The 114,292-nt window shown below is 60.7% G+C and carries 107 protein-coding genes and 1 tRNA gene (2 of these 108 running past the window's edge); 53 read left to right on the top strand and 55 right to left on the bottom strand.

The annotated features are described in order from the left end of the window. Positions 1-587, bottom strand: the 5' portion of a protein-coding gene (locus tag AB1495_RS13220) for a DUF2927 domain-containing protein (protein WP_005853333.1). The gene continues 778 nt to the left of window position 1, outside the view; the window shows 587 of its 1,365 coding nt (coding positions 1-587); its start codon is at positions 585-587; its stop codon lies off the left edge, out of view. Between the two features lie 335 nt (positions 588-922). Beyond that, on the bottom strand, positions 923-1,762 hold the full coding sequence (locus AB1495_RS13225) for a MoxR family ATPase (protein WP_037945011.1): 840 nt from the start codon (positions 1,760-1,762) through the stop codon (positions 923-925). Positions 1,763-1,925: 163 nt separating this feature from the next. On the opposite strand from AB1495_RS13225, the gene dksA reads away from it, so the two are divergent. Together dksA and AB1495_RS13235 are read left to right on the top strand one after the other, a co-directional pair. After that, positions 1,926-2,348, top strand: a complete 423-nt coding sequence (gene dksA, locus AB1495_RS13230) for an RNA polymerase-binding protein DksA (RefSeq protein ID WP_037945012.1) — start codon at positions 1,926-1,928, stop codon at positions 2,346-2,348. 113 nt (positions 2,349-2,461) lie between these two features. Further along, positions 2,462-3,631 (top strand): FAD-dependent monooxygenase, encoded by a 1,170-nt coding sequence (locus AB1495_RS13235; RefSeq protein WP_074635198.1) that lies wholly within the window; start codon positions 2,462-2,464, stop codon positions 3,629-3,631. Between the two features lie 13 nt (positions 3,632-3,644). Here the strand turns inward: AB1495_RS13235 and AB1495_RS13240 are convergent, their stop codons facing one another. Then, the gene (locus tag AB1495_RS13240; protein WP_074634982.1) at positions 3,645-4,694 is read right to left on the bottom strand and encodes an ornithine cyclodeaminase; all 1,050 of its coding nucleotides are present in this window, start codon (positions 4,692-4,694) and stop codon (positions 3,645-3,647) included. 21 nt (positions 4,695-4,715) lie between these two features. Beyond that, positions 4,716-5,636, bottom strand: a complete 921-nt coding sequence (rocF, locus tag AB1495_RS13245; protein WP_074634981.1) for an arginase — start codon at positions 5,634-5,636, stop codon at positions 4,716-4,718. A gap of 111 nt (positions 5,637-5,747) precedes the next feature. On the opposite strand from rocF, the gene AB1495_RS13250 reads away from it, so the two are divergent. Then, positions 5,748-6,185, top strand: coding sequence for an Lrp/AsnC family transcriptional regulator (locus tag AB1495_RS13250; RefSeq protein ID WP_037944188.1), 438 nt, complete (start codon positions 5,748-5,750; stop codon positions 6,183-6,185). Between the two features lie 21 nt (positions 6,186-6,206). Here the strand turns inward: AB1495_RS13250 and AB1495_RS13255 are convergent, their stop codons facing one another. Beyond that, positions 6,207-6,674, bottom strand: a complete 468-nt coding sequence (locus AB1495_RS13255; protein ID WP_074634980.1) for a disulfide bond formation protein B — start codon at positions 6,672-6,674, stop codon at positions 6,207-6,209. Beyond that, on the bottom strand, positions 6,674-7,252 hold the full coding sequence (locus AB1495_RS13260; protein ID WP_009826966.1) for a YqaA family protein: 579 nt from the start codon (positions 7,250-7,252) through the stop codon (positions 6,674-6,676). The genes AB1495_RS13255 and AB1495_RS13260 overlap by 1 nt, the downstream gene beginning before the upstream one ends. A gap of 123 nt (positions 7,253-7,375) precedes the next feature. On the opposite strand from AB1495_RS13260, the gene AB1495_RS13265 reads away from it, so the two are divergent. Next, positions 7,376-7,459, top strand: a tRNA-Leu gene (locus AB1495_RS13265). A gap of 171 nt (positions 7,460-7,630) precedes the next feature. Here AB1495_RS13265 and AB1495_RS13270 read toward each other — a convergent pair. From AB1495_RS13270 to AB1495_RS13300, 7 genes are all read right to left on the bottom strand, one after another. After that, positions 7,631-8,557: a carbohydrate kinase gene (locus AB1495_RS13270; protein ID WP_074634979.1), complete on the bottom strand. Its 927-nt coding sequence runs from the start codon at positions 8,555-8,557 to the stop codon at positions 7,631-7,633. Beyond that, the gene (locus tag AB1495_RS13275; RefSeq protein WP_244268848.1) at positions 8,554-10,110 is read right to left on the bottom strand and encodes a mannitol dehydrogenase family protein; all 1,557 of its coding nucleotides are present in this window, start codon (positions 10,108-10,110) and stop codon (positions 8,554-8,556) included. Before AB1495_RS13275 ends, AB1495_RS13270 begins: the two co-directional genes overlap by 4 nt. A gap of 50 nt (positions 10,111-10,160) precedes the next feature. After that, positions 10,161-11,165: an ABC transporter ATP-binding protein gene (locus tag AB1495_RS13280; RefSeq protein WP_064215727.1), complete on the bottom strand. Its 1,005-nt coding sequence runs from the start codon at positions 11,163-11,165 to the stop codon at positions 10,161-10,163. A 12-nt stretch (positions 11,166-11,177) separates the two neighbouring features. Next, entirely contained in the window at positions 11,178-12,008 is an 831-nt protein-coding gene (locus tag AB1495_RS13285) for a carbohydrate ABC transporter permease (RefSeq protein WP_074634977.1), read from the bottom strand. 10 nt (positions 12,009-12,018) lie between these two features. Further along, complete coding sequence (locus AB1495_RS13290) at positions 12,019-12,885, bottom strand: carbohydrate ABC transporter permease (RefSeq protein WP_005853360.1); 867 nt, start codon at positions 12,883-12,885, stop codon at positions 12,019-12,021. Positions 12,886-13,002: 117 nt separating this feature from the next. Further along, the gene (locus AB1495_RS13295) at positions 13,003-14,304 is read right to left on the bottom strand and encodes a sugar ABC transporter substrate-binding protein (RefSeq protein WP_074634976.1); all 1,302 of its coding nucleotides are present in this window, start codon (positions 14,302-14,304) and stop codon (positions 13,003-13,005) included. Between the two features lie 114 nt (positions 14,305-14,418). Continuing rightward, a complete protein-coding gene (locus AB1495_RS13300; RefSeq protein WP_005853365.1) occupies positions 14,419-15,450 on the bottom strand; it encodes a LacI family DNA-binding transcriptional regulator in 1,032 nt (343 codons plus the stop codon). 1,292 nt (positions 15,451-16,742) lie between these two features. Here AB1495_RS13300 and AB1495_RS13305 point away from each other — a divergent pair. Continuing rightward, positions 16,743-22,403 carry a Hint domain-containing protein gene (locus AB1495_RS13305; protein ID WP_244268846.1) on the top strand — a complete coding sequence of 1,887 codons (5,661 nt, stop codon included), beginning with the start codon at positions 16,743-16,745 and terminating at the stop codon, positions 22,401-22,403. Between the two features lie 116 nt (positions 22,404-22,519). Here the strand turns inward: AB1495_RS13305 and AB1495_RS13310 are convergent, their stop codons facing one another. After that, positions 22,520-23,122, bottom strand: a complete 603-nt coding sequence (locus AB1495_RS13310; protein ID WP_074634974.1) for an NTP transferase domain-containing protein — start codon at positions 23,120-23,122, stop codon at positions 22,520-22,522. A 172-nt stretch (positions 23,123-23,294) separates the two neighbouring features. Between AB1495_RS13310 and AB1495_RS13315 the strand changes: the two genes are divergently transcribed. Continuing rightward, complete coding sequence (locus AB1495_RS13315; protein WP_074634973.1) at positions 23,295-24,662, top strand: DUF2254 domain-containing protein; 1,368 nt, start codon at positions 23,295-23,297, stop codon at positions 24,660-24,662. Between the two features lie 9 nt (positions 24,663-24,671). On the opposite strand, the gene AB1495_RS13320 is transcribed toward AB1495_RS13315, so the two are convergent. Then, positions 24,672-25,976, bottom strand: a complete 1,305-nt coding sequence (locus AB1495_RS13320) for an HlyC/CorC family transporter (RefSeq protein ID WP_064215721.1) — start codon at positions 25,974-25,976, stop codon at positions 24,672-24,674. Positions 25,977-26,040: 64 nt separating this feature from the next. Between AB1495_RS13320 and AB1495_RS13325 the strand changes: the two genes are divergently transcribed. After that, complete coding sequence (locus AB1495_RS13325; protein WP_074634972.1) at positions 26,041-26,868, top strand: metallophosphoesterase; 828 nt, start codon at positions 26,041-26,043, stop codon at positions 26,866-26,868. Here the strand turns inward: AB1495_RS13325 and AB1495_RS13330 are convergent. The 3 genes from AB1495_RS13330 to AB1495_RS13340 are packed head-to-tail and all read right to left on the bottom strand — an operon-like array spanning position 26,805 to position 29,493. Next, entirely contained in the window at positions 26,805-27,779 is a 975-nt protein-coding gene (locus tag AB1495_RS13330) for a site-specific tyrosine recombinase XerD (RefSeq protein WP_074634971.1), read from the bottom strand. The genes AB1495_RS13325 and AB1495_RS13330 overlap by 64 nt on opposite strands. Next, positions 27,779-29,347 (bottom strand): hypothetical protein, encoded by a 1,569-nt coding sequence (locus tag AB1495_RS13335; protein WP_074634970.1) that lies wholly within the window; start codon positions 29,345-29,347, stop codon positions 27,779-27,781. Before AB1495_RS13335 ends, AB1495_RS13330 begins: the two co-directional genes overlap by 1 nt. Next, positions 29,344-29,493 (bottom strand): hypothetical protein, encoded by a 150-nt coding sequence (locus tag AB1495_RS13340; protein WP_005853380.1) that lies wholly within the window; start codon positions 29,491-29,493, stop codon positions 29,344-29,346. The genes AB1495_RS13335 and AB1495_RS13340 overlap by 4 nt, the downstream gene beginning before the upstream one ends. Before the next feature lie 80 nt (positions 29,494-29,573). Here AB1495_RS13340 and AB1495_RS13345 point away from each other — a divergent pair, with 80 nt between their 5' ends. Both AB1495_RS13345 and aroB read left to right on the top strand, forming a co-directional pair. After that, positions 29,574-30,164, top strand: a complete 591-nt coding sequence (locus AB1495_RS13345; RefSeq protein WP_074634969.1) for a shikimate kinase — start codon at positions 29,574-29,576, stop codon at positions 30,162-30,164. Further along, a complete protein-coding gene (gene aroB, locus AB1495_RS13350; protein WP_074634968.1) occupies positions 30,164-31,279 on the top strand; it encodes a 3-dehydroquinate synthase in 1,116 nt (371 codons plus the stop codon). Before AB1495_RS13345 ends, aroB begins: the two co-directional genes overlap by 1 nt. Before the next feature lie 84 nt (positions 31,280-31,363). Here aroB and AB1495_RS13355 read toward each other — a convergent pair whose 3' ends face one another. Further along, complete coding sequence (locus tag AB1495_RS13355) at positions 31,364-31,888, bottom strand: single-stranded DNA-binding protein (protein ID WP_005853386.1); 525 nt, start codon at positions 31,886-31,888, stop codon at positions 31,364-31,366. 219 nt (positions 31,889-32,107) lie between these two features. Here AB1495_RS13355 and AB1495_RS13360 point away from each other — a divergent pair, with 219 nt between their 5' ends. Then, complete coding sequence (locus AB1495_RS13360) at positions 32,108-32,692, top strand: lytic transglycosylase domain-containing protein (RefSeq protein WP_064215715.1); 585 nt, start codon at positions 32,108-32,110, stop codon at positions 32,690-32,692. A gap of 173 nt (positions 32,693-32,865) precedes the next feature. Further along, a complete protein-coding gene (locus tag AB1495_RS13365; RefSeq protein ID WP_074634967.1) occupies positions 32,866-33,393 on the top strand; it encodes a hypothetical protein in 528 nt (175 codons plus the stop codon). A 74-nt stretch (positions 33,394-33,467) separates the two neighbouring features. Here the strand turns inward: AB1495_RS13365 and AB1495_RS13370 are convergent, their stop codons facing one another. The 5 genes from AB1495_RS13370 to miaA form a co-directional block, all read right to left on the bottom strand. Beyond that, positions 33,468-35,555, bottom strand: a complete 2,088-nt coding sequence (locus AB1495_RS13370; RefSeq protein ID WP_074634966.1) for an ABC transporter ATP-binding protein — start codon at positions 35,553-35,555, stop codon at positions 33,468-33,470. Between the two features lie 96 nt (positions 35,556-35,651). Then, the gene (locus tag AB1495_RS13375; protein WP_074634965.1) at positions 35,652-37,076 is read right to left on the bottom strand and encodes an ABC transporter permease; all 1,425 of its coding nucleotides are present in this window, start codon (positions 37,074-37,076) and stop codon (positions 35,652-35,654) included. Positions 37,077-37,089: 13 nt separating this feature from the next. Then, complete coding sequence (locus AB1495_RS13380; protein ID WP_074634964.1) at positions 37,090-38,175, bottom strand: ABC transporter permease; 1,086 nt, start codon at positions 38,173-38,175, stop codon at positions 37,090-37,092. A 260-nt stretch (positions 38,176-38,435) separates the two neighbouring features. Next, a complete protein-coding gene (locus AB1495_RS13385) occupies positions 38,436-39,224 on the bottom strand; it encodes an AraC family transcriptional regulator (RefSeq protein WP_037944226.1) in 789 nt (262 codons plus the stop codon). Positions 39,225-39,327: 103 nt separating this feature from the next. Continuing rightward, complete coding sequence (gene miaA / locus AB1495_RS13390) at positions 39,328-40,218, bottom strand: tRNA (adenosine(37)-N6)-dimethylallyltransferase MiaA (protein ID WP_074634963.1); 891 nt, start codon at positions 40,216-40,218, stop codon at positions 39,328-39,330. 99 nt (positions 40,219-40,317) lie between these two features. On the opposite strand from miaA, the gene pyrH reads away from it, so the two are divergent. The 13 genes from pyrH (at position 40,318) to lpxB (ending at position 52,446) form a co-directional block, all read left to right on the top strand. Next, a complete protein-coding gene (gene pyrH, locus AB1495_RS13395; protein WP_074634962.1) occupies positions 40,318-41,046 on the top strand; it encodes a UMP kinase in 729 nt (242 codons plus the stop codon). Positions 41,047-41,145: 99 nt separating this feature from the next. Then, a complete protein-coding gene (gene frr, locus AB1495_RS13400; RefSeq protein WP_009826991.1) occupies positions 41,146-41,709 on the top strand; it encodes a ribosome recycling factor in 564 nt (187 codons plus the stop codon). Between the two features lie 63 nt (positions 41,710-41,772). Further along, on the top strand, positions 41,773-42,516 hold the full coding sequence (gene uppS / locus AB1495_RS13405) for a polyprenyl diphosphate synthase (protein ID WP_005853406.1): 744 nt from the start codon (positions 41,773-41,775) through the stop codon (positions 42,514-42,516). A 23-nt stretch (positions 42,517-42,539) separates the two neighbouring features. Then, positions 42,540-43,334: a phosphatidate cytidylyltransferase gene (locus tag AB1495_RS13410; protein WP_009826992.1), complete on the top strand. Its 795-nt coding sequence runs from the start codon at positions 42,540-42,542 to the stop codon at positions 43,332-43,334. Between the two features lie 11 nt (positions 43,335-43,345). Beyond that, on the top strand, positions 43,346-44,518 hold the full coding sequence (dxr, locus tag AB1495_RS13415) for a 1-deoxy-D-xylulose-5-phosphate reductoisomerase (RefSeq protein WP_074634961.1): 1,173 nt from the start codon (positions 43,346-43,348) through the stop codon (positions 44,516-44,518). A 4-nt stretch (positions 44,519-44,522) separates the two neighbouring features. Then, complete coding sequence (rseP, locus tag AB1495_RS13420; RefSeq protein WP_074634960.1) at positions 44,523-45,875, top strand: RIP metalloprotease RseP; 1,353 nt, start codon at positions 44,523-44,525, stop codon at positions 45,873-45,875. A 120-nt stretch (positions 45,876-45,995) separates the two neighbouring features. Further along, positions 45,996-46,118, top strand: coding sequence for a hypothetical protein (locus AB1495_RS13425; RefSeq protein WP_005853414.1), 123 nt, complete (start codon positions 45,996-45,998; stop codon positions 46,116-46,118). Positions 46,119-46,368: 250 nt separating this feature from the next. Then, on the top strand, positions 46,369-48,639 hold the full coding sequence (bamA, locus tag AB1495_RS13430; RefSeq protein ID WP_083350871.1) for an outer membrane protein assembly factor BamA: 2,271 nt from the start codon (positions 46,369-46,371) through the stop codon (positions 48,637-48,639). Positions 48,640-48,646: 7 nt separating this feature from the next. Further along, positions 48,647-49,198 (top strand): OmpH family outer membrane protein, encoded by a 552-nt coding sequence (locus tag AB1495_RS13435; protein WP_037944231.1) that lies wholly within the window; start codon positions 48,647-48,649, stop codon positions 49,196-49,198. 68 nt (positions 49,199-49,266) lie between these two features. Further along, entirely contained in the window at positions 49,267-49,725 is a 459-nt protein-coding gene (fabZ, locus tag AB1495_RS13440) for a 3-hydroxyacyl-ACP dehydratase FabZ (RefSeq protein WP_005853421.1), read from the top strand. Beyond that, positions 49,725-50,507: an acyl-ACP--UDP-N-acetylglucosamine O-acyltransferase gene (gene lpxA / locus AB1495_RS13445; RefSeq protein ID WP_074634958.1), complete on the top strand. Its 783-nt coding sequence runs from the start codon at positions 49,725-49,727 to the stop codon at positions 50,505-50,507. The genes fabZ and lpxA overlap by 1 nt, the downstream gene beginning before the upstream one ends. Then, positions 50,507-51,298 (top strand): LpxI family protein, encoded by a 792-nt coding sequence (locus tag AB1495_RS13450; protein WP_074634957.1) that lies wholly within the window; start codon positions 50,507-50,509, stop codon positions 51,296-51,298. Before lpxA ends, AB1495_RS13450 begins: the two co-directional genes overlap by 1 nt. Beyond that, a complete protein-coding gene (gene lpxB, locus AB1495_RS13455; RefSeq protein WP_074635197.1) occupies positions 51,295-52,446 on the top strand; it encodes a lipid-A-disaccharide synthase in 1,152 nt (383 codons plus the stop codon). The genes AB1495_RS13450 and lpxB overlap by 4 nt, the downstream gene beginning before the upstream one ends. A 148-nt stretch (positions 52,447-52,594) precedes the next feature. Here the strand turns inward: lpxB and mnmA are convergent, their stop codons facing one another. Beyond that, positions 52,595-53,737, bottom strand: a complete 1,143-nt coding sequence (mnmA, locus tag AB1495_RS13460; protein ID WP_074634956.1) for a tRNA 2-thiouridine(34) synthase MnmA — start codon at positions 53,735-53,737, stop codon at positions 52,595-52,597. 166 nt (positions 53,738-53,903) lie between these two features. Between mnmA and AB1495_RS13465 the strand changes: the two genes are divergently transcribed. From AB1495_RS13465 to AB1495_RS13485, 5 genes are all read left to right on the top strand, one after another. Continuing rightward, entirely contained in the window at positions 53,904-54,182 is a 279-nt protein-coding gene (locus AB1495_RS13465; RefSeq protein WP_037944233.1) for a DUF1153 domain-containing protein, read from the top strand. A gap of 97 nt (positions 54,183-54,279) precedes the next feature. Beyond that, on the top strand, positions 54,280-54,999 hold the full coding sequence (gene ctrA, locus AB1495_RS13470; protein ID WP_005853432.1) for a response regulator transcription factor CtrA: 720 nt from the start codon (positions 54,280-54,282) through the stop codon (positions 54,997-54,999). 85 nt (positions 55,000-55,084) lie between these two features. Then, positions 55,085-57,205 carry an NAD-dependent DNA ligase LigA gene (gene ligA / locus AB1495_RS13475; RefSeq protein WP_074634955.1) on the top strand — a complete coding sequence of 707 codons (2,121 nt, stop codon included), beginning with the start codon at positions 55,085-55,087 and terminating at the stop codon, positions 57,203-57,205. After that, a complete protein-coding gene (gene recG / locus AB1495_RS13480; protein ID WP_074634954.1) occupies positions 57,202-59,292 on the top strand; it encodes an ATP-dependent DNA helicase RecG in 2,091 nt (696 codons plus the stop codon). The genes ligA and recG overlap by 4 nt, the downstream gene beginning before the upstream one ends. A 98-nt stretch (positions 59,293-59,390) precedes the next feature. Continuing rightward, positions 59,391-59,519, top strand: a complete 129-nt coding sequence (locus tag AB1495_RS13485) for a hypothetical protein (RefSeq protein ID WP_005853439.1) — start codon at positions 59,391-59,393, stop codon at positions 59,517-59,519. A gap of 274 nt (positions 59,520-59,793) precedes the next feature. Here the strand turns inward: AB1495_RS13485 and AB1495_RS13490 are convergent, their stop codons facing one another. Then, positions 59,794-60,249, bottom strand: a complete 456-nt coding sequence (locus AB1495_RS13490; protein ID WP_009824566.1) for an iron-sulfur cluster assembly scaffold protein — start codon at positions 60,247-60,249, stop codon at positions 59,794-59,796. A gap of 75 nt (positions 60,250-60,324) precedes the next feature. On the opposite strand from AB1495_RS13490, the gene hisI reads away from it, so the two are divergent. Further along, positions 60,325-60,690, top strand: a complete 366-nt coding sequence (gene hisI, locus AB1495_RS13495; protein ID WP_197145696.1) for a phosphoribosyl-AMP cyclohydrolase — start codon at positions 60,325-60,327, stop codon at positions 60,688-60,690. A 3-nt stretch (positions 60,691-60,693) separates the two neighbouring features. Here the strand turns inward: hisI and gluQRS are convergent, their stop codons facing one another. The 3 genes from gluQRS to AB1495_RS13510 all read right to left on the bottom strand — a co-directional run bounded on the left by gluQRS (position 60,694) and on the right by AB1495_RS13510 (position 63,963). Then, complete coding sequence (gene gluQRS, locus AB1495_RS13500) at positions 60,694-61,530, bottom strand: tRNA glutamyl-Q(34) synthetase GluQRS (protein ID WP_074634952.1); 837 nt, start codon at positions 61,528-61,530, stop codon at positions 60,694-60,696. Beyond that, on the bottom strand, positions 61,527-62,879 hold the full coding sequence (gene trmFO / locus AB1495_RS13505) for a methylenetetrahydrofolate--tRNA-(uracil(54)-C(5))-methyltransferase (FADH(2)-oxidizing) TrmFO (protein WP_074634951.1): 1,353 nt from the start codon (positions 62,877-62,879) through the stop codon (positions 61,527-61,529). Before trmFO ends, gluQRS begins: the two co-directional genes overlap by 4 nt. A 298-nt stretch (positions 62,880-63,177) precedes the next feature. Beyond that, complete coding sequence (locus tag AB1495_RS13510; protein WP_074634950.1) at positions 63,178-63,963, bottom strand: enoyl-CoA hydratase; 786 nt, start codon at positions 63,961-63,963, stop codon at positions 63,178-63,180. A 57-nt stretch (positions 63,964-64,020) separates the two neighbouring features. On the opposite strand from AB1495_RS13510, the gene AB1495_RS13515 reads away from it, so the two are divergent. Further along, positions 64,021-64,440, top strand: a complete 420-nt coding sequence (locus AB1495_RS13515; RefSeq protein ID WP_005853451.1) for a PaaI family thioesterase — start codon at positions 64,021-64,023, stop codon at positions 64,438-64,440. A gap of 87 nt (positions 64,441-64,527) precedes the next feature. On the opposite strand, the gene AB1495_RS13520 is transcribed toward AB1495_RS13515, so the two are convergent. Continuing rightward, positions 64,528-64,758 (bottom strand): DUF1127 domain-containing protein, encoded by a 231-nt coding sequence (locus AB1495_RS13520; protein WP_005853453.1) that lies wholly within the window; start codon positions 64,756-64,758, stop codon positions 64,528-64,530. A 98-nt stretch (positions 64,759-64,856) separates the two neighbouring features. Between AB1495_RS13520 and AB1495_RS13525 the strand changes: the two genes are divergently transcribed. The 4 genes from AB1495_RS13525 to AB1495_RS13540 all read left to right on the top strand — a co-directional run bounded on the left by AB1495_RS13525 (position 64,857) and on the right by AB1495_RS13540 (position 68,581). Beyond that, positions 64,857-66,287 carry a PLP-dependent aminotransferase family protein gene (locus tag AB1495_RS13525; RefSeq protein WP_074634949.1) on the top strand — a complete coding sequence of 477 codons (1,431 nt, stop codon included), beginning with the start codon at positions 64,857-64,859 and terminating at the stop codon, positions 66,285-66,287. A gap of 162 nt (positions 66,288-66,449) precedes the next feature. After that, positions 66,450-66,911, top strand: a complete 462-nt coding sequence (rplM, locus tag AB1495_RS13530; protein WP_005853457.1) for a 50S ribosomal protein L13 — start codon at positions 66,450-66,452, stop codon at positions 66,909-66,911. A gap of 2 nt (positions 66,912-66,913) precedes the next feature. After that, positions 66,914-67,414 (top strand): 30S ribosomal protein S9, encoded by a 501-nt coding sequence (gene rpsI, locus AB1495_RS13535; RefSeq protein ID WP_005853459.1) that lies wholly within the window; start codon positions 66,914-66,916, stop codon positions 67,412-67,414. Between the two features lie 177 nt (positions 67,415-67,591). Continuing rightward, positions 67,592-68,581, top strand: coding sequence for an LLM class flavin-dependent oxidoreductase (locus AB1495_RS13540; protein WP_074634948.1), 990 nt, complete (start codon positions 67,592-67,594; stop codon positions 68,579-68,581). Here AB1495_RS13540 and AB1495_RS13545 read toward each other — a convergent pair. The 8 genes from AB1495_RS13545 to guaA all read right to left on the bottom strand — a co-directional run bounded on the left by AB1495_RS13545 (position 68,578) and on the right by guaA (position 76,872). Further along, positions 68,578-69,195: a TetR/AcrR family transcriptional regulator gene (locus AB1495_RS13545; RefSeq protein ID WP_005853462.1), complete on the bottom strand. Its 618-nt coding sequence runs from the start codon at positions 69,193-69,195 to the stop codon at positions 68,578-68,580. The two genes, AB1495_RS13540 and AB1495_RS13545, sit on opposite strands and share 4 nt — an antisense overlap. Beyond that, positions 69,188-70,057, bottom strand: coding sequence for a polyphosphate kinase 2 (ppk2, locus tag AB1495_RS13550; RefSeq protein WP_037966363.1), 870 nt, complete (start codon positions 70,055-70,057; stop codon positions 69,188-69,190). The genes AB1495_RS13545 and ppk2 overlap by 8 nt, the downstream gene beginning before the upstream one ends. Positions 70,058-70,109: 52 nt before the next feature. Next, positions 70,110-71,072 carry an alpha/beta fold hydrolase gene (locus AB1495_RS13555; protein ID WP_074634947.1) on the bottom strand — a complete coding sequence of 321 codons (963 nt, stop codon included), beginning with the start codon at positions 71,070-71,072 and terminating at the stop codon, positions 70,110-70,112. Between the two features lies 1 nt (position 71,073). Next, a complete protein-coding gene (metA, locus tag AB1495_RS13560) occupies positions 71,074-72,006 on the bottom strand; it encodes a homoserine O-succinyltransferase (RefSeq protein ID WP_005853468.1) in 933 nt (310 codons plus the stop codon). An 83-nt stretch (positions 72,007-72,089) separates the two neighbouring features. Continuing rightward, positions 72,090-72,944, bottom strand: coding sequence for an ATPase (locus AB1495_RS13565; RefSeq protein ID WP_074634946.1), 855 nt, complete (start codon positions 72,942-72,944; stop codon positions 72,090-72,092). A gap of 163 nt (positions 72,945-73,107) precedes the next feature. Then, on the bottom strand, positions 73,108-74,196 hold the full coding sequence (locus AB1495_RS13570; RefSeq protein WP_367581966.1) for an OmpP1/FadL family transporter: 1,089 nt from the start codon (positions 74,194-74,196) through the stop codon (positions 73,108-73,110). 176 nt (positions 74,197-74,372) lie between these two features. Further along, positions 74,373-75,236 (bottom strand): DMT family transporter, encoded by an 864-nt coding sequence (locus AB1495_RS13575; RefSeq protein WP_074634944.1) that lies wholly within the window; start codon positions 75,234-75,236, stop codon positions 74,373-74,375. Between the two features lie 73 nt (positions 75,237-75,309). Further along, a complete protein-coding gene (gene guaA, locus AB1495_RS13580) occupies positions 75,310-76,872 on the bottom strand; it encodes a glutamine-hydrolyzing GMP synthase (RefSeq protein ID WP_005853474.1) in 1,563 nt (520 codons plus the stop codon). A gap of 200 nt (positions 76,873-77,072) precedes the next feature. Between guaA and AB1495_RS13585 the strand changes: the two genes are divergently transcribed. Further along, positions 77,073-78,611 carry a trimethylamine methyltransferase family protein gene (locus AB1495_RS13585; protein ID WP_074634943.1) on the top strand — a complete coding sequence of 513 codons (1,539 nt, stop codon included), beginning with the start codon at positions 77,073-77,075 and terminating at the stop codon, positions 78,609-78,611. Here the strand turns inward: AB1495_RS13585 and AB1495_RS13590 are convergent. Continuing rightward, entirely contained in the window at positions 78,604-78,903 is a 300-nt protein-coding gene (locus tag AB1495_RS13590; protein WP_074634942.1) for a DUF6477 family protein, read from the bottom strand. The two genes, AB1495_RS13585 and AB1495_RS13590, sit on opposite strands and share 8 nt — an antisense overlap. Before the next feature lie 243 nt (positions 78,904-79,146). Between AB1495_RS13590 and AB1495_RS13595 the strand changes: the two genes are divergently transcribed. Continuing rightward, positions 79,147-80,241 (top strand): DUF6456 domain-containing protein, encoded by a 1,095-nt coding sequence (locus tag AB1495_RS13595; RefSeq protein ID WP_074634941.1) that lies wholly within the window; start codon positions 79,147-79,149, stop codon positions 80,239-80,241. A 114-nt stretch (positions 80,242-80,355) separates the two neighbouring features. Then, complete coding sequence (gene lipA, locus AB1495_RS13600; RefSeq protein WP_074634940.1) at positions 80,356-81,303, top strand: lipoyl synthase; 948 nt, start codon at positions 80,356-80,358, stop codon at positions 81,301-81,303. A gap of 138 nt (positions 81,304-81,441) precedes the next feature. On the opposite strand, the gene AB1495_RS13605 is transcribed toward lipA, so the two are convergent. Then, entirely contained in the window at positions 81,442-81,615 is a 174-nt protein-coding gene (locus AB1495_RS13605; RefSeq protein ID WP_005853479.1) for a hypothetical protein, read from the bottom strand. Continuing rightward, positions 81,612-82,148: a hypoxanthine phosphoribosyltransferase gene (hpt, locus tag AB1495_RS13610; RefSeq protein WP_005853480.1), complete on the bottom strand. Its 537-nt coding sequence runs from the start codon at positions 82,146-82,148 to the stop codon at positions 81,612-81,614. Before hpt ends, AB1495_RS13605 begins: the two co-directional genes overlap by 4 nt. Before the next feature lie 67 nt (positions 82,149-82,215). On the opposite strand from hpt, the gene AB1495_RS13615 reads away from it, so the two are divergent. Next, complete coding sequence (locus AB1495_RS13615) at positions 82,216-82,671, top strand: type II toxin-antitoxin system RatA family toxin (protein WP_074634939.1); 456 nt, start codon at positions 82,216-82,218, stop codon at positions 82,669-82,671. A gap of 52 nt (positions 82,672-82,723) precedes the next feature. On the opposite strand, the gene AB1495_RS13620 is transcribed toward AB1495_RS13615, so the two are convergent. The 4 genes from AB1495_RS13620 to AB1495_RS13635 form a co-directional block, all read right to left on the bottom strand. Next, positions 82,724-83,905, bottom strand: coding sequence for an ammonium transporter (locus AB1495_RS13620; RefSeq protein ID WP_037944254.1), 1,182 nt, complete (start codon positions 83,903-83,905; stop codon positions 82,724-82,726). A gap of 160 nt (positions 83,906-84,065) precedes the next feature. Then, positions 84,066-84,533 (bottom strand): CinA family protein, encoded by a 468-nt coding sequence (locus AB1495_RS13625; protein WP_074634938.1) that lies wholly within the window; start codon positions 84,531-84,533, stop codon positions 84,066-84,068. Next, positions 84,526-85,023: a phosphatidylglycerophosphatase A gene (locus AB1495_RS13630; protein ID WP_005853484.1), complete on the bottom strand. Its 498-nt coding sequence runs from the start codon at positions 85,021-85,023 to the stop codon at positions 84,526-84,528. The genes AB1495_RS13625 and AB1495_RS13630 overlap by 8 nt, the downstream gene beginning before the upstream one ends. Then, positions 85,020-86,162 carry a bifunctional 2-C-methyl-D-erythritol 4-phosphate cytidylyltransferase/2-C-methyl-D-erythritol 2,4-cyclodiphosphate synthase gene (locus AB1495_RS13635; protein WP_074634937.1) on the bottom strand — a complete coding sequence of 381 codons (1,143 nt, stop codon included), beginning with the start codon at positions 86,160-86,162 and terminating at the stop codon, positions 85,020-85,022. Before AB1495_RS13635 ends, AB1495_RS13630 begins: the two co-directional genes overlap by 4 nt. 182 nt (positions 86,163-86,344) lie before the next feature. Between AB1495_RS13635 and dusB the strand changes: the two genes are divergently transcribed. The 5 genes from dusB (at position 86,345) to AB1495_RS13660 (ending at position 93,558) form a co-directional block, all read left to right on the top strand. Continuing rightward, positions 86,345-87,331: a tRNA dihydrouridine synthase DusB gene (dusB, locus tag AB1495_RS13640; RefSeq protein ID WP_074634936.1), complete on the top strand. Its 987-nt coding sequence runs from the start codon at positions 86,345-86,347 to the stop codon at positions 87,329-87,331. Next, the gene (locus tag AB1495_RS13645) at positions 87,331-88,422 is read left to right on the top strand and encodes a nitrogen regulation protein NR(II) (RefSeq protein WP_005853487.1); all 1,092 of its coding nucleotides are present in this window, start codon (positions 87,331-87,333) and stop codon (positions 88,420-88,422) included. Before dusB ends, AB1495_RS13645 begins: the two co-directional genes overlap by 1 nt. 2 nt (positions 88,423-88,424) lie before the next feature. Next, positions 88,425-89,798, top strand: coding sequence for a response regulator (locus tag AB1495_RS13650; protein ID WP_005853488.1), 1,374 nt, complete (start codon positions 88,425-88,427; stop codon positions 89,796-89,798). Positions 89,799-89,930: 132 nt separating this feature from the next. Continuing rightward, complete coding sequence (locus tag AB1495_RS13655; RefSeq protein WP_074635196.1) at positions 89,931-92,153, top strand: PAS domain-containing sensor histidine kinase; 2,223 nt, start codon at positions 89,931-89,933, stop codon at positions 92,151-92,153. Next, positions 92,146-93,558, top strand: a complete 1,413-nt coding sequence (locus tag AB1495_RS13660; protein WP_074634935.1) for a sigma-54 dependent transcriptional regulator — start codon at positions 92,146-92,148, stop codon at positions 93,556-93,558. The genes AB1495_RS13655 and AB1495_RS13660 overlap by 8 nt, the downstream gene beginning before the upstream one ends. A gap of 9 nt (positions 93,559-93,567) precedes the next feature. Here the strand turns inward: AB1495_RS13660 and AB1495_RS13665 are convergent, their stop codons facing one another. Beyond that, positions 93,568-94,038 (bottom strand): hypothetical protein, encoded by a 471-nt coding sequence (locus tag AB1495_RS13665; protein WP_005853493.1) that lies wholly within the window; start codon positions 94,036-94,038, stop codon positions 93,568-93,570. 154 nt (positions 94,039-94,192) lie between these two features. On the opposite strand from AB1495_RS13665, the gene trkA reads away from it, so the two are divergent. From trkA to AB1495_RS13690, 5 genes are all read left to right on the top strand, one after another. Next, positions 94,193-95,569: a Trk system potassium transporter TrkA gene (trkA, locus tag AB1495_RS13670; protein ID WP_005853494.1), complete on the top strand. Its 1,377-nt coding sequence runs from the start codon at positions 94,193-94,195 to the stop codon at positions 95,567-95,569. A 34-nt stretch (positions 95,570-95,603) separates the two neighbouring features. Continuing rightward, positions 95,604-97,139 carry a TrkH family potassium uptake protein gene (locus AB1495_RS13675; protein WP_074634934.1) on the top strand — a complete coding sequence of 512 codons (1,536 nt, stop codon included), beginning with the start codon at positions 95,604-95,606 and terminating at the stop codon, positions 97,137-97,139. Positions 97,140-97,280: 141 nt separating this feature from the next. Then, positions 97,281-97,520 (top strand): RNA chaperone Hfq, encoded by a 240-nt coding sequence (gene hfq / locus AB1495_RS13680; protein ID WP_005853497.1) that lies wholly within the window; start codon positions 97,281-97,283, stop codon positions 97,518-97,520. A 56-nt stretch (positions 97,521-97,576) separates the two neighbouring features. Further along, positions 97,577-98,815 carry a GTPase HflX gene (gene hflX / locus AB1495_RS13685; protein ID WP_083350862.1) on the top strand — a complete coding sequence of 413 codons (1,239 nt, stop codon included), beginning with the start codon at positions 97,577-97,579 and terminating at the stop codon, positions 98,813-98,815. A 111-nt stretch (positions 98,816-98,926) separates the two neighbouring features. Further along, on the top strand, positions 98,927-99,328 hold the full coding sequence (locus tag AB1495_RS13690) for a DUF2177 family protein (RefSeq protein WP_005853501.1): 402 nt from the start codon (positions 98,927-98,929) through the stop codon (positions 99,326-99,328). Positions 99,329-99,403: 75 nt separating this feature from the next. On the opposite strand, the gene AB1495_RS13695 is transcribed toward AB1495_RS13690, so the two are convergent. Next, the gene (locus AB1495_RS13695; protein ID WP_037944262.1) at positions 99,404-99,967 is read right to left on the bottom strand and encodes a pseudouridine synthase; all 564 of its coding nucleotides are present in this window, start codon (positions 99,965-99,967) and stop codon (positions 99,404-99,406) included. Beyond that, a complete protein-coding gene (locus AB1495_RS13700; RefSeq protein WP_074634932.1) occupies positions 99,964-102,432 on the bottom strand; it encodes a penicillin acylase family protein in 2,469 nt (822 codons plus the stop codon). Before AB1495_RS13700 ends, AB1495_RS13695 begins: the two co-directional genes overlap by 4 nt. Positions 102,433-102,509: 77 nt before the next feature. On the opposite strand from AB1495_RS13700, the gene AB1495_RS13705 reads away from it, so the two are divergent. Beyond that, entirely contained in the window at positions 102,510-103,403 is an 894-nt protein-coding gene (locus AB1495_RS13705; protein WP_342005561.1) for an NAD(P)-dependent oxidoreductase, read from the top strand. Positions 103,404-103,449: 46 nt separating this feature from the next. Here AB1495_RS13705 and AB1495_RS13710 read toward each other — a convergent pair whose 3' ends face one another. Further along, a complete protein-coding gene (locus tag AB1495_RS13710; RefSeq protein WP_005853509.1) occupies positions 103,450-104,016 on the bottom strand; it encodes a YSC84-related protein in 567 nt (188 codons plus the stop codon). Positions 104,017-104,159: 143 nt separating this feature from the next. Further along, on the bottom strand, positions 104,160-105,158 hold the full coding sequence (hemB, locus tag AB1495_RS13715) for a porphobilinogen synthase (RefSeq protein ID WP_074634930.1): 999 nt from the start codon (positions 105,156-105,158) through the stop codon (positions 104,160-104,162). A gap of 153 nt (positions 105,159-105,311) precedes the next feature. Here hemB and AB1495_RS13720 point away from each other — a divergent pair, with 153 nt between their 5' ends. Together AB1495_RS13720 and mfd are read left to right on the top strand one after the other, a co-directional pair. Then, positions 105,312-105,839 (top strand): hypothetical protein, encoded by a 528-nt coding sequence (locus tag AB1495_RS13720; protein WP_005853514.1) that lies wholly within the window; start codon positions 105,312-105,314, stop codon positions 105,837-105,839. A gap of 31 nt (positions 105,840-105,870) precedes the next feature. After that, on the top strand, positions 105,871-109,359 hold the full coding sequence (gene mfd, locus AB1495_RS13725; protein WP_074634929.1) for a transcription-repair coupling factor: 3,489 nt from the start codon (positions 105,871-105,873) through the stop codon (positions 109,357-109,359). 51 nt (positions 109,360-109,410) lie between these two features. On the opposite strand, the gene AB1495_RS13730 is transcribed toward mfd, so the two are convergent. The 5 genes from AB1495_RS13730 to mazG form a co-directional block, all read right to left on the bottom strand. After that, complete coding sequence (locus AB1495_RS13730) at positions 109,411-110,235, bottom strand: DUF533 domain-containing protein (RefSeq protein ID WP_074634928.1); 825 nt, start codon at positions 110,233-110,235, stop codon at positions 109,411-109,413. A 141-nt stretch (positions 110,236-110,376) separates the two neighbouring features. Then, positions 110,377-111,789, bottom strand: a complete 1,413-nt coding sequence (locus AB1495_RS13735; protein WP_074634927.1) for a YdiU family protein — start codon at positions 111,787-111,789, stop codon at positions 110,377-110,379. 42 nt (positions 111,790-111,831) lie between these two features. Then, entirely contained in the window at positions 111,832-112,281 is a 450-nt protein-coding gene (locus AB1495_RS13740; protein ID WP_005853523.1) for an N-acetyltransferase, read from the bottom strand. Next, the gene (locus AB1495_RS13745; protein ID WP_074634926.1) at positions 112,278-113,219 is read right to left on the bottom strand and encodes a nucleoside hydrolase; all 942 of its coding nucleotides are present in this window, start codon (positions 113,217-113,219) and stop codon (positions 112,278-112,280) included. Before AB1495_RS13745 ends, AB1495_RS13740 begins: the two co-directional genes overlap by 4 nt. Positions 113,220-113,291: 72 nt before the next feature. Then, on the bottom strand, positions 113,292-114,116 hold the full coding sequence (mazG, locus tag AB1495_RS13750; protein WP_074634925.1) for a nucleoside triphosphate pyrophosphohydrolase: 825 nt from the start codon (positions 114,114-114,116) through the stop codon (positions 113,292-113,294). A 62-nt stretch (positions 114,117-114,178) separates the two neighbouring features. Between mazG and AB1495_RS13755 the strand changes: the two genes are divergently transcribed. Further along, positions 114,179-114,292 carry the 5' end (the start) of a M20 aminoacylase family protein gene (locus AB1495_RS13755; protein WP_074634924.1) on the top strand. It continues 1,056 nt past the right edge of the window, so the window shows 114 of its 1,170 coding nt (coding positions 1-114); its start codon is at positions 114,179-114,181; its stop codon lies off the right edge, out of view.

Here is a 114,292-nt window from a genome sequence, read left to right on the forward strand (position 1 = left end):
TGCAGACAATCGCGGACCTCTTGCGGGCTGGCGTCATTGGGGATGAAGATCGACACGCGGCTGCGGGTTTTCAGCAAGGACCAGTTGGTCTGCGCGGTGCGGCGGACTTTCTTGTATTCATCAAGGCTGCTGACATTCGGGGCCACAAAACATGCGGCCTGGGGCAGCACCTTGCTGATGGTGCGACGGCTGACAGCTTCGACGGTGATATTGGCATTCGGGCCGCTGGTGGGGCTGATGTCGATCCGGGCCTCTTGCCGCAAGCGATTGAGCAGCGCGGTCAGATCGGGGCCAAGGGTCGGGGGCGGTGCACCGATGACGCGCACGGTGACCGGACCTTCGAAACGGGTGAAAACGGGGAGCTCCTTGCCGCTTTCCATGCGGAACGACAGTTCGATAAAATCGAGGCTGAGGTCGTTGTTGGAGCGCGGTGCCGGCAGCGATTGATGCACGGTGAACCGTTTCATCGCGGGCAAAGAAGAGGTTGAGGCGGGTTCCATCGCGGCGCGGGTCACCACACCGGGATGCGAGGCCGGAACGCAGGCGCTGATCGCCAGCATCAAGGGCAGCAAAAGGTATTTCTTCATGGATGCGACCCCGTTGTGGCAGGTGCAGGGACCGCACGGACAACTTTAACAGTCTCCAACACGCGGCGCACGAACGGTGCAAAAATCATATCCATCATCTACCTGACTGCCCTTTTGAGCTGATTACAGGTGTTTTTCGCCCGCCATCCAGACCATTCTAGGGAGCAACCATGTCAAAACAGAGAAAAATGTTAACAAATAAGGCAGGCTTATGACCATCGTTGCTTAGACGTCACAAATAGGACGGGCGCGTTTGCAGCCGTGAAATAACGCGCGGGCGGTTGGATATTCGCTTTATGCGGGATCAGGGCGCGGCGCACCGCGCCCCTTTGGGGTCACTTTTGCGCGCGTGCCATGAAAGCAAGCCGTTCGAACAGATGCACGTCTTGTTCGTTTTTCAGCAGCGCACCGTGCAACTTTGGCAGGGCGGACTTGCCGTCTTTTTTCAGATCGGCGGCATCCATATCTTCGGCCAGCAACAGCTTGAGCCAATCCAGCACTTCCGACGTGGATGGTTTTTTCTTCAGCCCTTGCTGTTCGCGGATTTCGTAGAATTGGGTCAGCGCCGTGGTCAGCAGGGATTCCTTGATGCCGGGGTGGTGGACCTCGACGATCTTGCGCAGCGTGTCCATCTCGGGGAACTGGATGTAGTGGAAGAAGCAGCGGCGCAAAAAGGCGTCGGGCAGCTCTTTTTCATTGTTCGAGGTGATGATGACGATGGGGCGGTTTTCGGCTTTGATCGTCTCGCCAGTCTCGTAGACGAAGAACTCCATCTTATCGAGCTCTTGCAAAAGGTCGTTGGGAAATTCGATGTCAGCCTTGTCGATCTCGTCGATCAGCAACACGGTTTTGCCTTCGGCCTCAAACGCCTGCCACAGCTTGCCCTTGCGGATGTAGTTTTTCACATCATGCACACGCTCTTCGCCAAGCTGGCTGTCGCGCAGGCGGCTGACGGCGTCATATTCGTACAGACCCTGTTGCGCACGGGTGGTCGATTTGATGTTCCATTCGATCATGGGCAGGCCAAGGGCGGCTGACACTTGTCGGGCAAGTTCCGTTTTACCTGTGCCGGGCTCACCTTTTACAAGCAGAGGTCGTTCCAGCGTCACAGCCGCATTCACCGCAATCGTGAGGTCATCTGTGGCGACGTAATCTTGAGTACCTTGGAATTTCATCTTGTTTTCAACCTTCTTCAACGCGCTATTCTTGGTCCTTAAACCAACAAACATAAGCATTGTGTAGTGACAATCCGCTAACGCTGCGTTAGATGCACGCCACGGGAGTGATGTCGGGAGACGCGCCTTCATGACAGGATTTAAGACCGCGATGGGGAATGATATGAAGCAGGAAGTTTTTTTGGCGGATGGTTATACACCTGCCGAAGACGAGCCGTTCATGAATGATCGGCAAGTCGAATACTTCAGACGCAAACTACTGAACTGGAAAGCCGAGCTGCTGGCAGGGAGCAGGGACACGATTGAGGGCTTGCAAGACGGGACACGCAACATCCCCGATGTGAACGATCGCGCCTCCGAAGAAACGGACCGCGCGCTGGAACTGCGCACACGGGACCGCGCCCGCAAGCTGGTCAGCAAGATCGACGGGGCGCTGCGCCGCATCGACGAGGGTGAATTCGGCTACTGCTCCGTCACCGGAGAGCCGATTTCGCTGAAGCGTCTGGATGCGCGACCAATCGCCACGATGAGCCTTGAGGCGCAAGAACGTCACGAGCGCCGCGAGAAAGTCCACCGCGACGATTGATCGTCCGGTAACGGGCCGCAAATGATCGCATTTGCGCGAGAATGATAATGAAAGCGCCGCGGTGAGAGCCCGGCGCTTTTGTGTATGAAGCTGGCACGACAGGCGAAAGCGAAATGGGCATCAGCAACGCAATTGTTATTGGTGGGGGTATCGGCGGCTTGGCCACTGCAGCGGCTTTGTCGCGCCGTGGCATGGCTGTCACGCTGCTGGAGCAGGCTCTGGCGATCACCGAGGTCGGTGCCGGCCTCCAGATCAGCCCCAACGGTATCGCGGTGTTGCGGGCCATGGGGCTCGACGCCAAGCTGACCGAACGCGCGGCGGTGCGCGGGCAGGCGGTGGTCTTGCAGGATTACAAGGCCGGGGCGCGGGTGGCGCGGTTGGACCTGATGCGCGGGCAGGGGGCATATCCCTATATGTTCGTGCACCGCGCCGATCTGGTGGACATCCTGCTGGGCGCGGCCAAAAGGGGCAATGTGACGATCGAACTTGGGGCCGAGGTGGCAGAGGTGACCTCCGGTGCCACACCGCAACTGCGCCTGACCGATGGGTCGCGCCGGCGGGCAGAGCTGATCGTTGATGCTAGCGGGATCCACAGCCGCGCGCGAGCGGTGTTGAATGGCGCGGATCAGGCAAAGTTCACCGGTCAGGTCGCGTGGCGCGCCGTTGTGGGCAATGATTTCAACCACCCCGACGAAGCCCATGTCACCATGGGGCCGGGCCGCCATCTGGTCAGCTACCCTTTGCGCGGCGGGCGGCTGGTCAATCTGGTCGCGGTAGAAGAGCGTGACAGTTGGGCCGCCGAAGGCTGGAACCATGCGGACGATCCGGCACACCTGCGAAATGCTTTTGCGGATTTTGGCGGGCGGGCTGCCGCGATGATCAATGCGGTTGAGGCCTGCACGCTTTGGGGGCTCCATCTGCATCCGGTTGCGCAGACGTGGCATCAGGGCGGGGTTGTCTTGCTGGGGGATGCCGCGCATCCGACTCTGCCGTTCCTAGCGCAGGGGGCCAATATGGCGCTTGAAGATGCATGGGTGCTGGCCGACAGCGTGCTGAACCACCAAGGCCCCCAATCGCTCGCCCGCTATCAAAGCCTGCGCCAACCCCGTGTTACCCGTGTCGTCAAAGCGGCGGCAGGCAATGCCGCGCGCTATCATTTGCGCCCCGGGCCTTTGCGGTCAGCCGCGCATCTGGGGCTAAAACTGGGCAGCACCCTTGCACCTTGGGCGATGGTCGGCGCGTTCAACTGGCTGTACCACCATGATGTGACCGCGCCGAAATAGGCTGACTTCGTCTTTACTTGGCCCGTTGCAACATGCCGAACAGATCCCGCGGATCTTCGGGGTCGGCCAGCAGGTCAAGCGGGTCGAAAAGATCGGTCGCCTTGATCTGGTCGCGCACATAGCGCAGCGCCGAGAAATCCTCGATCGCGAAGCCGACACTGTCGAACAGGGTGATCTGCTTGTCATCTGTGCGGCCCTGCGCCTGACCGGTCAGCACCTGCCAGATTTCGGTCACAGGATGATCCGGTTCAAGCTGCTGTATCTCGCCCTCGATCCGGGTCTGTTCGGGGTATTCCACAAAAATCCCTGCGCGGTGCAGGATCGCGGGGGCAAGCTCGGTCTTGCCCGGACAGTCGCCGCCGATGGCGTTGATGTGGATGCCGCTGCCGACCATATTATCTGTCAGGATGGTGGCATATTGCTTGTCCGCCGTGCATGTGGTGACGATTTGCGCGCCCAGCATCGCTTCTTCCGCGGTGTCGCAGGGCACGACCTTGATGCCCAGACCTTGCAGGTTGGCGGCGCATTTGGCGGTGGCATCTTTGTCGATGTCGTACAGACGCACCTCGTCGATGCCGGCGATGGCCTTCATCGCGAGGGTCTGGAATTCGGACTGCGCGCCGTTTCCGATCATCGCCATCACATGCGCGCCATTGGGGGCCAGCAACCGCGCCACCACGGCAGAGGTCGCCGCCGTGCGCAGCGCCGTCAGCATCGTCATCTCGGACAACAACACCGGATACCCGTTGGCCACATTCGCCAGCAGGCCAAAGGCGGTCACGGTCTGCAACCCCTCCGCCGTGTTCGAGGGGTGGCCGTTCACGTATTTGAACCCGTAGACCTCGCCGTCCGAGGTCGGCATCAGCTCGATCACGCCCTGTTCCGAATGGCTGGCTACGCGCGGGGTCTTGTCAAACAGCTCCCACCGTTTGAAATCCGCCTCGATATACTCCCCAAGCCCGATCAGCATGGGTTCTATCCCGATGTGGTGGATCAGCTTCATCATATTGTCGACGGAAACAAAGGGCACCAGCGCCTTGTCAGAGGGGGTCAGATTGGTCATGATCGTGGTCCTTTACTCAAATCAATAGGCGCGGGTGGGACGGTCGAATACGCGGCGGCCAAAGGCAGAGGCGGCCAGATCGACCATCAGCTGCGCGGTGCGGCCCCGTTCATCCAAGAATGGGTTTAGCTCTACCAGATCAAGCGAAGTCATCAGCCCGCTGTCATGGAGCATTTCCATCACCAGATGGCCTTCGCGCACGGTCGCACCGCCGGGGACGGTCGTGCCAACCGCGGGGGCAACGGACGGATCAAGGAAATCCACATCAAGCGAGACATGCAGCATCCCGTTCGCCGCAGCGACCTTTTCGAGGAAGGTGTTCAGCGGCGTGGCGATGCCCGTCTCGTCGATCTCGCGCATGTCGACGCGCTGGATAGTGGTTTCCTGCAGGGCCGCACGCTCTGCCGCGTCGACAGAGCGCAGGCCGATGATGGCGATATTATCGTGGGGCAGCGGGTAGGGCAGATCGGGGAAGGCATCAAAGCCCTCGCGCCCTGTCACATAGCCCAAAGGCGTGCCGTGCAGGTTGCCGCTGTCGGTGCTTTCGGGCGTGTGGAAATCGCTATGCGCGTCCAGCCACAGCACAAACAGGGGGCGTTCTAGTGCCTGCGCATGGCGCATCGCGCCCAACACGGTGCCGGAGGCAAGCGCATGATCGCCGCCCATGATGATCGGAGTGCCGTCCTGCAAGGCGGCTTGGGTGGCCTCGGCCAGACTGTGAGTCCAGGCGATGGTTTCCTCAAGCGCGTGCAGTTTCGGATGCTTTCCGGGCGTGAAGGGCGCAGGCGCGACATTGCCACGGTCTGTGACGCTATGGCCCAGGTCGGTCAGCGCGCCCGCCAATCCTGCGGTGCGATAGGCATCGGGGCCCATCAGACAGCCCAACCGGCGCTTGCCGCTATCCAGCGGGGCCCCAAGAAGAATACAGTTTTGTCCAGACATGGGTGAGATCCTTTTGTCAACGTTTCCAAGACGATATCTAGCTGGTCTGGTCAGAAACAATCATCTAAAGTGACCAAATCGGAGATAATTTGACCAAACTGGACAGCTAAGATGGACACAACGGACGAAGCAATTCTGGCAGCGCTGCGCGACGACGCGCGGGCGTCTCTGTCTGATCTGGCGGCGGCCTTGCGGCTGTCACGTACCACCGTGCGTGCGCGTCTCGCCCGTTTGCAACAAAGCGGAGAGATCCTGGGCTTTACCGTCGTGACGCGCTCGGACGTGCGGGCCGATCCGGTGCGCGGATTGATGATGATCGAGATCGAGGGCCGCGGCGCTGACCGCATCACCCGCACGCTGGCCGGTATGGCGGCGTTGCGTGCCGTGCATTCGACCAATGGCAGATGGGATGTGATCGTCGAGATCGGCACCAAAACGCTTGAGGAGTTCGACGAGGTTCTGGCCCGCATCCGCAAGCTAGACGGGGTGGTCGCGAGCGAGACGAGCCTTTTGCTCAAGACGCGAAAAGCAGGGCAGGCCGCCTCCTAGGGCTGCGGCCTGCGAGATGGTTCAGCGCGGCGTGCGCGCGGCAGAGGCCCAGAACGCCAGCAGGATGGCACAAATGACAGCGTTCCAACCCGCCATGGATAGGCCGAAAAGCTGCCATACGATGTCATCACACATGACCAGACCGGAGGGCGCGCTGGTAGACAGAAGATCGCTACCGCTCATCGCGCCTAGGTCCATACCGCCGCCGGTGCAGGACGACGGACCGGGCCAGAATTTCCATTCCACCCCCGCATGATAAACCCCGATCAGCCCCGTGATCGCCACCGACAGCGCGCCCAGCCAGATCAACGCCCGCGGCGCACCAAAGAGAACGATCACCCCGATCAGGATCGCCGCTGCATGGGGCCACCGCTGCCACAGGCACATTTTGCAAGGCGCATAGCCGCCGATGTGTTGGAACCCAAAGGCCCCCAACAGCAGCGCAGCAGACCCCAGCGTAGCAATCAGGACATAGGTGTTTCGCGTCATCACAGGTACCTCAGCAAGAAAAAGCTGCCGAACAGCAGCACGACAAATACCGTAAATACCAAAGGCAGACGGCGTTCAATAAAGTCGCGGATGGGTGCGCCAAATTTCCACAGCAGCGCCGCCACGATGAAGAACCGCAGCGCGCGTGCAAGGATCGAGGTCACGATAAAGGTCGCCAGCGGCATCCCCGTCCACCCCGACATGATTGTGATCACCTTGTAGGGGAAGGGCGTGACGCCCGCAGTCAGCACAGCCCAGAAGCCGACGCCGTTGAACCGGTCCGAGAATGCCGCCATCGCGTCGCCTTTGCCAAGGCTGGCAAGGATCGGTTGGCCCAATTGTTCAAATGCCAGCGCGCCAATGGCGTATCCCAGCAGGCCCCCCAAGACCGACGCGACCAGCGCGATCCCCGCGATCAGCCATGCGCGGTTCGGGCGCGCAAGGATCATCGGGATCATCAGCACATCCGGCGGAATGGGAAAAACAGAGCTTTCAAGGAATGCCACAACCGCAAGGGCCCAAAGCGCGTGCGGGTGGTTTGCCAGGCCCAGAACCCAGTCATATAGCCGTCGGATCATACTGCGGTCTCCGGTATTGTTTTCTGTTCAATGGCAACACCAGAACAATCGGACGGGGTCAAGCAAAAGCGGTAAAATTGCTCTTGCCGTGGGGCGCGTGGCACGGTAACAGACCCCCATTGTGCCCAAGTGGCGGAATGGTAGACGCAGGGGATTCAAAATCCCCCGCCGCGAGGCGTGCCGGTTCGAGTCCGGCCTTGGGTACCACCTTGTTCTTGCAAGGCTTTCCGTAAAATTCAGTTTTGATCGTCGATAGGTGTGAAGGTTGCTTTTGCAGCCTTGGCGATGTCGCGTCATTTTGTCCGTTGCATGTCAAAAACCGCGCAGGGTCGTGCTGCGCGGCTTTGTGAAAGGGTCCGTCTGGGGGTGTGGTCTGCGTTAAAGCTCGTTCGCCCAAGGCGGGTTGGCACCGGCGCGTGACACTGTGATGGCGGCGACGCGGGCGCCATATGTCATTGCGTCGCGCAAAGCGTCGGGATCAAGCGTGCCAAGGGCTTCCGGCGTCAGCAGGTCCAGTTCGGACAGCTTCGCCAGAAATCCCGCATTGAACGTATCACCGGCACCGATTGTATCGACGACGTTGGTCTTTACCGCGGGCACCGTGATGGATGTGCCGTCTGCAAGCGTTGCTATGGCACCCGCGGCCCCTTGGGTGACGATCACGACCGACGGGCCGGTGTCGAGCATTGCGCTGATCTTTTCGGCCTGCGTCAACGGGGCGGTGTTCAGCCAATCCAGATCCTCGTCCGAGACTTTGACGATATCCGCCTGGCTGATCATCGCCGCCATCCGGCGGCGGTAGCCCTCTGCGTCAGTGATGAAGAGGGGGCGGATGTTGGGGTCGATCATCACCGCCCGCGACCCGCCCTGACGTTCCAGCAAAGCTGCATAGGCGCTGGCACTGGGATCGCTGGCAAGGCTGATACCGCCAAAGAAAAGCGCGGTGATATCGCTCGGCAGCTCTGGCATATCCTCGGGGCGGATCATCCGACCGGCGGAGTTTTCGTCGAAGAATGAATAGCTTGCCTGCCCATCTTCAAGTTTCACAAAAGCCAATGTGCTAGGACGGACAGAGCGAATGATATGCGTGGTGTCCACGTCACTGGCCTTCAGCGCATCGGCGAGCTGATCGCCGAACATATCGCGCGACAATCCGGTAAGCATGCCCGCGCGGGCCCCCAATCGGCCAAGCGCGATAGCGGTGTTAAAGACCGCGCCGCCCGAATGGGGCACAAACCCGTCCGGCCCGTCGAGCGACGGGGCCGCGACCATATCGATCAATGCCTCCCCGCAACACAGGATCATTGCCCGGTCCCCGCGCGGTCACCAGCCAATGCGGCGGCCACATCCGGCTGATCGGTATAGACCGCAAGCGCGGCCTCGCAGCCTTCTGCCCAGATGAGCGAGAGCCAGTGTTCAAACGCCTCGGCAAAGGCCTGATGCTCGGCCAGATCGCCATAGATATGCCGCTGCGCAAGCCAGAGCTGCGGCGCTTCGCGCGCGGCCAGGGCCACAGCGTTGAGGCGCGCCCACTGCGGGTCGTTCGGCTCGATCTCTGTCCCGTCCATGCGGGTGCCTGCACACATACGGGCCCATAGCGCCTCTACCAGGGCCAGACCGGAGCAACTGCCCTTGGCCGCCAAGGCGTCGCGCAGGACCGGCAGGACAAACCCCGGATGTCGTGATGACCCGTCAAAAGCCACGCGCCGTGTGGTGTCGCGGATCGCGGGGTTGGCGAAACGTTTGGCGATCAAATCCACATAGGCCGCTGGTTCTTGACCGGGCACGGGGGCGACGTAAGGCGCAATTTCTTCGGCCTCGATCTTGCGGAACATGGCAGAGGTCAACGGGTGCGCCATGCAATCGGCGATGGTTTCCAAGCCCAGCAACTCTCCGGCGTTGGCCAAGACCTGATGCCCTGCGTTGAGGATGCGGATTTTCATCGCCTCGTAGTCATGCACCGCGTCGGTAAAGATCGCCCCCGCCTTGTCCCAGTCGGGGCGTCCGGCGCAGAAGTCGTCTTCGATCACCCATTGGCGGTAGTTCTCGTGGGTTACCGGTGCCGCGTCATCGACGCCAAGGCTTTGCGCCAGCGCGATTTCGTCAGGGCCGGTGGCGGGCACGATGCAATCCACCATAGAGTTCGGGAAGCTGCAGTTTTGTTCGATCCACTGGGCAAGCGCCGTGTCGCTTTGGCGGGCGAGGGTCACGACCGCCTGGCGCGTGGCGGTGCCATTGCCGCGTAGGTTGTCGCAGCTTTGGACCGTGAACGGACCGTGGCCCGCATCGCGCCGCAGCTTGAGCGCTGCAATGATCGCGCCGAAAACCGTCTTGGGCTGATCGGGCTGAGCGCGGTCATGCTGGATATCGGCGTGGGTCAGATCAAGCCCGCCGGTTTCGGGGTCGATGAAATAACCGCCCTCGGTCACGGTCAGCGACACGATGCGGATCGCGGGATCTGCCATCGCGGCAATCAGCGGCGCGTTGTCTTCGGCGATAGGGGTGTAGTCGATCATAGAGCCGACGACCTCTGCCGTGACACGACCGGGGGCAAGCTCGATCAAGGTGGTCAGATAGTCCTGCGCTTTAAGCTTGTCGCGCATCGCGCTGTCATAGGCCCGCACGCCAGCACCGATCAGTGCCCAGTCCTGCGCCAGACCCTGCTGCATCAGCTTGTGCAGATACCACGCCTGATGGGCGCGGTGGAAATTTCCCAGACCGATGTGGATGATCCCCGCAGAGAGCGCGGCGCGATCGTAATCGGGCGTACCAATACGGGCGGGCAGGTCACCAAGGCGATCCAGGGACAGCGGCACCGGAGGCGGCGCGTCGGTGTTTGTTATGGTCGGTTCATTCATGAGACCGCTTTCGTAGGAAGCAAAGTTAAAGGGCAGGGGCGCGCGGCGCTTCATGCGATGCGTAGGCCGTTGGCGTCGAAGCGGTGAAGCGAGTCCTCGCGCGGGGTCAGGAACACTCGGTCGCCGTGGCGCAAGCCCACTTCGCCGCGGGCACGGACGGTCATCATCTCGGTCAGGCCGGTGTCATAGACGTGGAAGAACGTGTCCGATCCCAAATGCTCCGACACTTTGACGACGCCGCTCCAGGTGCCTTCGGTTGTCGATACGTCGATGTGTTCCGGGCGGATGCCGATGGTATGCGCACCGTGTTTGGCCGCCTCGGGGCCCGAGATCAGGTTCATCTTGGGCGAGCCGATAAAGCCCGCAACAAAGGTGTTTCGGGGTGTGTGGTAAAGCTCAAGCGGGGAGCCGACCTGTTCGATCACACCGGCCTGAAGCACCACGATCTTGTCGGCCATGGTCATCGCTTCGACCTGATCATGGGTCACATAGATCATCGTCGTCTCAAGCCGTTTATGCAGCTCGGAGATTTCAAGCCGCATACCCACGCGCAAGGCAGCGTCAAGGTTGGACAGCGGTTCGTCGAACAGGAAGGCCGCGGGTTCGCGGACAATCGCCCGGCCAATCGCCACACGCTGGCGTTGCCCGCCCGACAGCTGGCCGGGTTTGCGGTCCAGATAGGCGGTCAGGTTCAGCGCTTTCGCCGCGGCATCAATGCGGCGGTTCTGTTCGTCCACGGGTATGCCCGCCATGCGCATCGGAAAGGCGATGTTCTTGCGCACGGACATATGCGGATACAGCGCGTAGGACTGGAACACCATCGCCAGACCGCGCTTGGCGGGGGGCACATGGGTGGCGTCCTGTTTGTCGATGCGGATTTGCCCGCCCGAGGTATCTTCGAGCCCTGCAATTAGGCGCAGCAGGGTAGATTTGCCGCAGCCCGAGGGGCCGACAAACACGGTGAATTCGCCGTCTTCGATGGTCAGGTCCAGCGGTGGGATGACTTCGACGTCACCGAAGCGCTTGGAAACCTTGTCTAATGTGATGCGTCCCATGGTGTTGCTTCCTTATTTCACTGCGCCAAAGGTCAGGCCGCTGACAAGTTGTTTCTGGCTGAACCAGCCAAGGATGAGGATCGGCGCGATGGCCATGGTCGAGGCCGCGCTAAGCTTGGCGTAGAACAACCCTTCGGGGCTGGAATAGCTGGCGATAAAGGCCGTCAAAGGGGCCGCCTTGGCGGCGGCGAGGTTGAGGGTCCAGAAGGCTTCATTCCAGGCGAGGATCACGTTCAGAAGCAGCGTGGAGGCGATGCCGGGGATCGCCATCGGCGTGAGGATATACAGCACCTCTTCGCGCAGGCTGGCACCATCCATACGGGCTGCCTCGAGGATCTCTCCGGGGATTTCCTTGAAGTAGGTGTAAAGCATCCAGATGATGATCGGCAGGTTGATCAGCATCAGCACCACGACCAGCCCCAGCTTGCTGTCCAGCAGACCCATTTTGATAAAGATGAGGTAGATCGGATACAGCACCCCGACCGCTGGCAGCATCTTTGTGGACAACATCCACAGCAGGATATCTTTGGTCCGGTTGGAGGGGACAAAGGCCATCGACCAGGCGGCGGGAACGGCGATCAGGATGCCCAGAACGGTAGAGCCCCCCGCGATCACCACCGAATTCCACAAGAACCGGCCGTAGTTCGAGCGTTCCTGCACCGCGGCGTAGTTCTCTAGTGTCCAGTCAAAGAACAGGAATACCGGCGGGTCTGCAATCGCCTGGGCTTCGGTCTTGAAGCTGGTCAGGATGGTCCAGAGGATCGGGAAGAAAATCAGCAGCCCGACGCCCCATGCGAGTGCGGTGTTCAGAGCCTTGCGTTGTGTGGTCGTTGCACGTGCCATGACGGGCTCCTTATGCGTCGAGGTTCTTGCCAACCATGCGCATCAGGAAGATGGCAACGATATTGGCGAGGATGATGGCATAGACACCGCCGGCAGAGCCGAGCCCGATGTTCTGGCTTTCCAGCACACGCTGGAAGATCAGATAGGTCAGGGTTTTGGTGCCAAAGGCGCCTTGGGTGGTCACGAAAATTTCGGCAAAGATAGAGAGCAAAAAGATCGTCTGGATCAGCACCACCACCGTGATCGCCCGCGACAGGTGGGGCAGAGTGATGAAACCAAAGCGTTTGACGGGCGATGCGCCGTCCATCTCGGCGGCCTCCAGTTGTTCACTGTCCAGCGACTGGATTGCGGTCAGCAGGATCAGCGTCGCAAAGGGCAGCCACTGCCAGCTGACAATCAGAATGATGGATTGCGTCGAGGCTTCGGTCAGCCACACCAGCGGTTCAGCCCCAAACAGGCCCCACAGGTGGGCGAGCAGCCCGTTAACCGGATCCATGAACATGTTCTTCCAGACCAGCGCCGATACGGTCGGCATCACGAAGAACGGTGCAATCACGAGGATCCGAACGATCCCTTGACCCCACATCGGCTGGTTCAGCAACACGGCCAGCAACACACCCAGAACGACGGTGATGAACAGGACGCCGCCCACGATCACCAGTGTCGCCTGAACCGACGGCCAGAAGGCGCTGGACGATACGAAGCGGACGTAGTTGTCAAAGCCGACCCACCCCAGATCACCGCCGCGCAGGGGCAGGTATTTGCGAAAGGAAAAATACAGCGTCATCGTCAGGGGGACGAGCATCCATCCCAGAAGCAGCACGACAGCGGGGGCCATCATCAGACGGGCGGCCGATCGTGAGTGTTGCGTTGCCATTGAATATACCTCCTCCGTTGACGGGCTAGGGCCGTCCCGGACGATCATGCACGTGTTGGAAAAAAGGGGCCAGTCAGCAAGGGGGAGCTTTGCTGACTGACCCCGAGGGCGATCAGATCAGTAGCCGGCGGCTTCCATCTCATCGGTGGTCAACGCTTGTGCGTTGGCCAGGGCTTCATCGACGGACTGTTGTCCTGCCAGCGCGGCAGAGAACTCTTGTCCGACCTGTGTGGCGATGCCTGCAAACTCCGGGATAGCTGCAAACTGCACACCGACGTAGGGCACCGGATCCACGGTTGGCGCGGTGGGATCAGCCGACAGGATGCTGTCCAGTGTCATCTGCGCGAAAGGCACCTTTTTGTATTCGGCGTTTTCGTACAGCGATGTCCGCGTGCCGGGAGGAACATTTGCCCAACCGTCTTTCTCGGCGACCAGCTCAAGATACTCTTTGGACGTGGCCCATTCGATGAATTCTTTCGCGGCGGCTTCGTTATCGGTGCCAGCAGGGATGCCAAGCGCCCAAGCCCACAGCCAGTTGCCGCGTTTGCCTTTGCCGGTGTCAGGTGCCAGCGCAAAGCCGACCTGATCCGCGACGGTGGAATCTGTTGGGTTGGTCACAAAGGACGCCGCAACAGTCGCGTCGATCCACATGCCGCATTTGCCCTGCTGGAACAGCGACAGGTTTTCGTTGAACCCGTTGTTCGCCGCACCCGGAGGGCCCGCGTCGTTCATCAGGTTCACATAGAACTCAAGCGTTTCTTTCCATGCGGGCTGGTCAAACTGCGCGCCCCAGCTTTCGTCGAACCAGCGTGCCCCAAAGGCGTTTGCTGTCGCGGTGAGGAACGCCATATTCTCGCCCCAACCGGCCTTGCCACGCAGACAGATGCCGTTGATGCCGGCGTCACGGTCGGTCATGGCGCGGGCGGCTTCAGCGACGAATTCCCATGTGGGCGCGTCGGGCATCTCCAGTCCGGCTTTCTCCATCAGGTCCTTACGGTACATGATCATGGAGCTTTCGCCGTAGAAAGGGGCCGCATAAAGCGTGCCGTCGACGCTCAGACCGCCGCGCATCGCGGGCAGGATGTCGTCGGTGTCATATTCCGCCGACAGATCGTCCAGCGGAACCAGCCAGCCTTGCTTGCCCCAGATCGGGGTCTCGTACATGCCGATGGTCATGATGTCGAACTGCCCACCTTTGGTGGTGATGTCCGTGGTCACACGTTGACGCAGGACATTCTCCTCCAGCGTGACCCATTCGACCTCGTGGCCGGTTTTGGCAGTAAAATCATCGGTAAAACCCTGCATCCGGATCATATCGCCGTTGTTGACTGTAGCAATTGTGATCGTATCCGCAGAAGCAGCGGCTGCCGTCAAAAGTGAAATGGCGGTCGCCGTTCGAAACGCGTTCAAAACAAACATCTTCTACCTCCCTGATGAGATGTTAGCGACAAGCTTACGGCTATTGATGAACTCGCGTCAATTTGAATTTTACGCGCGTCTAGTTTTGCGATTTAGGTGCTTGTTTTCAATTGCCTAGGCAGATCCCCTGAGCACAAGCTTGCCGTCAAACAGCGTCTCTGTACGCGAATCAAGAGAATCATCTGCCTCGATCAGCGCCAGCAGGGTGGTCGCGCTTTTCTCGGCAATGGCTTCGTAGTCTTGGGACACGGTGGTTAGACGTGGGCAGGTGAAGCGCGAGAAAGGATGGTCGTCATGGCCCGCGACGCGGAAGTCGTGGCCTGCCTCGATCCCGACGCTCATCCCCGCCTCGAAAATGGCGGACAACAGCCCGATGGCCAAACGGTCGTTGCTGCACAGTATTGTTTTCGACGGCAGGCTCCGGTCGCGGATCACGCGGGTGCCTTCGCGAAACCCGATCTCTTCGAATTCCCATCCCTCGCCACCGACCTGGATCAGATGCGGTGTCTGGCCCAGACGTTCCATCGCCCTGACATAGGCCGCCCGCCGTTTATATGCGTTGGGGTTCATCGGGTCTTTCATCTCGAAAAAGGCAGGCGGCTCGCCCGTGCGGCACAGATAGTCAACGATCAGATCAACGCTTTGTTCATTGTTGGAGCCTATGAACGCCTTACCGACCTTTTCGATGTTCGCATCGAACAGGACGGTAGGGACCTCTTCGGTAAAGGTCTGGATCTGCGCGTGATCAGAACTGCGCCCGAAAGCGGCCAGCAATACGCCCGCCGGTTTCAACATGCGCAGGTTTTCCAAGTTCTCCAGCTCCATCTCGGGGCTGCCGTGCGACCCGAGCAGAACGGGCCGGAAGCCCTGCCGCAAGATGTGCTCTTCGATCGTGCGGGCAATCTTGGCAAAGAAAGGGTCGGCCAGATGCGGCACCACGACGCCGATGTTCTTGGTCAAACGGCGGTTCTGGTTCATGGCGTAAAGATTGGGCCGATAGTCATATCGGTCCAGCGCTGCCTCAACCCGTTTGCGGGTGCTGCTACGCACGCTTGTGGGGTCGTTGAAGAACTTGGAAAGCGTCGGACGGGAGATCCCGCTGACGGCGGCAAACTCTTCCATATTCTTGATTTTCCGACTGCTCATCAAACGCTTCTTCTGGTGGTGGCAGAGGCCAAGTGACGACGCCATGTTCCTGTATCTGTTGGATCAGCATACTTGTCGCGCGGTAAATATCACCCCCTAACATCATGAGACAGTGGGATTTTGCTGCGAATTTGACCAAAATACCCTCTTGCGGTTGTAGCGGCAGATGTTCGCTCAAACGCATGTCCTCGTGTCAAACTTATGGTGTCGGGCCTAAATAATCGGCATATGGCATCCCACCTGAGGTACCGAAGACTATCCTTTAGGTGGTATTGCGATTCGGTTTCGCGCTGGCAAACTGGCGGCGTTTTCGAAAAAATGGGCGCGGTCGCAAGCTATTGGTTCCAAATCGCGAATTTACGCGCCGCCACAGTCCCGCCACGCCGAATTTAATCGCAAAGATGGTTTATTGTGTCTGCCTGCGAAACAGTGCCGAGGGCTGGGTTTGGGAAATCATTAAAATTAAGTGAAAAACCCCGGAAAGCATCCGCTCCATCGAAATTCGCGCCCTGAGATGAGAAACAATATGCTACCTATGAGTGCATATTCCGCGCCGCCGTCGAGTCAAAAAAGGCGGAAAAGAGGCGCGTCTGCGAATTCTTGCCATTTTTTCCTTCCAGCAACGTCAACGGGTAGGTAATAAGAACGTGCCCAACTGGGGGGCAAAGTTTTTTAGGTTTCGGGGGCGACCGCATCGAACGCACATGTTGTGCGGGGAAGATGTGTTCGCTTGGCTCTTAAGAGCCGATGAATATACCACTGCCGGTTGCGCGGCAGCGGGCAGCTGTCTTCGGCTGATCCTCCCTTCAGGACGGTAGAGTTCTTTGTGTGTCGTCTGTGACCGCGGAGCTTTGTTAGGGGTATTGTGCGCCGTTTTTTAACGGCCCGCCACGTTGGCGGAAGGAGGAGAAACTGATGGGAAACTGTATCTACAGACCACGACTGCCGGACCGTTCGGGTATGGGTGATGTTGCAACTCTGCGTTGCTCCGCCGCTGCCGACACCGTCTTGATTTCTTCCCCGAAGCGCCGTTTTTGGATCACATCAAGAACACAAATGACCCGTATCCAAACGGCTGCAGATTTGGGCGTGTCACGCGATGCACCCGTCCGCGCGCCGTATGTCTCATTGCAGCAGCGTCGCGGGCAGGGCGTTGCTTTGTCCCGCCTTAGTACCCCGGCACAGAATTGGTGCCATGTGAATTAATAAGCTTCGCCCATGACTGGGCACCCTAGTTTTACGGCTGACGGTACAACCGTAGCGTGCCTGACCTGATTTTGGAGACGACCGATATGACCATCTTTTTGAATAAACTGTGGCTCTTTGGAAAAACCTCGACTGCCGAGGCCGAGAAAACCGCGACCGAGGCTCCGGCCGACGGGCCGAACGGGATCGTGGACGGTAACCAGCAGGGCAACAAGATCGACGCCAGCTATAATGATGACCCAAGCGGAGACCGTGTTGACGGTAACGACGCGGTCTTCGGCAACGTCGGGTCCAATGATGACATCATCCTCGCACGTGGCGGCAATGATACGGTCAACGCGGGTTTGGGGAATGATACGGTCGTTGCAGGGTCGGGCAATGATTATGTTGACGGGGGCAAGGGCAACGACATCCTGATCGGTGATGGCGCGACCAAGGGCAACTACGGCGACACCCGCGAAAGCTTTGAATGGTCCAAGGCACCTGACCCATCTGGGGACGGCTCCGCGATCGACGACAATGATAACCTCAAGGGCGGGTTCACCCAGAATACCGGCACCGTCAACGTCACATTCGAGCTCAAGAGCTTTTCGCCGAAGAACAATGCGGACCAGGAATTCAGCGATAGCAAACAGTTCACCGGCAATGTCGAGGGCGATGCCCACGGCGTGAACGATAACAGCTCCTTTGAATCGCTGGCCAACTGCACCGGCGAAACAAAGTTCGAACTGCGGTTTGACGAGGCCGTTGGCAATGTGTCGTTCAATGTGAACGACATCGACAACAGAGGCGCTGTGAAAGTGCTGGCCTACGACGCATCCGGCAAGATGATCGACGTCGATATGATCGCCAACAGCAGCTCCGGCAAAGTGAAGCTGACGGACAGTGACGGCAAGTTTGGCGTGGACACGGCGACCAGCGAGGGCGGCGACGATTCCCCCTCGTCGAGCAAGTATTCCGTCAACGTGTCCATCGACGGTCCCGTATCGCGGATCGAGTTCATCCACACCGGTGCCACAAGCGGCAACTCGGGCGTCAATGTAACCGACGTGTTCTTTGACAACCCCGCGGCCTTGCTGGCGGATGACGACGGCACTGTCGGCAACGACACGCTGCACGGCGGCGAAGGCGATGACATCATCTTTGGCGATAGCGCCGGCCTGACCAAAGCGCAGCCCGTCTCGAAGACTGTTGAGCCTGTGTCGGGTGCGGATCATACCGTTCTGACGTGGGATCTGGCAAATGTGACGGTGGCTGGCGGTTCAAGCCCCTTCCAGAATAGCGATGTGGGCTCCGGCGATCTGTCTGGCAAGTCGTTCACCATCAACGAAAATTCAGCACCTGTCGCGGTTGGCATCAATGATGACGACGATAAGTTGAATGACAACGACAACTCGCAAACCTTGGCGAAAACCACCAAATTGGATGACAATACCGAAAACTCCGGTGACAAGATCATCCCCGAGTATTCCTATATTGTGCGCCCCGAAGGCGCAGTAGATTCCTCGCAGGATGTGACAGTCTACGTCGTGAACTTTGACGGCGACGATGCCGTCGGTTTCGTGACAGACAAACCGCTGGAAGTCGGCAAATCCTACGATTTCGTCAGCCACAACTCTAACCTGCCATCGATCAAATACGACCACATCGCCAAAACCTATACCGTGAGCGATGACAGCACGTCCCCAACCGATGGCACCGTTGGTGGCGACGATGTGCTGACCGGCGGGAATGGCAACGACACGATCTTTGGTGAAGGCGGCAACGACAGCATCGAAGGCAACGCGGGCCACGATTCGATCGAGGGCAACCACGGCGATGACACCATTTCCGGTGGCACTGGCAATGACACGATCTATGGCGACAACAACACCGGCGGCGCCTCTACGCCCGGCGGCACGACAGAGCGTGAGAGCTTTGAGTGGGACAAGGCACCAGACCCCCACGATACCTCTGCTGTCGATAATAACGACAATCTGGGCGGTGGCTTTGTTCAGGACACGGGCAACGTCAATGTGACCTTCTCGGTCACGGGCAGCAATGAAACACCCGAGACGACATTCTCGACGGACCAGCAAAAGGTGCATTCGATCACTGGCGACGGTCAGGCGACCAATGCCAACAGCTCTTTGGCCTCGCTGGCGAACCAGGATGGCGAGAGCGCGACCTATCGTTTGGATTTCTCCAAGGATGTGACCAACATCAGCTTCCGCATCAATGACATTGATAACGCGTCGAAAGTCGTCATCGTGGCGGTTGGTCCCGATGGGACACGGACGCCGATCAAGGTCGATGCAGGCAGCGGCATCAATGCCCACAACCAAGACGGCGTTGGCGGTTACGAAACCCTGATCAGCGGCGGGGGTAATGGCCCCGATACCGATCCCTACCACTCTGCCCTAGTGAACATCGAAGGCCCGGTCGAATACCTCGAGATTACCCACACGATGGATCAAAGCCTGTCGCCCGGGAACCACGCGGGCATCAACATCACCGACGTCTATTTCGACGCACCCGTGGGCGGCGTTGACGGTGGTGCCGGCAATGACCTGCTGATGGGCGACGACGGCGATGACCTGATCGACGGCGGCGCAGGCAATGACACGCTGTTTGGCGGCGATGATAACGATACGTTGATCGGCGGCGACGGTGATGACCAGCTCACTGGCGGCGAAGGCAAAGACAACATTAGCGGCGGCGCGGGCAAGGATACGATCTTTGGCGGCACCGATGGCGATACGGTTGACGGTGGTGCCGGCGGCTTCAATGCCGACCCTGCGCTGAACACCGACGATGACACGCTTGATCTGACTGGCCTCAATTTCCGCTTGCGTGATCTGGAACCAGATAGCAACGGCAATGGTCAGAACGGTACGGTTGATCTGTACAACGCCGACGGCACATCCGCGGGCTCGTTCAAATTCACCGAGATCGAAAACATCATCGGCGAAGAGATGGCCGGTCCGGTTGATGGTCTGGACAGTGGCGAGGATATGGCCCCGGGCTACACCGATGCCCAAGGCGACCAGATCGACGGCACCGACGGGATCAACGATACGATCTTTGGTAACGGTGGCGACGACACGATCGACAGCGGGTTGGGCGACGATACCGTTGACGGCGGGTCGGGCGACGACACGTTCACGCTGACCGATGGCGTCGATAACGACGTTATCATCGGCGGCGAAAGCGGCGAAACCGACGGCGATGTGATCGACAGTACGGCTGTGGATGACGACCTGACGGTCACTTTCACCGATAAAGAGGAAGGGACACTGACCAACGGGTCCGGCACCACCGAATTCTCGGAGATCGAGAGACTCGAACTGGGTGGCGGTGACGATACGGTCACAGGCTCTGGCGGTGATGAAAATGTCTTGACCGGTGACGGCAACGACGTGGTGAACGCCGGCGGTGGTGATGATACCATCGATGGCCAGGGCGGCAATGATACCATCGACGGTGGTAAATATGATGACAGCCTGATCGGTGGTGACGGCAACGACTCCCTCGTCGGTGGTGAGGGTGACGACGTACTGATTGGCAACAAGCCCGGTGCGATTGGCGTGCCCGACACGGACGTTCCTTTGGTCTCCACACCCTTTGATCAGGATACCAACCCCAACGACGACAAAGACACGCTGATCGGCGGCGCAGGGAATGATACGATTGATGGCGGCGATGATGCCGACTATATCGACGGTGGCGACGATGATGATGTTATCGAAGGCGGCATCGACAACGACACCATCTATGGCGGCAGCGGCAACGACACCATCACGGATGTCCAAGGTGCGGACGAAATCTATGGCGGTGACGGTGACGATCTGATCGAAGCGGGTATCGACACCTTCTCTGATTATGCAAATGATCAGCCGACCGTCGGTGGGCGACCCAACCCATTCTTCAACTCCGGAGATCCGAACAAGGACGATGGTCGTGATTTCGTCGATGGCGGCAGCGGCAACGATACGATCCGCACCGGCGACGACTCTGACACCATCTACGGCGGTACGGGCGACGATTCGATCAACGCGGGTATCGATGACGATGAGGTCTACGGCGACGACGGCGACGACAGCATCATCGGCAGCCACGGGTCCGACAGCCTGTATGGCGGCGAAGGCAATGACACCATCTATGGTGGCTTTGGTAACGAACCGATCGCCGGCTACGAGGGCGAGGAAGTCGACGCCACCGATCCGCAGCCGAACAACGGCAAGGACTATATCGAAGGCGGTGCCGGCAATGACGTGCTGTACGGTGAAGACGACAACGACACCATCCTCGGTGGTGCCGATGACGACTACATCGACGGTGGCATTGACGATGACAGCCTGGATGGCGGTCAGGGCGACGATACGATCTTGGGCGGTCAAGGCAACGACACCATCCGCGGCGCACAGGGCCATGATGAGATTGATGGGGGGGACGGTGACGACTCCATCCTCGCGGGCAATGGCAACGACGACGTTAAAGGCGGTGCCGGGAACGACACCATCGACGGTGGTCAGGGCGATGACACTATCGACGGCGGTGACGGCGATGACTCCATCCTTGGGGGCTTTGGCGATGACTCCATCCTCGGGGGGGCCGGAAACGACACGATCATCGCGGCCGGTGACAATGATACCGTAGACGGTGGGACCGGTGACGACTCCATCAGCGGTGTGCGCGGCGACGACATCTTGTTCGGTGGCGAGGGTGACGACACCATCGACGGCGGTGAGGACAACGACAGCATCGACGGCGGCGACGGCGACGACAGCCTGCTTGGTGGCTTTGGCAACGACACCATCGAAGGCGGTGAAGGCGACGATACCATCAGCGCAGGTGGCGGCGACGACATCATCAGCGGTGGCGCGGGCAATGACAGCCTGCAAGGTAACGACGGGCGCGATACCTTTACCAACGTCAACGGTGGCGACACCATCGACGGCGGTGCCGGCACAGATGCCTCCGACTACGACGTCATTGATCTGAGAGGCGCGCTGAGCCCCGGCGGCGGTTATCGTCTTGAAAACGTCACGCCGGATAATGATGCCGGTGACACAATCGACGGCGACAGCCCCAACGATGGCATCGACGGTACAATCGTCTTTACGGATGCGTCCGGCACTGAGACCGGTCGTCTCGACTTCACCAACATCGAAGAGATCATTCCCTGCTTCACGCCGGGCACCTTGATCGCTACGCCGAAAGGGGAACGTCGGGTCGAAGATCTGGTGGTGGGCGACCGTGTCATCACCCGTGACAACGGTATCCAGGAAATCCGCTGGGTCGGTGCCCGCGAGATGACCGGACAAGAGCTGGCGCATAAAGCGCATCTGCTGCCGGTTCTGATCCGTCAGGGCGCTTTGGGCAACAATCTGCCCGAGCGTGACATGCTGGTCAGCCCCAACCACCGCGTTCTGGTGGCCAACGACAAGACAGCGCTCTACTTCGAAGAGCGCGAGGTTCTGGTCGCGGCGAAACACCTGACCGGTCTGGAAGGTGTTGATATCGTGGAAACCTCTGGCACGACCTACATCCACGTGATGTTCGACCAGCACGAGGTGATCCTGTCTGACGGCACATGGACCGAAAGCTTCCAGCCGGGCGATATGAGCCTTGCAGGCGTCGGCAACGCGCAACGCAACGAGATCCTGGAGCTTTTCCCGGAACTGGCAACGCGCGAAGGGGTGGACGGCTATGTCGCCGCGCGCCGCACGCTGAAAAAGCACGAGGCGAAACTTCTGACGAAGTAAGCGCCACAATATATGCAGCAACAGGCCTGCATCCCCTTGTGGGGGTGCAGGGCGAAGAACGGGGCAGGCGACTGTCCCGTTTTTTTCGTGTTGAGGGGTACGTGGTTAGGGGCCGGTCAGCGCGCCGCGCGCCATGCGGCCCATGCTTCGGGCGTATCAAGGTCCAGTCGCGCGCGGTTGTCCGGCAGGGGGATCAGCAGCGTCTGGTCCTGGGCCTGTGCAATGATCTCTTTCCCGCCGGTGTCACCTTGCATCCGTGCAAAATGATCAAAATGGCAGGCTGCAAATACCGTCGGGTGACCCGGCTTTCCATCCGCCGTCGCACCGCGCCATATCGTGTAATTTGATTTAATATCAACGGCGTGAAAGACGGTGTTCAAGTCATTTTCAGTCAGCTCTGGCAGGTCGGCAAGCAGCACCATCGCGGCAGGCGTACCGGCGGGAAGGGCCGCAAACCCCGCGCGGAGCGAGGCGTTCATCCCCTCTGCCGCATCGGCAACGGGGAGCGCTTCAACCTCCATATCAGCCACAAGCGCATAGCGAGGGTGGGGCGCAGGTGGCAGGGCCACAATGACCGCCCCTCGCGTCGCCGCCCGCGCGATCCGTGCCTGTCGGCGCAGCAGGGGTTCGCCCTCCACGATCTCTTGCAGTTTGTCCCGCCCCCGCATCCGCGAGGATTGCCCCGCGGCCAGCAGGATGATGGGGATGTCATGGCTCATACACCGACCATAGCCAGAATTCCCATCCACCGTAAGAGCATAGCATCACTCCCACCCGCTGATTTGACCTGCATTTTTGAACCATCGGGCGGCATAGGGCGTTGGGCTTGTAAGCCAGGTGATCTCCGCGCAAGCTTGTTGAACATGGCACTTCATGACGCGGATATACCCTATGAACTTTGACTTCCTCTTGCCATCGACACTGCTCCGCAAGGGCCGTGAGTACAGCCGCAAGCTTTGGGTGCGGGTGCTGATCATGGGGTTGTTGGCGGTCTTGTCGCTGCTGCTGAGCATGTTGATCGAACGCTGGATCCCGCAATCGCTCGCGACCTATCTGACCGGCAGTGCGGCGGACCGGTTGCTGTCGATCATCGCCAACGCGATGCTTGCGGTCACCACCTTTTCGCTTAGCGTCATGGTCACTGTATATCGCAGCACCTCGACCCAATGGACGCCGCGCATTCACCGCTTGATCGTTCAGGACCGCACCACCCAGAATACGCTGGCCGTCTTCATCGGGGCCTATGTCTATGCGCTGATCGCCATCATCCTGCGCGAGCTTGGCGTGTTCGACGACAAACGGTCTTTCGTGTTGTTCGTGATGACGGTTATCGTGCTGACGGTGATCGTGTTCAGCCTGATCCGCTGGGTGCTGCATTTGCAGACCTTTGGCAGCCTGATCGATACCTCGCGACAGGTGGAGGATCAGACACGCCGCACCTTCAAGGAACGCCTGCATAATCCCTGCCTCGGGGCCAATCCGCTGACCGGTGATATTCCCGACAGTGCAAAGCCGTTCACCGCAGATGAAAACGGCTATATCCAGCATATCTATCCCGAAGCGTTGAATACCGTGGCGGAAAACCACGGGGTAAAGATCTACCTCAAGCGCAACATCGGCAGCTTTGTTTTCGTCAACGAACCTTTGATGATGATCGATCGCGTGGGGCAGCCCAAGGATGATGAACACACCGATGAAACGCTGCATGCAGGGATCAATGCCAGTATCACCATCGGCGATTTGCGGACCTATGACCAAGATCCGCGCTTTGGTCTCATCGTGATGGGAGAGGTCGCGTCAAAGGCGCTGTCGCCCGGCGTAAATGACCCCGGCACCGCGATCGACGTGATCACCCGCATTGGCCGCATCCTGAGCTTTTACGAGGACGAGACCGAAAGGGACCGCGACGAGGTGCTGGACCACATCTATGTCGCACCGCTGGACCCGTCCGACCTGATGCAGGACGCTTTTGGCGCGTTGGCGCGGGACGGGTGTACGGTGGTCGAGGTGCAGCAGCGGCTTCAAGCCACGCTGAACGGCCTGATGCGGCACCCTGACGAGGGGCTACGCATGGCCGCGCGCAAGGCTGCCGAGCGCCACCTCAGACGCGCGCTTGCCAAGATCGACTTTGAACCCGACCGGGCGCAGTTGATGGAAAGCGCCAGCCAAGACGTGCGCGATGCGGTCCGTGACGCGGTAAAGCACAGTGATACCGAGGATGACGCGCCAAAGATGGACAATGACACCGACACCACTTGAGGGCGGCTTTTACAGGGGGCGGATTTTCAGCTGTGTGATCCGGTTGCCATCGCGGGCGATGACCTCGAACCGGAACCCGTGGAAAGAGAACACCTGATTGGGCGTCGGGATCATCTGCGCTTCGTGGATCACCAGACCGGCGACGGTATTGGCCTCTTCGTCGGGCAAGTCCCATTCCGTGGCGCGGTTGAGGTCGCGGATCGTCATGGCCCCATCGACGAAATATTGCCCGTCCTCGGCCTTGGTCACGCCGTGGTCCGCATCTGGGTCGAATTCATCGGTGATCTCGCCCACAATCTCTTCAAGGATATCCTCGAGCGTGATCAACCCCTGAAGCGAGCCATATTCATCCACCACCAGCGCAAAATGGGTGCGGCGCCGTAGGAACTGGCGCATCTGTTCGTCCAGCGTAGATGTCTCGGGCACGAAATAGGGTTTCATCGCGATATCGGCGATTTTGAACGTCTTGAACGGTTTGTCATCCTCGGCACCGCTGATGTGCTTGTACATGGCACGCAGCAGGTCTTTGGCATGGATCACACCGATGATGTTCTCGGGATCGTCGCGGTAGACGGGCAGGCGGGTGTGGTTGCTTTCCAGGATCTGTTCAAGGATCTGCGAAGGGTCATCGGCGGCATCGATCATCTCGATCCCTGACCGGTGGAGCATGACCTCTTCCACCATGCGTTCGCGCAGATCAAGCGCGCCTAGAATACGGTCGCGGTCTTCCTTCTCTACCACCCCTTCAGAGCGGCCGATTTGGAGCGCCCCCGCGATTTCCTCGCGCACGGCAAGGATGTTGCTGTCGGGGTCGATCGTCACGCCGAAAAGGCGCAGGATGCCGCGGACCAGAAACCGCACGGCTGACACCACGGGGCTGAAGATCAGCACCACCAGCGCAATGGGCCGCGACACGGCTGCGGCGGCGGTTTCAGCATTGGTGATCGCATAGGTCTTGGGCAGAACCTCGGCAAAGATCAGAACCAGCAGCGTCATCACCAGCGTCGCCAGCGCCACACCGGATTCGCCAAAGACCCGCGTGAACAGCGCCGTCGCAAGCGAGGCTGCAAGAATGTTCACAAGATTGTTGCCCAGCAGGACAGAGCCGATCAGCCGCTCGTTATCCTCGGTGATCTTGAGCGCACGTTCCGCCCCCTTGGACCCTTTATCCGCCTGACCCCGCAGCTTGCCCCGCGATGCCGCCGTCAGCGCCGTTTCAGACCCCGAGAAGAAGCCGGAAAGCACCAGAAGGAACAGGATGATACCGCTGCTGATCCAAAATGCGCCGTCTAGGATTGCGGGGGCCGTGTCCATTTGTGAGTATACCTTATCCGTTTGCTCATAGGGTTATGGGCGTGTGTGCGGTTTCATTCAAGGGATGAGCAGGGTGAACCATCAAGATTTGGGAGAATTGAACGGGCCGATTGTGCTGTTCGGCGGGCCATATTCCAACCGGCAGGCGCTTGACGCGCTGTTTGACCGCGCGCGGGCCTTAGGGGTGGGGTCGGACCGGATGATTTGCACCGGCGACGTGGTAGCCTATTGCGCCGATGCCCATGCCGTCAGCGACAGGATGCAGGACAGCGGCATCGCGGTGGTGGCGGGAAATTGTGAAAAGCAGCTTGCCGCAGGTGCGATGGACTGCGGCTGCGGGTTCGAGGATGGCAGCGCCTGCGATCTGCTTTCGGTCGGCTGGTACGGCTACGCCAGCGCGCAGATCACCCAAGCGCAGCGCGACTGGATGGGGCAGGTGCCGGATATCCTCAGCTTTCACCACGCCGGAAAGCGCTATGCCGTGATCCACGGGGGGCACCACGATATCGCCCGCTTTATCTGGCCCGTCTCGCCCGAGGCCCTGTTTGACGCGGAATGGCAGGCGGTTGAGCGCAGCATCGGTCCGGTGGACGGGATCATAGCAGGGCACTGCGGGGTGGCGTTTGAACGGCAGACAGCGCGGGGGATGTGGATCAACGCCGGTGTCATCGGCATGCCGCCCAACGATGGCGCACCGCAGACCCGTTTTGCGGTGCTTGATGCGGGGCAGGTGTTGTTTCACCGGCTTGACTATGACCATGCCGCCGCCGCCGGCGCGATGGTGCAGGCGGGGCTGACCCAAGGCTACCACAAGGCGCTAGAGACGGGTCACTGGCCGTCAGAGGATGTCTTGCCGCCGGAACTGCGCCGCGCCGCCTTGGCCAGCGGATGATTTTCCAGCACCAGCTCGGACAAACGTGCCTCTAGCACATGGGTGTAGATTTCGGTCGTGGCGACATCAGCGTGCCCCAGCATCGTCTGGATCGCCCGCAGATCGGCCCCATTGGCCAGCAGATGCGTTGCAAAGGCGTGGCGTAGGGTGTGGGGGGTAACCTTGGACGGATCAACACCGGCGGTCAGGGCAAATTCCTTGATCAGCAGATAAAAGCGGTGGCGCGTCAGATATCCGGCGCTGCCGCGACTGGGGAAGAGGTAGATCGACGCGGGTTTGCCCTTGGCCTGTGCGGCCTCGTCGGTTCTATCTCGCTGCACCAGCCATGCCGCCAGCGCCTCGCGCGCGGGGTCGGACAAGGGCACCAGACGTTCCTTGCCGCCTTTGCCCATAATCAACAGCAAGCGCGGATCGCCGCGGGCCGCGCTGACCCGAAGGCTCACCAACTCGCTCACCCGCATGCCGGTGGCGTAGAGCAGCTCCATCAAACAGGTGTTGCGCAGCTGGTCCGAGGTGTTGCGCCCCGAGCGGCGCGCCGCGTCGAGCAGCTGGTCAACCGCGTCCTCCGACAGCACCTTGGGCAGACGTTTGTCTTGCCCCGGACCCGCAATCTGGATCGCGGGGTTATCCGTGCGCCACCCTTCTTCAAATGCGAAACGGTACAGCTGTTTGATCGCCGACAGCCGCCGTGCGCGGGTGGATTTGGCAAGCCCCTGCGCGTCGCACCAGACCAGATAGGCTTCGATATCCGCGCGACCGACCGAGACGAAATCCAATGCGCGGCGGGCGAGGAAACTGTCAAAATCCTTCAGGTCGCGCCCATAGGCGAGTTGCGTGTTCGTGGCCGCGCCCAGTTCCGCCGCCTGCGCCTCTAGGAAGGTCGAAATCCAGTGCAGCAATTCGGTCTGCATCAGTTCCGCTCCAGCAGAGACGTTTGCAGGGCAGCCCGGCGTGCGGCATCTTCCAGCCCCAAGGCCCTTAGGGTAGAGATCGCATCGCGCAGGGCAGCCGTGTCACCGCGGGCACCATCCTCTAGAAGCGCAATCGTATGCAGGATAGCGCTGCCCAACTGACCGTTCTGTGCCATCTCGACCAGCCCCTTGCGCGGTGTCGGGGTCGTGAAAGCGCTGGCAATCCCCTGTGCGTGGGGGATGTCGGGCGTGGTTTTCGGGGCCTCGCCGCGCGCGATCTGCGAGAGGAATGTAATCTCTGCCGGTGTCGCATCAGCGTTGGCAACCTGCTCGTAAAGCGGTGACAGCAGCAGGATACGGTCCCGCAGGGCGGCGCTGGCACCGTTAAGGTCGGTGCCCTGTAAATCCTCGGCATAGAGGGTGGCGAAGGTCACTTCGGTTTCGGCCTGCTGCATGGCGCGCCACGCGGGGCGCAGGGCTTTGGCGATTGCCTCTGTATTGCCGCTGGACATGGCCGTGTCGAACCGCTGGAGCGCTTCGACACGGTCCCACACCCCGCCAGAGGCCGCAGGCTCACGGTCGGTATAAATGCCCAGAAACCGGTTGTCGGGCAGGGCCCCGATACGGGTCAGACGCTCCGCCGCATCCAGCTGCGCCTTCCAGCCCGCGATATCGCGCAGATCGGCCACCGCATAGGCGGCAGTCAGGTTCCGCGTGGGCTGCGGCTCTCCGATCGCTTCAAGAAGCCGGAACTTGAGCGGCGTCATCTCGCGCGGGCCGGGCAGGGGCGCGGCCCCTTCGTAGAGGTCAGGGTTGAGGAACCGGTCCAGCAACGACAGATCGCTTTCGGGCAGCAGCGCCAGCGCTTGGGCAGACCCCAGCGTCAGCGCCGCCGTGTCCCATTCCCCCGACCGCGCAGCGCAAAGGATGCGCACGCCATAATCCGTTGTCAGGAAGGGCTTGTCCTTCAGCCGCAGGCAGGCACGATCTTCTGTGCCCAAAAGCAGGCTCACCTGCATCCAGAGGTCAAAGTGATCCGGCGAGGTCTCGACGCCCGCCTGTTCGATCAGCGACATCGCAGGGTCAAGCGCCGCAGCATCCAACAAGGTGCGCACACGGGCGAGGGCAAGCGCATCGCCCTGTTTCGCGTCCCCCTGCGGCGCGGTTGCTTGCGCAAGCAGCAGGGTAAACAGCAATGAATGGGCCACGGGCAGGTGAAGCTCTGGCAGACGGTCAAGCTGATGCGCGATGTCTTCCGCGGTGCTGCCTGTCCATAGATCCTGCGGCAGCCCTGTCACCTTGGTTGGCACCAACCCGATGGCGCGCGGCCCGCCTTTGCCCAAGGGGGCCACGGTCACGACAGGGGGCAGCGCGGTCTGCGCCACGGGGGCCTCGTCCGGCTTTACGGGGGCCTTGCGCGTCGGTTGCGGCGTCTTGGGACGTTCGCCGAGCCAGTCGATCACCGACAAAGGTGCGTTCCGGTCATTCTGCGCCGCGGTTTGCGCGGCGACACCAAGGGGGAGGGCAATCAGGCAAAAAACGCTTAGCTGCCTGACAAATCGGATCATTGCTGCTCCAACGTCACGGATTCGCGGATTTCGACCTGGGGTGGTGCAAAGTCCGCCCCGAAGAAGGGCCCCACATAGGCATAGACCGCAAGGCCGATGAACCCGATAATTGCGAGGTAAATCAGAAACTTGATCAGCTTGCCCATGGAATCCGCCTGCTTTCTTCTGCATCTTTTGACTATTCTATATATGGCCTTTTGGGCAAGATCACGTCATTCACACAAGAATGAGCGAAATTCAGCAATCCCCAGCCGATACGGCCCAAAACACCCCTCGGTACCATCTTAAGAAGACGGTTGTCATGGTGGGTATGATGGGAGCAGGCAAAACCGCCGTGGGCCGCGCTTTGGCCGCGAAACTCGGCGTGCCCTTTGTGGACAGCGACCACGAGATAGAGGCCGCTGCCAATCTGACCGTGCCCGAAATCTTTGAGCGCGACGGCGAGCCTTTCTTTCGCAAGCGCGAGACCGAAGTCATCTCGCGGCTACTGGATAAAGAGCCCGGCATCCTGTCGACCGGCGGCGGTGCCTTTCTGGCGGAAGCCAACCGCGAGAATATCTCGGCCCGCGGGGTGTCGGTGTGGCTGGATGCCGACCTTGATCTGCTGTGGAACCGTGTGCGGCATAAAACCTCGCGCCCGTTGCTGCGCACCGCCGACCCGCGCGGCACCCTGACCGAGCTTTACGAGAAACGTGTGCCGATCTACCGGCTTGCGGATATGACAGTTGCCAGCACGCCGGCGCTGTCGATTGACGCGATGGCGCAGCGCGTGGTGGGTGCGCTGACGGATCGTCCAGATGTACTTGAGGTGCTGTGATGCAAGAAACGGTTCATGTCGGTCTTGAGGGCCGCGCTTATGATGTGGTGATCGGCCCCGATCTGCTGGCGCAAGCAGGCGCGTTGATTGCCCCGCTGTTGCGCCGCAAACGTGTTGTGGTGGTCAGTGATGAAACGGTTGCGGCGCACCATCTGGACAGTTTGCGCGCCGGACTGGACGCCGCTGACATCAGCGCCGAGGCGCTGGCATTGCCGCCGGGCGAGGCCACAAAATGCTGGGCAGAGCTGACCCGCACGGTCGATTGGCTGATGGATCAGAAGGTCGAACGCAACGATATCGTGATTGCCTTTGGCGGCGGTGTCATCGGTGATCTGGTGGGCTTTGCCGCCGCGATCCTGCGCCGTGGTGTGCGCTTTGTGCAAATCCCGACCTCGCTTCTGGCACAGGTCGACAGCTCGGTCGGGGGCAAGACGGGGATCAACGTATCACAGGGCAAGAACCTTGTCGGCGCGTTTCATCAGCCGTCCCTTGTATTGGCCGATACGGCCGTGCTTGGCACATTGCAGGCGCGTGATTTCCTCGCCGGATATGGCGAGGTCGTCAAATACGGGCTGCTGGGGGATGCGGCCTTCTTTGACTGGCTCGAAGTGAACGCTCCCGCGATGGCCGCTGGCGATATGGCGCTGCGCGTAGAGGCGGTGCGCCGGTCTGTCCAGATGAAGGCCGATATCGTGCTGCGCGACGAAAAGGAACACGGCGATCGCGCGCTTTTGAACCTTGGCCATACCTTTTGCCACGCGCTTGAGGCGGCGACGGGCTATTCCGACCGGTTGCTGCATGGCGAAGGTGTGGCGATCGGCTGTGCGATGGCGTTTGAATTGTCCGCCCGTTTGGGGCTTTGCGCGCAAGAGGACCCCAGCCGCGTCCGCGCGCATCTGCGGGCCATGGGGATGAAAACCGACCTGCGCGACATCGACGGAGATCTGCCGGACGCCGCCTATCTGCTTGATCTGATGGGGCAGGATAAAAAGGTCATCGACGGCAAGCTGCGCTTTATTCTGGCCCGTAGCATTGGCGATGCATTTGTCACCGCCGATGTCCCCAAGGACGCGGTGCTAAAGCTGCTGGATGAGGCGCTGGCTGAACGCCACTAGGGGCGACGCCCACCCATTTTAAGTCAAGACAATGAAAAAGGCGGGGAATTCCCCGCCTTAACTATGTCTGGTATCAAATTGATATCAAAACGGAATTTCATCATCCAGATCGCGCGAGGAACCGCGACCACCGTCGTTGCCGCCGCCCGAGGGGCCACTGTCATAGCCGCCGCCGTAGCCGCCTTGATCCGATGGGCCGCTGTCGTAGCCGCCACCGCCGCCGCCGTAGTTGCCACCACCACCGGAACCACCACCGTCGCGGCCATCGAGCATGGTCAGCGTGCCGCCAAAGCCCTGCAGGACAACTTCTGTGCTGTATTTATCTTGACCGGACTGATCTTGCCATTTGCGCGTTTGCAGCTGGCCTTCGATATATACTTTGGAACCCTTCTTCAGGTATTGCTCTGCAATGCGCACAAGCCCTTCCTGAAAGATCGCCACCGAATGCCATTCGGTCTTTTCGCGGCGCTCGCCGGTGTTGCGGTCTTTCCATGTCTCGGATGTCGCGATGCGCAGGTTGCACACTTTGCCGCCGTTCTGGAACGAACGCACTTCGGGATCGCGCCCCAGATTCCCGATTAGGATCACTTTATTCACTGAGCCGGCCATGATGCCCCCATTTGCTGCAAGTTTACGGGCCACGCGCGAATCCCGCACGCACCTTGGATTGGCCGACGTTATACCCAGCAGGGATTGCGATAAACAGGGGGGAGGCGGGATTATCGCCGTTGCGACCCACGCAGATGTGACAGGGGCAATAAAGGGTGGCACCAACGGGTCAGTTTGATATGGTCTGCGGGAATTGAGACTGCGTGGGGCAGGGACAATATGCGAATTTTATTAACGGCGGCGCTGTGCTGCCTTTCTGTGGGCGCAGCACCGGTTGCTGCCGATGTGTTTTCATCCAAGAACCGGACCAAGCTTTTTGCGTCCCAGACCAAGATTTTGGACACACGGGCATCAAAACAATATGCGGCCTCTGTCCGGTTGCAGCCACAACGCGTGGTCACCCCGACAAAATGGGACACACCCAAATATCGCGGCAAGTACAAGGGCGTCTATCTTGGCATGGCGCGCGAAGCCGCGATGCGCCACGGCATTCCGGCGGACCTTTTCCTGCGCCTCGTGCAGCAGGAAAGCGGCTGGAACCCTGCGGCGCGGTCGCATAAAGGCGCGCTTGGTCTGGCGCAGCTTATGCCGGAAACGGCGCGGATCCTGCGCGTGGACCCGACCGACCCCTACGAGAACCTTGATGGCGGTGCACGCTACCTCAAGCGTCAGTATCAGGCGTTCGGGTCATGGAACCTCGCGCTTGCGGCCTATAACGCGGGGCCGGGGGCGGTGAAGAAATACGGTGGCATCCCGCCCTACGCCGAAACCAAGAACTATGTGAAGGTGATCGCGGGTCTGTGATGCGCCGCGATAAGTGGCTCTGAATAAAGTATATTTCGCCGCAGCATGCTGATTTCCGCTTGCCGTTTTTCGCGGCGATGGAACCATATCGCCACGGCTGATGTTCCCTTTCCACAGCGTCAGCAGGTCGTCTTCTACGGTCTGCGCGCATCAGAAAGATAAGGAGCATTCGCATGTTCAACTCAGTTAAATCGATCGCCTTGGCCACAGGTGTAAGCTTGGCCGCATTGTCCTCTGCCGCATTTGCGGACGAAAAGGTCGCCTTCTCCGCGATTGACGTAAGCTCGTCGATCAACGCCGCGCAGGACGCTAACGCGATGGAATATTACCCCCAGATCACCGAGGATCTGAAAGCCGCCGTGGCCGCCCGCGTCTTGGGCAGCGATGACGCCAGCGATCCGACGATCAACATCGACATCCGCAAAATCTCGCTGGATGGGGATACGATGCTGAGCGATAGCCAAGAATTTAACGAGATCGAAGGTGTGGTGGACATCACATCACCCAATGAATCGATCGGCGCACGCAGCTTCCCTGTGAACGTCGCCGCCTATTCGGTCGATCAGGTCGTGCCCGAGGGCTATGTCGCCGTGTCCCCGACCGAGGGTGTGTTTTACGAAGTCATGATCAACGGTTTTGCCGATGAGGTGGCCGAACAGGTCGGCAATCTGAACACCGCAGGTAGCGGCGTCAGCAAATAAGCCACCCTGCCTCGATCAGGCAGAAGCGGCCATCGCACATGCGGTGGCCGTTTTTTTGATGCGTAGCCAAGGGTTCAGCGCGTCGTAACGTCCATCTCGATCACCGGCTCCATCGCCGCAAGCTGCGCGTCATCCAGATGACATTTCACCGTATGCCCCGTCGCCAGCGCCCGCAGTTCTGGCACCTGCGTCTCGCAAAGATTTCCCGGTACCCGAGATTTCCACCGGCAGCGCGTCTGAAACGGGCAACCGGGCGGCGGATTCATCGCCGAGGGGACATCGCCTTCCAGCACAATATGTTTTTTCTTCACCCGCGTGTCGGCGATCGGCACCGCCGACAGCAGCGCTTCGGTATAGGGATGATAGGGCGGAGAGAACACCTGATCCGTCGTGCCCAATTCGACCACATGGCCCAGATACATCACCATCACCCGGTCGCTAAGATATCGCACGATGCTCAGGTCATGACTGATGAACAACAGACAGGTCTGTTGCGCCTGCTGGATCTCCATCAAAAGATCCGTCACCGCCGCCTGAACCGAGACATCAAGCGCCGAGACGGGTTCATCCGCCACCACAATCCGCGCGTCTCCGGCAAAGGCACGGGCAATCCCCACGCGTTGTTTCTGCCCGCCCGACAGTTGGCGCGGCATGCGGCTGGCGAATTCCCGCGGCAGTTTGACCAGATCCAGCAGCTCCAGCATGCGCGCCTTACGGTCACGCGCGGATGTGCCCACGCCAAACACTTCAAGCGCGCGGATGATCTGGCGGCCCACGGTCATTGACGGGTTCAATGTGTCGAAAGGGTTCTGGAACACCATCTGGATATCAGCGACGGTCTGTGTCCCCCGATCCTCGATCGCGGTGGTTCCGATATCACGGCCATCCAGCAGCAGGTGACCGGCTGTGGCCGTCTCCAGCCCCATAAGAACCTTGGCAAAAGTGGACTTGCCGCAACCGGATTCCCCAACGATGGCAAGGGTTTCACCCGCACGCGCTTCAAAGCTCAGCTCTTCGTTTGCTTTAACCACTTTGGTACCGGTTCCGCCAAACATGGAATGCGCCGCGACCTGATAGTATTTCTTGAGCTTGTCCATTTTCAGAACGACGTCGCCAACCTCTCCCTTCGACTTGGTCGCCGCATGCGCCATCGGCGTGGCCCAGTCGATGTCATCGTGGCGGATACAGCGGGTCGCGTGTCGCGTGTTTTCGGGCACGTCCAGCATTGGAATTGCACCCTGATCGCAGCGCCCCGCGACAAAGTAATCGCAGCGCGGGCCAAAGTTGCAGCCTTCGGGGCGTTCATGGGGCAGGGGGAAATTGCCGGGGATAGCGACCAGCGGGCGCGCGGTCTTGTCGGCACCGGGCAGCGGGATCGACCGGAACAGAGCCTGTGTATAGGGATGGCGCATGCCGTCGAACACATCCGCAATCGACCCGCGCTCGACCGCCTCGCCGGAGTACATGACACAGATGCGATCGCAGGTGTCCAGCACCAGCCCGAGGTTGTGGCTGATGAACAGCATAGAGGTGCCGTATTTGCGCCCCAGATCTTTGACCAGATCAATGATCGCCGCTTCGACCGTGACATCCAATGCTGTGGTGGGCTCGTCCAGGATCAGCAAGGACGGCTCTGACATCAGGGCCATAGCGATGACAATGCGCTGCTGTTGACCGCCTGACAGTTGGTGCGGATAGGCCTTGAGGATACGTTCGGGGTCCGGCAGCTTGACGTCAGTCACCAGTTGCAAGGCGCGGGCATGGGCCTCGCGTTTCGACATGCCACCGTGGATCATCGGCACTTCCATCAACTGCTGCCCGATCCGCATGGCGGGGTTCAAAGAGGCCATAGGCTCTTGATAGATCATCGCGATCTCGCTGCCCCTGATCTGACGCAACTCAGCGGCGCTCATCTGGGACAGATCGCGCCCCTTGAATTTGATTGACCCGCCCACGACACGCCCGTTCACCCCAAGGTCCTGCATCACGCCCAAGGCGACCGTTGATTTACCACAACCGGATTCACCAACCAGCCCCACAGCCTCGCCCGGTTTGACCGAGACCGAAAAATCCATCACCGCCGGAATTTCGCGCAGCCGTGTGAAGAAAGAGATCGACAGCGCGTCGATCTCCAGAATTGGCCCGTCATATGCCTCGCCCATGTCCAACTCCCTTACCTTCAACCGCAACCTTATATTTCATTTTGCCAAGTAAACTCCGGGGGTGCGGGGGCTGGCCCCCGCGGCGGTTCCCCCAAATCAATCCCGCAAACTCTCTTCGCGCAGCCCATCCGCGAGCAGGTTCAACCCCAGCACAAGGCTCAGCAAGGCCAGCGCCGGCGCGATTGCCGCATGGGGGTAGAGCGCCAGCAGGCGCCGCCCTGCGTTGATCGTGGTGCCCCAATCAGGGCTTTCGGATTCCAGTCCCAGCCCAAAGAACCCCAGCGTGCCAAGCAGGATCGTTGTATAGCCGATGCGCAGGCAGAAATCGACGATCAAGGGGCCGCGGGCATTGGGCAGGATCTCCCACAACATGATGTACCACGGTCCTTCGCCGCGGGTCTGCGCGGCCGCCACATAGTCGCGTGTCTTGATGTCCAGTGCGAGCCCGCGCACGATGCGGAATACTGTGGGCGCATTGACGAAAACCACCGCGACAAAGACCACCAGCAACCCCGGCCCGATGTCGAGGAAATCCAGAAACGCAGGCAGGCCCGGGATCTCGTAGGTCTGGGTCCGCACCAAGGCCCCATCGTCCGAGATCATCGCGAGGTAAAGCCAGCCAACCAGCCCCAGTACCACGACCAGCACCGGCGTGCGGGTGCCTGGCTGCGTGCGCAGACGTGTGTTGAGCAGCACCCAAAGGAACACCAGCGGAAAGATGAACAGCACAATCGCCATGTAATTCGGCAGTCCGGTGAGCACGATCTCGGGGGTGACCAGAAGATAAAAGATCAAGATCACCGGAAAGGCGAGGATCAGATTGGCTAGAAAACTCAGGAATACGTCCAGTTTACCGCCATAGTAGCCCGCAGGCAGCCCCAGCGTGATCCCCACCATAAAGGCAAAGACCGTCGCCATCGGTGCAATCTGGATCACCACCCAGGCGCCTTTGATCAGGCGGCTGAACACATCGCGGGCAAGGTTATCGCCGCCCAGCAGGAACCACGGGTAGTCGCCGTCCTCAGCACGGGCCAGCGGTGTGCCGGGAAGCTTGTTCTTCATGCCCGAGGTCTGGCTGAGGCTATCATGGGTCACGATCATGTCGAACACCCCGCCGAACAGCCCCGTATAGACCCAGAACATCACCAGCCCAAAGCCGATCATACCGACGGTGCTGTCAAACAATTTGCCATAAAGCCCCAGCCGGCGTTTGAAGGTGATCGACAGGGCAAAGGTCACGATCAGGGCAGCCCAGACCGGCAGCAGACGTTGCGACATGCCGCCAAAGATGCCGGCCTCGGCGCCCAAGAAAATGCCCCCGACGACATAGACCATCAGCAGCGCGGTCGCCGCCGCGATCCCCGCCGAGGTAAGCTGCCCCAAGCGGCGCGTTCCCGCAGGGGAAGTAGGCAGCAGGGGCCAGACCATCTGCATCGCGATGCCAAGCAGCACGACCAACACCGCGCCCCCCAGCAATGGGTTCACCCAGTCCAGCGCACCTGTCCATGTCAAGGGGTCCATCTACATTGTCTCCTCAGGTGATCCGGATGCGCGGGTTCAGCACGACATAGCCGATGTCCGAGATCAGCTGCGTTGTCAGCACCACGATTACCGACACGACCGACACGGCCAGCAACAGCTCGATGTCGTTATTCGACGCGGCGCGGACCAACAGCCAGCCGAAGCCCTTGTAGTTAAAGAGGGTCTCGACGATGACGACTCCGTTCAGAAGCCACGGGATTTGCAGCATGATTACCGTGAACGGCGCGATCAGTGCATTGCGCAGAGCGTGTTTCAGGACGATGTTGCCAAAGCTCACCCCCTTCAGCCGCGCCGTGCGGATGTATTGCGCGGTCATCACCTCGGTCATCGAGGCACGGGTCATGCGCGCGATATAGCCCATCCCGTAAAGCGAGATGGTCAGCACCGGCAAAAAGAAATTCCAGAAGGTCGCGTCTTTCATCGCACTGGCGGCGGAGCCCAGAAACAGCGTTTTGCTGTCGATCCAGCCCCAGTCGGCCAGCAGAGGCGACAGCCCAAATCGCGAGGAGGCGAGCAGGGCGATGAACACGACACCAGACACATATTCAGGCGTCGCGGTTGTCAGGATTGAAAAGGTCGACAGAGTCCGGTCCGTCCGCGACCCTTCGCGCATCCCTGCCAGCACGCCCACGATCAGTGCCATCGGCACCATCAGCAGGATCACGCAGCCCATCAACTTGCCCGTCAGCGCCAATCGGGTCAGGACAGTGGGGCCGACATCCTCTTGGAAAACAGTCGAAAATCCCCAATCCCCTTGCAAGATACCGCAAAAGCGGCGGCGGTCGCCCTCGGGCGTGTCCTTGGTAAAGCACCGCCCGAAACGGGTGCCGTCATCCTCTTGCGTCACCCATCCGGGCATGACGCCCAGCCATTGGCCGAATTTGACCGGCAGCGGGTCAAGATAGCCGCGATCCCCCAGATAGCTTGCGACCGCTTCGTCGGACATGCGGAAGTTGCCTTGGGTCTTGGCAAGCTTTTCGAGGTTCGGATAGAGGTTCGTCAGCCAGAACACGATAAAGGTCAGGCATAGCGCTGTTACCACCATCACGCCCAAACGGCGCAATATGAAAATACCCATGTGATGACCCTGTTGCGCGGCGGTACGGCGACACCTTGAAGGCGCGCGGCTGCGTTTGAATTTGTCGCAGCGCGGTCCGGCTTTTGCCGATACGTTGCGCGCTGCGCGGCTCCCTTATTGTCCGCTTTCCGCCATGACATTGGCGGTGCGGATGTGTTTTTCTTGAATACCAGTCAGCCACAGGTCGCGGTGGCAGGTCAACTCGGTACTTTGGAAAAGAAGCTAACCCGAGCGTCCTTGCAGCCACTGGTCCTGACGCGTCAGGCCGCCGTTGCCCGCAGACGCGAGGGTGTGAGGCCCGTGTGTTGCTGCATGAACCGCGTGAAATAGGCGGCAGAACCAAAGCCAAGGTGGCGCGCGATATCCTGTGCGGAATGCTCTGTCGTGCCAAGCAGGTGCCGTGCCTCATGCACCACCCGTTCGGTCAGGATATCCGCCGCAGTCTTGCCGGTGGCGGATTTTACGGCCCGTGACAGATGCGTCGGCGTGACCTCCAGGCTTTCGGCGTATTGCGCCATCGGCGCGCCGCTGCTGTAGTGTTCACAGACCATCTGGCAGAACCGCGCGCTGAGCCGTGCGGCGGCGTTGCGCCGGTTGGGGACATGTTCGTCCTGCATGATCTGACGCCGCAGCCAGACCGACATCAGCGCCGCGTGCCCCTCTAACGCGTCATGATACAGCGGGCGCTTGGCCTGTTGTTCGCGCTGCGCGGCTTCGATCAGGCCGGTCAGTTCGGTCTGGGCCTGCACATCCCGAATACGCAGGTGGCGCGGCATTTGGGGCAGGCGCAGCTCGGTGCCGTCGGGGATCACCACCGCTTGCCCGATGCCCTGCCGCCCCATATCAAGGGCAAAGAGCGCACGGGCAGGGATAAACACCGCGTTATGCGCCCCCAAACCGCGCCGCTGGCCGTCAAGCTGCAGCAATCCCTGACCGCGGGTGATCCAGATCAGCATATGCACAGGCCGGTCATGGCAAAGCTGCACGCGCCAGTCCTGCCCTTGCGACAGTTGCGCCAGCGTCAGCAATTCGATCGTGTTCTCTGTCATTGCATGACCCTATCAGCAAAAGACAAGTAAACACTATCGTTATACAGAGATACGGAAAGATAAAGGCAGTAAAAGATAATTTCGCCGTTTTGGCAGCCGCGTGCTACCCCGGCACATATTGCAGCCAATCGGCGGTGTTCTTGCGCATCCACGTGCGCTGCCGTTTGGCATATTGCCGTGTCGCGATGATGGCATCCTGTCGCGCCACGTCAAGCGGTGTTGCGCCGTCAAGGTAGCGCATCAGCTCGGGCACGCCGATGGCACGGTGCGCGGGCAGGGCGGGGTCGTAATCGGGGTGCACGGCGGCGACTTCGTCCAGCGCGCCTTGGTCCAGCATCTGGTCAAAGCGACGGATGATCCTGTCGTTCAGCCAGTCCTTCGACGCGGCAACGGCGACAGGCTGACAGCGCTCCATCGGCAGGATGGGGGGCGGCGTATCATCTTGCCACGCGGCCAGCCCGCGCCCTGTGGCTTGCTGCACCTCCCACGCACGCTGGACGCGCATTGGGTTATAAAGATCGATGCGGCGCGCCGTCTCTGCGTCAAGCGCGTCGATCATCGCCGCGCGGGTCATGGTGTTGCCCGCGACGCGTACCGCGTCAGGGGTCGGGGGAATGTCCACCAGCCCCTTGGTCAGCGCCGCGAAATAAAGCCCCGTGCCACCGACAATGATCGGGCGTGCGGGCTGGCGCAGCACCTCGGTTACCTCGCGCAGCCAGTGGCCGACCGAATAGGGGTCGTGCGCCGCGACATGGCCATACAGCAGATGCGGTGCCAAGGCCTCTTCCTCGGCCGGGGGGCGGGCCGAGATCACGCGCCAGCAGCCGTAGACCTGACTGGCATCTGCATTCACAATCACCCCGCCCTGAGCCTGCGCAATCGCCAGCGCCAGCGCCGATTTGCCCGACGCCGTGGGCCCCGCAATCAGGACAGGCGCGGCAGGGTCGATAGAGGAAACCACGTCAGAGACGCGGGACAGCGGGGCATCTGGCATTTCTTTGCGTGAACCTCTGACGGAGCATTGAATGTTTGCGCTATTTGCGACATTTTACGGCGCAATGAAAACCCCTCCCACACCCTGAAAGGTGCGCCCATGCCCGAGAGCCAGTCAAAAGTAACATTCAACCGGGTCATGCTGAAGATTTCAGGCGAAGCATTGATGGGCGATCAGGGGTTCGGGCTGAACCCGCCAACCGTGCAACGCATCGCGAACGAGGTCAAATCGGTGCATGATCTTGGCGTCGAAATCTGCATGGTCATCGGGGGCGGCAATATCTTCCGCGGGCTGCAAGGGTCGGCTCAGGGGATGGAACGCACCACCGCCGATTATATGGGGATGCTGGCCACCGTGATGAACGCGCTGGCGATGCAATCCGCGCTGGAGGAACTGGGCATTCACACGCGGGTAATTTCCGCGATCACAATGAACGAGGTCGCCGAACCCTATATTCGCCGCCGCGCCGTGCGCCACCTTGAGAAAAAGCGCGTGTGCATCTTTGCCGCGGGCACCGGCAACCCCTATTTCACCACCGATACCGCCGCGACGCTGCGCGCCAATGAAATGGCCTGCGAAGCGATCTTCAAGGGCACCAAGGTCGATGGTGTCTATGACAAAGACCCCGCCAAATTCGATGATGCGGTCCGCTATGATGACGTGAGCTATGACGATGTGCTGCAAAAGCGCTTGGGGGTCATGGATGCCTCTGCCATCGCCTTGGCGCGCGACAACAACCTGCCGATCATCGTCTTCTCTCTGGACGAACCGGGCGGCTTCAAGGGGATTCTCGCGGGCGAGGGCACATACACACGGGTTCAGGGCTAGGCCCCAACCTACGATAGATGCGGGCCTCCCTATACAAGGGGGGCTTGTTCGCGTTATATCGGTTCAAATTTAGATAGTTACAAAACCACCGGGGACATCATGTCAGACGATTTTATGCTGGACACAGACGATCTTGAGCGGCGCATGAATGGCGCGATCACATCGTTGCGTACCGAATTTGCCTCTTTGCGCACAGGCCGCGCCTCCGCCTCTATGCTGGAACCTGTGATGGTCGATGCCTATGGCAGTAGCACGCCGATTAACCAAGTGGGTACCGTCAACGTGCCCGAGCCGCGCATGGTCACCATCAACGTCTGGGACAAGGCGCTGGTCGGCAAGGTCGAAAAGGCGATCCGTGAATCCGGTCTGGGCATCAACCCGCAGCTGAACGGCACGATCATCATGCTGCCGATCCCCGAGCTGAACGAGGAACGCCGCACCCAGCTGACCAAGGTCGCGGGGCAATATGCCGAAAGCGCCCGTGTCTCCATCCGCAACATCCGCCGCGACGGTATGGACCAGATCAAGAAAGCCAAGGCCGACGGCATGTCGGAAGACGATCAGAAAGTCTGGGAGGGTGAGGTTCAGGATATGACCAACAAGTTCATCGCCCAGATCGACGAGCAGCTTGAAAGCAAACAAGCCGAGATCATGCAGGTTTAAGTACCTTACTCGATGCGCGCGACCCCAAGGTCCGCGCATCGGCCTGCAGTTCGATAAGGATAGATGATGCCTGCTGCGACCGACCAGACCTTCCAGCTTGTCCCAGGGGCACCGCGCCATGTTGCGATCATCATGGACGGAAACGGCCGTTGGGCGACCCAGCGGGGGCGTCCGCGTCTGTTCGGGCATCATGCCGGTGCCAAGCGTGTGCGCGAAATCGTCGAGGCATGCCCCGATTTCGGCGTCGAATATCTGACGATCTTTGCCTTCTCGACCGAGAACTGGAAACGTACTCAGGTCGAGGTGGCGGGACTCATGAGCCTGTTCCGCCGCTATATCACCAAAGAGACCAAAGCGCTGAAAGCCAAGGGCGTGCGCGTCCGGTTTATCGGTGACCGTGTCCGGCTGGATGCGAAACTGGTCAAGCTGATGAATGTGCTAGAGGCAGAGACCGCGGAAAACACCCGTACCCATCTGACGATTGCGTTGAACTACGGCGGTCGCGACGAGGTCGCGCGCGCGACGCAGCGGCTGGCGCAGGACGTTGCAGCGGGTCTGCTCAGCCCTGAGGACGTCGACGAAGAGACCCTGCCGCGCTATCTGGATACCCATGTTCTGCCGGACCCCGATCTGGTGATCCGCACCAGTGGCGAGGCGCGGATATCGAACTTTCTGCTGTGGCAATCAGCCTATGCCGAATATGAATTCATTGATACGCTCTGGCCCGACTTCACCAAGGCCGAGTTTGGCAATCTTTGTGCGGCCTTTGGCAATCGCGACCGGCGCTTTGGTGCCGTGTCCTCCTGATCGTACGACGAAAGGAAAGCACTATGACACCTTCTTCGGAACGCTGGTCCGACCTCACGGCGCGCGTCGGTTCGGCGCTGGCGATGATTGTGGTTGGTCTGGGCGGGATCTATCTGGGCGGGCCCGTGTTCCACGTTCTCGTCGCGATCATTTGCGGCGTCATGGCGTGGGAACTAGTGGGGATGTTGAACCCGTCAAACCGCAGCGCGCGGATGCAGATGGGCTTGCTGGTGGGCGCGGCGACGCTCGCCGCGATCTACCTGCCCGTGGGTTTTGCCCTGCCGGTGCTGCTGGCCCCCGCGTTGGTGGGCTTTGGCCAGCTGGAAAAGCACCGCACGATTTTCATGTGCTTCACCGTGATGATCATGCTGGCCGGTTTCGGGCTGACGCAGGTGCGCGATGATTTCGGCTTTGGCTGGCTGATGTGGCTGGTGCTGGTTGTGGTGATCACCGATGTCGTTGGCTATTTCGCCGGACGTGCCATCGGTGGCCCGAAGTTCTGGCCCAAGGTCAGCCCCAAGAAAACATGGTCCGGCACGGCGGCGGGCTGGATCGGGGCGGCGGCTGTCGGTTTCCTGTTCTCGATCAACACCGGTGTGGGCTTGCAGCTGGTCGGTGTCTCTGTCGCCATGTCGATGGCGTCGCAGATGGGGGATATGGCGGAATCCGGGATGAAGCGTCGCTTGGGGGTCAAGGACAGCTCTAACCTGATCCCCGGTCACGGCGGCTTGCTGGATCGGTTCGACGGTATGTTGGGGGCGGCGCTGTTCCTGCTGATCATTGGTCGTTTCCTGACCATCACACCCGCACTAAGCTGATCCCCACCCCTATGAAGAAAGTCAGTATTTTCGGGGCCACGGGCTCTATCGGGCAGAACACCATTGATCTGATCGCGCGCGCGCCCGACGCCTATGATGTCGTCGCGCTGACCGGTGCCAGCAATATCGCGCAGCTGGCCGAAGATGCGCAGCGGTTGAACGCGCAGCTTGCTGTCACGGCCCATGAGCATCTGCTGGACGACCTGCGCGACGCGCTATCGGGCACGGGCGTGGAGGCCGCCGCCGGAACACAAGCCATCAACGCGGCCGCCGCACGCCCCGCCGATTGGGTCATGTCCGCCATCATCGGGGCCGCGGGACTGGCACCGGGGGTGGAGGCGTTGAAACAAGGCGCGACGCTGGCCCTTGCCAATAAAGAGTCGCTGGTCTGCGCCGGTCAGCTGATGCTCGATACGGCCAAGGCACATGGGGCCACCATGCTGCCGGTCGATAGCGAACATTCCGCCGTATTTCAGGCCCTGATCGGCGAGGATATCTCGGCGGTCGAACGGGTCATCATCACCGCCAGCGGCGGGGCGTTTCGGGATTGGCCGCTGGAAAAGCTCGCCGATGCCACGCTAGAGCAGGCGTCGAGCCATCCGAACTGGGACATGGGCCAGCGTATCACCATCGACAGCGCATCGATGTTCAACAAGGCGATGGAAGTCATTGAAACGCGTGAATATTTTCGCGTGGACCCCGACCAGATCGAAGTGTTGGTGCATCCGCAGTCGATGATCCATGCGCTGGTGGGGTTCAATGACGGTGCCTTGATGGCGCATATCGGCCCGCCCGACATGCGCCACGCCATCGGCTTTGCCCTGCATCACCCCGACCGTACGCATTTGCCGGTAGAGCGGCTGGATCTGGCAAAGATCGGCAGCTTTGACTTCCGCGTCCCCGATGACATCCGTTGGCCCGCCCTGCGCCTCGCGCGCGAGGTAATGGCGCGTGGTGGCATGGCCGGTGCGGTGTTCAACGCCGCCAAAGAGGTCGCGCTGGACGGGTTTATCGGCGGCAAGCTGCGCTTTCCCCAGATGGCCGAGATCGTCGAAGACACGATGGAAGCGCTTTTCCCTGACAATGGGGTGATCGATGCGGCCATCACACTTGATAACGTCGCGCAGGTGGACCATCTGGCAAGGCAGGCCGCATGGGCCGCAATAACAAAGAGGGCAGGGTAGAGTTTTGGATATAATGGCATTGATCCCGCAGTTTGGCGGGCTGATCTGGACGCTTCTGGCTTTTGTAATTGCCCTGTCGGTGATCGTCGCGATCCATGAATACGGTCATTATATCGTCGGACGCTGGTCCGGGATCCATGCCGATGTCTTCTCGCTTGGGTTTGGCCCTGTGATTTATAGCCGCTACGACAAACGCGGCACCAAGTGGCAGATCGCGGCGCTGCCCTTTGGCGGCTACGTGAAATTCGCGGGCGATGCGGATGCGGCCTCGGGCAAGGATGTGGCCGCGATGGAAGCGGCCGAGGCGGACCCGAAGCGGTTGCGTGCCACCATGCATGGTGCGCCGCTATGGGCGCGTGCAGCCACGGTCGCTGCGGGGCCGGTTTTCAACTTTGCCCTGTCCATTCTGGTTTTCGCGGCCATCGGCCTGTCGGTCGGCGTCCCACGTGACCCGATGACCGTCGGGGAGTTACACCCGCTGCCGTTTGAACAGAATGAACTGGTGGAAGGGGACGAGATCGTCTCTATCGGCGGGGTGACCCTGCCGCCGGTGTCCGATGCCACCGCCTATGCCGACGCCTTTGCCAGTATTCCGCTGGACCAACCGCTGCCCTATGAGGTGAACCGTGGCGGGGACGTCGTGACCGTGGATGGGCCTTATGTCATGCCATCGCTGGTCAAGCAGGTGATGCCGCAATCGGCGGCCTATGAGGCCGGTCTGAAAAGCGGCGATGTGATCACCTCGGTTGACGGGGCAGAGATTTTCGCCTTCCGCCAGTTGAAGACCGCTGTTGAAGCCTCTGAAGGCACGCCGCTTGAACTTGATATCTGGCGCGACGGGCAAATGCTGGACATCACCCTGCGCCCCAAAGTGACGGACGAACCGCAGCCGGACGGCAGCTTCAAGTCGCAGATGCGCATTGGCATCGTGGGCGGCACCGCCTTTGACACCGCCACGACGAACCCTGGCGTGCTGACAGCGCTTTGGGGTGGGGTAGAGAACACAGGCCGGATCATCAGCGGGTCGCTGTCGGGTCTCAAGCATATGATCGTCGGCAATATCAGCACCTGTAACCTAAGCGGTCCGGTGGGGATCGCGCAAACCTCTGGCGCGATGGCGTCGCAGGGCGCGCAAAGCTTCATCTACTTTATCGCGGTGCTGTCGACGGCGGTCGGTCTGCTGAACCTCTTCCCGATTCCGGCGCTGGATGGCGGGCATCTGGTGTTCTACGCCTATGAAGCCGTGACCGGCAAACCACCCAGCGATGTCGCGTTGCGCATCCTGATGACGATTGGTCTGACCTTGGTACTGGGGTTAATGGTCTTTGCCTTGGGTAACGATTTATTTTGCCCTTAGGCGATATTTTGCCGCCTAAAAGGGGGTAAAAAGTTACAAAAGTCTTATTGCTGCCTTAATTGGTCAAACGAGCGCCGCAATCGCCTGCGATAGTCGATCCAAGTTACAAAGGATACGAGTATGCAGACGTTCAAGACAAGTTATCGCGGTTTGAGCCTTTTGGTTGATCTGAACTGGGACCGCGCTTTGTACTTCGGCTTCCTGATCATCGCGCTGACCGCCGGCGCGTGGATCGGCGCATAACGCCGCTCTCTCTCCCTACCCAAGTGCCCCCCCGCACTCTATCGTGATCCAACTGACCGTCATACACACTATATAGGTGTATGGCGGTCTCTTCGTTTTGACAAAGGCCGCTAACCTGTCTAGTCAGGACGAAAGAGTTTTTTGACAGCGGGTAGGGCAAATGATGCACAACGACAGGTGGAATAAGCCCACCGAAACAGCGGTTTTCACTCCTTTTGCGAAATCCTTGCGCAGCGCTTCTTTTTGCGTAATGTTATCAGTCGCTTGGCTGGTGCCAGCGCCACATGCTGACGCGCAAAGCTATCAATTCAACACAGTTCAGATCGACGGCAACGAACGGATCGGCGACAGCGCCATCCTAAGCCGCGCAGGAATCGCACGCGGTCGGGCGATCAGCGCGGGCGAATTGAACGATGCTTACCAGAATCTTCAGGCATCCGGCCTGTTTGAAAGCGTAGCACTTGAACCGCGCGGCGGGACATTGGTGATCACGGTCGTAGAATTCCCCACGATCAACCGCATCAGCTTTGAAGGCAACGCGCGCATCGATGACGAAGCGCTGGCGTCGGTCGTTGATTCAGACGAACGCCGCGTCTTTAACCCGACCCAAGCCGAAAAAGACGCCAATGCCATCGCGCAGGCCTATAGCAACGACGGCCGTATCGCCGCCCGCGTCCAGCCCAAGGTCATCCGCCGCGACCAGAACCGCGTTGATCTGGTGTTTGAAGTCTTCGAAGGCGACAACGTCGAGATTGAACGCCTGAGCTTTGTCGGCAACCGCGAATATTCGGACCGTCGTCTGCGCCGCGTGCTGGGGACCAAGCAAGCGGGCCTGTTCCGCCGTCTGATCAAACGCGACACATTTGTGCCCGAACGCATCGAGGCCGACCAGCAGATGCTGCGCGATTTCTACCTGTCGCGCGGCTATGTCGACATGCGCATTTCGGCGGCGAACGCTCAGCTGACCGAAGAACGCGACGGCTATTTTGTGCAGTTTAACGTGCAAGAGGGGCAACAGTTCAAGTTCGGCGAACTGACCGTCACCTCGACCATCAACGGGGTGAACGCTGACGATTATCGTGGCGTGATCAAGACCAAATCCGGTGCCGTCTATTCACCGTCGCTGGTCGAGACGGATATCGCTCGGATGGAACGCAAAGCCATCCGTGACGGCGTTGATTTTCTGCGGGTAGAACCGGTTGTCACGCGCAATGATCGCGACCTGACGCTGAACGTCGAATATCGTATCTCTCGTGGTCCACGTGTGTTTGTCGAACGGATCGACATCGAAGGTAACACCACCACGCTTGACCGCGTTGTGCGCCGCCAGTTCGACAGCGTAGAGGGTGACCCGTTCAACCCGCGCGAGATCCGTGAAAGCGCCGAGCGCATCCGCGCTCTTGGTTATTTTGAAAGCGCCGAAGTCAACGCCCGCGAGGGGTCTTCCCCCGAGCAGGTCGTCGTAGACGTGAATGTTGTGGAACAGCCGACGGGCTCGCTCAACTTCGGTGGGTCGTTCTCGTCCAGTGACGGGATCGGCGTCGCGGTCAGCTTTGCCGAGGATAACTTCCTGGGACGCGGCCAGAAGCTCAAGCTGACCGTCAGCACGGCTGAAGATGCACAGCGCTATGGCTTCAACTTTATCGAGCCGAGCCTCTTGGGGCGTGATGTGGCGTTCGGCCTGAACCTCGATTATGCCGAAACAAGCTCGTCCTATAACTCCTTCGACACCGAACGTATCGTCTTCCAGCCGACCCTGTCGTTCCCTGTCAGCGAAAACGGGCGGTTGAGCCTCAACTATACCTATGACGATCTTGAGATGTCAGAGCGGGACGATACCACAACCGGTTTCGTCGTTGCTAATGACATCGCCGCGGGCCGTCAGGTGACCTCTTCGATCGGGTATAACTACAGCTACGACACCCGCCGCGCCGGCCTTGACCCGACATCGGGTGTGCTGCTGCAATTCGGGCAGGATTTCGCAGGTCTAGGGGGTGACACCAAGTTCGTGAAAACCACCGCCAAAGCCATCGGCGAAAAGCGTATCTTCAACGAGGAAGTTACCCTGCGTGCCACCTTGCAAGGTGGGGCATTGGCATGGAGCGAAGGCAACAACCGCGTTTCCGACCGCTTCTTGATCGGCCCGTCAATCATGCGCGGCTTTGAAACCGGCGGCATCGGTCCGCGCGATCAAAGCAACGGATCGGACGACTCCCTTGGGGGTAACCTTTTCGTGGTTGGTAGTCTTGAGGCGGAATTCCCGCTGGGCCTGCCCGAAGAATACGGCATCAGCGGCGGCGTCTTCTATGATGTCGGCAACGTCTGGAACCTCGACGATGTAGAGATCCCCACGGGCTCGTCTATCGTCGGTGAATCCGGGTCGTTCCGCCACGTGATCGGTGTATCGCTCTTCTGGGATACGCCTGTTGGTCCTTTGCAGTTCAACGTCTCTAAAGCGTTGAAAAAAGAGGACTACGACGAAGAGCAAAAGTTCGAAGTGACCCTGCGGACCGATTTCTGAGGCCGTTATGAAACTGCGGGCACTCTTGATTTGCCTTCTTCCGGTACTGCCCCTTGCGGCGGTGCCGGTTTTTGCACAACAGCAGTCTGAACGGCGCGTGGTGCAAAGCCCGATCCTGACCATCGATTCAGATCGTGTGTTCAATGAAAGCGCCTTCGGTCTGCGGGTGGCGGATGACGTGGAAACCCAAAGCGCTGAAATCTCTGCCGAAAACCGTCTGATTGAAGCGGATTTGAAGGCCGAGGAGCGCAAGCTCACCGATCAGCGCAGCAAGCTCAGCCCCGATGCCTTTAGCGGGCTGGCGGATGCCTTTGACGAAAAGGTGCAGAAAACCCGCGCGGCGCAAGCGGCAAAGGGGCGGGCGCTGAACGAATTGGTCGAGAAAGAGCGCCAGGTGTTTCTGGCCGCTGCGGGCCCTGTGTTGGAACAGATGATGCGTGAAGCCGGGGCGGCCGTGATCCTTGAACGCCGGTCGGTCTTCGTCAGCGCCAACGCCATCGACATTACCGACGAAGCCATTGAACGGCTTGATGCGTCGGTCGGCAGCGGCAAGAACTGATCCCCCCGCTTGCCCATGGCGGCCAGAATTGGTAGCCAGCATACAGCTTTTAACAGACAGGACATGCAATGACTGACACCCTGCCAAGTGCCGATATCCAGATGATCCAGCGGATCATTCCGCACCGCTATCCCTTTTTGCTGGTCGATAAAGTGGTCGATATCCAGGGCACGCAAAGTGCTGTCGGGATCAAGAATGTCACGATGAACGAACCGCATTTTCAGGGGCATTTCCCCGGCATGCCGATTATGCCCGGCGTCACCATCGTAGAGGCGATGGCGCAGACCGCTGCGGTGATGGTCGGTGTCACGCTGGAAATGGCGGATAAGGACATGAAGGTCTATTTCATGGCCATCGATAAATGCAAATTCCGCCGCAAGGTCGTTCCCGGTGACGTCGTCCGGATGGAGCTGAACACCCTGCGCGGCAAACCCGGCGGCAAAGTCTGGAAATTCGGTGGCGTCGCGTCGGTCGAGGGCGAAATGGCGGCCGAGGTTGAATTCACTGCGATGATGGACCTGTCCTGATGGGCAACATCCACCCAAGCGCTGTGATCGAGGAGGGGGCGCAGATCGCGGCCTCTGCCACGGTTGGCCCGTTTTGCGTCATCGGCCCTCGGGTCGTGCTGCATGACAACGTTGAGGTGAAGTCCCACGCCATCGTCACCGGCGACACCGAAGTCGGCGAAGGCACGGTGATCTTTTCTTTCGCGGTTATCGGTGAAATCCCCCAAGACCTTAAGTTCAAGGGGGAATCCAGCCGGCTCGAGATTGGCAAACGCAACCGTATCCGCGAACATGTCACCATGAACGGCGGTACCGAAGGCGGCGGCGGCGTGACCAGGATTGGCGATGACGGGCTGTTTATGGCGGGCTGTCACATCGCCCATGATGCGATCCTTGGCGACCGGGTGATTGTTGTGAACAACGCCGCCGTCGCGGGCCACTGCATCATTGAAGACGATGTTCTGATCGGCGGGCTGGCCGGTATCCACCAATTCGTGCGCATCGGTCGCGGGGCCATCATCGGCGCTGTGACGATGGTAACAAATGACGTGATCCCCTACGGTCTGGTGCAAGCGCCGCGTGGGGTCTTGGACGGGCTTAACCTTGTCGGGCTCAAGCGACGCGGTGTCACCCGCGCCGACATCACGGCCCTTCGCGCGGCGTTCCAGATGCTGGCGCAGGGCGAGGGGACATTCCACGACCGCGCCCGCCGTTTGGGCGAGGAAACCGGCAGCGATTACGTCCGCGAGATCGTCGATTTCGTGCTGGCCGACACGGGCCGCCATTTTCTGACACCGGGTTGATGCTGGCGCTGATCGCAGGGGGCGGCGGACTGCCTCAACGGGTGGCCGGCGCGCTGACTGACGCGCCTTTGATCTGCGCCTACGAGGGGACGACACCCACCGGGCTGGTGCCGGATCTGGTGTTCCGGCTTGAGACGCTTGGCACTTTGCTGGCCGAGCTGACTGCGCGCGGCGTGACGCAGGTGTGTTTCTGCGGTGCCGTGGCTCGACCGTCTTTCGATCCGTCCAAACTGGATGCGGCAACGCTGCCCTTGGTGCCGGTCTTCCAGAAAGCCCTTGCCGCGGGGGACGACGGTGCCCTGCGCGCCTTGGTCAATATTTTCCAGACAGCGGGGCTGACCGTTGTCGCCGCGCATGAAATTGCGCCGGACCTGATGGCGCGCGAAGGCGTGGTCAGCCAACGACAGCCGGATGCGCAGTTGCAAGACGATGCTGCGCGCGGTGCTGCGCTGGTGCGCTGCCTTGCCTCGATGGATGTGGGGCAATGCTGCGTCGTCGGGCAGGGGCAGGTCATGGGGATCGAGGCGATTGGCGGCACGGACCACTTGCTGTCGACCCTGCCTGATCGTGCGCGCTTGGCCAGCGCGGTGCTGTTTAAAGGTCCGAAACCGGGCCAAAGCCATCTTGTCGATATGCCCACTATCGGGCCCGACACCCTACGCCGCGCCCATGAGGCAGGGCTGGCGGGCGTCGTGATCGAGGCGGGGTCTGTCATTCTGCTGGAACCAGACGCCAGCGTCGCCTTGGCGGATGAATTAAACCTCGTGCTATGGGCACGGGCCGCGACATGAAGGTGTTCATCATCGCGGGCGAACCTTCGGGCGACCGTCTGGGGGGGGCACTGATGTCAGGGCTGAAATCCCTGCGCCCCGACATCACCTTTGACGGGATCGGCGGGACGGATATGGCCGCCGAAGGGCTGAGCAGCCGTTTTGATATGTCCGAACTGTCTGTCATGGGCATCGCCGAGATCCTGCCGAAATACAAATCCTTGATGGCGCGGATCAACGAGACGGCGCAGGCCGTCATTGACGCCAAGCCCGATGTGATGATCACCATCGACAGCCCCGATTTCTCGCTCCGCGTGGCCAAGCGGGTCAAGGCGGTATCGGATATTCGCACGGTGCATTATGTCGCGCCCACAGTCTGGGCCTGGCGTCCTGGGCGCGCGAAAAAGATGGCGCGGTATATCGATCACGTGCTTGCGCTTTTCCCCTTCGAGCCGCCCCTGATGGAGGCCGAGGGCATGGCCTGCGATTTCGTCGGCCATCCCGTGGTCGGAGAGAAAATCGCTACACACCGCGAAGCCGCTGCCTTTCGTCAAGCCCACGAGATCGGCGATGCCCCCCTGATGCTCGTCCTGCCCGGATCGCGGCGGTCAGAGGTGGCGCGTCTGTCGGATGTGTTCGGCGATGCAGTGGCCCGTTTTGCCCGGACACATCCTGATCTGCGCGTGGTCATTCCCGCCGCTGGTCCTGTGGCAGACGCGGCGATTGCGCAGACCCAGGGCTGGACGGAGCGCCCCATCGTGCTGGACCCGCGTGCGGGCAGCAGGGAGGAAGGTGCCGCGATGAAACGGGCGGCGTTTGCCGCCGCGGACGTGGCACTTGCGGCCTCTGGCACCGTGTCGCTGGAACTGGCCGCGGCATCGCTGCCGATGGTGATCGCCTACCGGATGAACTGGCTCAGCTTCCGTTTGATCAAGGCGATGGCGCTGATTGATACGGTGACTTTGGTGAACCTTGTGTCCGACACGCGCGTCGTACCGGAGTTTCTGGGCCCCGATTGCACCGCCGATAAGATCGCTGGCGGTTTGGCGCATGTCTTTGCGCATCCCGAGGATCAAAAGGACGCGATGGCGCTGACGATGGAGCGGCTCGGCAAGGGGGGCGAGAGCCCGGGCCTGCGCGCGGCGCGGGCGGTATTGGCAAAGCTGTAGGTCTAGAGACTGGCTATAGATTAAAATGAGGGGCGCTGCCCCTCAAACTCACGACCCTATATGAGGGGCGCTGCCCCTCAAACTCACGACCCTATATGAGGGGCGCTGCCCCTCAAACTCCCCGGGATTTCAAACCATTTGGAAGGGGTTAGCCTTTGTGGATCCAGCCGCCGCCGAAGATGCGGGTGCTTTCGGGGTCGTAGAAGACGCAAGCCTGACCCGGCGAGATCCCTTCCTCGGGGGTGAGCAGCTCTACCGTGGCTTCGGTATCCGAGATCGGACGCAGGATCGCGTCTGTCGGAGGGCGTGTAGAGCGTACGCGCACAGCAATGGGCCATTCGCTTTGCGACATGAGCGGGGTGTCACCAAGCCAGTTAATCTCTTTCACGGGCACGGTACGGGTGGCCAGCATCGATTGAGGCCCCACGACGACCTGCGCGTTATCCGCATCAAGTTTCACCACATAGAGCGGGTCGGCCAAGCCGCCGATGCCAAGGCCACGGCGCTGCCCGATGGTGTAGTTGATCACCCCGTCATGCTGGGCCAGCACATTGCCGTCGGTGTCGACGATATTGCCGGGGTTGGCGGCTTCGGGGCGCAGTTTGCGGATCACCGAGGCGTAGTCGCCATTCGGCACAAAGCAGATATCCTGACTGTCGGGCTTGTCCGCCACGCTCAGCCCGTATTTCGCCGCCAGCGCCCGCGTGTCGTTTTTGGACGGCAGGTGGCCAAGGGGGAAACGTAGATAGTCCAGTTGTTCGGGCGTGGTCGAGAACAGAAAGTAGCTTTGATCACGATTGGCATCGGCGGCGCAATGCAGTTCGGCCCCGTCGGGGCCCATCTTGCGCTGGATATAGTGACCGGTCGCCATGCAATCGGCATCCAGATCCTTGGCCGTTTCCAGCAGATCCTTGAACTTCACCCGTTCGTTGCAGCGGATGCAGGGAACGGGCGTGGCCCCGCCCAGATAGCTGTCGGCAAATTCGTCAATCACGGCGTCCTTGAACACGTTTTCATAATCCAAAACGTAATGCGGGAACCCCATTGATTCCGCGACACGCCGCGCATCATGGATATCGATGCCCGCACAGCAAGCCCCTTTGCGCGCCAGTGCCGCACCGTGGTCGTACAGCTGCAGGGTGACGCCGACGACGTCATAGCCTTCCTCGGCCAGCATGGCGGCGACCACGGAACTGTCGACACCGCCCGACATCGCCACAACGACGCGGGTGTCGGCAGGTGCTTTGGCAAAGCCCAACGAATTGAGCGGCGGGGTGCGATCAAGCGGCATGAGAATACTCCGGGAGGTTTGAGGCTTAATATAGGAAAATTAGCGGTACTCTCAAGGGGCGACTTCACGGGTCGTTAACATGCGGCGACCTAGCCTGCACCGGATCAAGAACGGGCCGTGAACAGGGCGCGCGTCTTATGTGTAAGGGGTGAAAAGGGGAAAAAAAGTGTATTTGAAAAAGGTCGAACGACCCAGGGCGGTGACCTTGCCCGACGGGTCCAGCTTTAGCCTTGCGGATCTGCCGGATCGCAATACCCGCCGGTGGGTCGCATCGCGCAAGGCTGCGGTGGTGCGCGGCGTGTTATACGGGCTGATCACTGAGGCGGATGCGGAAGAACGCTACGGTGTGGGGCGGGCGGAATTTGTCGAATGGGTGCGCGCTGTCTCTGAACATGGGGAGGCGGCTTTGCGGGCCACAGCGCTACAAAAGTATAGACAACTTTAAGTTGCTCGCCTAACAAGTTGAGCACTATTAACGAGTGGTTAAACTATTTTGTTCACGGTGCCTTTTATACCAAATCCATTTGAGCGGAGTGAGACACATGCGAATTTTGTTGGTCGAAGATGACCCAACCACCTCCAAAAGCATCGAACTGATGCTGACCCATGCCAACCTGAACACCTATACCACCGATTTGGGGGAAGAGGGCATCGATCTGGCAAAGCTCTATGACTACGATCTGATCCTGCTGGATCTGGATCTGCCGGATATGAACGGGCATGATGTCTTGCGGCAATTACGGCTGAGCAAGATCCAGACGCCGATCCTGATCCTCTCCGGCTCTGACGACACAGAAAACAAGATCAAGGGGTTCGGCTTTGGTGCTGATGACTATCTGACCAAACCTTTCCACCGCGAAGAACTGGTGGCGCGCATCCATGCGATCATTCGGCGGTCCAAGGGCCATTCGCAATCGGTGATCAACGTCGGGCGCGTGTCGGTCAATCTGGACGCCAAATCGGTGACGGTGGGGGATAAGCCCGTGCATCTGACCGGCAAGGAATACCAGATGTTCGAACTGCTGAGCCTGCGCAAAGGGTCGACCCTGACGAAAGAGATGTTTCTGAACCATCTTTACGGCGGCATGGATGAACCCGAGCTCAAGATTATCGATGTTTTCATCTGCAAATTGCGTAAAAAGCTTAGCAATGCCACGGGCGGCGAGAATTACATCGAGACGGTCTGGGGCAGGGGATATGTGCTGCGCGATCCGGCCACCATGGGCTACCCCGAACAGGAAAGATTGGCCGTCGGCGGCTAGCCACAAAGGAGAGGGAAATATTCTAGACGCGGGGGAGTTCCCTGCGTATCTAGACCCCAGTTGAAACAGCAGGCTGGGGCTTACCGTGACTGATAAAACCGCACTTCAGGAGCTTTCCGAAGAGGAGGCCAAAGCCGAATTGGCGCGGTTGGCTGACCTGTTGGGGCGGGCGAATGCGGCCTATCACACGCAGGACGCGCCCGACCTATCAGACGCGGAATATGATCGCCTGAAACGTCGCAATCAGGCGATCGAGGAACGGTTTCCCCGCCTTAAACGCGCTGACAGCCCCAGCGACAAGGTCGGAGCTGCGCCGGCGGAAGGGTTCGGCAAGGTCCGGCATGACGTGGCGATGCTGTCCTTGGGCAATGCCTTCGAGGATGAGGATGTTGTCGATTTCGATGCGCGCATCCGCAAGTATCTGGGGCTCCCGGTCGGGACGCCGCTGGCCTTCACCGCAGAGCCCAAGATTGACGGGCTGTCTCTGTCGCTGCGCTATGAAAACGGGGATCTGGTGCAGGCCGCGACCCGTGGGGATGGTGCGGTCGGGGAAAACGTCACCGCCAATGCGCGCACGATTGATACCATTCCGACACGGATCAAGGGCGCACCGGCGCTGCTTGAGGTGCGCGGCGAAGTCTATATGCGCCACGACGACTTTGATGCGCTGAACGCCCGACAGACGGCCAATGGCGGCAAGACCTTTGCCAACCCGCGCAACGCCGCCGCCGGATCCTTGCGCCAGTTGGATGCCGAGATTACCCGCGCAAGGCCGCTGGCGTTTTTCGCCTATGCCTGGGGGGCCTTGTCCGCGCCACTGGCCGAAACGCAGTTTCAAGCGATAGAGCGGCTTAAGGCATTCGGGTTTGACACCAACCCGTTGACGACGCTCTGCGATGGCCCGCAAGAGATGATCGCGCATTACCGTAAGATCGAAGAGCAACGCGCGACGCTTGGCTATGACATCGACGGCGTCGTCTACAAGGTGAACGATCTGGCGTTGCAAGACCGGCTTGGCTTTCGCTCCACCACCCCCCGTTGGGCAATTGCGCATAAATTCCCTGCAGAACTGGCCTGGACCCGGCTGGAGGATATCACCATTCAGGTCGGCCGCACCGGCGCGCTGTCGCCGGTGGCGCGGTTGCATCCGGTGACCGTGGGGGGCGTCGTTGTCTCGAATGCGACGCTCCATAACGAGGATTATATCAAAGGGCTCGACAGTAAGGGGGCCCGTATCCGCGAGGGTAAGGATATCCGCGTCGGCGACTGGGTGCAGGTCTACCGTGCGGGGGACGTGATCCCCAAGATCGCGGATGTGGACCTTGGCAAGCGACCCGAGGACGCCGAAGCCTATATCTATCCAACGACCTGCCCGGAATGTGGCAGCGATGCCATCCGCGAGGAAGGTGATGCGGTGCGTCGCTGTACGGGTGGTTTGATCTGCCCTGCGCAAGCCGTTGAAAAGCTGAAACATTTCGTGTCACGCGCGGCTTTTGATATTGACGGTCTGGGCGCGAAACAGGTCGAACAATTCTATGCCGATGACTGGATCGCGGAACCGGCGGATATCTTCACGCTCAAGGCCCGCTATGGCAGCGGCATGCAGCAGCTCAAGAACCGCGAGGGCTGGGGCGAGAAATCTGCCGATAAACTGTTTCAGGCCATTGAGGATAAACGCAAAATCCCCCTGTCGCGGCTGATCTTTGCGCTTGGCATCCGCCATGTGGGCGAAGCGGCGTCGAACCTGATCGCGCAGCATTACGGCAGCTGGACCGCGTTCGAGGCTGCGATGGGCCATGCAAAATCCGGGGATGGCCCCGCCTGGGACGATCTGATCGGTGTGGACGGCGTCGGTCAGGTCATGGCGCAAAGCCTGGTAAGCACCTTTGCCCAAGAGGCCGAGCGTGCCTCGATCGACCGGCTGGTAACGGAACTGTCGGTGCAGGATGTGGCGCGCCCCGATACCGAAGGCTCCCCCGTGGCGGGAAAAACCGTGGTCTTCACCGGCACGCTTGAAAAAATGACTCGCGCCGAAGCGAAGGCGCGCGCCGAACGTTTGGGGGCCAAGGTCTCTGGCTCGGTCAGTGCGAAAACCGATATTCTGGTCGCGGGGCCGGGGGCTGGCTCCAAGGCCAAGAAAGCGGCAGATCTGGGCATTCAGACATTGGACGAGGACGGCTGGCTTGCGCTGATCGACGGCGCATGACCGGCCGGCCCGAGGCGCTTTTCCCCCTTTTTGCCAAGCTCGAAACGTTGGAAGGGGTCGGGCCGAAGACCGCGCAGAACTTTGCCCAGCTTGGGGTGATGGCCCCGCGGGACCTGTTGTTTACGCTGCCGTATTCCGGCATCGACCGACGCCTGCAGCCCAGTGTCAAGGATGCGATCCTGCCCGCCACTGTCACCGTGGCGGTCACCGTTGGCGCGCATCGGGCCCCTGCAAACAAGGGCGGGGCCTACCGTATTCATGTCGAAGACAGCGCCACCGCCTTTCAGCTAGTCTTCTTTCACGCGCGCGGGGATTACTGGAAACGACAGATGCCCGAAGGGTCACGGCGCGTGGTGTCGGGGCGGGTAGAGCTTTTTGACGGCATCCCCCAGATGGTGCACCCGGATTTCGTCGTGCCCGAGGCCGAGGCGGGCGATATTCCGACGTTTGAACCGGTCTATCCGCTGACCAGCGGGATCACGCAAAAGCTGATGTATAAGGCCACGCGGGCCGCATTGTCGCGGGTGCCAGAGGTCGGCGAATGGATTGATCCTAATCAGAAAAACCAAGAGAACTGGCCAGATTTTCCAGATGCGCTGCAACAGGCGCATGCCCCGAACGACATGGCTGACCTTTCTGCCGCGGCGCCAGCGCGGGCGCGGCTGGCCTATGATGAATTGCTCGCCCATCAACTGACGCTTGCCCTTGCGCGCGCCAAGGACCGGCGGAAGGCGGGGCGCAAGACGGTTGGGGATGGCCACCTGCAGCAGCGCGTGCTTGGCGCATTGCTCTACGCGCCCACCGGTGCACAGACCCGCGCCATCGCCGAGATTGCAAAGGACATGGCCAGCGGGGCGCGGATGAACCGCTTGCTGCAGGGGGATGTGGGCGCGGGCAAAACGCTGGTCGCCTTCATGGCATTGTTGCGGGCGGTTGAGGCAGGCGGGCAGGGCGTGCTCATGGCCCCGACAGAAATCCTTGCGCGACAACATCTTGAAGGCTTGCGCCCCTTGGCCGAACAAGCGGGTGTGGTGCTTGAGCTCTTGACCGGACGCGACAAAGGGCCCGAACGGCGCGCCAAGCTGAGCGCGCTGGAAAGCGGCGCGATCCAGATCCTTGTGGGCACCCATGCGGTGTTTCAGGCCGATGTCGCCTTTGGCGATCTGCGCCTTGCGGTGGTGGATGAACAGCACCGCTTTGGGGTGCGCCAGCGGCTTGAGCTTGGCAAAAAAGGGCAGGCCGTCGATGTTTTGGTCATGACCGCGACGCCGATCCCGCGGTCGCTGGCCCTTGCGCAATATGGCGATATGGACGTGTCTGTGCTGGATGAAAAGCCGCCCGGACGCAAGCCCATCCGCACCGCCCTGATTGCCACCGACCGGATGGAGGAGGTCGTGACCCGCTTGCGCGCCGCCATCAGCGAAGGGCGGCAATGCTATTGGGTGTGCCCGCTGGTCGAAGAAAGCGAGGTCAGCGATCTGATCGCCGCAGAGGCGCGGTTTAAACACCTGCGTGCGGCATTGGGCGAAGGCGTGGTCGGGCTGGTTCATGGGCAGATGCCGCCCGCCGATAAAGACGCGGCCATGCGTGCCTTTCAGCAAGGGCAGACAAAGCTGCTGGTCGCCACCACGGTGATCGAGGTGGGCGTCGACGTGCCGAACGCCAGCATCATCGTGATCGAGCGCGCCGAAAGTTTCGGGCTGGCACAGTTGCACCAGCTGCGCGGGCGCGTGGGACGGGGGCAGGCGGCCTCTACCTGCTTGCTGATGTATCAAGCCCCGCTCAGCGAAAGCGGCCGCCAACGGCTGGAGGTTTTGCGCGAAAGCGAGGATGGTTTTGTGATCGCCGAGACGGACCTGAAGATGCGCGGGACCGGTGATCTGATCGGCACGGCGCAATCCGGCGTACCGCGGTTTCGGGTGGCGGATCTGGAGAAACAGGCGGCTTTGATGCAGGTCGCCCAATCGGATGCGCGCGCCTTGCTGGCTGTGGACCCTGATCTGACCACCCCGCGCGGCAAAGCCGCCCGGCTGCTGTTATGGCTGATGCGCCAGGACGAGGCGATCCGTTTGATATCAGTGGGTTAGCGATTTAATCTCATTTTGTTCTCTTTTGTTCTCATAAAGTTCTTTACACAGGGGTTTGAAAATGAGAACAAATAGGCAACGGAAACGGGAGAACGCAAATGACCACGATCCTTACAGTCAAAGCCATTGCCAAACGGTCGAAAGACACGTTGTTGCAAGATGCCGCAGGGGCGGCTGCCTTGGTTGTCATCCTCGTGGTCGGTCTGCACCTTCCCGCCTTCGTTTGACTTCTGCCTGCGTAAACCGTGTTGTTTTGATCTAGCCCGCGCATCTGTCCCAAACTCTATGCGTTGGCGAAGTCCGCAATACCTTCGTCCCTGTGCCCGAGTTGTCCCCCTCTGTCACGGATCAAAACGAGCCTTCACGGTCACCGCACCCTTACGCCGCCATCCTGCCCGGATGTGCGGCGTTTTTTTTGTGTAGGCGTTCGGTGGGGGGCGTTCACGGCTCGGGCGGCATCGCTGCCACGGTGCTATTTGCGCAGAAAGCCGAGGAACGGGCCTAGCCGTTTTGCGCGACCGATTGGGTCTGTTCCATCGCTTCGGCCAACGCCTCTATCGTCAGCAGGATGGACGCATGACGGTTTTTATAGGCCACTGCGGGGGTCAGCACTTCGAACCCGTCGAAGGGGGCGTCGGGCACGGGGCCTTGGCCTTTCAACATCGCTTTCAACTGATCCCGCGCCGTCTGGATCTGATCCAACGTCGCACCAACTGCCGCCGCACCGGCAACAGCGGCAGAAGCCTGACCCAACGCGCAGGCCTTCACATCCTGCCCCATCTGCGCCAGCTTGCCATCTTCGACCACGACATCGACCGTGACGGTGGACCCACATAGGGGCGAGCGCCGCGTGACGCTGGCATCGGGATTTTCCAAGCGCCCCAGATGTGGGATGTCAGCCGCAAGCCCCAAAATCCGCGCCGAGTATAGCTTGATCAGGTCTGTCTCGTCACTCATGGCTGTTCCTCTGTGTCGTTAACCCTTACATAAGCCTTCACGCGGATGATGCAAAAACAAACTGAAGGCACGGCGATGGACTTTGACACCAGCACATTGAAATTCAACGAAGCAGGGCTGATCCCCGCGATTGCACAGGATGCGACCACGGGCGAGGTGTTGATGATGGCGTGGATGAACGCGCAGGCCGTCACCCAAACGCTGGAAACCGGCCGCGTCACCTATTGGAGCCGCTCGCGCCAGTCATTCTGGATCAAGGGCGACACCAGCGGCCACGTGCAAGAGCTGGTCGAGCTGCGCATTGACTGTGACCGCGATTGCCTGCTGGTGAAGGTGCATCAGACGGGGGCGGCCTGTCACACAGGACGGCGAAGCTGCTTTTATACGCTGGTCGAAGACGGTACCGAACGTATCACGCTTGACGTAATGGATGATGAATAGGCGCTAAAGCCCTATCAGTGCACGAATATCTTGTGGTGACGCGCCTTCGCTCCGGTACAAGGAGATTGCGCGCGCGTCATCGCGTTTTGCCAGCCGCTTGCCATTTTCATCACGGATCAGATCGTGGTGGAAATAGCGCGGGGGTTTGTGGCCCAGCAGATCCAGCAGCAACACTTGCACCTGAGTGAAGTCAAACAGATCCACGCCGCGCACCACATGGGTGATCCCCTCGCGGATATCGTCGATGGCAGAGGCAAGGAAGTAGGCGGCGGTCTGGATGTCTTTGCGCCCCACCACGATATCACCGATCTTTGTCAAAAGCGCAGCGTGATCAACGGGATGCGGGCCGGCGTGTAGCGGCCCGTCCTCTATGAACCCCAGCCCGTCTGAGGCTTGCCCAAGCGCGCGGTCCATATGCAGGCGGATGGCGTCATTCGGTCCGCGGTCGTCCATGCGGCGCGTTTTGCAGGTTTGCGGATAGACGCTGTGCGGTGCCCCTTCCTGCGGCGCGGCGAGCGCGGCGGCAATATCCTTGCGGCTACAGCGGCAGGGATAGGTCAATCCACGTGAAGAAAGCGCCTCAACACTTTGATTATACACATCAAGGCTTTCTGATTGCATCAGGGGTGGTGCATCCCATGTGATGCCTAGCCACGCCAGATCATCCAACGCTTGGCGCATGTATTCGGGCTTTGATCGCTCCAGATCCGTGTCTTCGAACCGCAGCAAGAAGCTGCCACCTTGGGAGCGCGCCATATCGTGGGCCACCAGCGCCGAATAGGCGTGCCCCAGATGCAGCGGCCCGGTGGGCGACGGCGCGAACCGGGTGCGAAAGCTCATGCTGCGGGCGTGGTGCCGTCCAACCAGTCCTGCCAGTCTGTCTTGGCGCGGTCGGTGTAGGCTTTGTAGCGATCCTTGCGGCCGCGACGGCCGGATTTCAGCCCCTCGACCGGTGGGAACAGGCCAAAGTTGACGTTCATCGGCTGGAAGGTTTTCGCATCCGCGCCGCCAGTGATATGGGTAATCAAGGCGCCGGTCGCAGTGGTCGGCGGGGGTGGTGCGGCCGCTTCGCCCTTGATCTCGGCCACGGCCAGACGCCCGGCAAGCAGTCCCATCGCAGCGCTTTCCACATAGCCTTCGACGCCGGTGATCTGCCCTGCAAACCGTACGTTCGGCTGGCTGCGCAGACGCATCTGGTCGTCCAACAGCGTGGGCGAGTTCAGGAAAGTATTGCGGTGGATACCGCCGAGCCGCGCGAAGGAGGCATTTTCAAGCCCCGGGATCATCCGCAGCACCTCTGTCTGGGCCCCGTATTTCATCTTGGTCTGGAAGCCGACGATATTATACAACGTGCCCAACTTGTTATCTCGGCGCAGTTGCACCACGGCATAGGGTTTGTTGTCGGGATCATGGGGGTTGGTCAGGCCGACGGGCTTCATCGGGCCAAAGCGCAGCGTTTCGCGCCCGCGTTCGGCCATCACCTCGATCGGGAGGCAGCCGTCGAAGTAGCCCGCCGTCTCACCTTCTTTGAATTCGGTTTTATCCGCGGCCAGCAACGCGTCGATGAACGCCTCGTATTGGTCCTTGGTCATCGGGCAATTGAGGTAGGCGGTACGCTCTTCCTCGGTCTCGCCCTTGTCATAGCGCGATTGCATCCACGCTTTGCTCATATCGATGCTGTCGTGGTAGATGATCGGCGCAATCGCGTCGAAAAAGGCCAGTGCCTCGGCACCGGTTTCGGCAGCAATGGACTGCGCCAGATCGCCCGAGGTCAGCGGGCCGGTCGCGATGATCCAATGACCCTCGCGCGGCAGATCGGTGATCTCGCCATATTCGACAGAGATATTTGGATGCGCCATCAGCGCATCTGTCACCGATTGCGCGAAGGGATCACGGTCCACCGCCAAGGCACCGCCGGCGGGCAGGCGGTGTTTCTCCGCTGTTGCCATGATCAGCCCGTTGGCGGCACGCATCTCCCAATGCAGCAGGCCCACGGCGTTCTGTTCGTTATCATCCGAGCGGAAGGAGTTGGAGCAGACCATTTCCCCCAGCAGCCCCGTCTGATGCGCGAAGGTGCCGACCTTGGGCCGCATTTCATGGAGCACAACCTGAATGCCCGCGTTCGCCGCCTGCCAGGCGGCCTCTGATCCGGCCATGCCGCCGCCGATGATATGGAGTGTATGTGTCATGCCAGCGATGTAGGGCAGGGGCTGTCGCGGTGCAATAGCCAGCGGTGCCTGTCGCGAAACGCGTGCCCGCCGCCCATTGGGCTGTCAAACACATCAACTGAATGTGAAGGGGGATTTTTGGGGTCGCCGCTGCGGGAACGGTCGGTCAGTGAGAGGCTGACCTGGAGGGACCTTCCGCCGGCGGCGACCCAAAATCATCAAGGCATCTGCCTTGTCTTATTTGTGCCACAAAAGCGCCCGAATTGAAAGCACGAATTCGTGATCGGTGCGGCACCACCGGAAACAGTCTGTTTCCGGCTTACTGATCCCACTCAGGGGTGCGTTTTTCCAGAAAGGCCGCGATGCCCTCGGCCGTGTCGGGGTTGAGCATGTTTTCCACCATCACGTCGCCCGTGTAGACATAAGCTTGCGCGACCGGCATGGCGAGCTGCGCATAGAAGGCCTGTTTGCCGATCTTGACCGCTGTGCCCAGCTTGTCCGCGATCTGCTGCGCCAGCGCTGTCGTCTGCGTCGCAAGCTCGTCTGGTGGGGCGATACGGTTGATCAACCCCAGCTCGCGGGCGCGGGCTGCATCGATAAACTCGCCCGTGGTCAGCATCTCGAACGCTTGTTTGCGCGGGATATTGCGGCTGAGCGCGACCATCGGGGTCGAGCAGAACAGGCCGATATTCACCCCGTTCACGCCAAAGCGCGTATCCTCGGCCGCGACCGCAAGATCGCAGGTCGCGACCAGCTGACATCCCGCGGCCGTGGCGATGCCGTGGACTTGCGCGATCACGGGCTGGGGCAGGGACTGGATGCGCGCCATCAGACGGGCGCAGCGTTCGAACAGGTCCTGGAAGCCGGCGACACCCCCATCCTTGGCGTCGCGCAACGCGGTCATCTGCTTCAGATCATGCCCGGCGCAGAACGCCTTGCCCGCCCCGGCGAGGATGACGACCCGCATATCAGGGCGATGCGCGATCTCGTCCAGACGCGCCTGCAACGCGGCAAGCATCTCGTCCGACAGCGCGTTCAACCGGTCCGGCGCGTTCATCGTCAACCGGACTACCGCACCGTCACATGCCATTTCGACCATTGTCATCTTGAACCCGTCCCGCTTTTCCCAGAGCCTAGCCGCGACATATGAGGGAGGACAAGTATGCCAATTATGATGGATGCCGATGCGCTCGCGGTTTTTATGAAAGACGTGTTCAAGCAGGTCGCCGATGATTTCGCCATCGACCATGTCGGAGAGACGGATCTGACCACACGTTTGCTCACCGCGGACCGGCACCTGCGCCCCGGCGGCACCGTGTCCGGCCCGTCGATCTTCGCGCTGGCCGATGTCAGCGCCTATCTGATGACCTTGGCGCGAATCGGGCCCAAAGCGCTGGCGGTGACCACAAACTGTTCGATCGATTTCATGCGCAAGCCCGCGGCCAATACCGATCTGATCGCCAAGACGCGGTTGCTCAAGCTTGGCAAGCTGCTGTCGATTTGTGATGTGCTGGTCTATTCCGAAGGGCTGGACGACCCTGTCGCGCGGGCATCTCTGACCTATGCCATTCCGCCACGCTGATTGTACCCCACACTGACGGGTACAATCGAAAAAAGGGCCGGTATTTACCGGCCCGAGTGAAGAGGTCTGGAGTGCGCCACAGGGACGTTACGCCTTCCAGAACACCCGAATAGACTCATCATGAGCCTGTCGCGGTGTGAGTCCCACGTCTGCCAACTGCCAAGGCTCAAGCTGTGCGAGCGCTTTGCGTGTCCGGCGACGCGATGCCATCTTCGTGACGCAGACCGCAAATTTGACCGCAAGAACAGCGGCAAACGGTGTGCTGCGCTGGTTCAGGATTGCCACAGTTTCGTGGTTGAGGGTCAGGGTCTGTGTCATGAGAATCTCCTATTTCTGAATTGTATTGACACAATGTTACGTTTTGCCGTAACAAAGGGGTACAAAATGCGATACATTTTGAAAAGGAAAACATTGTAATGGGTACAATTTGGCAACCTGATCAAATTGACGGGCCAGGCCCCAAATACAAAGCCGTTGTTACAATGATACGAAACGGTATCTCGAACGGCGCTTTATCGGCGGGGGAAAAACTGCCGCCGGTGCGGGAGTTGGCATGGAAGCTTGGCGTCACGCCGGGGACTGTGGCGCGGGCCTATACGATGCTGACCGAAAGCGGGACGTTGCAGGCCGAGGTCGGGCGCGGCACCTTTGTCGCCCTGCCGCCCACGACCCCCGATCGCAATAGCCCGATCGAGATGGATGTGATCGCCCACCACGTGCATCAAGGAACCAAGAACTACCCCGCGGATACCTATGCCGTGAACATGTTCTCGCCGCACCTTCCATCGGCGGGGCAGGCGACGCTGATCCGCAATCTGATGGCCGAGGTCGCTCAGGATCCGGCGTCAGGTGTGATGCATTATCCCAGCCGCACCGGCGCGCGCCCCGCCCGCGAAGCCGTGGTCAAATGGCTGGCCGGCACGCCGTTGGGATCCTTTACCGAGGCCGATGTGATCCTGTCTCACGGCGGGCAAAACGGTCTGTCGCTCGTGTTCCAGTCCATCCTGCAAGGCCGACGCCCCGCCATCGCGATTGAAGAGCTGTCTTACCCCGGTTTCCGCCGCGCGGGCGAGCTGCTGCGCGCCGATGTCATTCCGGTGGCTATGGATAAAGACGGCGTGATCCCCGAAGCGCTGGACGAGGTGGCGCGGAACCATGATCTTCAGATTTTCTGCACCTCGCCCGAAGTCCATAACCCGACCGCCGGTTTCACACCTGTGGCGCGCCGCGAGGCGCTGGTTGAAGTGGCGCGCAAACATGACTTTCAAATTGTCGAGGACGATTGTTATCGCATGCGCGTAGAGCGTGCGCCGACCTACCGGATGCTTGCGCCCGAACGCGGCTGGTATGTATCGTCACTGGCCAAGACCCTGACCCCTGCGCTGCGCATCGGCTTCGCCATCGGCCCCCGCCAGCGCACACCCGAACTGCGTCGCGTGGCCGAATATAATTGCTTTGGCCTTGCGACCCCGTTGATCGACCTTTGTGCCAAGCTGCTGGTGCATCCCGATATCGACACCATCGCCGAAGGCACGCGTCAGGGCTTTAACGCCTATGTCCAAAGCGCGGTGAATATACTGGGCGGGTATGATGTGGCGTGGCGCACCAACGTGCCATTTTTGTGGCTAAGCCTGCCGGTTGGCTGGCGGGCGGGTGCGTTCTGTCAGGCGGCTGAAGGGCAGGGCGTTCAAATCCGCTCGGCCGAGGAATTCGTCTGCCGCGATGCCCGCGCGCCCCATGCAGTGCGGCTTGCGATCAACGCAGGCGTGGCGCTGCACAGTTTTGAGGATGCGATCATGCGCCTGCGACATCTGCTGGACTCTCCACCCGAGCAGTTGAGCGTGTGATTTTTGTGGGGTATAATAATACCTAATTTGCAAGGCATTGTTTTTGTGTGAAAAAATAGGGAATGTGGCGCTTGACGCGGCGAAGGGCGTGTTTATAACCCAGCCATCAGATAGCGGGGTTCGGTTTCGGACCCTTTCACCAAAGTAACGGGAATTCCCTCCATGAAAACCTTTTCTGCAACACCGGCAGATATCGACAAGAAATGGATCATCGTCGACGCTGAAGGCGTCGTCCTTGGCCGTCTTGCATCGATCATTGCCATGCGTCTGCGCGGCAAGCACAAGCCTTCCTACACCCCTCACATGGATTGCGGCGACAACGTCATCGTGATCAATGCCGAGAAAATCCAGATGACCGGCAAGAAGCGTGAAGAAAACTTCTACTGGCACACTGGCCACCCCGGCGGGATCAAAGAGCGTACCAAAGCTCAGATCCTTGAAGGTGCGCACCCCGAGCGTGTTGTGACCCAAGCTGTCAAGCGCATGCTGCCCGGCAACCGCCTGAGCCGCCAGATCATGACCAACCTGCGCGTTTACGCCGGTTCCGAACACCCCCACGAGGCGCAAAGCCCCGAGGTTCTGGACGTGAAATCCATGAACTCTAAAAACACGCGGAGTGCATAAGCATGGCTGATGAAATCAAAACACTCGAAGGCCTCGAAGCGGCCGTAACCGAGAACATCGGTGGCGTTCAGGGGACAGAAGTTGAAATGACCCCACGCGAGCCCGTGCGTGACGCGCAAGGCCGCGCCTATGCAACCGGTAAGCGTAAAGATGCGGTTGCCCGCGTCTGGATCAAACCAGGTTCCGGTAAAGTCATCGTAAACGGCAAAGCGCAAAACGAATATTTTGCACGCCCCGTTCTGCAGATGATCCTGGCACAGCCATTCACCATCACAGGCACCGACGGTCAGTTCGACGTTGTTGCAACTGTGAAAGGTGGCGGCCTGTCCGGTCAGGCGGGCGCGGTGAAGCACGGTGTTTCCAAAGCACTGCAGCTCTACGATCCCTCCCTGCGCGGCGCGCTGAAAGCGGCAGGCTTCCTGACACGCGACAGCCGTGTTGTTGAGCGTAAGAAGTACGGTCGTGCGAAAGCGCGTAAGAGCTTCCAGTTCTCCAAGCGTTAAGCTTTACGTTACAGTTTTTGGAAAAGGCCGCTCCTGCTGGGGCGGCCTTTTTCGTATGCGCCTGAGGCCAGCCGACCCTTCGGGGAGAGTTTATTTCGCAAAATGAAGCCGGCGGAGTGGTTTTGTTTTCAAGGCCGCGTGCTTAGGTAAAGGATGCGTTAAAAACGGAGCCGCCCCATGCGATATTCAGTGCTTGATCTTTCCCCCGTGCCCGAGGGGTCAGATGCCCGCCAAGCCATTGCGAATACGATTGATCTGGCAAAGCGGACCGAAGCGGCGGGCTATCATCGCTACTGGATGGCAGAGCATCACAACATGCCGGGGATCGCTTCTGCCGCGACATCGGTGTTGATCGGGCATGTGGCGGATCACACCTCGACCATTCGTGTGGGCGCGGGGGGTATCATGTTGCCGAACCACGCGCCGCTGGCGATTGCAGAGCAGTTTGGCACCCTTGCCACGATTCACGGAGACCGGATTGATCTGGGCCTTGGCCGCGCGCCCGGTGGGGATCAGGCCGTGTACCACGCCTTGCGGCGCGGGATGCAAGGGGGCGACCGTTTCCCCGAAGATGTGGCCGAGCTGATCGGCTATCTTGGCGAGGCCCCTGCGGGGGCGCGTGTGATGGCGCATCCGGGGCAGGGCACGCATGTGCCGGTGTGGATCCTGGGTTCTTCGCTTTATGGCGTGCAGCTGGCGGCGCATTTTGGGCTGCCCTATGCCTTTGCCTCGCATTTTGCCCCCGATGCGTTGGAAGACGCCGTGGCGATTTACCGTCGCGATTTCAAACCCTCGGCGCAGTGGGAGAAACCGCATTTCATGTTGGCGGCGAATGTTTTCGCGGCGGATACCGATGAAGAGGGGGCCTACCTTCGGACCTCCATGCAGCAGGCTTTTGTGCGGTTGCGCACCGGTAAACCGGGCAAGCTGCCGCGTCCTGTGCGCGATATTGACGCCGAAGTTGGCGTTCAGATGCGTCAGGCCGTCGATCAGGCCCTGCGGGTCACTGCCGTTGGCAGCCCCGAGCGCGTCGCGCGGCAACTGTCGCAGATGATTGAGACATATCAACCGGATGAATTGATCCTGACAGGGCAGATCCACGACCACGCCGCGCGGGTCAAATCCTTCGAGATCGCGGCACAGGCCTTGGCGGAGATCGCCGCCTAGTCGTCCGGTCCAACCAGCCCAAGGCCGCGCAGGTAGATGCCTATGCCGCTTTCCAGCAGATCATCTGCGGGAAAGGGAGAGGCCCTGCCGGGGGAATTCCGGGCGAAGAGTTCAACAACCCCGTGGCTCAGCGCCCAGATATGGGCCGAGAACATCGAGGCGGGCGGGCGTTTTTCCAACGGGATATGCTGGCTGAGATCGCTTGCGGCCTGTTCCAGCACCCCATTGGCCCGCGCCGCAGCTGCGGCTAGATCGGGGGTGCGGTTGACGGAAATGCCGCTTTCGAACATCGCGATGTAATGACCCGGATAATCGCGGGCGAAGGCAAGATAGGCGCGGCCCGTCGCCTCAAACGCCTTGAGCGCGGAAGGCTGGCCGGATTGATATGCGGCTTCCATCAATTCGGCAAAGATATCATAGCCTTGCAACGCGCCTTCGGCGATCAGGTCTTCGCGGCCTTCGAAATGCCGATAGACGGCTGCGGGGGTGACACCCGCCTGTTTCGCCGCCTCTGACAGGGTGAACCCCGTGGGGCCGCGATCCTCGATCAGTTTGAGCGCGCCGTCGATCAGCGCCTGTCGCAAGTTGCCGTGGTGATAGCCGCGTTTAGGCATCCCAGATATCCGGCCCGCCGCAAATCTGGTCATCAATCGCGCCGATCGCTTTGGTGTCTTTGCCTGTATAGTCAAACGCGTGGAGCACGGTCCGGATCGCTGCCAGCCGCGCGCGGCGTTTATCGTCAGAGCGGATCACCGTCCACGGGGTCTGCGGCGTATGGGACCGCTGCAGGGTGTCCTTGATCGCGGCGCTATAGGCGTCCCATTTCGCCAGCCCTTTGACATCGATGATGCTGAGTTTCCATTGTTTCAGCGGGTCGCCTTCGCGCGCGAGCATCCGCCGCAGCTGTTCGCCGCGGCCTACGTTGAGCCAGAATTTGAACAGGTGTAGCCCGTCGTCCACCAGCATCTTTTCCAGCGGGACAACCTGATCGAAGAAGGCTTCACGCTGGGCCTCGGTGCAAAAGCCGAAAACCGGCTCGACGACGCCGCGATTATACCAGCTTCGATCAAAGAATACCATGTCGCCGGCGGTCGGCAAATGCTTGATATAGCGTTGAAAATACCACTGACCAGCTTCGGTTTCGGTGGGTTTGGGCAGGGCCACCACATGGGCGGCACGCTGGTTCAAATTCTGACGGAAGCGCGAGATGGTGCCGCCTTTGCCCGCAGCGTCGCGGCCTTCAAAGATCATCGCGATACGCGTGCCGGTGTCGCGCGCCCATGCTTGCAGCTTGACCAGTTCGATCTGGAGCCGATCCATCTCGCGGTCATATTGCTTGCGCCCCAGACGTTCGGAATGGGGGTAACTGTCGCTCAGGATATCGTCCTTATCGGCGCGTTTGATCGCCTTGTTGATGGGCGCGGGCGCGTCGTTTTCGAAATAGGCGCTGATCGCACCGTCAAAGGGCAGGTCCATGGGGGCCTCCTCAAATATCCTGTTCACCCTAACTTATGGAGCGTTCTGTCCCCTAGCGCAAACCCGCACGTGTCGCTGCGCGGTCGATGGCGGCGATGACGTCGGGTTGGGTCACATGTTGTGGCATATGGCCGATGCCGGGCAGGGTGGTCAGCACCGCGTCGGGCAGTTGCGGCGTGGCGATTGCCGCGTGGACATCCAGCGGGACGATGGTGTCTGCGGTGCCGTGGATTAGCTCGACCGGCATGGTCAGCGTATCATATTTCGGGACCATCTTCTTGATCTCGGGCAGCAGCGTGTTCACCTGTTGGGCATTGGCGCGCATGGACATCCGGCGCAGGGACAGGCCGGTGCCGATGTGGTCACTATAGCCGTCAGGCGTGGCTTGCGGGGAAAAGATCGCGCCGACGCTGGCGCGCACAAATCCCTGCGGCACAAAGGCGGTGACCAGCGGGATCACAATACCCGACCCGAAGGCAGAACCAGTGATCTTGTACTGCCATCCAAGGTCACCTTCCCACGGCTCGGACACGGCGGATACGAGCACCAGCGCCGCCGTGTCATCGGGCCGCGACAGACCCCACGCCAGCGCCACCGCGCCGCCATAGCTGTGCCCCAGGACGATCGGAGTGTTCACTCCAAGCCTGTCCGCTGCCTTTTGCAACAGCGCGGCCTGTTCATGTGGTGTGGCCGCAGTGGCATTCCATGCGCCCGCGTGTTGGGGCAAATTGTCGGTCCAGCCGAGCCCCGGACGGTCGAACAGGATAACGCGGTAGCGGTCGCTCAGCTGGTCCACCATGTCAAAGGTGAAATCCCGCATATTCCCTGACGCCCCGTGGATCAGCACCAGATCCGGCCCGCTGCCCTGCACCTTGGCATGGACCTTGACGCCGTCGATATCGATCAGCTCGCCAATCGGCGGGTAGGCGGCGTTGGCCGCAGCCTCGCGCGCGCTGGCCCGCCAGTGCACCACGATCACCAAGCCCAGGGCGACCAGCGTCAGGATCAACAGCATGCTACGTCCCAAAATTGCTGCGACCGATGTCGTTCAGATCGTAGTGGGTGGTCTGGTAGATCTCGTTGATCCAGTTGCCGTAGAGCAGATGCGCGTGGCTACGCCAACGGTTCAGCGGCACCTGCGCGGGGTCATCATCGGGGTAATAGTTGCAGGGCACGTTGATCGGCGTGCCTTGGGCGACATCGCGGTCATATTCGTCCTTCAATGTGTCGCGGTCATATTCAAGGTGATTGAAGATATAAAGCGCCCGATGCCCTGCATCTTCGACCAGACAGGGGCCGACCTCCTTGCTGCCGAGCAAGGTGGTCAGGCTGGGCACGGCGTCGACCTCTGCCGCGCGCATTTCGGTCCAACGACTGACCGGCACCACCAGATCATCCGAGAACCCGCGCAAATAGGGCGACGAGGGTTCGAGGTTGCTGTGGCGGAAGCAGCCGAATGCCTTTTCCTCCAACAGATGCTTTTTGATACCGTGGAAGTAATTGATCATCGCCATGCCACCCCAGCACACGCCGAAGGTCGAATGGACATTGGTCTGGGTCCAGTCAAAGACGCGGGTAAGCTCTTCCCAATAGGTGACGTCGTCAAAGTCCAGATGCTCTATCGGGGCACCGGTGATGATCAGCCCATCGAATTTCTCGTGGGTGACTTCCTCGAACGGGCGGTAAAAGCTTTCAAGGTGATCTGCGGCCGTATTGCGCGACTGGTGGTCGGACATGCGGATCAGGCTGAATTCGATCTGCAAGGGCGTGGCCCCGATCAACCGCGCGAACTGGTTTTCTGTCTGGATCTTTTTCGGCATCAGGTTCAGCAAGGCAATGCGCAAAGGCCGGATGTCCTGACGCGCCGCCATTTCCTCATCCAGCACCATGACACCTTCGCGCGTCAGCACGTCATAGGCAGGCAGGTCGGAAGGCAGTTTAATCGGCATGTCGGTATTCCACGTCTAGGGGCTCAGGTCTTGCATCATCTGCGCCGGATTTAGATAAGCGCCCGCGCAGAGGGCGCCAAGGGTCACGCGCTTAACGTCCCCGCGATCAGGTCGTTGAAATCATCCTCGGATTTGAGCCCGGCCACCTGATCGGCAGTCACGGTCACGCCCCATCGCGACATCGCCTCGTAGCGCGGCTGTCGGTGGGCAAGCGCTTGGGCGTAGGTCCAGCGGATAAAGGCATCCGGATCGACATCATCCTCTTTGCAGTTGTTTTCGCTCAGATATTCCTGCCACACCCGCAGCAGGAACTCGGGTTGATAGGCCATCGGCTTGGGGGCTTTGTCAAAGCGGCGGATCAGCTCTTGGGTGTGAGCATCGTCGCCCTTGATCCAGACCGGCAGACATTCCGCCGACAGGGTTTGTATCAGCGGATCATTATCGTCATCGGGGTCCACCCATTCACAGATCGAGCCGCCGGTGTCACAGATGAAATGCGGATACTTATAGAGTGCCTGCGCACGGCGGGCAAAATGGCCGGTGTCGCGCAGCGCCGCGATCTCTGCCTGTTTGAACGCTTCCTGTCGGGACGCATATTCCGCCATCGGCAAGCCACCCTTGGCCGCATCGCCGGGCTTGCCCAGCCAGGTCGCCACGGGAGAGAGATTATCAAAGGTGATGTTTGACCCGATGTAGATGCTATCGCTCAGCAGAAGATCCCGCAGGAAGGGCACCTTCATCGCTTCGGCCTTGGCGTTGTCGGCGATGGTTTCACCCAAGTACCGCGTGCCGATCCGGTAGTCGATGGAGTAGTGGAACCACCCCCCAGATTGCCGCAGCAGATGCGCCATATGCGTCTTGCCCAGACCCGACATGCCAAAGACCAGCACATGTTTATGCGGCGCGGCACGCCACGCATCGGCAGAGGGGTAAAGCATGGGTCGTCTTCCTTGGAACGTCTTGTTTCGCAATGAGTAGCCTAGCCTGTGCCCAGACACCAGACGCGAGCCATCGGCCACGAGACGTCAGACATCGCGCCCCCACAAAAAATAGCCCGCCACATTGCTGGGGCGGGCTGATAGAGCGTTGCTGTGGTAGGGCTTAGAAGTTGTAGCCGAACTTAACCCCGACAGAGACTGCAGAGTTGTCTTCGAAGTTTGCCTGCGGCGTATTCTGTGTGGTTGCCCGCGCATCGCCAAGCTCGGTATAGCGCACGCCCAAGCTCACGTCGAACTGGCTTGTCGCCTGATACTTAGCGCCCAAGGACACATACCGCGCACCATCGGTTGGCGCGAGCGGAGAGACTTGATCGTCACCGTTCGCTCGCTGGTATCCGATCGCAATCGAGCCAGACCACTGGTCGTTGAAGCGACGGCCGACGCCAATTTCATAATCGGTGGAATCTTCGATTGACGTCAGGCTCGCACCGCGTGTCAGAACGTTAAAGACGTCTGGTGATACGATGGTATCGGAATAGCGTGCGTAGCGGATCGAACCGAAAACGAGCGTATCAGCCGCGACCCCGGTTTGAAATTCCAGGTTGAGACTTTCGGGCGTCTCGACTTCGGTGTCTGTGCGTCCTGCTGGGTTGATGGGGGCACCGTTGCTGGTTTCCAACGTCGACAAATCATGTGTAATTTTCGAGTTATACGTCAGCGCAACGCGCATCGCGATGTCCGGCTTTTCAAATGCCGCACCGATTACATATCCGACGGCACCGTCAGAATCGAAGTCTGCACGATACCCGCTGAGCGGCCCGTATCCTGCACCTTGCAGCGCAACAGTCGCATCGACTTCTTGATAGCGCAGACCGCCGTGCATGCTGAAAGAATCGTTAAACTTGTACCGCGCCAAAGCGGTAATCGCGAAGCTGTCCACAGTCGCCTGGGTTCCACCATAGGACGGGGAACTTGGTACTGCGGGGTACAGAACGTCTGACCCGAATGGTTCATCAACGACAACAGCAAAGGACAGCTGATCGGAATACTGATACTTAAGACCGCCGCCAATGACATTGAAATCTTGGGCAATATTGCCTGTATCGCCACCACCGCGCACGTCGGTGCCGTCAATAGAAGGCGAGACGCGGCCAAAGCTGAATTCGAAACGGTTGCCATCTTCGAACAGAATGCCGATGTCTTGGCCAGAACGATCCAATCCCCCCGCGTGCAACGTGGATGCGCTGCCCAACAGGGCCGCCATTGCGATTACTCGATACGTCATCTCTAAATACTCCTCCCCAGAAGCGATGCAGCCACAACACGCAGCCACATTTTATACAGCAACTGAACGGCAGGGTGCGTCAATCTGTCAATTCTTGACCAAGGGGAAGTCTGCGCCCCTATGCCAGAACTGTTGCAGTTTCGTTACGAAACGCGGCGGGATTCGATCCAGAGGTTCATGTAGTTGCCGGCAAAGATAATCGCGCCGCCGATGAAAACCCAGATATCCAGGGCCTCGGCATAGACCAGCATTCCGATGACGGCGATCAGGGGCAGGCGGACAAAGTCAATCGGGACGACCACTGTCGCAGGCGCAATAGACAATGCGTTGGTCAGACAGAAATGCGCCATAAGCCCTGCGACACCGATCAGCAACAACAGCGGCATTTGTGCCATCTCGGGCACCGCGATATCCCCGTCGTAACCGGCCATGATCACGCCAAAAACCAGTTGCGTCACGGTCAGGTAGAACAGGATACAGGTGATCGTCTGGCTGCGCGTCAGCCGCTTGGTCAGCATGATCGTCAGCGCAAAGAAAATCGCCGAGGACGCCGCCGTGATCACGCCGGCATTCAGCCCGGCAATCGTCGGACGGGCAACACAAAGGATGCCGATAAATCCAAGAACCGCCGCCAATGCTCGCACCTTGGTAAGCCGTTCGCCCAAAATCAGCGGCGACAGGACAATCACCCAAAGCGGAGAAGTGAACTCAAGCGCAAAGACCTGCGCGAGCGGGATCACGGTAACCGCATAGAACCACAGATTCTGTCCGGTGAAATGCGCCAGATTGCGCCCGATCTGCGTGCCGAAATCGCGCCGGTTGATCTGCCCCCAGGTCCCGTAAACGGTCGCGAGCGTAAACACAGCGATCACGCCCACCAGCGACCGGTACATCATGATCTCGAAAGTATCGAGGCTGCCGCCAAGCTCGCGCCCGGCGACGGCCATCGCAGAGAACGACGTGATCGACCCCATCATCCACAAAGCCGCCCTTAGCGTCGGGGTCATGGTCTCTCTTCCAAATGGAAAAAAATCCCCGCCGGAGGCACCTTTGTCATGCGGCCGATCACAGCCATTCAGATCATTCCCATTCAATCGTGCCGGGAGGTTTCGACGTGATGTCATAGGTCACCCGGTTGATGCCCGGAATCTCGTTGATGATCCGCGTCGCGGTCTCGCCCAGGAATTCATGGGTGAACGGATAGTAATCCGCCGTCATCCCATCGACCGAGGTGACGGCCCGCAGGGCACAGGCGAAATCATAGGTCCGCCCGTCGCCCATCACCCCCACGGTGCGGACAGGCAGGATCGCCACAAAGGCTTGCCAGATTTCATCATAAAGCCCGTGCTTGCGGATCTGGTCGATATAGACCGCGTCCGCCTCGCGCAGGATGTCGAGCTTTTCGCGGGTGATCTCACCGGGGCAGCGGATGGCGAGGCCGGGGCCGGGGAAGGGGTGGCGGCCGATAAAGGATGGGGGCAAACCCAGCTCGCGGCCAAGCTCGCGCACCTCGTCCTTGAAAAGTTCGCGCAGCGGCTCGACCAGCTTGAGGCCCATCTTTTCGGGCAAACCGCCCACGTTGTGGTGCGATTTGATTGTGACCGACGGGCCGCCGGAAAAGGACACGGATTCAATGACATCGGGGTACAACGTGCCCTGTGCGAGGAAGGTGGCATCGCCGACTTCCTTGGCGTGCTTCTGGAACACGTCGATGAACAGTTTACCGATGATCTTGCGCTTGGTTTCGGGGTCGGACACGCCATCCAGCTCGCCCAGGAACAGTTCCTGTTCGTCGGCGTGGATCAGCGGCATGTTGTAGTTGTCACGGAACATGGTGACAACCTCTTCGGCCTCGCCCTTGCGCAGCAGACCGTGGTCGACAAAGACGCAGGTAAGCTGGTCCCCAATCGCTTCGTGGATCAGCACGGCCGCGACCGAGGAATCGACCCCGCCGGACAGACCGCAGATGACCTTTTGATCGCCGACCTGCTCGCGGATCGCGGCGATGGCCTCGTCGCGGTAGGCGCTCATTGTCCAGTCGCCCTTGAACCCCGCGAGACGGACAAAGTTTTCGTATAGGCGCGCGCCATTGGGGGTGTGGTGCACTTCGGGGTGGAACTGCACGGCATAGAAGTTGCGCGACACATCGCCGGTGACCGCGAAAGGCGCGTGGGGCGAGGTGCCGTAGACTTCGAAGCCGGGGGCGATCGCGCTGACGTGATCACCATGGCTCATCCAGACTTGCTCTTTCTCGGTGAGGAACCAGCCTTCCAACAGCTCAAGACGGGCCTCGGAGGGGGTCACATAGGCGCGCCCGAATTCAGCGGTGCCGTGACCGCGTTCAACCTTACCGCCCAGGCAGTGCATCATGACCTGTTGGCCGTAGCAGATGCCAAGGATCGGTACGCCAAGCTCGAACACCGATTGCGGTGGCATGGGCGCACCTTCGGCGAAGACCGAGGACGGCCCCCCCGACAGGATCACCGCCTTGGGCGCAAAATCCTTGAGAAAGGCATCATCCACCGTGTTGAACGGGTGGATTTCGCAGAACACATTAAGTTCACGCAAACGGCGGGCGATCAGCTGGGTGACCTGGCTGCCGAAGTCGATGATGAGAAGGCGGTCATGGGAGATATCTGTCATGCAGACTGATTATGGGCGGATGGCCTGCGTGGCAAGAGTGGAGTGGGGGCCAGCCCCCAGACCCCCGGAGTTTATTTTGGCAAAATGAAGGGGTCGGCGGATCATGATGTCGGTTTTTGACCTCTAAGGCCGTAAACCGCGTAAAGCCTGCTGCGTGAATGGGGTAGCTAGGCGTCAGTTTTGGCGGAAAGGAAGACCTCATGGCGGAATCAGCAAGACGCGGGCGCGGTGGTGGCGGTGCGGCACGTCGGGCGGCACGCTCGGCTGTGTCCTTCGAGACAGCGAAATACATCGAACGCAACATTCCCAACTACGAGGTGCTGACCGAAGAGGCGCTGCAGATCATCGAGTATAACGCCGATACGGTGTTGGAAGAGATCGGCGTGAACTTTCCCGACAACCCCGAGGCGCTGGCGCTTTGGCGCGCGGCCGGGGCGGATGTGACCGGTGACCGCGTGCGTATCCCCCGCGGGCTGGCACGCGAGCTGTGCAAGACCGCGCCGTCGCAGTTCACCCAACACGCGCGCAACCCCGCGCGCAACGTCGAGATCGGCGGGCGCAATCTGGTGTTGGCCCCGGTCTATGGCCCGCCCTTCGTGCGCGACACCGCCGGGGGCCGTCGCTATGCCACGATGGAAGATTTCAACAAATTCGTGAAGCTTGGCTATATGTCCAAGTGGTTGCACCATTCCGGCGGCACGGTCTGTGAGCCCACCGATGTGCCCGTCAACAAGCGCCATCTGGACATGCTCCATGCGCATATGACGCTAAGCGATAAACCCTTCATGGGATCCGTCACGGAACCGAGCCGCGCGCAGGATTCCGTGGACATGTGCAAGATTCTGTTCGGTGCGGATTTCGTCGACCAGAACACGGTGATGACGTCGCTGGTGAACATCAACTCGCCCATGACGTTTGATGATGTGATGATGGGGGCGCTGAAGGTCTTTGCCGAGAACAATCAGGCGTCGATCATTTCGCCCTTTATCGTTGGTGGTGCGATGGCACCGGTATCCGTGGCAGGGACATTGACGCAGGTCCTAGCCGAGGTCATGGCCGGCATCGCCTATAGCCAGCTGATCCGTAAGGGCGCGCCGGTGATTTTCGGGGCCTTTGTGACCTCGATCGACATGAACTCGGGTGCGCCGACCTTTGGCACGCCGGAGGCCGCGCATATCACCTATGGGGCGGGGCAGTTGGCGCGGCGGATGAACCTGCCATTCCGGTCCTCGGGTTCGTTCTGCGGGTCAAAACTGCCCGACGCGCAAGCAGCCTATGAGACGGCGAACAGTCTGAACATGGGGCTTTTGTCGGGGGTGAACTTTATGCTCCACGCCTGTGGCTGGCTGGAAGGCGGTCTTGTCGCCTCGTTCGAGAAATTTGTGATGGATGCCGATCAACTGGGCGCGTTGCACCATTTGGCGCGCGGTGTAGAGATTGACGAAAACGCGCAAGCGCTGGATGCGATCCGCGAGGTTGGTCCGGGGGGGCATTATCTGGGATGCGCACACACACAGGCCAACTTTAAGGAAGCCTTCTGGAAATCCGATCTGCTGGACTACAAGCCATTTGAAACATGGTCAGATGAGGGTGCGCGCGATACCCAGTCGCTGGCGGCGACGCGGGTTGAAAAGCTGTTGGGCGACTATGTGCAACCGCCTATGGACCCCGAGACGCGTGCGGCGCTTGATGCCTTTGTCGCAGAACGCAAGGCGGCGGAGCCTGACAGCTTTATGTAGCCGCATCTTTGACGGTTTCGCGCAAGATCGCGGCCTCGGCAATGAGGGCGATCATCACCTCTATATGACGGATCAGGTTATAGCCTGCGTCCGTCTTTTTACGTCTGGCGTTCAGGTCGGCCTCTATATCGATCAGCTGCACCAGCACCACGGCGCTGCGCGGTGGGGGCGCTTTCCCCAGTATCCGTCGCAGGGCCGGGCCGCGGCGATAGCTGCGGGCCCCGATGGTGCCTGCCTGCACCAATATGGCGGGACGGTGGATACCGCGAAGACGCGTCAGAATATCTTGCATAAAATCAAATCCTTGCTGGCTGCGGGGTCATGCCATCGCATGGCCGCTCACGGGCAGGATTTCACGCAGGATACTGGTGTTGCTCGCGCGGCGAGGTCTGCGTGCGTCGCGGTTACGACTGTTTACCCTTTGGAAACAATTATGGGTTGTATCGGTAAATATTAACAAATCCATAACCAATTAACCTTTTGGTATTGTGGATAAGGCTGTGGATAACCGCGCCGCCTGAAGAAAGGAGACCGCATGACCCAAGTTTTGAATACGCCGCCGGACCGACGTGGATTGCCCGGATGGGTGCCGGATGCCGCGCGGCATTATGTGTCGCATGTGGAGATGGGCCAGCCGATCCGGGCGCTGGCGCGATCAGCTGAGTGTCACGCCTCTACCATCCTGCGCCAGATCCGGCGGCTGGAAACGCGGCGCGATGATCCGCTGGTGGACGACGCCCTTGATCTGCTGGGGCAGGTCAGCCGTTTTGAAACCCACCCTCTGCAGGAGCCCGCCGCGATGAATGACACCTCACACCCCATGATGCCCGATGATGAAACCCTGAAAAGCGAGGCGCAGCGCATCTTGCGGCGCTTGTGCGAAACCGGTGCGCTGCTGGCGGTCGCAGCCGAGATGGACAACGCCGTTGTCGTGCGCAGTGGTCCGAATGGCGCGCAGACGCGGACTGCCGTGGTGGACCGCTGTGTCGCGCAGGCGATGGCGCTTAACGGCTGGATCGCAACCGATGGCGAGGGGCGCATCCTGCGCTATCACATCACCGCGGCCGGACGGCATGCGCTGGAAGAGATGCTGGGGCAGGGCGCAGAAAACGGTTTTGCCGAAGCCCAAAGCAGCTTTGCCCCTGCGCCGCCGCTGCCAGAGGGGGCGCGGCAGAAGACAGCGCGGCGCTTGCGCTACACGCTGGCAGAAAGCCCGTTGGCCGCGCTCGCCCGCAGACGCGACGCAAAAGGCGCGCCGTTCCTGTCCGACAGTCTCGTCCAAGCCGGAGAGCGCCTGCGCGAGGATTTTGAACTGGCGCAAATGGGCGAGGCGGTGACGCAGAACTGGGACCGGTTTTTGGCACCGGGCGGGCAGGGCGACAGCGTCAGCTTTGAAGGCAGCGCACCTTCTGCGGCCCGGGCACGGGTGGGATCGGCGCTGGCGGATCTGGGACCGGGTCTGTCGGATATTGTGCTGCGGTGCTGCTGCTATCTGGAAGGGCTGGAAACCACGGAAAAGCGCCTAGGCTGGTCCGCGCGGTCGGGAAAGATCGTGCTGCGTATCGCCCTGATGCGCTTGCGCAAACACTATGCGGAAACGCTTGGCCCCGGGAGCGCTATGATCGGCTAGGCGGCGGATCCGGATCGGCGCGCACCGCATGGCTGCCCCGCAGATGACAACTGCCTCTTTCATGCGCCGCGAGAACCGACTACATAAGGGGCGTATTCCAAACGGAGCCTGATCATGCGAGACCTGAAAATCCCCGAGCAGCGCCACCCTGAAAAGGCCCGACACCCCGACAATCCACAGCCGAAAAAGCCGTCGTGGATCCGGGTGAAGGCGCCGGGTGGCAAAGGCTATGCGGATACCGCAAAGATCATGCGCGAGAACAAGCTGGTGACGGTCTGCGAAGAAGCGGGCTGCCCGAATGTGGGCGAATGCTGGTCGCAGGGCCATGCCACCATGATGATCATGGGGGAGGTCTGCACCCGCGCCTGTACCTTCTGCAACATCGCGACAGGGCGCCCACCGGAAGCGCTGGACATCTTTGAACCCGGGCGTGTGGCCGACGCGGTGTCCAAACTGGGGCTGAACCACGTGGTAATCACCAGCGTGGACCGCGACGACATCGAAGACGGCGGGGCAGAGCATTTTGCCCAGACCATCCGCGCCGTGCGCAAACGGTCCCCGGGCACCACGATCGAAATCCTGACCCCCGATTTCATCCGCTGTGATCCCAAAGTGCTGGAAACCGTGGTCGAGGCGCGCCCGGATGTGTTTAACCACAATCTGGAAACAGTGCCCGGCCTCTACCCCGAGGTCCGCCCCGGGGCGCGGTATTTCCATTCGCTGCGTCTGTTGCAGAGGGTCAAGGAACTTGATCCGACGATGTTTACCAAATCCGGCATCATGGTCGGTCTGGGCGAGGATCGTCAGTCCGTTATGCAGGTCATGGAAGACATGCGCGCGGCGGACATCGATTTTCTGACCATCGGGCAATATCTGCAGCCGACACCAAAGCACCACGCGGTGGACCGCTTTGTGCACCCCGATGAATTCGCCGCCTATGAAAAATCGGCCTACGGCAAAGGGTTCTTGATGGTATCTGCGACGCCTCTGACGCGGTCGAGCTACCACGCAGGGGATGACTTTGCGCGGCTGCAGGCGGCGCGGTTGGCCAAGCTGGGGTAACTGTGTTGCATTGATCTTGAGGGGCGTTGTCCTTCAAGCTCACGCGGTACAATGAGGGGCGCTGCCCCTCAAACTCACGCGATACAATGAGGGGCGCTGCCCCTCAAACTCCCCGGGATTTACATCCATTTGGAAAGGTTAGAACGGGTTTTTGATCCGTTGGGTCGTGGCCCATTCGGGCCAGTAGCCAAAGTATTCTGCGGCAAAGATCAGCGCGCCGGCCAGGACCACAGCAAAGACGAATTTGACGCGGCCCGCCGAGGGCGGGTGCTGCACCCACCGTTTCATCCGCATCAGCCAAGCGACGTTCATGTAAAACGGACCTTGCCGATAAAGGGCTGGTTGCGGTCGCGCTGTGCGAAATCGATGCCGTAGCCCACAACAAATTCATCCGGAATTTCAAAGCCGATCCAATCGGCCTTCATGTCCACCTCGCGGCGGCTGGGTTTGTCGAGCAGGGCGATGGTTTTCAGCCGTGCGGGTTCGCGCGACATCAGCAGGTTGCGTACGTGATGCAGGGTGTGGCCCGTATCGACGATATCTTCGACGACCAGCACATCGCGCCCTTCGATTGCGCCGCGCAAGTCTTTGAGGATACGCACTTCTCTGCTGCTTTCCATGCCATCGCCATAGCTGGAGGCCTCGAGGAAATCGACCTCGATCGGGAGGTCAAGCTCGCGCACCAGATCGGCGATAAACACGAAAGATCCGCGCAGCAGCCCCACCACTGTCAGCTTTTCGGTGCCGGCGAATTCGCTTTGGATTTCGCGGCAGAGAGTTTCGATCCGCGCGGCGATTGCCTTGGCCGAGATCATTTCATCGATGACATAAGGTCGCGTCGTCATGGGTTTTACCTTGAAAAAGGGGGAGATAGGATTTCATAAGGGCTAACTTCATGACAGATGGAAATCAATGCCTACCCATTCAGAGACCCGCGAACTGCCCTACACCGCCCAACAGATGTATGATCTGGTGGCCGATGTTGCGTCATACCCTGATTTTCTGCCCTGGACCGCCGCCGCGCGGATCAAAAGCCGTGAGGATAAGGGGGATCACGAGGTGATGGACGCCGATCTTGTCATCAGTTTCAAGGTGTTTCGCGAACGTTTCACCAGCCGCGTGGTGTTGTGGCCAGAGGCCAAGAAGATCGACACCGAATATCTGGATGGCCCGTTCAAATACATGAAATCGAACTGGGCCTTCGAGGACAATGGCGACGGCAGCTGCAAGGTGCATTTCTTCGTCGATTTCGAATTCAAGAACGCGATTTTGCAAAAGATCATCGGCGTCGTCTTTAACGAGGCGATGCAGCGGGTGGTGCGGGCGTTCGAGAAACGCGCGGCTGCTCTTTATGGGGCCGAGGCCTAGAAACAACAAAGGCCCCGATGCGGGGCCTTTGTGTGGGTCTGCGTTTTCCCGATCAGCTGCTTAGGTCATAGGCCCGCTCACCGTGGACAGATAGATCAAGCCCGTTGACCTCGACCTCCTTGCTGACACGTAACGGGGTGATCGCCTTGCAGACCAGCACCAGCACGACGGTCACCACCGTGGTATAGACACCGACTATCGCCAGCGACCCCAATTGTGCGGCCCAGGACCCCGCCCCGAGGGCAGCGATCATGATGGTGCCGAAGATGCCGCCCACGCCGTGAACCGCGAATACGTCAAGCGTGTCGTCGATCTTGGCCTTGTTGCGGATCAAGACGACTGCTTCCTGGCACAGGATCCCGGCAACCGCGCCGATCAGCAGCGCCGCCCAAGGGCCGACGAAGCCCGACGCAGGCGTGATGGAGGCCAGTCCCGCGATGGTGCCCGTGACGATGCCGACCAGGGAGGCTTTGCCGAATTTGATCCGCTCCCACAGCGCCCAGGTGAGCGAGGCAGTGGCGGCAGAGATATGGGTCACCGTGATCGCCATCGCCGCACCACCGTCAGCCGCCAGTTGCGAGCCGCCGTTAAAACCGAACCAGCCGACCCAGAGCATCGCTGCCCCGATCATCACGAAGCCTGGGTTATGCGGCGGGGTGTTGTGGTTAAGGCGTGGGCCAAGAAAGACCGCGAGGATCAGCGCCGCGAGGCCGGCTGTTTCATGCACCACGATGCCGCCCGCGAAATCGCGCACGCCGACCTCGCCAAAGATGCCGCCATCGGCCAGGAAACCGCCGCCCCAGACCCAATGTACCACGGGCGCGTAGCACAGCAGCATCCAGAGACCCGAGAAGAGCATTACGAATCCAAAGCCGATACGCTCCACATAGGCACCGACGATCAGCGCAGGCGTGATCACTGCGAATGTCATCTGGAAGGCGAAGAACAGGATTTCGGGCAGGGTGCCTGACAGGCTGTCAGCAGTGACCCCCGACAGGCCGATCTTGCCCAAGCCGCCCCAGAGGCCCGAGGTGTCGGGACCAAAGGCGATGGAGTATCCGGCGAAGAACCACAGCACGCTCATCAGACAGGCGACGCCGTAGGTATGCATGAAAACGCTCAGCACGTTGCGGCTGCGCACCAGCCCGCCATAGAAGAGCGCGAGCCCCGGTAATGTCATGAACAGGACCAAGGCCGTGGCGGTCATGATCCAGGCCGTATCAGCTGCGTTCATCTTGGTTTCCTCCCGAAAGGTTTTTGATTGCAGACGGGTGAAACGGATGTGCGCGCGCGACAAAAGTTAAAATGTGGGCAAAGCCGGTGATTAAACGGGCATTTCTACATTCGCCACATATTTAGGCAGCAATTTAGCCATGCCGCCTGTTTTGCGGGCGTTATGTAATCGCCTCAAAAATCAGCCCCAAGGCGAAATCGCGGGCAGAGCGGCGGACTTTATCGCGGCCCAATGCGCCGAACTCTTGCGTTTGGGTGGTGATACCGGACGCCGTGGCGAGGCCGAAACAGACGCGGCCTTCGGGCTTATGCTCTGACCCGCCGGGGCCTGCGATGCCGGTGATCGACACGGCGATCTGCGCGCCGGATCGTGCCAAGGCACCGCGTGCCATTTCAAGGGCGACCTGCTCGGACACCGCGCCGTGGGCGGCAAGCGTCTCGGGGCTGACGCCCAGAAGATCGATCTTGGCGGCATTGGTATAGGTGACAAACCCACGGTCAAAGATCGCAGAGGATCCGGGGAGGTCCGTCAGGGCGGCGGCCACCATGCCGCCCGTGCAGCTTTCGGCGCAGGCGATCATGACCTCGCGCGTGCGGGCGCGGTCCAGAAGGGCGTGCAAATCAGGCAAAGAGATACACGTGATACAGCACGGCCAGTGCGATCACCCCCAGCAGGGCGAAAATGCCCGCAAAGATATCATCCAGCATCACGCCAAGCGCATCGCCGCGCCGGTCGGCCCAGCCGATGATCAGCGGCTTCCAGATGTCGAACAGACGGAACAGGGCAAAAGCCGCGATCCATCCGGGCCACATCACAAGGATGTTCATATCCATCGTCCAACTGGCATAGCTGAGCGGCAGCAGCGCGACCCATTGGCCTGCAACCTCGTCGATCACGATTTCAGACGGGTCATGATCAGCGCTTCCGGCGGTCATGCGTGCGGTGGCCCACCAACCTGCGGCAAAGGTAAGCACGATGCCTGCGATCAACAGCGGCAGCCCACCGATGACATGGAGCAGCCAGGCCCAGGGCAGCGCCACCAGCGACCCCCATGTGCCCGAGGCAGGGCGGATGTAACCCACCCCCAGAACGGTCGCGATCAACTTTGCCAAAGTCATAGTTTCACCAATGTTGCTGTGGCCATGCAGGCGATGCCTTCGCCGCGGCCGGTAAATCCCAAACGTTCCGAGGTCGTGGCCTTGACCGACACACGGCTTTCCTCAAGGGACAGGATATCCGCCATCACGCGGCGCATCTCTGCGGCATGAGGCCCCACTTTGGGGTATTCGCAGATCAGCGTGCAATCCACATGGGTCAGGGTGAACCCTTCGCTGCGCGCCAGATCGGCGGCATGGCGCAGAAAGATTTGGCTTTGCGCCCCTTTCCACTGCGGGTCAGACGGGGGGAAATGCTGGCCGATGTCGCCCATAGCCAGCGCGCCATAGATCGCATCGGTGACCGTATGCATGCCGACATCGGCGTCGGAATGGCCGACCAGCCCCTGATCATGCGGGATATCAACGCCGCAAAGTGTGACATGATCCCCCGGACCGAATGCATGTACGTCGAACCCGTTGCCGGTGCGAATATCCATCGAAGACTCCAATATGCGGGCGGCGCGGGTCAAATCGCCCGGCACCGTGATTTTCAGGTTATCGACGCTGCCGGGGGTGATGGCAACCGCAACACCGGCGGCGCGGGCGACCTCTACATCATCGGCGGCGATGCCTTCAAAGGCGGCATGGGCGGCGCGGATCGTGGCCGCATCGAAGCCTTGCGGGGTTTGTGCGGCATAAAGCGCGGTGCGGTCCTGCGTGCCTGCGACGGCTCCGTCTTCGGCGACCCAAAGCGCGTCTGTGACAGGCAGGCCGGGGGCGGCTGCGGCATCTGTGGCCAGCGCGTCGATCACACCGTCGATGATCTGCGGCGTGACACAGGGGCGGGCGGCGTCATGGATCAGCACCAGATCCGCATCCCCCAGCAGCGCCAGACCGTTGCGCACCGATGCTGCACGATCCGCCCCGCCTTCGGCGACAAGACAGCCTTGCGCGGTGAATCCGTCGGCCTGCGCCATGTCACTGGCGTTCAATACGATGATGATCCGGTCCACCTGCGGATGCCGCTGGAAAGCCGCAAGCGTGTGGTCGATCACGCGTTTCCCGCACAGCGGCTGCCATTGTTTGGGCACGGCACCCCCCGCACGGGTGCCCCGTCCGGCCGCCACGATGAGCGCTGCGATTTTCGGTGTCGACGCCATCGCGCGCCCCCTTTGATAAACTCGCCCCGTTCTAAGCCTGCAAAGCGGCCTGTGCAATCGCCCGCGCCCTATGCCTAAATTTTAGGCAATAGGTCAGTTTCTCACCAGCAAAAGCTTTTGGTTTGATTGAGTTTCGGCCCACCCCTCGGTAAACCAAAGGCAATTGCACAAGGATTAAGCGTTTGGATCTCTCGGATCTGCCCTTCAAACTCGACCCGCCTGTTTTGCTGGCTCCGATGGCGGGGATCACCGATCTGCCGTTCCGCACACTGGTGGCGTCTTTTGGCGCAGGGTTGGTGGTGTCAGAGATGGTTGCCAGCGTCGACATGATCAACGCCCGCCCCGGGACGCTGGAAAAGGCCGAACTGGGGCTTGGCGTCGAAGGCACTGCTGTACAGCTGGCAGGACGCGAGGCCGCCCCCATGGCCGAGGCCGCGCGGATGGTCGAAGGGCAGGGCGCGCGGGTGATCGATATCAATATGGGCTGCCCCGCCAAGAAGGTGACCCAAGGCTATTCCGGCTCTGCGCTGATGAAAACGCCGGACCACGCGCTTCGGCTGATCGAGGCGGTGGTGAACGCGGTAAAGGTCCCCGTCACGCTCAAGACGCGGCTGGGGTGGGACGACAATATGCTGAACGCGCCACAGATCGCTGCGCGGGCCGAAGCAGCGGGGATCACCATGATCACCATCCACGGACGCACGCGCTGCCAGTTCTATAAGGGGTCCGCCGATTGGGCCGCGATTGCGGGTGTCAAACAGGCGGTCTCAGTTCCCGTCATTGCCAATGGCGATATCATCAGCACCGATGCCGCGCGGCAGGCGCTGGCGCAGTCGGGGGCCGACGGTGTGATGATCGGGCGCGGTGCCCAAGGCAAACCGTGGCTGCTGGCTCGGGTGGCCCATGATCTGTTCGGCGCGCCCGCACCGGTCATCCCGCAGGGCGCCGATTTCGCGCGCATGGTGTCCGACCACTACGAGGCGATCATCCGATTCTATGGCGAGGTGATTGGCCTGCGCGTCGCGCGCAAACATCTGGGGTGGTACATGGACACCAGCAACACCCCCGCTGATCTGCGCCGCGCGGTACTGACCGCTGCCAGCCCCGCCGAGGTGCACCGTCTTATCCCGTCCGCCTGTCTGCCGGACCGCCAGTTGGAGGCTGCTTGATGTCGCTGGATACTGTTTTCGCATCGCTGCCCGTGCCCGCCATTCTGATCGATACCGACGACACGATCGCCGAGCTGAACTCGGAAGCCGAAGGGTTTCTGAACGCCTCTGCAAAATCCGTGCGCGGTGTGCCGGTGTGGGACATGATCGCCGTCGATGCCCCTCTCGAAGAGGCGTTCACCCGCGCCCGCGACAATGGCACGCCCTTGTTCGTCAACGATGTGGATGTCGGCAGCGGCCAGCGCCCGCCGGTGCAATGTGCGTTACACTTCGCGCCGCTGATCGATGCGGCGGGGCAGATGATCCTGATGATCACCCCCCGCGAGATGGCCGGTCGGATGACGCAGAATAATTCGGTCAAATCCGCCGCCAAATCCGCCATCGGCATGGCCGAGATGCTGGCCCATGAGATCAAGAACCCGCTGGCAGGGATCACCGGTGCCGCGCAACTGCTCAGCATGAATCTCAGCACCGAGGATCTGGAGCTGACAGACCTGATCGTCGCGGAATCGCGCCGCATCGTGAAGCTGCTGGAGCAGGTCGAACAATTCGGCAACCTGATGCCGCCGGAACGCAAGGCGGTGAACCTGCATGACGCGCTGGACCGCGCGCGCCGGTCTGCGCTGCTGGGGTTTGGCGCGCGCATGAAGATCATCGAGGATTACGACCCCTCGCTGCCGCCGGCCTTGGGTGACAAGGATCAGCTGTTGCAGGTGGTGCTGAACCTGATCAAGAACGCGTCAGAGGCGGCAGGCCCCTCGGGCGGCACGATCCGGTTGCACAGCTATTATGAACATTCGTTCCGCATGCGTCGGTCGGATGGCACGGCGCAATCTCTGCCCTTGCAGATCGAAGTCATCGACGACGGCCCCGGTCTACCAGAGGCGATCCGCGCTGACGTGTTCGAACCCTTCGTATCCGGGCGCGAGAACGGCACCGGGCTGGGGCTGGCGCTGGTGAGCAAGATCATTTCCGACCACGGCGGCTGGATCACGGTGGAGTCTGTGCCCGGCAAAACCGTGTTCCGCATCTCACTGCCGCGGGCCGATAAGACCCAAATTGAAAATACCGCTTCCGATCAGGAGAATTGACGATGGATGGCACCGTTCTGGTCGCTGATGACGACCGCACAATCCGCACCGTTCTGACACAGGCACTGACCCGCGCAGGCTGCAAGGTGCACGCGACATCCAGCCTGACCACCCTGATGCGTTGGGTGGGCGAGGGCAAAGGCGACGTTGTGATCTCGGATGTGGTGATGCCCGACGGCAATGGGCTCGAGATGCTGCCCAAGATCGCGCAGGACCGACCCGGCTTGCCCGTGATCGTGATCTCGGCGCAGAACACGATCATGACCGCGATCAAGGCGGCAGAGGCGGAGGCTTATGACTACCTGCCCAAGCCTTTCGACCTGCCTGACCTGATGAAACGCACCGCCCGCGCGCTAGAGCGCAGCGGGCCGGCGCGCCGTCCGGCGCAGACCAGCTCTGACAGCGATGGGGATCGGGATGATCTGCCGCTGGTGGGGCGCACGCCGGTGATGCAAGCGCTCTACCGCGTGGTGGCGCGGGTGATGAACACGGATCTGCCGGTGTTGATCTGGGGCGAATCCGGCACGGGAAAGTCGCTGATCGGCAAGGCGATCCACGATTTTTCGGACCGGCGGAACCTACCCTTTGTCACCGTCACCTCGGCCGAGTTGCAAGACCTTGAAGGCCCGACACGTGTCTTGGCGAGGGTCCGCGGCGGGACGCTGCTGATTGACGAGATCGGCGATTTCTCGGAAGAGATTCAGGCCCGTATCGCACGCATGATGGATACCCCCGGTGAACATGCGCCGCGCTTCCTTGCCACCAGCCAATCGGATCTGGCCGCCGCGATGAAGGCGGGGACCCTGCGGCGCGATCTGTATTATCGTCTCTCGGGGGCGACGCTGCATGTGCCCGCGCTGCGCGACCGCGTGGATGATATTGCCTTGCTTGCCGCACATTTCCTTGAACGGTCTGAGACCGGCAATACCGCGCCGCGCGCCCTGTCCGAAGGGGCGGCGAAAGTCTTTGCCAACTATCAATGGCCCGGCAACGTCCGACAGTTGGAACACGCGATGCGGCAGCTCGCGCTGACCAGCCGCGCGCCGGAAATCACCCAATCCGAGGCAGAGCATGTGTTGGGCGCGCAACCCGACCCCGAACCGCTGCGCGCGCAGGCCAATACCGAAAAGCTTGGGGCCTCGGTCGAACGTCACCTACAGCGATACTTTGATCAACACGGTTCGATGCTGCCGCCCCCCGGACTTTACGCCCGTATCCTGCGCGAGATCGAAGCCCCGCTGATCGAGATCGCCCTTGCCGCAACCGCTGGCAATCAGGCGAAATGCGCGGATCTTCTGGGAATCAACCGCAATACGCTGAGAAAAAAGATCACGGACCTCGATATTGAGGTGACACGCGGTCGAAAAATGATGTAAAAGCGCCACATAACCGTGGCCATCTAGCCTCAAAGCCGGATCAGGACCACAAAAATGGGCGGTTGATGCATAGGTGCATCACATCATCGGTGAGGATAGCGGGTGCTTACCCGGTCACGCAGCTATTATCTTATGCGGCTTGAGCGCCTGCGCCGAATCCGGCGTGTGCGCAATCTGGCGACCTTGGGGCTTGTGGTTCTGGGGCCGGTGCTGGCGCTTGTCACCTATCTGGTGCTCGGCCCGCTTGAACAAGGCGGAAACACCCCCAGCCTGCGCATCATTCTGCTGATCGATCTGGTCTATATCCTGCTCGTCGCCGCCCTTGTGCTGAGCGAGGTCGCGCGGCTGGTGGCGGCGCGGCGGGCGAAGTCTGCGGGCTCGCGGTTGCACCTGCGTCTGACGGGGGTGTTCGCGCTGATGGCGCTGATCCCGACGGTGAGTGTTGCGATCTTTGCGGGGCTGACGATCAACGTCGGGCTTGAAGGCTGGTTCTCGGATCGGGTGCGGTCGGTGGTGGGCAATTCGCTGGCCGCCGCCGAAGCCTATGAGAACGAGCAAAGCGATGATCTGCGCGAAGATGCCATCGCCTTGGCCCGCGCGATTGATCAAGCGCGCACGCAGGGCGTTGATGTGCCGGACACCCAGCTTTTGGCGGACGGGCAACGCCTGATCCAGCGCGGCTTGCGCGAGGCCTATATGATCGATGGCACCGGCCAGATCCGCGCGCGCGGCGACCGGTCCTATCTGTTCGATTTCGAAGAACCGACACCCGAACAGATCCGCGAGGCACAAGAGCTCGACGGCGCGCCGCTGGTGATCGAGGATTGGGACAACAACGAATTCCGCGCGCTGGTGCTGATGGAAGCCTTTGTCGATCGCTATCTTTACGTCAGCCGCGATGTGGACGGAAAAATACTGTCGCTGCTGGACGATACCAAGGAAACGGTGCGGCTGTACCAACAGCTTGAAAACGAGCGCGGCAAGCTGCTGTTCGAATTCGGTCTGCTTTATGTGGGCTTTGCGGTGATCCTGATTCTCGCAGCGGTCTGGCTGGGGCTGTGGTTTGCCGAACGTCTGTCAGGGCCGGTGGGCCGGTTGACGGGCGCGGCGCAGCAGGTCGGTGCCGGTGATCTTGAGGTGCAGGTCCGCGAGGAAGAAGGCGATGACGAGATCGCCATGCTTGGCCGCTACTTCAACCAGATGACCAAACAGTTGAAAGGCCAGCGCGAGACGTTGCTGGATAACACCCGCCAGATCGAACGCCGTCGTCGCCTGTTCGATTCGGTGCTTAGCTCTGTCACCTCGGGCGTCGTGGGGCTGGACCCCGAAGGGCGGGTGACCTTCGTCAACCGGTCTGCCGCGCGGCTGCTGGATTGGAGCGAGGACCAGCAATCGCTGGCGCTCTCTGTCGCGGTGCCGGAGTTCGGCCCGCTGTTCAATTCGGTCGTCAAAGGGCAGAACGAGGTCGCGCAGGGCGAGATCAAGGTCTCGCGTCAGGGGCAGATGGAAAATCTGCTGGTGCGCGTCGCCACGCGGCGCAGCGAAGACGGGCGGCTTGAGGGCTATGTGGTGGCCTTTGACGATGTGACCGATCTGGTAAGCGCGCAGCGCATGGCCGCATGGGGCGACGTGGCGCGGCGCATTGCCCACGAGATCAAGAACCCGCTCACTCCGATCCAGCTGAGCGCCGAGCGGATCAAACGCAAGTTCGGCCCCAAGCTGCCCGAGGACGCCGCCAGCCTTGACCAGATGACCGGCGTGATCATCCGCCAGACCGGCGACCTGCGCCGTATCGTCGACGAATTCTCCAAATTCGCGCGCATGCCAGAGCCTGAGACCTCTGTGCAGAATGTCGTTCAGGTGTTGCAGGATGCGGTCTTGTTGCAGCAGTCGGGCCAGCCCGACGTGACCATCAGCGCCAATCTGCCGACACAAGAGATACTGGCGCGCGTGGACCAGACAATGCTATCGCAAGCCTTAACAAATTTGATTAAGAACGCGGGAGAAGCCATTGAAAGCCGTAAGCAAAATGACCCAGAGGCCGACATAGACCCGCGCATCGAGGTGCAGTTGACCACAACCCAAACGGCGCTACAAATCACCATAGCGGATAATGGCATCGGATTGCCGGAAGACCGCGCGCGACTGTTCGAGCCATATGTCACCACCCGATCCGAAGGGACTGGCCTTGGCCTGCCCATCGTGAAAAAGATCATCGAAGAACACGGCGGGACGTTGTCGTTGGAAAACGCGCCGGTCTTCGCGGGCGAAACACATTTCGGCGCAATGGCGGTGATCACGCTACCCCTTGCTGCCCCCACCGGAACCCCAGAACTGGAGACCCATAATGAGTGACATCCTGATCGTTGACGACGAACGCGACATCCGCGAGTTGATTTCGGACATTCTGGAAGACGAGGGCTTTGTCACGCGGTTGGCCGGCAATTCGGACGAGGCGATCTCGGCCATCAACGCGGAACCGCCGGCGCTGATGATCCTTGATATCTGGTTGAAAGACAGCCGGATGGACGGGATCGACATTCTGAAAACGGTAAAGCGGGACAATCCGGATGTGCCTGTTGTCATCATCTCGGGGCATGGGAACATCGAAATCGCGGTCGCGGCGATCAAGCAGGGTGCCTATGACTTCATCGAAAAACCCTTCAATATCGACCAGTTGATGGTGGTGATCCGCCGCGCGATGGAAACCTCGCGCCTGCGTCGCGAGAACCACAGCCTCAAACGGCGCGAGGTCGCGAGCACTGATATGATCGGCAGCTCGACCGCCTTCAAATCACTGATGGGGCAGCTTGACAAGGTCACGAAATCGAACGGTCGGGTGATGCTGCGCGGCCCTGCGGGGGCGGGCAAAGAGATCGCCGCGCGCTATATCCATGCCAATTCCAACCGGGCCTCGGCCCCCTTCGTGACGGTCAACTGCGCCAGTGTCGCGCCGGACCGCATGGAGGAAGTGTTGTTTGGCCGTGAAACCCCTGACCGCGGGGTAGAGCCGGGCCTGCTGGAACAGGCGCATGGCGGGGTGATCTTCTTTGACGAGGTGGCCGATCTGCCGCTGGGGACACAATCGAAAATCCTCCGTGTCCTGGTGGACCAGCAATTCACCCGCGTCGGCGGCAACGACAAGGTGCGTGTCGATCTGCGTGTTATATCCAGCACAAACAAGGACTTGGACGCCGCGATTAAAGCGGACACCTTCCGGCAGGAACTATTTCACCGGCTCAACGTCGTGCCGATCTCTGTCCCGTCGCTGGAGGACCGCCGCGAGGATATCCCCGTCTTGGCGCGCCACTTTATCGCGGACTTCAACGCCTCGCAGGGGTTGCCGCTGCGCGAATTCTCGGGCGATGCGGAAGCGTTGCTGCAGACGATGGTCTGGCCGGGCAACGTGCGTCAGCTCAAGAACCTTGTGGAACGTGTGCTGATCCTTGGCGACGGCACCGGCCCGATCGAAGCGCGCGAGCTGCCGGGCGAGGAAGAAACCACCGACGAAGAGGGGCGCGTGGTGCTGTCTGGTGCCTTGGCGACCTTGCCCCTGCGCGAGGCCCGCGAAGCGTTTGAACGCGAATACCTGCTGACCCAGATCAACCGGTTCGGCGGCAACATCAGCCGCACCGCGAATTTCGTCGGCATGGAACGGTCGGCGCTGCACCGTAAGCTCAAAAGTCTCGGGGTGGTGACCTCGGCCAAGTCGGGCACGCGGGTGGCGCATGTGGATGATGACGGGGCAGCCGATAGCTGACCGCGTTCGCTACCCCCGCGTCACGATCTGGAAACTGCCATCGTCATTGCGGATCACGCAGGCGTTTTCGGTCAGCGCGGGCAGGGCGGTCGTGCGCCCCTGCGGCGCGGCCTTGGCGATGCCAGCGGGGCATTGCGGGATCGACACCGGGGCAAAGCCCGCATCGGCCATACATTGCGTTTCAACCCTTTTGCGCAGATCGGCACTGGGATCGACCGTATAGGTCTGCCCGGGCTCGAAATATCCCGCGCGGGACGTGCAACGTCCATCGGACCGGCAGACGCGGCGCGGCGGGATGAAACGGGGCGGGGTGCGGACGGTTTGAAGCGCCACGGGCACCTGCGCCAAGGCATCGACCTGACATTGCGTGGTCTGGCGTTCGACCATCGCGACAGTGGCACCGGGTTTGTAGTAGGTGTTCAACGGTGCGCAGGCCGCCAGTGCCACGCCCCCCCAGATGATCAATGCCGTTTTCCGCATATGCGCCCCCCGTCTTGCTATGGAAGCAAGTCTGACATTTGAATTGACCCTTGCATAGCCATCTGTCATTCAAATCACTGGCATATCACGGGTCACGCGGGTACGCCCCAGCTGGTGACGCAAGGCAAGGCTTCACGCCAAAGGAACCCCATTTATGAAAGTGATCATTTGCGGCGCAGGGCAGGTCGGGTGGCAGATTGCCCGCCATCTTTCGGGCGAACGCAACGACGTCACAATCGTTGACAGCAACGCCGATCTGGTGCGCCGCGCCACAGATACGCTGGATGTGCAAGGGATCGCCGGCTTTGCAAGCTACCCTGACGTGCTGGACCGCGCCGGTGCCCGCGATGCCGAGATGATCATTGCCGCCACCCATTCGGACGAGGTGAACATGGTCACCTGTCAGGTGGCCCACTCGGTCTTTGGCATCAACCGCAAGATCGCGCGGCTGCGCAGCCAATCCTATCTGACGGCGATCTATTCCGATCTTTATCGTCGCGATCACATGCCGATCGACGTTGTAATCTCGCCCGAAAAAGAGGTGGCGAATGCGGCGTTGCAGCGGCTTTCGGCCCCGGCGGCCTTTGATACAGAGACCTTCATGGACGGGATGGCCCATCTGATCGGTATCCAGATCGACGAAGACTGCCCGGTCGTGAACACGCCGCTGCGACAGTTGACCGATCTGTTCTCGACGCTGCGCGCCGTTGTCGTCGGGGTGCGCCGTGATGGCACGCTGTTTGCGCCGGAATCCAAGGACCAGCTGTTTGTCGGTGACGCCTGCTATGTCTTTTGCCACCGCGATGACATCCCCCGCACGCTCGAGATTTTTGGCAAGACCACCAGCAAGCTTGAACGTGTCGTGCTTGTGGGCGGGGGGAATGTCGGGCTGGCCGTGGCCCAGAACCTCGAGGCGCGCGGCAAGCGGGTGCGCACCAAGATGATCGAGAAGAACCGCCGCATCGCGGAACGCGCCGCCGAGGCATTGGAGCGGACGATCGTGCTCAACGGTGACGGGCTGGACGCGTCCCTTCTGGCCGAGGCGGGCATTGGCCGCGCCGATGCGATGATGGCGATCACCGATGATGACAAGACCAACATGCTGGCCTGCGTGCGCGCCAAATCCGAAGGCTGCCCCTATGTCATCGCGCTGATCAATGACCCCACGCTGGTCCCGCTGATGGAGCCATTGGGCATCGACGCCTATATCAACCCGCGTTCCACCACCGTCAGCTCTATTCTGCGACACATCCGTCACGGGCGGGTGCGGTCGGTCTATTCCATCGGCGACGCCGAGGCAGAGGTGATCGAGGCCGAGGTGCTGTCGACCTCGCCGATTGCGGGCAAACGCGTGTCCGACATTGATTTCCCCGAAGGGGCATTGATGGGTATGGTCCGCAAGGGCGACGAGGTCATGCGCCCCCTTGGCACCACACGCATCGAAGAAGGTGACGTCATCGCTGTGTTCTGTCTGGCCAAAGACGTGCCGCAGGTCGAACAGCTGATGCAGGTCTCCATCGACTTTTTCTGATGGTGCCTGCGTCCAAATTACCGGAGCGCCGCACGTGAGACGCAAATCCTATATTCGCCGCGAGATCCTTGAACTGCCGCTGTTCTTGCTGATTTTCGGTGTGTTCAGCGCCTCGACAATCTTCCCAGCGATCTTTGCGCTGACCACCCAAGACCATCTGGCATCGCGGGCGTTTTTCTATTCGGGGCTGCTGGGGGTGTTTATCTTTACCCTGATTGCGGTCGCCCATGCCGGACGGCGCGCGCGGCACGGGGCCTTGGGGCCGCTGATGTCGCTGTTTTCCAGCTTTGTCTTTTTGCCCGCGCTGCTGGCGATCCCGTTTCTTGAGGCCCTGCCGACCACGCGGTTCCTGCACGCCTATTTCGATATGGTCAGCGCGATCACCACGACCGGCGCGACGCTGTTCGATGATCCCGGACGGATCAGTGACACGCTTCATCTGTGGCGCGCGCAGGTCGCCTGGATGGGCGGCCTGCTGATGTGGATCGCGGCGTCGGCCATTCTGGCCCCCTTACACCTTGGCGGATTCGAGGTGACCTCGCAGGCCGAACCCGGCAACCCGGACGAACGCCGCAGCAATATGGGCCAGATCGACCCGCGCCAACGGTTGCTGCGGTCCGCGGCGGCGCTGACGCCCACCTATCTTGCGCTGACGCTTTTGCTTTGGGTGCTGTTGCTGGCCAACGGGGACCGATCGCTGGTGGCGCTGTGTCATGCAATGTCGGTGCTGGCGACCTCGGGCATCTCGCCCCTAGGGGGGACGCATGACACCGGTGTCGGCTTTGGCGCGGAAGCGATGATGATGCTGTTCATGCTGTTCGCGCTGTCGCGGCTGACCTTTTCCAAAGACACGGTGACGGCGACGCAAGGGGGGCTGTTTACCGATCCAGAATTCCGCATGGGGCTGGCGCTGATCCTCGGCGTGCCTGTGGTGCTGTTCGTGCGCCATTTTCTTGGCGCTTTCGATGTGCATGCAAGCGCCGAAGCACTTGAGACCGGCAGCGCCTTCTGGGGGGCCATGTTCACAGTCACCTCCTTTCTGACCACCACCGGATTTGTCAGCGCCTCATGGGCCGAAGCGCAAAGCTGGTCGGGGCTCGAGACTCCGGGGCTGATCCTCATGGGGCTGGCGCTGATCGGCGGCGGGGTGGCGACCACGGCGGGCGGGGTCAAGCTGTTGCGGGTCTTTGCGCTGTATCGCAACGGCGTCCGCGAGATGGAGCGGCTGGTCCATCCGCACTCTGTCTCGGGCGCCGGTCAAGCGGGCCGGCGGCTGCAAAGCAACGGAGCGTTTATCGCATGGATCTTCTTTATGCTGTTCGCGCTGTCGCTGGCGGGGGTGACCCTGCTGCTGACCTTCGTCGGCGCGCCCTTTGCCGATGCGCTGGTAATGTCGGTGGCCACACTGGCGACAACCGGCCCGTTGATGGAGTTTGCCGCCGATGCCCCCATCGCGTTGATCCAGCTGGGCGACGGGGCCAAGATGATCCTATGTGCGGCGATGGTGCTGGGGCGGCTGGAAACTTTGGCGATTATTGCGCTGCTCACCCCTGATCTGTGGCGCGCGTGACACGGGATGCGGCTTTGCGCGCAACAGTTCTGACATTTTGGGGTGGAAACTCTGTGCGCGGGTCTTCATAGTCTTCCGAAGGGGTAAACCGATCCGCGGTTGCCAGCAAGAACAACAGCAAGAATAAGAGCGAGACCAACAATGGCGGCTGACCGACAAAACCTGCAAGACGCATTCCTGAACCATGTGCGCAAGACAAAGGTGCCGGTAACGATTTTCCTGATCAACGGTGTGAAGCTGCAAGGCGTCATCACATGGTTTGACAATTTCTGTGTTCTTCTGCGCCGTGATGGCCAATCGCAGCTTGTGTACAAACATGCGATTTCCACGATCATGCCAAGCACGCCGATCTCGCTATACGAGGGTGAAGACGCTAATTGAGCCGTCCTCCGTTTCAAATTGATGACACTGCAGGCCCGAAGCGTACCCGGGCTTGGGTGATTCACCCTGACATCAAGTCAGACAATGACCGCCGCATCGCGGAGCCCGCCTTGGCGGAAGCCGTCGCCTTGGCCCGTGCCCTGCCGCATCTGGACGTGGAAGGGGCTAACATTGTGCCACTGCGCACCGTCAGCGCGGGGATGCTGTTCGGCTCTGGCAAGATCGAGGAGCTTCGGCTTGTCTTTGAAGAGGCCGAGGTTGAACTGGTGCTGGTCGATGGACCAGTGACACCGGTCCAGCAGCGCAACCTTGAAAAAGCATGGGGCGTCAAACTGCTTGACCGTACCGGTCTGATCCTCGAGATTTTCAGCGATCGCGCCGCCACCCGCGAAGGGGTGCTGCAGGTCGAAATGGCTGCGCTGAATTACCAGCGCACGCGTCTGGTCCGCGCCTGGACCCACCTTGAACGGCAGCGGGGCGGTTTGGGCTTTGTCGGGGGCCCCGGCGAAACCCAGATTGAATCGGACCGCCGCGCCATTGACGAACAACTGGTGCGCTTGCGCCGACAGTTGGACAAGGTCGTCAAGACTCGCGCCTTGCACCGCGCCGCGCGTGCCAAGGTACCGTTCCCCATCGTGGCGCTTGTGGGCTATACCAACGCAGGCAAATCGACGTTGTTCAACCGGATGACCGGGGCCGATGTGATGGCGAAAGACATGCTTTTCGCCACGCTGGACCCGACCATGCGCAGCCTTGTGCTGCCCGACGGGCCAGAGATCATTCTAAGCGACACCGTGGGCTTCATCTCTGACCTGCCGACCGAACTGGTCGCCGCCTTCCGCGCCACACTGGAAGAGGTTCTGGCCGCCGATATCATCTGCCACGTGCGCGATATCTCGCACGCCGAAACGGAAAGCCAGGCACGCAATGTGCGCGATATCCTGACGTCCTTGGGCGTACCCAAGGATACGCGCAGCTTCGAGGTCTGGAACAAGCTCGACCAACTGGATGACGACCGTGCCGCCGCCGTACGCGCCCGTGCGCAGCGCGACGACAGTGTTCTTGCCATCTCTGCCATCACCGGCGAGGGGTTGGACGAACTGCAAGCGGTCATCGCCGAAGCGCTGCAAGGTGCTGTGCGTGAAGCCGAGCTGACGCTAGCCTTTGCCGACGGCAAGAAACGCGCCTGGCTGTTCGAACAGGACGTCGTGATCGAGGAAACCCAAACCGAAGACGGGTTCAATCTGGTCGTGCGCTGGTCGGCACAGCAAGAATCGCAATACCAGCGGCTGTAAGGCCGGCGGCTTTCGGGACCATTCGAATGAAATAAAAAAACGCCCGGAAAAGTCGCATTTTCCGGGCGCTGCTGCATATGATTGGGGAGCGTTGTTTTTCAGGAGCCCCCGATGACTTTGATTATTCTTTATGTACTGACATTCGCGATCTTTCTGGGGCTCGACTTTCTGGGCCTGAGCTATCTGATCAAACCGGTTTTCAGCCGTGATATCGGCCCCTTGCTGCTGGACCAGTTCCGGCTGCTGCCTGCCTTTGTCTTCTATGCCTTCTATATTGCTGTGCTGCTGTATTTCGTCAGCTGGCCCGCGATTGCACAGGATAAATCCTTGCTGTGGGTCTTTGGCAATGCGGCGCTGATCGGGGCCTTGGGGTATGGCACCTATGAGTTCACCAACCTCGCGACGTTGAAAGACTGGACACCGCAGATGGTGGCGACGGATTTCTCTTGGGGGGTGGTGTTAACCGGGACCTCTGCCACCTTGGGGGTCTGGGGCACGCGGGTGTTTTCCTGACGGTTCAGGGGTCAGGGAAAAGGGGGCCAGCCCCCCGGCCTTTGGCCGCCCCCCGGGATTTTGGGCCATTTGGAATTAGCGGCCAAGCTCGGACGAGAAGCGCCAAGCGCCGGGTTGGAGCTTGTGCAGTTCCCAGTCACCGACGCGCGCGCGGATCAGGCGGAGTGTCGGCAGGCCGACATGGGCCGTCATGCGCCGCACCTGACGGTTGCGACCTTCGGTGATCGTGATCTCGAGCCAGGCATCAGGGACGGATTTGCGAAACCGCACCGGCGGGTCGCGGTCCCACAGAGGGTCGGGCGGGTCCATCAGCCGCGCCTTGGCGGGGGCGGTCTTGCCGTCTTTGAGCGTGACACCACTGCGCAAAGCGGCGAGGGCTTGTTCATCCGGCGTGCCTTCGACCTGCACCCAATAGGTTTTGGCCAGTTTATATTTCGGATGCGAGATACGCGCTTGCAGCGGGCCGCTGTCAGTCAGCACCATCAGCCCTTCGCTGTCGCGGTCCAGCCGTCCGGCGGGGTAGAAGCCCTTTTCATCGATATAGGCCGACAGGGTCGGGCGCGGCGAGCCTTCGGTGCCCTTGTCGGTGAATTGGGACAAGACGCCAAAAGGTTTGTTGAAAAGGATCACGCGGTTCATTCTGCCTCCGGTATCAGCTTGGTGATGCCGACGGGGGCGGCGCGGGCGAGCTCTTCGTCCAGCGACATGGGAATGTATTCGCCGCGCCGCCAGAGCTGTGCCAGATCGTCGTAGTGATGCGACAGGAAGTGGCCCGATTGGCCCGTTGATGTGATGAACACCGATGAATCCGGATCGGCGAAGTCATAAACCCCGCGGAAGCCTGCGCCGTGGACATTGGCGAAAGGGTCCGGCCCCGTGCCACGGGTGCGGCCACGCAGGAGGGTGTTGTCACCGCCCGAGGTCGACTGGCGGATGTTCATGAAGTAGCGCAACACGGGAACTTCGCCCAAGGTCTGGTGGTCGTGGGTGGCTTGGTGTGCGTCGCCCCACCGCAGGGATTCCAGCTGGGTTCCCCATGTCTCGTTGATCCAGATCAGCGCATCGTCCAGCGCCATGCGGGCCATGTCGGGGCAGGTCTCTTTCGGGGCGGATTGCAGCACGTCGCACCATGCGGCCGCACCGTCCACATCGCGGAAAACACGTTCGATGAACAGCGGATCGGCATGATCGAATTCCTCCGCCAAGGCTCCAAGCTCGTCCTGGATCAGCCGTTGCTGCAAGGCGCGCAGCCAGGCGGCATAGATCAGCGGTTCGGGCAGATGTTCGTTCATCTCGCCCGACCAGCCGGCAAGCAGGGTCAGCGCGCGCTGGCGTTGGCGTTCGGGCGTGCCTTCGGGCGCGGTTTCGCCGGTGAACCAAAGCTCGGCCCCGATCAGCGGTAGCAGAGAGCGCGCGGTGAAGCTGACCGTATCCAGCTGCGCTTCGATAAAGCTGTCGCGCGTGTGCACTTGGCGGCGCTGCATCAGGTTGCGCCACCGCTGGATGCGTTGCGTATCGCCCCAAAGGAAGGACACGTGGTTGGGGAAGGGGCGGTCCACCGTTTTGTTGTTGGTATTGCCGATGATCCCGCCACGGGGCGACAGGAATTCGGGGTTTGCGCTATAGGGCAGGCGGCCCTGCCAGCGGTTCGCGGCGATCCAGCCCGGTGTGGGCATGCGCCCCTGGCTTTGATGCGCAGCGTCGCGGGCGGGCAGCGCGCCGATGGTTTTCATCGCGATGGTATTCACATCCACCAGCGTCAGGTTTTGCGACGGCGCGATATAGGCCTCGCCCGCGGTGATCCCTTCCTCGACGGTCTTGGCCTCCATCAGCTGCATGGCCGCGGCGATCGAGGTATCGGCGGGGTCAAGCGCGGTCCAGTTCAGCGCGGCGACATGACCGGGCGGGGTGATCGCAGCGAGGTTATAGTGGCTGCCGGGAAGCACTGGCCCATTGTCGGTCCAGCGCAGGGTCAGGGTGATCGGATCGGCATCCTTGACCGTGATGATCGACGCGCGTTTGGCGAATTTCTTGAACCCGTCGGGGGTGCGGTATTCCTCGCTGTTGTCGGGGTTCAGCTCTTCGATATAGACGTCCTGATCGTCTGCATAGGATGAGGTGATCCCCCAGCCAAGCGCGCTGCTGCGCCCTGTCAGCACCACGGGGATACCGGGGATCGTGCCGCCGATGACACCGCCCGATTGCAACTCGAGCCGCGCGAGGTACCAGATGGTCGGCGCGGTGAAGCCCAGATGCGGGTCATTGGCGATCAGCGTCCCGCCCGAGGCAGAGCGATCCCGTGCGGCAGCCCAGGCGTTGGAGGCACCTGCCAGATCAAAAGATTTGAACGGCGACAGCGGCGAGGGATCGAGGGGGATATTGGCGGCGAACTGCGGCAGGCCGGGCGCCAGCTGCGCATATTCGGGCAGGGCGGCGATGCCACTGCCGGGGGCGTCAGGCAGGATATCCGACAGGCGCTTTTGATCGGGCAGCGCCAGCGAGGTGCGGGCGCGCTTGACCTCGGCATCCAGATGCCCCGACAGCTGCAAGGCCATCAGCTTGACCAGCGCCACGGAATCCGCCGCGCGCCAGGGGGCGACGGGGGCATCAAACAGCAGCATTTCGGGGGCACCGCGGCCCAGGGCTTCGGTGTTGATCTGATCCAACCGGGCATTCACCCCGGCGGCATAGGCATCCAGCGCTGCGCGGGTCTTGGGGTCGAGCGCCTGAAGCGACTGCACCGACAAGGTATAAAGATCAAAGCGGCGCAGCATGCGGTCGATACGGACGGTGGTGGTGCCGAAAACCTCGGACAAGCGGCCTTGGACCGTGCGGCGCATGGTGATCATCTGCCACAGACGGTCCTGCGCATGGGCAAAGCCCAGCCCGTAGAACACATCTTGGTCACTTTCCCCGAATATATGCGGCACATTGGCGTTGTCGCGCACGATCTCCACCTCGGCCCCGAGGTTGGGTACGCGGACCGTATCGTCGTAGTCTGGCAGCGACCGCGAGGCCAGCCAATAGGCACCGCCGACACCAATTACCGCCAGCACCACCAAGAGCGTTGCAATTCGCATCAGCCACCGAAAAACCACTGCCATGTCATGCTCCTGGGTATATCTACGCGCGATTGACCAATGCGCGCAGGGTGATAGGTTCCTCTCAGGCAATAGCGCAACTGAATGACAAGGAAAAGACGATGGCAAAGCTCGCATTTTTGGGATTGGGCGTGATGGGCGCGCCAATGGCCGCGCATCTGCAAAAAGCGGGGCATGACGTGACCGTGTACAACCGCACCACAGAGAAGGCGCGCGCTTGGGCAGAAACCCACGGTGGCAAGATGGCAGAGACGCCCAAAGCCGCTGCTGAAAGGGCAGAGATCGTTTTTTCCTGCGTCGGCAATGATGACGATCTGCGCTCCGTCTGCGTTGGTGACGACGGCGCTTTTGCCGGCATGGGTGAGGGCACGATTTTTGTCGATCACACCACGGTCTCGGCAGCGGTGACGCGCGAATTGCACGCGGCGGCGGATGCGCGCCAGATCAGCTTTGTCGATGCGCCAATTTCCGGCGGGCAGGCGGGGGCGGAGAATGGCCAGCTGTCCATCATGTGCGGTGGCGATTCCGGTGCCTTTGATCGTACGCTGCCCGTGATGGAGGTTTACGCCAAGATCTGCCGTCGCCTTGGCGACAGTGGTGCCGGCCAGATGACCAAGATGTGCAACCAGATTGCCATTGCCGGTCTGGTGCAGGGCCTGAGCGAGGCGCTGCATTTCGCCCAGAAGGCCGGATTGGACGGGCGCGATGTGGTCGAGGTGATCAGCCAGGGTGCCGCAGGCAGCTGGCAGATGGCCAACCGCTACGAGACAATGCTGGATGATAAATTCGACCACGGGTTTGCCGTGGACTGGATGCGCAAGGATCTGGGGATTTGTCTGGACACCGGCAACGAGATCGACGCGAGCCTGCCTGTCACGGCGCTGGTCGATCAATTCTATAAGGATGTGCAGAAAATGGGGGGCGGACGTTGGGATACGTCGGCGCTGTTCAAACGTCTGAACGCCTTGGGTTAAGCCCAAAGCTGCCCGATCCGAGATGGTGCGGATCGGGCAGCTTTGCTTAGGGAATGATGCGCGAATATTTCGTGCCTTCCAGTGTGGCACCGATACGCAGACCGGCGCGGCCAAAGACGGCGGCCAGCACGGGGGCAAGCACGGTTGTGGTATCCGCTTCGACGCTTTCCCCACGATCCGAGATGACATATTCCAGATCGGCACCCGCAGCCCAACCGGGGGAGCGGCGGAAATCGCTGAGCGCGGCTTCGGTCATGAAGAACAGCACATGCGCGTATTGCTGCGCCCCGATCTGCAAGCCGCCCGTCGCCTTGGTGACCGAGTAATAGTCGACAGTCACGTTATTCACCCGCAGCGCACCACGGCCATAGGCACCGCCAAAGCCAAGCCCGGCCTCGGTCACAAGCGGCATGATCAGCATACCGTTGGATTTTTCCGCCAGTTGCCGCGTGTTGGGGAAGCTGCGGTACATCGCGTTGAGCGTCGCATCGACGCGGGCGTCGATCATCCCGCTGCCACGGCTGCCGACACCGTTGCCACATGCCGCAACGGCACCCGCGCTTGCAATCGCACCCAAAGCGAAAGCCCGGCGCGAGAAAGTGTTGTTTGTCATAGTCTTCTGCCTGTAATTGCCTGTGCCGGTTCATCCGGTTTCTGCGCGATCTTATGCTCAAAACCCGCGGGTGTCACGAATTTAGGGCTTGAATCGGCGGTGATCTGCCACAAGTGGCGTGTTATTTGCGCATCGAAGCCGCGTTATCCGTTCATCAACCGCGCCACGGCGGGGGCAAAATACGTCAAGACCCCGTCACAGCCCGCACGTTTGAACCCCATCAGGCTTTCCATCATCACGCGGTCTTCGTCGATCCAGCCATTCTGGGCGGCGGCTTTCACCATGCTGTATTCACCCGACACCTGATAGGCAAAGGTCGGTGCCCCAAAGCTGGATTTCACGCGGTGGCAGATATCAAGATACGGCATGCCGGGTTTGACCATGACCATATCGGCCCCTTCGCGCAGATCACGCTCGATCAGGCGGATCGCCTCGTTGCTGTTGGCGTAATCCATCTGATAGGTCTTCTTGTCGCCGGTCAGCGCCCCCGAGGCCCCGACAGCATCGCGGAACGGGCCATAGAAGGCCGAGGCGTATTTCGCCGCGTAGCTCATGATCATCACATCCGAATGGCGCGCCCCTTCAAGACCTGCGCGGATCGCGGCGATGCGCCCGTCCATCATATCGGACGGCCCGATGATATCCGCGCCCGCGTCGGCCTGTGCCAGCGCCATCTTGACCAATGCCTCGACCGTGCGGTCGTTGACGATGATCCCGTCTTCGACAAAGCCGTCATGGCCGTTGATATTATAGGTATCCAGCGCGACATCGGTCATGAGGACCATATCGGGCACCGCCTTGCGGATCGCGCGAATGGCGCGGTTGGCGTTGTTTTCAGGATCCCAGGCGCCGGCGCAATCCTCTGTCCGGTCCTCGATACCGGTGTAAGGGAAGATACACATCGCCCCGATCCCCAGATCAGAAGCCTCGCGCGCGGCATCTACCAGCTTGTCAACGCTGCGCCGATAGACGCCGGGCATGGAGGGGACGGGCTCTTCCACGCCCTCACCGCTGCGCACGAACACCGGCCAGATCAGATCCCCCAAGGACAGCGCATTTTCACGGACCAATGCGCGGACGCCCTCGGATTGACGGGTGCGGCGCAGGCGGGTGGCGGGAAAGGGGGCTTGTTGGGGTCTCATGCAAAAATACCTCAGATGCTACCGGGCAAGGCTTGCCACGTATTTTTGCACGGCTCAAGGCTAGGAATTTCGCGAACGCGCCGCTATGACAGGCAGACGATTGTAGGGCAGCACGTCTGAACACAATGATTTCACTTCAAAGATGAGCGCACCTTGACCCTCTATCAGACAATTTTCGAAGTCATCGACATGCGGTCTTTTTCCAACCTGTGGTACTGGATCGCCGTTGCTGTGATCTGGTCTTCTGCCAGCCATTGGGTCTTGGGCGTGCCCTTTGATATGGTGCTGCGCGCGCGGCGCAACGGTGAACAGGCGCTGGTCGACCTGGAGGATATGGCACGCATCAACGTGAACCGTATTCTATATATCACCCAAGTGTCCGGCATCTGGATTTTGGGGTTCACCTGCTTTTTCATGACGATGCTCTTTACGCTGGCGGTTTTCTACCGGTTCGAATTCGCCCAAGCCGTGCTGTTGCTGGCTTTTCCGTTGTGTCTGGTAGGGGTGCTGAGCGTGTCGACCGCGCAGCAGATCCGCGAGGATTCCGGCACCGGCGACCGCCTGATCAAACGGCTGAACCGTCACCGTCTTTATACCCAGATCATCGGGATGATTTCGATTTTCATCACATCGATGTGGGGCATGTACCAAAACCTTTATACAGGTCCGTTTGGCGGTTGAAAAAACCGCGATCGGATACAGGTAGCTGCTGATGTCAGAGAAATCCCAAATCACGCTGTCCGGCGTTCCCGAAGGTTTTGACGCACAGGCGGTGCTGAACGAACTGGGCAAAAGTGGCACACCGGTGCTGCATATTGCCCGCGATGACAAACGCATGGTGGCAATGCAGGCGGCACTGCGCTTTTTCGCGCCGGATGTGCCTGTGGTCGTCTTCCCCGGATGGGATTGCCTGCCCTATGACCGCGTGTCGCCCAATGCCGATATCTCGGCGCAGCGGATGGCGACGCTGGCGGGACTGGTGCATGGAATGCCGGACCGTTTTATCCTGCTGACCACGCTGAACGCCGCGACCCAGCGGGTGCCTGCGCGCGATGTGCTGCGCGATGCCGCGTTTTCGGCCCGTGTGGGCGACCGGATAGACGAGGCAGCCTTGCGCGGGTTCCTTGTCCGCATGGGCTTTGTCCAGAGCCCGACGGTGACCGAACCGGGCGACTACGCGATCCGCGGCGGCATCATCGACATTTTCCCACCCGGCGATCTTGGCCCTGTGCGACTGGACCTCTTTGGCGATACGCTGGACGGGGCGCGCCGCTTTGATCCGGTGACACAGCGCACCACAGAAAAGCTGGAGCTCGTGGAGCTTGCCCCCGTCAGCGAAGTCATCCTTGACGAAAGTGCTATCACCCGTTTCCGCCAGAACTACCGGATCGAATTCGGGGCCGCGGGGACCGATGATCCGCTGTATGAAGCGATCAGCGCAGGGCGCAAGCATCAGGGCGCGGAACACTGGATGTCGTTCTTTCACGAGACGCTCGAGACCTTGTTCGACTACGTGCCGCGGGCGACGATCACGCTGGACGACCAGCTGACCGCGCAACGTCTGTCGCGGTGGGAGAGTATCGCGGATCAATACGAAACCCGCAGGCTGGCGATGGCGAACCGGTCGAAGATGGACAGCGTCTATAAGCCCGCACCGCCCGAGGGGCTGTACCTGACCGACACCGCGTGGGAAACCGCGCTGATCGGCAAACGCGTGATCAGTTTCAAACCGCTCCCCCAGCCGACGGGTCCGAATGTGCTGGATGCGGGCGGACGCTTGGGGCGCAACTTCGCCCCCGAGAGACAACAGGAAAGCGTCAGCCTTTTCGGTGCTTTGGCCGCGCATATTAAAGCAAAACTTAAAGAAGGGCCGGTGGTCATCGCCAGCTATTCCGATGGCGCGCGCGAACGGTTGACCGGCCTGATCGAAGACGAAGGCATGGGCGAGACCATCGCCATCAAGAACGGCACCCGCATCGGCAAACGCGGGCTGCATCTGGCGGTTTGGGCGTTGGAACACGGGTTCGAAGCCCCGTGGGAAAGCGGCAGCAGCGCCTCGAAACTGACTGTCATCTCTGAACAGGACATCCTTGGCGACCGCTTGATCCGCGCGCCGAAACGTAAACGGCGGGCCGAGAATTTCCTGACCGAGACACAATCGCTGAGCCCCGGCGATCTGGTCGTGCATGTGGATCACGGTGTCGGCCGCTATCTGGGGATGGAGGTGGTGACCGCCGCCGGTGCCGCCCATGAATGTCTGCTGCTGGAATACGCCGAAAGCTCGAAGCTCTATCTGCCGGTCGAGAATATCGAACTGCTGTCACGCTATGGCCATGACGAGGGGCTGCTTGACAAGCTGGGCGGTGGCGCGTGGCAGTCCAAGAAAGCCAAGCTCAAGGAACGCATCCGCGAGATGGCGGACAAGCTGATCCGCATCGCCGCCGAACGTGCGCTGCGCAAAGCGCCTGTCATGGATCCGCCCCCCGGCATGTGGGACGCGTTTTCCGCGCGCTTCCCCTATACCGAGACCGACGACCAGTTGAATGCCATCTCGGATGTGCTGGACGATCTGACCAGCGGCAACCCGATGGACCGGCTGATCTGCGGCGACGTAGGCTTTGGCAAGACCGAGGTCGCCATGCGCGCCGCCTTTGTCGCGGCCATGTCAGGGCTGCAGGTGGCGATTGTCGCGCCGACGACCCTGCTGGCACGTCAACACTATAAATCCTTCGCCGAACGCTTCCGAGGCTTCCCGCTTGAGGTGCGTCAACTGTCGCGTTTTGTCACCGCGAAAGAGGCCACAGCCACCCGCGACGGCATCAATCGCGGCACCGTCGATGTGGTGGTGGGCACCCACGCGCTGCTGGCAAAGACGGTCAAGTTCAAGAACCTCGGCCTGCTGATTATTGATGAAGAACAACACTTTGGCGTGGGTCACAAAGAACGTCTGAAGGCGATGCGCACGGATATTCACGTGCTGACCCTGACCGCCACGCCGATCCCGCGCACCCTGCAGCTTAGCCTGACCGGCGTGCGCGACCTGTCGATCATCGGCACGCCACCAGTCGACCGTCTGGCCATCCGCACCTATGTCAGCGAATTTGATGCCGTCACCCTGCGCGAGGCGCTGTTGCGCGAACATTATCGCGGCGGGCAGTCCTTCTATGTGGTGCCCCGCATCACCGATCTGCCCGAAATCGAAGCGTTCCTGAAAGAGCAACTGCCCGAGCTGACCTATCTTGTTGCCCATGGGCAGATGGCCGCCGGAGAGCTCGACGACCGGATGAACGCCTTTTACGACGGGAAGTATGACATCCTGCTGGCCACGACGATTGTGGAATCCGGTCTGGATATCCCGACGGCCAACACGATGATCGTGCACCGTGCCGATATGTTTGGTCTGGCACAGCTCTACCAGATCAGGGGCAGGGTGGGCCGATCAAAAACCCGCGCCTATGCCTATCTGACGACCAAACCGCGTGCCAAGCTGACCGCGACGGCAGAGAAGCGTTTGCGGGTGTTGGGCAGTCTCGACACGCTTGGGGCAGGCTTTACGCTGGCGTCGCAGGATCTTGATATCCGGGGTGCGGGCAACCTGCTGGGCGAGGAACAATCCGGCCAGATGCGCGACGTGGGGTTCGAGCTTTATCAATCCATGCTGGAAGACGCGATTGCCAAGATCAAGTCGGGCGAGCTGGAAGGCGTGATCGACGACGATGGGCAGTGGGCACCGCAGATCAATCTGGGCGTGCCGGTGCTGATCCCCGAGGATTACGTCCCTGATCTGGATGTGCGCCTTGGGCTCTACCGTCGCCTGTCCGAACTGACCACCAAGGTCGAGCTGGAAGGCTTTGCCGCCGAGCTGATCGACCGTTTCGGCAAGCTGCCGAAAGAGGTGAACACGCTGATGCTGGTCGTGCGGATCAAGGCGATGTGTAAACGCGCCGGTATTGCCAAGCTGGATGGCGGGCCCAAGGGCGTCACGATCCAGTTCCACAACGACAAATTCGCCTCGCCCGAGGGGTTGGTCACCTTCATTCAAGACCAACGCGGGCTGGCAAAGGTCAAAGAGAACAAGATCGTCGTTAAGCGCGACTGGAAAACCGATGCCGACAAGATCAAAGGGGCCTTTGCCATCGCCCGTGATCTGGCAGAGCATGTGATCGCCAAGGAAAAGAAGGCCAAGAAAGCAAAAGCCTGACCCGTTTCGGGGTCAGGCTTTCACAACCGTCTGTGGTCAGGCCGCGCCGCTTTAGGTGTAAAGCGACGGCACCCCCATCTGCGCGTGGATCTCGTTCACCGCGGCGGGCTGCATCCCATAGGCGCTGGCCAGCTTGTGCAGATATTGCGCCTCTTCCTGCGTATCCAGATCAATCGCCAGCAGCGACATCGCATAGATTTGCGGGCCCATGCCGTCGGGGGTCTGGGCGACCAGCGCGTCGACATCCACAGGGGCTTCCATCTGGCCTTGCACGAAAGCGGCCTCGTCGGCGTCCACGTCGCCCAGATGGTTCAGCAGCTTTTCACGCTCGTTCTCATCAAAAGTACCGTCAGATTTCGCGGCCTGGATCATCGCGGCGATCATCAGCGCGGCGGTGGCCTCCTGCTCGCGCGAGGGGGTGATTTCGGGGGCAGGGTTGCTATCGAATTGCGAGTTCAGCACCGCGCCAAAGTCTGCCTCTGGCCGTTCGGGGGCTTTTTGGCTGGCACCGCCCAGGCTGGACAGCAAGCCACCCGCACCTGCGGCACCGGCAAGTCCACCCAGCAGCCCGCCAAGGCCGCCCGAGCTTCCAGACGTGCTGGTGCCTGTGCCGCCGCCGCCAAGCTGGTTCAGCAAACCGCCCAAGCCGCCGCTGCTGGCACCGGATGATCCCCCCATCAAACCGCCCAGCATATCCTGCAGGTTACCGCCCGAGCCGCCCGTGCTGCCGCCGGTCAGACCGCCCAGCAATCCGCCTAGACCGCCGCCGCTGCTGGCGCTGCCGGTCGTGGATTTATTCTTGTTCATCATGGCGCTGGCCCCTTTGGCCACAGCCACGCCGATCGCCACTTTGGCCAATGTTTTCATCAAGCTCATTATCGATAATCCTTTTGGGTCAAATCGCCTGCAAGTCTGTTGCAGTTTACTGTGCAAAACAACCAAAAGATCGCGGGGGTTCCCGCTTGTCGACGTGCTTGACGGTGGGACAACGGGTGGCACCTGCCACCCGCTGGCCGCTCAGGTGCCGCAGAAGGTGGCCGGCACGATCTCCTGCGTCGTCGGCGCGCGGTGCAGATCGGTGTCGGTTTCGCGGTACGGGTGGGCAAGCGCTGTCATCAGCCGGTGGATCGGGTCCATATCACCGGCAACGGCGGCGTTGATCATCGCCTCTATCCGGTGGTTGCGCGGGATCACGGCGGGGTTGGCGGCCTCCATGACCGATTTAGGGTCCGGCTCGGCCGCGATGCGCTGCTGCCACGCGTCGCGCCAGTTGGCAAAGGCCGCGCGGTCGGTGAACTGGCCGGCGGCATCATCGCCTGACAGCGCGCGGAAAGCATTGGTAAAATCCGCGCCATCCGTTTGCATCAGCGACAACAGGGCGTCGATCAGCGCAGTATCTTCAGCCTTGGGCGTCGTGATCCCGATCTTGGCAGCAAAGCGTCTCAGCCAGGCTTGCTCGATCAACGCGGGCATGGCGTGCACGATTTCTGTCGCCTCGGCCACGCCGGTTTCGGGATCATCAAGCTGCTGCAACAACGAGGTTGCAAGCTGCGCCATATTCCACACGACGATTTGCGGCTGATTGGCATAGGCATAGCGCCCCTGACGGTCGATGGAGCTGAACACACGGTTGGGGTGGAACGCATCCATGAAGGCGCAGGGGCCGTAATCAATCGTCTCGCCCGAGATGGCGCAGTTATCGGTGTTCATCACCCCGTGAATAAAGCCCACTGACATCCACGCCGCGACCAGATCCGCCTGTGCGGAGCAGACCGCGCGCAGCAGGCCCAGGGGCCCGTCCGCCTGCGGGTAGTGCCGCTGGATCGCATAGTCGGTGAGGCGGCGCAGATTTTCGACCTCGCCCCGATGGGCAAAGACCTGAAACGTCCCCACACGCAGATGGCTTGCGGCGACACGGGTCAGCACGGCACCGGGCAGGGCGGTTTCGCGAAAGACATCCTCGCCACTTTGCACAGCGGCCAGGGCGCGGGTGGTGGGGATGCCAAGGGCGTGCATCGCCTCGGACACCACATATTCACGCAAGACCGGCCCAAGCCAGGCGCGCCCGTCGCCGCCACGGGAATAGGGCGTGCGCCCCGATCCTTTCAGCTGGATATCGCGGCGCTGGCCCTTTGCATCCAGCACCTCGCCCAAGAGGATCGCGCGACCATCGCCAAGCTGCGGGTTGTAATTGCCGAACTGATGCCCCGCATAAAGCTGCGCCAGCGGGTCGGCACCGGCGGGCAGTTCGTTCCCGCTGAAGATAAAGGCCAGATCCTCGGTCGATCCGTGGGTGATCCCCAGCGTCTTTGCGAGCGGCGCGTTGAAAGCCAGCAGTTTGGGGTCGGCCACCGGCGTCGGCGTGGTGCGGGTGAAAAAGCCATCGGGCAAGGCCGCGTAGCTGTTATCGAAGGGGGCTGATAATGTCATAGGGCAGATATAGGGGCCGCGGCCCCACCTTGCCAGTCCGCGTCAGAATTTGCGCGACATGAACATGTAGTTTTCGCGGGGGCGAAAGCCTGCACGGTGGTAAAGCTTCTGCGCGATCTCGTTGCTACGCTCTACCTCAAGATGGATCGCGCGCAGACCGCCGCCCGCCAGCGCATTCGGGACGGCCAGCAATGCCTCTGTCGCGATGCCACGGCCACGCACGCCGGGGCGCACGTAGATTTCATCGATGATCGCGTCCAGACCGCCGAATTCAACCGACCAGCCGAAGGTGATGATGATATAGCCGATGGGCGCACGGGCAGGGCCGATCAGATAGGCCACCCCATAGGGCGTGCCTTCGAGCAGAGGTGCCAGCCCGTTGCGGCGGTCGTCATCCGTCTGCTCGATCCCCGTCTCGGCGTGAAAGCTGCCCACGAGGGCAACGAGACGGTCCAGATGCTCTGGCTTGGCAAGGGTGAAGGCTGCGCTCATAGACGGGCCAGCCGTTCGGTCAGCAGGGCAAAGAAGCCGTCAGAATCCAGATCGCCCATAAAGGTCGCATTGGGGGCGCGGTCGGTCACGCCCCACCAATCGGCGACGGTCATGCCCATGGTCAGCTCTGACTCTGTCTCGATCTCGACGTTGACGTGGCGGCCTTTGAACAAATCGGGGTTGATCAGATAGGCGGTGACGCAAGGGTCATGCAGCGGCGCGCCGTCAGAGCCGTATTTCTCTTTGTCGAACCGTTCGAAGAAATCGGTCATTTCCGCCACGGCGATGCCCACAGGCGTGCCAAGGGCGCGGAAAGCGTCGTTGCGCGCTTTGGTCACCAGCGCCTTATGGGTAACGTCCAGCGGCATGACAACGATAGGAGCGCCAGATTTGAACACAATATCAGCCGCTTGCGGATCGACGTAGATGTTGAACTCCGCCGTTGGGGTGATGTTACCCCCTTCGAAATAGCCACCGCCCATCAGTACGATCTTGGCGATGCGATCGGCGATATCGGGTGCTTTTTGCAACGCGGTGGCGATATTGGTCAGCGGCCCCAGCGGGCATAGCGTGACGGTTCCCGGTGCGTTATCGCGCAGCGTGTCGATGATAAAATCCACCGCATGGCCTTCGGCCATCGGCATGGTCGGTTCGGGCAGATCGGGGCCGTCCAGCCCGGTCTTGCCGTGCACATGCTCTGCTGTGACCAGCGCGCGGCCCAGGGGGCGGTCGCATCCGGCAAATACTTTGACATCCCGTTTGCCTGCCAATTCGCACACGATCCGCGCGTTGCGCGAGGTGAGGTCCAGCGGCACATTGCCCGCGACGCAGGTGATCCCCAGAACATCAAGCTCTTCGGGGCTGGCCAAAGCGACAAGGATCGCTACGGCGTCATCCTGACCGGGGTCCGTGTCGATAATGATCTTGCGCGGTGTCATGGGCTCTCCTGTCTTGGCTGTGCCAGAGCCTTGCCGCAAGTGCCGCGACTTGTCCAGCAGGCACGGGCGGTCCTAGCTGCGTTCCGCCCGTTTTACATCCTCCCACAAGGCATCCATCTCGGCCAGATCACTATCCGAGGGGGATTTACCTCGTGCGGCCAACCGCGCCTCTACCCCGTTGAAGCGGCGGATGAATTTGGCGTTGGCAGCGCGCAGGGCGGCTTCGGGTTCGACACCAAGATGCCGGCCCAGATTGGCCATAACGAACATCAGGTCACCGTATTCCTCGGTCACCTCGGCCTGGGTCAGCGTATCACGCGCCTCGACCAGTTCGGTGGCTTCCTCGGTGATCTTGGCGATCACATCATCTACCTGCGGCCAGTCAAACCCGACACGGGCCGCGCGTTTTTGCAGCTTGTAGGCGCGCAGCAGCGCGGGCAGGCCAACGGCCACACCGTCAAGCGTTCCTCCCTGGGCCTTACCCGCGCGTTCTGCCGCCTTGATCTTTTCCCAATCCGCGGTCTGCTGTTCGGCTGATTTATCGCGGCTTTCATCGCCGAAAACATGCGGGTGCCGCGCGACCATCTTGTCCGAAATATTGCGCACCACCGTCTGAAAGCTGAACCGCCCGTGCTCTTCGCCCATGGCCGTGTGATACACGGTCTGGAGCAGCAGATCGCCCAACTCTCCCTCAAGCTCGGGCCAGTCGCGCCGCTCGATCGCATCGGCGACTTCATACGCTTCTTCAATGGTATAGGGGGCGATGGTGTCGAAATCCTGTTCGATATCCCAAGGGCATCCGGTTTGCGGGTCACGCAGGCGGCGCATGATTTCCAGCAAGCGTTCGATCCCGGCGTCGCGATCGTGGATCAACGCATCATTTCTTGTCTCGGCCATTGCAGCCCCCATGTGTCTGATGTCAGATGCAACCTGACCAACATCCCCACAGGAGTCCAGTAATGCTCGTCGTGAACCGTATCGCGGATTATGCCCCCCAGATGACAGAATGGCGCAGATATCTGCACACGATCCCGGAACTGGGGAATGACTGCTTCAAGACCGCGGCTTTCGTG

Origin of the sequence: Sulfitobacter pontiacus, assembly GCF_040790665.1 — a bacterium.
Classification (GTDB): domain Bacteria; phylum Pseudomonadota; class Alphaproteobacteria; order Rhodobacterales; family Rhodobacteraceae; genus Sulfitobacter; species Sulfitobacter pontiacus.

What these genes read in the sequence shown, in the direction of transcription:
- AB1495_RS13225 (WP_037945011.1), bottom strand. Translation starts at nt 1,762, where the DNA reads ATGAAATTCCAAGGTACTCAAGATTACGTCGCCACAGATGACCTCACG.
- dksA (WP_037945012.1), top strand. Translation starts at nt 1,926, where the DNA reads ATGAAGCAGGAAGTTTTTTTGGCGGATGGTTATACACCTGCCGAAGAC.
- AB1495_RS13235 (WP_074635198.1), top strand. Translation starts at nt 2,462, where the DNA reads ATGGGCATCAGCAACGCAATTGTTATTGGTGGGGGTATCGGCGGCTTG.
- AB1495_RS13240 (WP_074634982.1), bottom strand. Translation starts at nt 4,694, where the DNA reads ATGACCAATCTGACCCCCTCTGACAAGGCGCTGGTGCCCTTTGTTTCC.
- rocF (WP_074634981.1), bottom strand. Translation starts at nt 5,636, where the DNA reads ATGTCTGGACAAAACTGTATTCTTCTTGGGGCCCCGCTGGATAGCGGC.
- AB1495_RS13250 (WP_037944188.1), top strand. Translation starts at nt 5,748, where the DNA reads ATGGACACAACGGACGAAGCAATTCTGGCAGCGCTGCGCGACGACGCG.
- AB1495_RS13255 (WP_074634980.1), bottom strand. Translation starts at nt 6,674, where the DNA reads ATGACGCGAAACACCTATGTCCTGATTGCTACGCTGGGGTCTGCTGCG.
- AB1495_RS13260 (WP_009826966.1), bottom strand. Translation starts at nt 7,252, where the DNA reads ATGATCCGACGGCTATATGACTGGGTTCTGGGCCTGGCAAACCACCCG.
- AB1495_RS13270 (WP_074634979.1), bottom strand. Translation starts at nt 8,557, where the DNA reads ATGATCCTGTGTTGCGGGGAGGCATTGATCGATATGGTCGCGGCCCCG.
- AB1495_RS13275 (WP_244268848.1), bottom strand. Translation starts at nt 10,110, where the DNA reads ATGAATGAACCGACCATAACAAACACCGACGCGCCGCCTCCGGTGCCG.
- AB1495_RS13280 (WP_064215727.1), bottom strand. Translation starts at nt 11,165, where the DNA reads ATGGGACGCATCACATTAGACAAGGTTTCCAAGCGCTTCGGTGACGTC.
- AB1495_RS13285 (WP_074634977.1), bottom strand. Translation starts at nt 12,008, where the DNA reads ATGGCACGTGCAACGACCACACAACGCAAGGCTCTGAACACCGCACTC.
- AB1495_RS13290 (WP_005853360.1), bottom strand. Translation starts at nt 12,885, where the DNA reads ATGGCAACGCAACACTCACGATCGGCCGCCCGTCTGATGATGGCCCCC.
- AB1495_RS13295 (WP_074634976.1), bottom strand. Translation starts at nt 14,304, where the DNA reads ATGTTTGTTTTGAACGCGTTTCGAACGGCGACCGCCATTTCACTTTTG.
- AB1495_RS13300 (WP_005853365.1), bottom strand. Translation starts at nt 15,450, where the DNA reads ATGAGCAGTCGGAAAATCAAGAATATGGAAGAGTTTGCCGCCGTCAGC.
- AB1495_RS13305 (WP_244268846.1), top strand. Translation starts at nt 16,743, where the DNA reads ATGACCATCTTTTTGAATAAACTGTGGCTCTTTGGAAAAACCTCGACT.
- AB1495_RS13310 (WP_074634974.1), bottom strand. Translation starts at nt 23,122, where the DNA reads ATGAGCCATGACATCCCCATCATCCTGCTGGCCGCGGGGCAATCCTCG.
- AB1495_RS13315 (WP_074634973.1), top strand. Translation starts at nt 23,295, where the DNA reads ATGAACTTTGACTTCCTCTTGCCATCGACACTGCTCCGCAAGGGCCGT.
- AB1495_RS13320 (WP_064215721.1), bottom strand. Translation starts at nt 25,976, where the DNA reads ATGGACACGGCCCCCGCAATCCTAGACGGCGCATTTTGGATCAGCAGC.
- AB1495_RS13325 (WP_074634972.1), top strand. Translation starts at nt 26,041, where the DNA reads ATGAGCAGGGTGAACCATCAAGATTTGGGAGAATTGAACGGGCCGATT.
- AB1495_RS13330 (WP_074634971.1), bottom strand. Translation starts at nt 27,779, where the DNA reads ATGCAGACCGAATTGCTGCACTGGATTTCGACCTTCCTAGAGGCGCAG.
- AB1495_RS13335 (WP_074634970.1), bottom strand. Translation starts at nt 29,347, where the DNA reads ATGATCCGATTTGTCAGGCAGCTAAGCGTTTTTTGCCTGATTGCCCTC.
- AB1495_RS13340 (WP_005853380.1), bottom strand. Translation starts at nt 29,493, where the DNA reads ATGGGCAAGCTGATCAAGTTTCTGATTTACCTCGCAATTATCGGGTTC.
- AB1495_RS13345 (WP_074634969.1), top strand. Translation starts at nt 29,574, where the DNA reads ATGAGCGAAATTCAGCAATCCCCAGCCGATACGGCCCAAAACACCCCT.
- aroB (WP_074634968.1), top strand. Translation starts at nt 30,164, where the DNA reads ATGCAAGAAACGGTTCATGTCGGTCTTGAGGGCCGCGCTTATGATGTG.
- AB1495_RS13355 (WP_005853386.1), bottom strand. Translation starts at nt 31,888, where the DNA reads ATGGCCGGCTCAGTGAATAAAGTGATCCTAATCGGGAATCTGGGGCGC.
- AB1495_RS13360 (WP_064215715.1), top strand. Translation starts at nt 32,108, where the DNA reads ATGCGAATTTTATTAACGGCGGCGCTGTGCTGCCTTTCTGTGGGCGCA.
- AB1495_RS13365 (WP_074634967.1), top strand. Translation starts at nt 32,866, where the DNA reads ATGTTCAACTCAGTTAAATCGATCGCCTTGGCCACAGGTGTAAGCTTG.
- AB1495_RS13370 (WP_074634966.1), bottom strand. Translation starts at nt 35,555, where the DNA reads ATGGGCGAGGCATATGACGGGCCAATTCTGGAGATCGACGCGCTGTCG.
- AB1495_RS13375 (WP_074634965.1), bottom strand. Translation starts at nt 37,076, where the DNA reads ATGGACCCCTTGACATGGACAGGTGCGCTGGACTGGGTGAACCCATTG.
- AB1495_RS13380 (WP_074634964.1), bottom strand. Translation starts at nt 38,175, where the DNA reads ATGGGTATTTTCATATTGCGCCGTTTGGGCGTGATGGTGGTAACAGCG.
- AB1495_RS13385 (WP_037944226.1), bottom strand. Translation starts at nt 39,224, where the DNA reads ATGACAGAGAACACGATCGAATTGCTGACGCTGGCGCAACTGTCGCAA.
- miaA (WP_074634963.1), bottom strand. Translation starts at nt 40,218, where the DNA reads ATGCCAGATGCCCCGCTGTCCCGCGTCTCTGACGTGGTTTCCTCTATC.
- pyrH (WP_074634962.1), top strand. Translation starts at nt 40,318, where the DNA reads ATGCCCGAGAGCCAGTCAAAAGTAACATTCAACCGGGTCATGCTGAAG.
- frr (WP_009826991.1), top strand. Translation starts at nt 41,146, where the DNA reads ATGTCAGACGATTTTATGCTGGACACAGACGATCTTGAGCGGCGCATG.
- uppS (WP_005853406.1), top strand. Translation starts at nt 41,773, where the DNA reads ATGATGCCTGCTGCGACCGACCAGACCTTCCAGCTTGTCCCAGGGGCA.
- AB1495_RS13410 (WP_009826992.1), top strand. Translation starts at nt 42,540, where the DNA reads ATGACACCTTCTTCGGAACGCTGGTCCGACCTCACGGCGCGCGTCGGT.
- dxr (WP_074634961.1), top strand. Translation starts at nt 43,346, where the DNA reads ATGAAGAAAGTCAGTATTTTCGGGGCCACGGGCTCTATCGGGCAGAAC.
- AB1495_RS13425 (WP_005853414.1), top strand. Translation starts at nt 45,996, where the DNA reads ATGCAGACGTTCAAGACAAGTTATCGCGGTTTGAGCCTTTTGGTTGAT.
- bamA (WP_083350871.1), top strand. Translation starts at nt 46,369, where the DNA reads ATGTTATCAGTCGCTTGGCTGGTGCCAGCGCCACATGCTGACGCGCAA.
- AB1495_RS13435 (WP_037944231.1), top strand. Translation starts at nt 48,647, where the DNA reads ATGAAACTGCGGGCACTCTTGATTTGCCTTCTTCCGGTACTGCCCCTT.
- fabZ (WP_005853421.1), top strand. Translation starts at nt 49,267, where the DNA reads ATGACTGACACCCTGCCAAGTGCCGATATCCAGATGATCCAGCGGATC.
- lpxA (WP_074634958.1), top strand. Translation starts at nt 49,725, where the DNA reads ATGGGCAACATCCACCCAAGCGCTGTGATCGAGGAGGGGGCGCAGATC.
- AB1495_RS13450 (WP_074634957.1), top strand. Translation starts at nt 50,507, where the DNA reads ATGCTGGCGCTGATCGCAGGGGGCGGCGGACTGCCTCAACGGGTGGCC.
- lpxB (WP_074635197.1), top strand. Translation starts at nt 51,295, where the DNA reads ATGAAGGTGTTCATCATCGCGGGCGAACCTTCGGGCGACCGTCTGGGG.
- mnmA (WP_074634956.1), bottom strand. Translation starts at nt 53,737, where the DNA reads ATGCCGCTTGATCGCACCCCGCCGCTCAATTCGTTGGGCTTTGCCAAA.
- ctrA (WP_005853432.1), top strand. Translation starts at nt 54,280, where the DNA reads ATGCGAATTTTGTTGGTCGAAGATGACCCAACCACCTCCAAAAGCATC.
- recG (WP_074634954.1), top strand. Translation starts at nt 57,202, where the DNA reads ATGACCGGCCGGCCCGAGGCGCTTTTCCCCCTTTTTGCCAAGCTCGAA.
- AB1495_RS13485 (WP_005853439.1), top strand. Translation starts at nt 59,391, where the DNA reads ATGACCACGATCCTTACAGTCAAAGCCATTGCCAAACGGTCGAAAGAC.
- AB1495_RS13490 (WP_009824566.1), bottom strand. Translation starts at nt 60,249, where the DNA reads ATGAGTGACGAGACAGACCTGATCAAGCTATACTCGGCGCGGATTTTG.
- hisI (WP_197145696.1), top strand. Translation starts at nt 60,325, where the DNA reads ATGGACTTTGACACCAGCACATTGAAATTCAACGAAGCAGGGCTGATC.
- gluQRS (WP_074634952.1), bottom strand. Translation starts at nt 61,530, where the DNA reads ATGAGCTTTCGCACCCGGTTCGCGCCGTCGCCCACCGGGCCGCTGCAT.
- trmFO (WP_074634951.1), bottom strand. Translation starts at nt 62,879, where the DNA reads ATGACACATACACTCCATATCATCGGCGGCGGCATGGCCGGATCAGAG.
- AB1495_RS13510 (WP_074634950.1), bottom strand. Translation starts at nt 63,963, where the DNA reads ATGACAATGGTCGAAATGGCATGTGACGGTGCGGTAGTCCGGTTGACG.
- AB1495_RS13515 (WP_005853451.1), top strand. Translation starts at nt 64,021, where the DNA reads ATGCCAATTATGATGGATGCCGATGCGCTCGCGGTTTTTATGAAAGAC.
- AB1495_RS13520 (WP_005853453.1), bottom strand. Translation starts at nt 64,758, where the DNA reads ATGACACAGACCCTGACCCTCAACCACGAAACTGTGGCAATCCTGAAC.
- AB1495_RS13525 (WP_074634949.1), top strand. Translation starts at nt 64,857, where the DNA reads ATGGGTACAATTTGGCAACCTGATCAAATTGACGGGCCAGGCCCCAAA.
- rplM (WP_005853457.1), top strand. Translation starts at nt 66,450, where the DNA reads ATGAAAACCTTTTCTGCAACACCGGCAGATATCGACAAGAAATGGATC.
- rpsI (WP_005853459.1), top strand. Translation starts at nt 66,914, where the DNA reads ATGGCTGATGAAATCAAAACACTCGAAGGCCTCGAAGCGGCCGTAACC.
- AB1495_RS13540 (WP_074634948.1), top strand. Translation starts at nt 67,592, where the DNA reads ATGCGATATTCAGTGCTTGATCTTTCCCCCGTGCCCGAGGGGTCAGAT.
- AB1495_RS13545 (WP_005853462.1), bottom strand. Translation starts at nt 69,195, where the DNA reads ATGCCTAAACGCGGCTATCACCACGGCAACTTGCGACAGGCGCTGATC.
- ppk2 (WP_037966363.1), bottom strand. Translation starts at nt 70,057, where the DNA reads ATGGACCTGCCCTTTGACGGTGCGATCAGCGCCTATTTCGAAAACGAC.
- AB1495_RS13555 (WP_074634947.1), bottom strand. Translation starts at nt 71,072, where the DNA reads ATGCTGTTGATCCTGACGCTGGTCGCCCTGGGCTTGGTGATCGTGGTG.
- metA (WP_005853468.1), bottom strand. Translation starts at nt 72,006, where the DNA reads ATGCCGATTAAACTGCCTTCCGACCTGCCTGCCTATGACGTGCTGACG.
- AB1495_RS13565 (WP_074634946.1), bottom strand. Translation starts at nt 72,944, where the DNA reads ATGCTTTACCCCTCTGCCGATGCGTGGCGTGCCGCGCCGCATAAACAT.
- AB1495_RS13575 (WP_074634944.1), bottom strand. Translation starts at nt 75,236, where the DNA reads ATGACCCCGACGCTAAGGGCGGCTTTGTGGATGATGGGGTCGATCACG.
- guaA (WP_005853474.1), bottom strand. Translation starts at nt 76,872, where the DNA reads ATGACAGATATCTCCCATGACCGCCTTCTCATCATCGACTTCGGCAGC.
- AB1495_RS13585 (WP_074634943.1), top strand. Translation starts at nt 77,073, where the DNA reads ATGGCGGAATCAGCAAGACGCGGGCGCGGTGGTGGCGGTGCGGCACGT.
- AB1495_RS13590 (WP_074634942.1), bottom strand. Translation starts at nt 78,903, where the DNA reads ATGCAAGATATTCTGACGCGTCTTCGCGGTATCCACCGTCCCGCCATA.
- AB1495_RS13595 (WP_074634941.1), top strand. Translation starts at nt 79,147, where the DNA reads ATGACCCAAGTTTTGAATACGCCGCCGGACCGACGTGGATTGCCCGGA.
- lipA (WP_074634940.1), top strand. Translation starts at nt 80,356, where the DNA reads ATGCGAGACCTGAAAATCCCCGAGCAGCGCCACCCTGAAAAGGCCCGA.
- AB1495_RS13605 (WP_005853479.1), bottom strand. Translation starts at nt 81,615, where the DNA reads ATGAACGTCGCTTGGCTGATGCGGATGAAACGGTGGGTGCAGCACCCG.
- hpt (WP_005853480.1), bottom strand. Translation starts at nt 82,148, where the DNA reads ATGACGACGCGACCTTATGTCATCGATGAAATGATCTCGGCCAAGGCA.
- AB1495_RS13615 (WP_074634939.1), top strand. Translation starts at nt 82,216, where the DNA reads ATGCCTACCCATTCAGAGACCCGCGAACTGCCCTACACCGCCCAACAG.
- AB1495_RS13620 (WP_037944254.1), bottom strand. Translation starts at nt 83,905, where the DNA reads ATGAACGCAGCTGATACGGCCTGGATCATGACCGCCACGGCCTTGGTC.
- AB1495_RS13630 (WP_005853484.1), bottom strand. Translation starts at nt 85,023, where the DNA reads ATGACTTTGGCAAAGTTGATCGCGACCGTTCTGGGGGTGGGTTACATC.
- AB1495_RS13635 (WP_074634937.1), bottom strand. Translation starts at nt 86,162, where the DNA reads ATGGCGTCGACACCGAAAATCGCAGCGCTCATCGTGGCGGCCGGACGG.
- AB1495_RS13645 (WP_005853487.1), top strand. Translation starts at nt 87,331, where the DNA reads ATGTCGCTGGATACTGTTTTCGCATCGCTGCCCGTGCCCGCCATTCTG.
- AB1495_RS13650 (WP_005853488.1), top strand. Translation starts at nt 88,425, where the DNA reads ATGGATGGCACCGTTCTGGTCGCTGATGACGACCGCACAATCCGCACC.
- AB1495_RS13655 (WP_074635196.1), top strand. Translation starts at nt 89,931, where the DNA reads ATGCGGCTTGAGCGCCTGCGCCGAATCCGGCGTGTGCGCAATCTGGCG.
- AB1495_RS13660 (WP_074634935.1), top strand. Translation starts at nt 92,146, where the DNA reads ATGAGTGACATCCTGATCGTTGACGACGAACGCGACATCCGCGAGTTG.
- AB1495_RS13665 (WP_005853493.1), bottom strand. Translation starts at nt 94,038, where the DNA reads ATGCGGAAAACGGCATTGATCATCTGGGGGGGCGTGGCACTGGCGGCC.
- trkA (WP_005853494.1), top strand. Translation starts at nt 94,193, where the DNA reads ATGAAAGTGATCATTTGCGGCGCAGGGCAGGTCGGGTGGCAGATTGCC.
- hfq (WP_005853497.1), top strand. Translation starts at nt 97,281, where the DNA reads ATGGCGGCTGACCGACAAAACCTGCAAGACGCATTCCTGAACCATGTG.
- AB1495_RS13690 (WP_005853501.1), top strand. Translation starts at nt 98,927, where the DNA reads ATGACTTTGATTATTCTTTATGTACTGACATTCGCGATCTTTCTGGGG.
- AB1495_RS13695 (WP_037944262.1), bottom strand. Translation starts at nt 99,967, where the DNA reads ATGAACCGCGTGATCCTTTTCAACAAACCTTTTGGCGTCTTGTCCCAA.
- AB1495_RS13700 (WP_074634932.1), bottom strand. Translation starts at nt 102,432, where the DNA reads ATGGCAGTGGTTTTTCGGTGGCTGATGCGAATTGCAACGCTCTTGGTG.
- AB1495_RS13710 (WP_005853509.1), bottom strand. Translation starts at nt 104,016, where the DNA reads ATGACAAACAACACTTTCTCGCGCCGGGCTTTCGCTTTGGGTGCGATT.
- hemB (WP_074634930.1), bottom strand. Translation starts at nt 105,158, where the DNA reads ATGAGACCCCAACAAGCCCCCTTTCCCGCCACCCGCCTGCGCCGCACC.
- mfd (WP_074634929.1), top strand. Translation starts at nt 105,871, where the DNA reads ATGTCAGAGAAATCCCAAATCACGCTGTCCGGCGTTCCCGAAGGTTTT.
- AB1495_RS13730 (WP_074634928.1), bottom strand. Translation starts at nt 110,235, where the DNA reads ATGAGCTTGATGAAAACATTGGCCAAAGTGGCGATCGGCGTGGCTGTG.
- AB1495_RS13735 (WP_074634927.1), bottom strand. Translation starts at nt 111,789, where the DNA reads ATGACATTATCAGCCCCCTTCGATAACAGCTACGCGGCCTTGCCCGAT.
- AB1495_RS13740 (WP_005853523.1), bottom strand. Translation starts at nt 112,281, where the DNA reads ATGAGCGCAGCCTTCACCCTTGCCAAGCCAGAGCATCTGGACCGTCTC.
- AB1495_RS13745 (WP_074634926.1), bottom strand. Translation starts at nt 113,219, where the DNA reads ATGACACCGCGCAAGATCATTATCGACACGGACCCCGGTCAGGATGAC.
- mazG (WP_074634925.1), bottom strand. Translation starts at nt 114,116, where the DNA reads ATGGCCGAGACAAGAAATGATGCGTTGATCCACGATCGCGACGCCGGG.